The following is a 113720-nucleotide window of genomic DNA, read 5'->3' on the forward strand; positions in this document are numbered from 1 at the left end:
CTCGATCCAGAAGCAGCGCATGGCGGTGCTCCAGAAGATCCGCATGGCCAGGTCGAGATCACCGTCCCGGGCGACAGCGCCCGCCAGCGTCGCCAGCTCCGACGCGCCGGCGGCGCCTTCGCGGACCCCGTCGTCGAACCCGGTCGGCAGCCAGGTGACCAGGGCTCGTTGACGCGGGGTGAGGTCCATTGTGGACGCTGCTGCCAGCAGCCGGTCGACCACGTCACGTCGGCCGGATTCGACGGCGAGGTCGGCGGCTCGGAGCAGCCGATCGGCCCGGCGCAGGTCGGTCTCGCTGAGGCGCGCGGCTTCCTCCAGCGCCGCGATCGCCGCCGCGACGCCACCCCGGCGTCGGGCGTCACCCGCGGCTGCTTCCAGTTCGGCCGCAACGGTCTCGTCGGTCCCGGTGGTCGCCGCCGCCCGGTGCCATGCCCGCCGTCCGGGCCCGGTCAACGTCGCGGCCAACGCGTGGTGCGCGGCGCGACGAGCGGCGGGTGTCGCCGACCGGACGATGGCGGCTCGGGTCATCGCGTGCCGGAACGTCACGGTCGTCGCGTCCACCTCGACGAGCCCCGCGGCCGGACCGAGCGCGTCGGTGCCGGTGGCCTTGAGCGTTTCGGCCAGCGACGTGCTGTCGTTGAGCGCCGCGACGAGCAGGTTCGTGCGCGTCGCTTCCGGCAGCTCGGCCACGCGGGCGGCGAAGGCGTGGTCCAGCGGGCCGGTGCGGGCGGCGGGCAGTTCGGTGAGCGCGAGGGGGTTGCCGGCGGCGTCTTGGAGAATCCGTTTACGGGCTTCCGAAGCGAGATCCGGGGCGACGTGGTCGAGAAGCTCCTCGGCGTCCTGCGGCGGCAAGGGGCGCAGCGTGAGGGAAGGGAGGTCGTCGAGGCGGGTGGGTTCGTCACCGCGGGCCGTCGCGATCAGGACGACGCGCTCGGACTCGACGCGGCGAGCCAGGAAAGCGAGCACGTCCTGGGTCGCGCGGTCGAGCCAGTGGACGTCTTCCAGCAACAGGACCAGCGGCGTGGCGGCGGCTGCCTCGCTGAGGAGGTTGAGCACGGCGAGGCCGACAAGATAGGTCTGCGGCGCCGGACCGTCGACGAGGCCGAGCGCGGTGCGCAGAGCCGTGCGCTGGGTCGCCGGGAGGGCGGTGGTGGCGTCACGGAGGGGGTAGAGGAGCTGGTTGAGGCCGGCGTAGGGGAGATGCTGCTCGGGCTCCGCGCCCGTTGCGGTCAGGATCGTCGTGCGCGACGGGCCGAGCTGCCGGCGGACGGTGGCGACGAGAGCGGACTTGCCGACGCCCGGTTCGCCCCGCACCAGCAACGCGCCGCCGCGTTCACCGACGCCGTCGACCAGCTCCGCCAGGCGTTTCTGCTCCAGCTCCCGTCCGAACAGGACTGAACTCCTTTCCTCGGCCACGCTAGGGCAACGGCTCGTCGCGGGCGGTGATCCACAGGCGATACCACTCTTCGTGCGTGAGGGCCGGTTCGCGGTTCACGGCGTCGCCGCAGGCACGGATGCGTTCGGGCCGGGTGCTCCCGAGGACCGGGGCGATCCGCGCCGGGTGGCGCATCAGCCACCAGAGGACGATGGTTTCCGGCGTTGTGTCGTGGTGGGCGGCAAGTTCCTTCACCAGCTGGGCGGTGGCCTCTTCGACCGGGGTTGCCTGGCGTCCCGTGTAGACACCCTGAGCCAGCGAACCCCAGGATTGGAGCTGAATCCCGTGCTCCACGCAGTATTCGAGGGTGCCGTGGGGAAACCCGTTGGCGGCGGCCGCCGAGGTGTTCACCAGCACACCCGACTCGACCCAGTCCCGGCGCGCGAGGCTCATCTCCAGCTGGTTGGCCACCAACGGAAAGTCCACACGCGACTGCAACGCGGCGATCTGGGCGGCGCTCATGTTGGACACGCCGAAGTGCCGGACCAGCCCGTCCTCACGCAGGCGGTGCAACGCCTCCGCGACCTCACTGAGGTCGGCCAGCGGGTCGGGCCGGTGCAGCAGCAGCACGTCGACGTACTCTGTCCGCAGCCGTTCGAGGCTCTGCTCGAGGCGGGCCACGATGCTCGCGCCGCGCAGGTCGTAGAAGCCGCCGTCGAGCCGAATCCCGCACTTGGTCTGGAGCACGATCCGCTCCCGCAGGCCCGGCGTGCGCGCGAGCACCTCGCCGAACACGGCCTCCGCCTTGCCGTGGCGGTAGATGTCCGCGTGGTCGAAGGCGGTCACGCCGATGTCGAGCGAGGCGGTGATCGCCGCCTCGGCGGCATCGACGTCGGCGGGCGCGTACGGTGCCGGGTCCCAGCTGCCGCCGAGACCCATGCAGCCGTACCACGCCGGGGGCGCGGGGGCGGTGATCGTGTCCACCCGCGCGAGTGTAATCAGCGGAGGAAGCGGAACGCCGCCCGAAGTTCTTTCGAGAACAGCTCCGGCTGCTCCCACGCGGCGAAATGGCCGCCGTTGTCGACCTGGTTGTAGTAGCGCAGGTCGTGGTAGGCGCGCTCGGCCCAGCTGCGCGGCGCGCGGTAGAGCTCGCCGGGGAACACGGTCACGGCGGCGGGGATCGAGACGTCGACGGCGTTGAAGTTGTTCGCGTTGTTCTCCCAGTACAGCTGCGAGGACGACACGGCCGTGTTGGTGACCCAGTAGAGAGTGATGTCGTCGAGCATCTCGTCGCGCGTGAGCACCTTCTCGGGCACGCCGCCACCGTTACCAATCCGACCAAAAGTAGGCGGGCACCCAACGGAACATCGGGGCGTCTGCTGACCTTTCGCGCCGTGGCTGTGGTCGGATTGGTGACAATCAGCACTGTAGGTCCAGGCGGCGAACTTGTCGTACATCCACGCGGCCAGGCCTGCGGGGGAGTCGGCGAGCCCGAAGCCGACGGTTTCCGGGCGGGTGACCATCATCGCCGAGTAACCGGAGCCGCGGGTGTAGAGGGCGTTGAGGGAGTCGAATGCCTGGCGCTCCTCAGTGGACAGTCCGGCGGGTGCCGGGCCGCCGTCGGTGAGGATCTTCGCGATCTCCGGCGGCACGGTCGCGGGCATGTTCACGTGGATGCCTCGTAGGCCGGAGGGTCGCTGCGCCGCCATCACGTCCGACACGACCGAGCCCCAGTCGCCGCCCTGCGACACGTATTCGCGGTAGCCCAGGCGTTTCATGAGCACGTCCCACGCCTGCGCTATGCGCGCCGGGCCCCAGCCGGTGGCGGTGGGCTTGCCGGAGAAGCCGTAGCCGGGCATCGAGGGGATGACGACGTGGAACGCGTCGGCCGCGCTGCCTCCGTGGCGCGTCGGGTCGGTCAGCGGGCCGATCACCTTGAGCATTTCGAGGACCGACCCCGGCCAGCCGTGCGTGATGACTATCGGCAGCGCGTTCTCGTGCTTCGAGCGGATGTGCAGGAAGTGGATGTCGAGGCCGTCGATCTCCGTGATGAACTGCGGGAGAGAATTGAGCTTCGCCTCGACCTTGCGCCAGTCGTAGCGAGTGGTCCAGTACTTCACGAGGTCTTGGACGCGTTGGAGCTGCAGGCCCTGCGAATCGTCGGCGACGGTCTCTTTTGTCGGCCACCGCGTGGCGCGCAGCCGGTTGCGCAGGTCGGTGAGGTCGCGCTGGGGCACGTCGATGCGAAAGCGGCGGATGGCGCTGGGCCCGGCTGTGGGGCTCGCCGCTGTCGGGGCGTTCGCGGCGTCCGCGGTCCCGGCCAGCAGCGTCGACGCACTGGCCGCAACGGCAAGCGCCCCCGCCGACGTGGCGAGGAACCTCCGCCGGGAATGTTCGGACGTGTTCTCGGACATCACTGTTTCTCCTCGACGGGAAAGAATGCGGACCGGACGGCCGTTTCCGACGCTAGCCGTTCTTGATCATCGCGGCCAGCGCCCGCATCCTGCCTCGAAAAGATGGCGATTTCCGTTGCTTTTCTGGCGTTATTCGTGGGTGGGTATTACGGAGTTCTTGCGCCGCCGAGGTGGCGCATCCAGATGACCAACCTAACGCGACGACCGAGCCCGAGACCTTCGGATCCCGCCCGGAAAGCCTTGCCCAGCGCCAAGTTTCCCCGACGCCGGGCAAGGAAACCTCAGATCAACCCGAGCTGCGCCAGATCCGCCGCGTACTTCCGGATCAGCTCCACGGTCACGTGCGGGATGTCCTTGTCCGCGCCGATGCCGGCGTCCTGTACAGCCGAGCGGAAGCGGTCGGTCGGGATGCCAGCCCCGTCGACAGGGGTGGCCGGGGCCGAGAACGCGTGCAGCAGCGGCAGCAGGGAGTGCTGCTTCTGCTTCTCCGGCAACCCGCGAATGGCCGTCTCGAAGCGGGCGAACCACTCGGCGTGGTCGTCGATGCGCTTGATCGGATAGCCGGCCGACACGAGCCAGCCGACGTAGGTGTCGAGGGAGACGCCGTCCTCGTGGGGGTTGAGGACGTTGTAGGTGCGGTAGCCCTCGGTTGCCTGGGTGCCGAGGGTGGTGATGGCCTCGGCCGTGAAGTCGGCGGGCAGGCCGTCGTAGTGGGCGGGGGCGGACGAACTGTAGAACGATCCGGGCGCGATGGCCGTGACGATGAGGCTGAGCAGCAGTCGCGTGAACATGTCCGGCACGTTGAGCTGGCCGGAGTAGCGGCTGTGCGCCAGGATCATGTCGGAGCGGAACGTGGCGACGGGCAGGCCGAAGGCGTCGTTGGCCTCGCGCAGCAGGACCTCGCCGGCCCACTTGCTGGTGGCGTAGCCGTTGGCGTAACCGTCGTCGAGCACGCGCACGGGGCTTGTCACACGGATGTCGGACACCTCGTCGGCCGAGGACGCCTGGTCGGCGATCACGGCCACTGTGGACAGATAGGTGATCGGCTTCATCCGCGAGGTCAACGCCATCCGGATCAGCTCCGCGGTGCCCACCACGTTGGGGCCGAACAGCTGGTCGTAGGGCAGCACGTGGTTGACCAGCGCGGCCGGGTGCACGATGAGGTCGACGGTGTCGGCCAGCCGTCGCCAGGTTGCCTCGTCGAGGCCGAGGTCCGGCTCGCCGATGTCGCCCGCGAGCACCTCCAGGTGGTCGGCGGCCAGGTCGCGGAAGTGGCGCAGCAGCTTGGCGTCGCCGCTGTCGAACGCGTCCTCGAGCCGCCGGTGCGCGGCCTCGGCGGAGCTGCCGCGGACGAGGCAGATGAGCCGGCCGCCCGTTTCGGCCAGCCGTTCCAGCCACTCCAGGCAGAGGAACCGGCCGAGGTAACCGTTGGCGCCGGTCAGCAGCACCGTGCCGACGGTGCCCGTGGGGCGCGCCAGCGTCGAGGCGCCGTCCAGGGTGGCGGCGTCGAGGAACTTGTCGAGCGTGAGCGCGTTGGCGCGAGCCTCGGCGCTGCCCGCGCCGTGGACCTTGGCGAAGGTGGGCCGCTTGGCGCCCGACTCGCGCGCGTCCTCGATGTACGACGCGAGCTTGCGCAGGTCGGTCGCCGGGCTGATGACCACGCCGACCGGCACCTCGACGTCGAAGATCTCCCGCAGCAGGTTGGAGAACGTGAGCGCCGACAGCGAGTCGCCACCCAGCTCGACAAAGTGCGCCTCGGGGCTCACTTCGCTCGAAGACGCGCCGAGCAGCGCCTGCGCCGCCCGCACGACCGTGTCGAACACCGGCTGCGAACGCCCGACCTGCCGCAGTTCGCGCAGCTCGCTCGACTCGCGCTCGGCGATCTCACGGTAGAGCTGGTCGAGCCGCTCGCTGTAGTGCTCCTTCAGCTTCGGCCGCGACAGCTTGCGGATTCCTGTGAGCAGCCCGTTTTCGGGGCTGAACGGCTGGGTCTCCACGAGGAAGTCGCGCGGGATCTCGTACGAGTTGAGGTCCGACTCCTTCGCGATACTCTGCAGCGATTCGCTCAGCTGCGCCTTGAGCTTTTCACCGTCGCCGAACGCTTCGAGCGCCTCCGGCGTCGGCACGATCACCGCGAGCAAGTACGCGCGTTCACTGCTGCCGTACAGGTAGATCTGCCGGATCGCCGGCGCGGCCGCGAACTCGGCCTCCAGCCGCGAGACGGCCACGAACTCGCCCTGCGACAGCTTCAGCACGTTCTTGCGCCGGTCGAGGTAGAACAGCGTGTCCGGCGCCGTCTCGGCCATGATGTCGCCGGTCCGGTAGTAGCCGTCCTTGTCGAACACCTCGGCCGTGGCGTCGGGGCGCTTGTAGTAGCCGGGCACCAAACTGGTCGCTTTGACCAGCAGCTCTCCGCGAGGGTGCGGGGAATCCGTGGAGAAGTAGCCGAGCTCCGGGACGTCGTCGAGCTTGTAGTCGAGTACCGGCGGGCGGGTCGGCTTGTGGTCGAACAGCACGATGCCGGCCTCGGTGGATCCGTAACCGTCGTGCAGCTCGAGACCGAACACCGACTCGATGAAGGCCTGCATCTCGCCCGACAGGGGCGCGGAACCGGAGCCGGCCCAGACCATCCGCCCACCCAGGAAGCTCGTGCGCAGGTCGAGCTTGACCTCGGCTTCCAGCTCGGCCGAATAGCCGGCGCCGAGCGCGCGGCGGTCGAGCTCGCTCTGGTAGTGGTGGAAGATCATGTCGCAGATCCGCGGCACCATCACGATCTCGGTGGGGCGCGTCAGCGAGATGTCCTCGAACAAGGTGGACAGGTCGTTCTTCGCGGCGAAGTGGACGGTACCGCCCCGGCCAGGGTGGAGACGAGCATGGCTCGGCCCAACACGTGGCTCAGCGGCATGAAGTTGAGGTCCACCAAGGGGAACGGGGGCCGTTCGGGGAAGAACTCGTGCCACAGTTTCGCGATGAGCCGGTCGGTGTACATCGCGCCCTTGGGCGTGCCGGTGCTGCCGGAGGTGTAGATGAGCACCGACAGGCGGTCCGGGTCCGCCCCGGACACTGGCGCGGGCGCCGTGGTGGCGCCGCGTTCGAGCACCGCGCTCAGCGGCTCGACGACGATCGGGCTGTCGGCTGAAGCGAACCGCGCCTTGGCGGCCTCGAACTTCTCGCGCTCGGCGTCGACCTCGGGGTGGTAGTCGAACACCACCAGGCGCCGCACTGTCGTGCTGTCGAGCACGAGGTCCACGGCGGTCCCGAGGTTGTCCACATTGGACGCGAGCAGCTTCGGCACGGTCTCGGCGACGATCGGCTTGAGCGTGCCCGCCGTCGCGCCCGCCTGCAGCGGCACGGACACCACGCCGGCGCGGACGCAGGCGAGGTCGATGATCGCGTACTCGGTGCTCGTGAAGCCGAGCGTGGCCACGAAATCACCGGCCGCCACGGGGGCTTCGGCGTGGTGGGTCCACTCGCCCGCGATGGCGCACGCGCGCTGCCACGCTTCGCGGTAGGTCACCGTGTCGAACCGCGGCAGCAACCGGCGCGTGGTCCGGCCCGTCACCGGGTCGGTCACCACCTCCGTGGCCCGTTCGGCGAAGGCGGCGCGGTCGGCGTACCCCGTCATCACCGTTTCGATCAGCTCCACCAGCGACAACCCCGGTCGTCGGATCGCCTCGGCGATGCCGGCGTCGGGGGCGGCGTCCCGCAGCTGCGGCTCAGCTGCCAGCAGCTGCTCGACGCGGTGCTCGGTACTGGTGATCTCGGTCGGCGGGGTCGCCAATGCTCAGCCCTCCCTGGGTCGGCGTTCGTCCAGCGGGAGGCGCCGTCGGCTCCTTTTGGGCTAGTTGTTTGCGTCCCCTAAGTTTACTGATCGTGGTCGACCGAACACCCGCTCGTGTTTGTGATCATGAACGCGTTGTGCCGTCTTGATCACGCCTGGTAGGGAAACGGTCAGTGGGCAACAGGAGTCCCGCATACCCCGAGATTCGCTGACACGGACGAACTGCGCAAATCGGATCAAAAGGGATTTCCGTTGCGCAGGAAGAAGTACGCGTAGCGCTCGTCCAGGTCGTTCTTCGGGACCAGGTGGACGGCGAGCGGCTGCAGGCCGCAGCGGGTGGCGGTCTGCCAGAACGCGTCGATGCCGTACGTGGTCATTTCGGCCAGCCCGGTGCGGTAGGCGCGGCGACGGGGTCCGGTGCGCCACGAACCGGGGTCGTACTTGATCTGGATCATCGCCAGGCCGTCGGGAGTCAGCAGGTGCCGGGCGATGCGCAGCAGCCGTTCGCCGTACTCCGGGGTCGGGATGAGCTCGAAGACGTAGCAGGAGAAGAAGACGTCGACCAACCCGCCGACGGCGTCGAGTGCTTCTTCGGGATTCGCGACGTCGATCGCGACCGGCAGGAACGGCGTGTCACACGCGGCTTTCACTTGGCGTTCGCATTCGTGCAACGTTTCCGCCGCGATGTCGACGCCGATGAATTCTTCCGCGCGCGGAGCGAAGTGGATCGCATTCGCGCCACCACCGCAGCCCCATTCCAGAACGCGGTGCCACGGGCCGGTGACGCCCGCCATCCGGGCGCCCGCGTCGAACAGGTCGAGGTGCTCGCGGCCGAGGCGCGACCACAGGTCGCTGCCCTGGAATACGGACGCGTTGCGCCAATGTGCGTTGGCCTGCCAGCGATCCCCGCTCGGCCGGCGCCAGTACGTCTGCGAATCGGCGGAGATCCGGGACTCCGGCTGACGGGCGCCGACGGTCGCGAGCACACGCTGCGCGAGCTCTTCGGCACTCGCGGCCACCCTTTTGGCGTTGGCCACGGAAACGTGGTTCAGCAGGTTTCGGAAGTTGGCCGGTTTCTGTCTTTCGGACATGGCGGGAAACCCTTTTCGCCGTCGTTTCGGTTCACTCGCTCAGTCCGAAAATGCGGAGTGAGCGTTACCGAAGTGCGCGAAACAAAAGCGAATTCCCAGAATGCCCAAAAACGATTTATCGGGATGAAAAGGACTCAGTTCACGCAGGGGACGCCGTCGCCGGTGATCGGCGGCGGAGTCTGCGCGGGCGCGGGGCTCACATACGCCGCCGGGTGCACCTGCGGCGCGCCGCCGGTGCTCGACGAGCCGCTGGAGTCCTCGTAGTCCTTGCCCAGGAACACGCGGAAGTGGTCGTTGTCCAGCGAGGTGTCGGGGCTCACGGCGATCCCGCCGAGCGTCTTCGCGATCTGTGTCGCCTCGGTCTTCTGGCTGTGGCCGTAGAAGACGATCGACATCTTGCGCGTGGTCGCGTTGGCCACCGTGCCCTTGGTGTACCCGGCGGCCGCGAGCTTGTCGGCCACGCTCGCGGCCAGGCCGCTGGTGTCCGACGCGTTGCGCACGTCCACGGTGTACTGGCTCAGGCTCGAGTCGCCCGGCGCGGCGGACGCGTTCGACGAGGTCGCCGGCGTGCCCAGCTGCTGGCGCACGAACTGCTGCACCTGGTCGGGATCCACCTCCACCGCGTCGCCGTCGGACGGCGTCTTGAGCGAGATGTTCACGACCGGCACGGTGACGAACTTGAGCGCGCCCGCGCTCATCCCGTGCAGCTGCTGCGCGAACCCGACGATGTCCCAGCCGGAGTCGACGACCACGGCCTTCTTCACCGCCGTGATCAGGTTGTCCAGCTTGCCCGGGTCGGCGAGCGTGCCGGCCGACAGAATCGTCTTGGCCATGCTCGCCATGAACACCTGCTGGCGCTTGATGCGGTCGAGGTCGCCGTTGGGCAGCCCGTGGCGCTGGCGCACGAACTGCAGCGCCTTCGCTCCGCCGACGGTCTGCGGGCCTGCCGCGAAGTTCGCGCCCGAGTACGAGTCGTGCACGGCCTTGCTCAGGCACACCGGCACGCCGCCGACGGCCTCGCTCAGGTAGTAGAAGCCGGCGAGGTTCACGGCCGCGTAGTGCGTGATCGTGAGCCCGGTGAACTGCTGCACGGTGTCGATCGCCGTCTTGGCGCCGGCCTGCGCGGAGTCCGTCTCCAGCTGGTTGCCGGACACACCCTGCGCGACCAGCTTGTTCTTCTCCGCGACGAGCCCGTAGGTGTACGCGGAGTTGATCTTGTGTTTGCCGTAGTCGCCGGCGATCTTCACGTAGGAGTCACGCGGGATGGAGATCGCGGTCGCCTGGCCGCCACCCGCGGGGATGTGGATGACGATCATGGTGTCGGTCGTGTCGCCACCGTCGTCCGCGCCGCCCGCGTGCAGCTGTGAGAGCACGTCGGCGGGCAGCGGATTGCCCTGCGCGTCGGTGCGCGTGTCGAGGCCGACCATGAGGATGTTCTGCTCGCCCAGCGGCGGCTGGTCGGTGCCGGTGATCACATCGGCCCTGGTCAGGCCGTCGGTGAGTGACTGCAGGGTCGACCACGCGTAACCGGTGCCGCCCAGCACGAGCAGGGACACGACCACGAGCACGACTTGGGCCGCGCGCAGCGGACCGGAGGCCTTGGTGCGACGCATCAGGGCTCCTTTTCTGCAGTTTCTCCGGCATCCCGGGGCCCGACGCCGTCCGGTGCTCGAAATGCCAACGGTAGCGGCCCCGTTTCCGGCCTCGGCCGGGGGGCGTTTTCGATGTCGTAACGGGAGTGGACAAGACCGGACAAAGGTCTGTGCCGGTGATTATTCGGGGTTCGCTCGTGGGGCCGGGGCAGAGTGTTCACGCGGGCACGTGAAATCGCCGCCGCGAGGACACGGGGTCTCCTCGCGACGGCGATCCGTTCGGTGGGTGCCGCTCAGCGGAGCAGCTGTGCCTTGACGTCCGTCTTCAGCACTTTGCCCACCTTCGACCGCGGGAGGTCGGGCCAGATCCGGACGACCTTGGGAGTTTTGACGCTGCCCAGGAGCTCCTTCACGACGGCGCGGAGCTCGTCCTCGGACACCGACCGTCCTCTGTGGAGCTGGACGACCGCGGTGACCTGTTCGCCCCACTTCTCGTGCGGCAGGCCGACCACGGCGCAGTCCTGCACGGCCGGGTGTGTCATCAGGGCCTGCTCGACTTCGGCGGAGTACACGTTGAAGCCGCCCGTGATGATCATGTCCTTGGCGCGGTCGACGATGTGGAGGTACCCCTCGTCGTCGAGGTAGCCGATGTCGCCGGTGTGGTGCCAGCCGTAGCGGCTGACGTCCTCGGTCGCGGCGGGGTTCTTGTAGTAGCCCGGCATCACGAGCGGCCCGCGCACCACGATCTCGCCGCGTGCACCGGGCGGCAGCAGGGATCCGTTGTCGGACATGATGGCCACGCGCGTGAGCGGCGTGGGCCTGCCCGCGGAGGTGAAGCGTTCGCGGGCGAGGGATCCGTCGGCGTGGAAGTGCTCGGCCGGCGCCATCGTCGAGATCATCATCGGTGCTTCGCTCTGGCCGAAGAGCTGGCCCAGCACCGGGCCGATGCGCGTGATCGCCTCTTCGAGCCGCGCCGCCGACATCGGAGCGGCCCCGTACCACAGGCATTCCATCGAGCTGAAGTCCGTTGTGGACAGATCAGGGTGGTCCAGGAGGAGGTAGATCAGCGTCGGCGGCAGGAACGTGTGCGTGATGCGGTGCCGGTGCACCAGAGCCAGGAACTCGCCCAGGTCCGGCTTCGGCATCACGACGATCTCGCCGCCCAGCGCCAGCACCGGGAAGCACAGCACGCCGGCCGCGTGCGTCAGCGGCGCCAGCGCGAGGTACCGCGGCCGCGGCGAGAACGGGTAGCTCATGAGCGTGAGCGCCGACATCGTCTCGACGTTGTGCCCGGTCAGCACCACGCCCTTCGGCCGGCCGGTGGTGCCGCCCGTGCCGACGAGCATGGCCACGTCGTCGGGCGGCGCCGCATCGAACGGTGACGCTTCGAGCCCGTCGAGCCACTCCGTCAACGACACCGCGCCCGGCAACGACACCGCGCCCGGCATCGAACCGTCCAGGCACACCACCGTTTTCACCGCCGGGAGGTCCGGCAGGATGCGGGAGACGAGCGATGCGAACGAAGACTGCACCAGCAAGCACGTGCAGTCGAACAGGTCCAGCAGCTCCCTGTTCTCCGCCGCCTCGTTGCGCGGGTTGACCGGGCACCAGACCGCCCCTGCGCGGCTGATGCCGAAGACGCAGCCGAACGAAACCGGGTCGTTCCCCGAGAGGATCGCGACCTTGTCGCCCGGCCGCACGCCCGAGCGCGCCAGCGCCCGCGCGACCCGCCAGGACAGCTCCTGGACCTCGCCGTAGCTCAGTGAGGCCGTCTCTTGTGCCGGGTCGCCGTAGGTCAAGCACGGCGCCGAAGCGCCCAGCGAGGCGCCCTTGTCGAGGTAGTCGATCAACCGCACCGCTCGTCTCCCCGGCTCACGCGTGCACGGTCAGCACGGGGTTGGACACGAGCCCGAACGACCGCAGCACCCCGAGCAGCTCGCGGTGCCCGAAGGCCTGGCACGCCGACGCGAACCCGGCCCGCCGCGGCGGCTGCTGCAGCAGCGAGTACGCGGCGTACGCCTGCAACAGGCCCGTCTGCTTGTAGTTGCAGGTCCCGTGGATCACGCAGTGGGCGCGGCCCAGCGGGCCCGACGCGTGCACCGAGTCCAGCGACGTGTTCAGCCGCTGGTTCTCCCGTGGCGGCATCTCGTCTCGCACGGCCGCGGCCTGCTCGTGCAGCACCTTCAGCTTCTCGGCGTCGGGCAGGTCCTTCACCTGCTCCAGCACGGCGGCCACGATCATCGGCACGCCCTGCATCAGCGCGCGGTCGAACACGCCGCCGATGGCCTTCACGTTGGCCACGCGCGGGTCGCGCTTGAACCACACCGGGTGCGAAGTCCCGCCCCACGGCAGCGCGAGGCCGGTTTCGTGGTGACCGGGCACGACGACGTCGTGCAGGCCGCCGTCGGCCGGCCACTCCTGGTACTCGTTCTGCTCCAGGTAGTACGCCGAAGAAAGGGCCGCGTTGACGAGGATGGTGCGAGTCGACGCGACAGTCGGGTAACCCTTCCAGAACACCAGGATGTCCAGGGTGTCCAGCCCTGGCGTCTCCAAGCAGATGTTCGCGGCGATCTCGCCGGTCGTGTACATCTGCGCGATGCCCGGCGACAGCAGCAGCCCCTGGGCCGCCATGTCGGCGCCGTAGCGCTCCTCGGCCGAGATCAGCCAGTCTTGCTCGCCGGTCGTGTCCAGGTAGTGCGCCCCCGACGCGAGGCAGGCCTGCACGACCTCGTGGCCGTACTCGCTGAACGGGCCGACGGTGTTGCACACCACCGACGCGCCCGCGAACAGCTCGGTGAGCGGGCCGACCTCGTGGGCCACCTCCACCACCTCGTGGTCCACGGTGTCGAGGCCGGGGATGTGGTCGAGCGACTCCTGAAGCCGGGCCTTGTCACGCCCCGCGGCGACGAAGGGCACGTTGTACTCGCGCAGGTATTCGCAGATCAGGCGCCCGGTGTAGCCGGAAGCGCCGTAGACGACGACGGGCTTGCTCACGACGGTTGTCCTTTCGCAGAGGTCGCTGAAGTCAGTGGGGTCGGCTCGGGTTTCCAGTCACATGCCCATGCCGCCGTCGACCGGCAGCCCCGCGCCGGTGATGAACCGGGCGGCGTCGGAGGCGAGGAACACCACGGCGTCGGCCATGTCGGCGACCTCGCCGAGCCGCCCCGCCGGCGTCTGGGCGACCACGGCGCCGATGGCTTCCTCGACGCTGGGGAACAACCCCACCTCGACGACGTCGTTGGCCAGCTGGTTGCCCATCTGCGTGGGCACGAGGCCCGGGTAGACGCAGTTCACGCGCACGCCGTAACCGAGCTTCCCGGCCTCCATCGCGGCCACCCGCGTGAGCCGGTCGACGGCCGACTTCGTGGCGGAGTAGCCCGCGATCCCGGGAAACGCGATGGTCGCGGCCACCGAGGAGATGTTCACGATCGAACCACCGTTGCCGGCCGCGCCGCCGGGGCGCATCGCGCGGAACGCGTGCTTCACGCCGAGCGCGGTGCCGAGCACGTTGACCTCGAGCATCTTGCGCACGTGGGCGGGGTCGAGGTCGGCGACGAGGCCGGTGATCTCGACGCCGGCGTTGTTCACCAGCACGTCGAGCCCGCCGTACTCGCCGACGACCGCGCTCACGGCCTGCTCCCAGCCCGCGTCGTCGGTCACGTCGAGGCGGACGAAGCCGGCCGCCGCGCCGGTCTGCTTGATCGAGTCGGCCGTCGCGCGGCCCAGCTCCTCCTGCACGTCGGCGATGACCACGGTGGCCCCGGCCTTCGCGAGCGCCTCGGCCATCCCGGCCCCCAGGCCCTGTGCCCCACCCGTCACCAGCGCGGTTCGCCCGCTGAGGTCGTACGAAACCATCGACATCTCCTCCTTGAGACATGCGGCGTAGGTCACACCGTAGCTAACTTTGGACAGTCGTCAAGATTTTCTTGGACAGTCGTCAAGGAATTTCCGCATCGGGTCCTGGGCCGCGCTAGACTCCCGGCGTGACGCAGGCAAAGGAGCGCATCTCGCGCCGGGGCGTGGACAAGTTCGCCCAGCGGCGCGAGCAGCTGGCGGAATCCGCGCTGCAGGCGCTCGCCGAGCTGGGCTACGCCCGCACGAGCCTGCGCGAGATCGCCCAGAAGTCGGATTTCTCCCACGGCGTGCTGCACTACTACTTCGCCGACAAGGTCGAGCTGCTCACCTACGCGGTGCGCAAGTTCGAAGAGGTCTGCGTGACGCGCTACGACGACGTCGTGGCCGAGGCGCACACCGCCGAGGAGCTCGAACGCGGCTTCGGCGCGGCCATGGCGGCGACGCTGCGTACCGACGCCGTGATGCACCGCCTCTGGTACGACTTGCGCAACCAGAGCCTGTTCGAGGAGTCCTTCCGCGCCGACGTGCTCGAGATCGACGAGCGCAGGCAGGCCATGATCTGGCGCGTCGTCGAGCGCTACGCCGAGCTGGCCGGCGCCGTGCCGCAGGTGTCCGAGGCGGTCGCGTATGCCACGTTCGACGGCCTCTTCCAGCAGTTCCTGCTCCGCCACCTCGCCGGGCGGGAGACCGCGGCCGACGAGCTCGGCGAAGCCGTGCCGCGCGTGGTCAAGCAACTGTTCTGCACGGCCTGACGGCGCGGGTTTCCCGGCCGTGTGAGTGCGGCGGGCGAATCCGGCGCACCAGGCTAGGATTTCGACGTCGGTTGGGCAGGCAGGAGGGCCAGTGATCGAGAAAGCGCGCTGCGCTGGGGGTGCGTGGTGACGGCGTCTGCTTCAGCCGAGCTGCCGCCGGAGCCGCAGGAGGTGGTCGGCCCGCTCACGCGCGCGGCGATCTTCCTGGTGGTCCGCGTGAACCCAGGCGGCGAGTCCGTGGCGAAGGACCTGCTGGCCGATCTGGCCGGGTTGCAGCGTTCCGTCGGGTTCCGGTCGCTGGACGGCGGGCTCACGTGCGTGGCCGGTATCAGCTCGTCGGCGTGGGACCGGATCTACGGCTCGCCGAAGCCGGCCGAGCTGCACGACCTGCCCGTGTTCGCCGGGGACAAGCACACCAGCGTGACGACCAAGGCCGACCTGCTGTTCCACCTGCGGGCCGAGCGGATGGACCTGTGCTTCGAGCTCGAGTCGCTGATCATGGAGCGGCTCGACGGTGTGGTCACGGTCGTCGACGAGGTGCAGGGCTTCCGCTACTTCGACGCGCGTGACGTGCTCGGGTTCGTCGACGGCACCGAGAACCCGACCGGCCGCGGCGCCGTCGAGGCCGTGCTGGTCGACGACGACGAGGCGTTCAACGGCGGCAGCTACGTGATCGTGCAGAAGTACCTGCACGACATGACGGCGTGGAACAAGCTCACCACCGAGCAGCAGGAGCTGGTGATCGGCCGGCGCAAACTGTCCGATGTGGAGCTGTCGGACGACGAGAAGCCCGGCGACTCGCACATCGCGCTCAACGTGATCGAGGACGAAGACGGCAACGAGCTGGAGATCCTGCGCGACAACATGCCCTTCGGGCGCCCCGCGTACGGCGAGTTCGGCACGTACTTCATCGGCTACGCCAAGACGCCCTCGATCATCGAGACGATGCTGGAGAACATGTTCGTCGGCTCGCCGCCCGGCAACACCGACCGCATCCTCGACTTCTCGACGCCGCTCACGGGTGCGTTGTTCTACGTGCCCGTGGCGGAGTTCCTGGAAGACCCGACTGTCGCGATCGCCGCGACGGACGAACCCGAAGTCAAGCCGGAGCCCCCGGCACCCAAGCCCGGCACGTCGCTGGGCATCGGCAGCCTGCGAAGGAGTCCCCGGTCATGAACAACCTGCATCGCGAACTCGCCCCGATCTCCGACGTCGCCTGGTCGGACCTCGAGGACGAGGCCCGGCGCACGTTCGCCGAGTTCGCGTCGGCGCGCAAGGTGGTCGACGTGGTGGTGGCCGATGACGCGACCCTCTCGGCCGTGGGCACCGGGCATGTCGAGGGTGTCGAGAGCCCGCTGGCCGGCGTGACCACGCGGCTTCGCACGGCGCAGCGGATCGTGGACCTGAAGGTGCCCTTCACCGTCACGCGCGACGCCGTCGACTCCGTGGAGTGGGGCGCGAAGGACCCGGACTGGCAGCCGGTGAAGGACGCCGCACAGGCCATCGCATACGCCGAGGACCGCATCGTGTTCGACGGCTTCGCGGGCGCCGGCATCGCGGGCATCCGGCCCGCGTCTTCGCTGAGCCCGGTCGCGCTGCCCGGCGAGGCGAGCGCGTACCCGAAGGCGATCGGCGACGCGCTGGCGAAGCTGCGTTCGGCCGGCGTCGCGGGGCCGTACTCGGTGCTGCTGAGCAACGCCGCCTACACCGCCGCGATCGAGGCCGCCGACCACGGTTACCCGGTGCTGGAGCACCTGAAGCAGATCGTGGACGGGGACCTGATCCTGACGCCGGCGATCGAGGGCGCGTGCGTGCTCACGACCCGCGGCGGCGACTACGAGCTGCACTTCGGGCAGGACCTGTCGATCGGCTACACGAGCCACGACGCCGACAGCGTGCAGCTGTACTTCCGCGAGACGCTGACGTTCCTGGTCAACACGGCCGAGGCCGCGGTCGGTCTGACTGCTTGATTCCGAACGGGGAAGCCGCCTTGTGTGGGCGGCTTCCCCTTCGTTTCAGAGCTGTTCCGCTGCTTCGTAGAGGTTCTTCGCGTCCGCGCCGAGCGGGGCGCCCTCGAGGCTGAGGGTCTTCGACTCGCCGGTGGTCTCGTCGTAGTCGAGCTCGCCGCGGCTGGTGACCGAGAAGATCTCGCCGTTGCCGGTCCAGCGGTTGAAGCCGTCGAGCCACGGGCCGCCGCTGGAACCGCCGGCCATGTCGCACGTGGACATCCAGTGGTCGGACACGGTCGGGTCCTGGTGCGTGGACAGGTCGCACCACATCAGCGCTTCCCCGAAGTACGCCTTCGAGCCGGGGTAACCGACGATCGCGGCCTGCGTGGTTCCCTTGTGGTCGAAGGAAATCCGCTGCGTGCCCGCGACCTGGGCGACGTGGCGGCCCTGCTGCTGGTCGAGCACGACCATGGCGACGTCGGGTTCGCTGCCCGTCGTGTAGGAGTGGCGGAAGGCGAGCGCGCGTGTCGCGAACACTCCGTGCGGGCGGCGGCCCTGGTCGTAGCCGGGCACGAACACGGAGTTCTTGATCGGGATCACCTGGTCCTCCCGGTCCAGCCCGGCGTACGCGCAGTGCCCGGCCGTCACGAGGACGTCGCCACTCGTGCTCGACACGGCGGTGGCGGTGCACCAGCTGTCCAGCGGCGCCTCGCCGGGCGAGACCTCGGTGAAGAACAGCCGTCCGACCCCCTGCGGCTCCGGCCCGGCCCAGCGCTTCGCCACCTGCTCCACGCGGTCGATCGTGTCGGCCCCGGCGGCCTTCATCTTCTCGGGTGTCCAGTACGCGAGCGCGGCCGCGCGGTCGGCGGTGCTGAAGGCGGTCACGTCGTTCTCACCGGCGGCGGAGGCGGTGGTGGCCGCCGTGGCGGCTGTAGCGGCGGTGGCCAGCACGGCCGCGAGGGTCACCAGGGTGCGGCGGATCGTCAAGATCGTCATGACCAGGAGACGGCCGGGGACGCGGGCGGTTCCGCCCCAGTCTGGTGAATTGCCCGGTCGACTGTGTCGATCGTTACTAATCCGACCACAGTCACGGCCGAATGGCTTCGTAGCGACGGTTACGTGCCGCGTGGGGGGTCGGCCTACTTTTGGCCGGATTAGTAAGGGGGGTACCGCTGAGGGCGTCGAGGATCTTCTCGCACGTCGCGGCGAAGCGGGCGGCTTCGGTGGGCGAGACGACGTCGAAGAAGAGCTTGCGGACCTGCGCCGCGTGCGCGGGGGCGGCGTCGACGATGGCCTGGTGCCCGGCCGCGGTGAGGCAGAACTCGGGGGACCGCGCGTTGTCCGTGGGCTCGCGGCAGACGAGGCCACGGCGTTCCATGCGCTTGAGGTGGTGGGAGAGGCGGCTTTTCTCCCAGTCGGTCGACTCGATGAGCTCGTACGCGCGCATCCGCTCGTCCGGGGCTTCGGACAGGGTGACGAGGATCAGATAGTCGGCGCCGGAGAGGCCGAACTCGTTCTGCAAGTGGCGCGCGAGGGCGTGGTCGAGGCGCTGGCTCATCGCGAGGAAGGCGCGCCAGGCACGCTGCTCGCCGTCGCCGAGCCAGCGCGGTTCTGTCATGAGGGGCGATGGTACCGGGGCCGGTTTCGCACCAGCACCGGCAACGCGGCCAGCAGGGCGAGGCCGCGCACGGCGCCGGCGACGGGGTAGGGGACACGCAGCCCGAAGGCCGCCGCGAGGAAACCGCCGGTCAGCGTGCCGAGGGGGATCAGGCCCCAGCCGAGGAGTTTGTAGACGCTGGTGACGCGTCCGAGCAGCGGCGCCGGGACGAGGGCCTGGCGGAGGCTGACGGTGACGACGTTCCAGAGCGTGGTGACGAAACCGTTGAGGGCGAGGAAAACGCCGAGGACGGCGGCGTGGGGGCTGAGGCCGATAGCGGCGAAGATCGCGGCGTTCGCGGCGAGGCTGGTGACGAGTGCGCTGAGTGGCCCGATTTTCGCGACGATCCGGGCGTTGACCAGACCACCGGCGACGCTGCCGACGGCCGCGGCCGCGAGCAGCACGCCGTAGCCGCCGGGGCTGACGTGGAGGGTCTGGGTGGCGAGGAGGACGAGGGTCGCGGTGGCGAGCTGGCCGCAGAAGGTGTTGACGCCCAGGAGAATCGCGAGGGTGCGCAGCAGCCGGTGGTGCGCGAGCCAGCGGAGTCCTTCGGCGACCGGGGCTTTCCGGGTGGCTTGGTGCGTGCGGCGAGGCAGCTTCGCGACGAGCGCGGCGGACGCGGCGAAGGAAACCGCGTCGAGCCCGAACGGGAGGGCCGCGGCGAGCGCGAACAACGCGCTGCCCAGCGGCGGGCCGGCGAACTGGACGCCCACCGTCTTGACCACCTGAAGGGAACCGTTGGCGTGGGGCAGCAACGGTTTCGGGACGACCTCGGGCAGGAACGCCTGCGCCGCCGTGCCGAAGACAACGTCGCCGGCACCGAGGGCGACGGCGGTGAGGACCAGCAGCGCGATCGTCGCCTGGTGGCCGGCGACGAGCAGCGCGACGGCACCGGCGACGGCGGCTTGCGCGAGCTGCGCGCGCGTCATGAGCCGGACGCGGTCGTGCCGGTCGGCCCAGGCACCCGCGGGCAACGAGAGCAGCAACCACGGCACGTACTCGGCGGCGGCCACGAGCGACACGAGCCGCGGATCGCGCGTGACGGTGACGGCCAGCAGGGGCATGGCCGTGACGAAGGCACCATTGCCGACGTTGTCGATCCCGTTGGCCCACCACAGCTTCCGGTACCCCGCCGGCAGTTTTGTCACGACGGCGATCCTGGTGGCGGAGCGTCGGCCGCGACATCATTTAGCTTATTGCTACATACTCGGCGGGGTGGCAGACATCGTCGAGGTGGGCGTCGCCGAGCTGGCGGCGACGCGGTTCGCCGTGTCGCCGTTGTCGGAGACGGTGGCGGCGTTGCTGCAGGTCATGGGGCGCACCCGGGGGCCGCTGCACCAGCCGTGGTCGCGGTGGGTGGCCGACGAGCTCGCGCGTGAGCCGCTCGACGTGCCGCTGGCGTGGGCTTTGCTGACCGCCAAGGGGCTGGGCTGGCCGAACTTCCTCGTTCCCGCTCCGGCGCACGCGACCAGCACGATCGACGACGATCTCGCCATGCTCGGGCGCACTGCGGCGCGGCAGGTGCGCGCCAGTATTTCGCGGGTTTTCGGGGACGATCCGCCGCCGGTCGTCGCGGAGTTCGCGGCGCGGCCGGCGGCCGGGTTGCGGGTGCTGGCGGCCGAGCTGCGCGTGGCCTACGAACGGCTGGTGGCGCCGCATTGGCCGCGGATCCGGGCCGTGCTGGACGCCGATGTCGTCCACCGGGCGCGGCAGCTGGCGGTCGGTGGCGCGGAACGGCTGTTCGCCGATCTGCATCCGGAGCTGAGCTGGTCGGCCGGGTGGTTGCGCCTGTCGGGGACGGGCCGGGACGTGGTCGTCAACCGGGGTCCGGGTGGTCTGGTGCTGATGCCGGTCGTGCTCGGCTCGCCCGACGTGCTGATCAAGCGCAACACCGCCACGCAGACCACCGTGCGGTATCCGGCGCGCGGGGTTGGTGCACTGTGGACAGTCGGTGCCGCGCCGGCGGGGGACGCACTGGTCCGGCTGCTGGGCCGGCCGCGGGCCGAGCTGTTGGAAGCCTTGCGGTCGCCCGCGACGACCACGGATCTGGCGGTGTCACTCGGTGTTTCGCCGAGCGCTGTGTCGCAGCACCTGCGCGTGTTGCGGGAGAACGGCCTGGTCGCGGGGCAACGGTCCGGGCGTTCGGTGCTGTACCTGACGACTCCGCTCGGCGAGGCGCTGCTCGGCCGGCGCGCTGTTACGTGATCCTGCGCAGCTGTTACGCGGCGCGGACATTCGCCTGACGGTCCGGGGACACGCGGGTTGCACCGTGGTCCGGGTGATCGTCGTGGGGTCGTCCGGGAGTGGGAATGCCTGAAATGCGTGCCAAGTTCGTGCTATTGCTGCTGCCCGCGGTGCTCGTCGTGGGGTGTTCGACGGCGGCGGCGGAGTGGCCGACGGGCGTTGCCTCGGGTTCGTCCGACCCCGACACCGATCCGGCGCAGGGCGGGATTCCGTCGGGCAAGGACCTCACGCCGTTCGACACGAGCTACCCGGCCGTGTCGAAGCTGGATCCGAACCTGCTGAAGGCCGTGCAGCAGGCGGCGACGGACGCGCGGGGGCGGGGGATCGAGTTCAAGGTGACTTCGGGGTGGCGGAGCAAGGCGTATCAGCAGCGGCTGCTCGAAGAGGGGATCCAGAAGTACGGGAGCCTCGAAAACGCGCGCCAATACGTGAACACGCCGGAGAAGTCGACGCACGTCTCCGGCAAGGCCGTGGACATCGGCCCGACCGACGCCGACGACTGGCTCATCCGCCACGGCGACGACTACGGCCTCTGCCAGGCGTATTCCAATGAGCTGTGGCATTTCGAGCTGCTCACGACGCCGGGTGGTACGTGCCCGGCGCCGCTGCCGAACGCGGCGGGTTAGCTTTCCTTGGTGCGGCGGCGAAACGTGTCGATCAGGAAGCACGCGACCGGGTCGCCGCCGCGTTCCGGGGTGCCGAAGCCGGGTCCCGGTGGGGAGACCACGCGGCCGTTCGACGTGGTGAAGGCCGTGCCGGTGGCCGACGCCGTGGCCGGCACCGCCTCGAACGCCAGTGAGCCGCCGATCACGGCCAGCGCCGCGACACCCTTGCCGATGGTCCTCATCCGCTCCTCCTCCGGTTCGTGACACCGAGCTTGGCACGCGAATTCGTCACCGGTCAAACAGGTTACGCATGAGGTAATACTTCGGTCAGGTCTCCGGCGCGCAGTCATCCTCCCGTGACGTTCATTACCTGGTGGACGCCTGTGCTCACTCAAGGTTGCTTTCGTGGGGGCAATCCCACTTCGGGCGGTAATCCGTCCGTGGTGTGGGCATATTTCGAGTGAGCAGGCCAGACCGGTGAATGAATCACCGGCGGCCGCGCTCCGCGGCGGATCGTCCGCTCGCGTACAGGGAGGGAGCCACCCCATGACCAGCACTCTTCGCCGGGCCGCCGCCATCACCGCTCTGGCCGGCGCGGCCGCCGCCTCCGTCGCGTTCATCGGCGTGGGTACGGCGTCGGCCATGCCCACCGACTTCCGCTGCACCGCGGCTCAGGTCGACACCACCATCGTCGCCGGCGACCCGGGCGCCGGCCAGCGCTACGCGAACGTCGTTTTCACCGCGAAACCCGGCGAGTCCTGCAACTTCCAGGGCGCCCTGCCGGTCTCCTTCACCGGCGCCGACGGCGTCACCGTCACCCCCGAGGCCGGCTCCTCGGACGCGCCCCTGGTGACCATCGCCGACGGCCAGCAGGCCACCATGCTCCTGCACTGGAGCGGCATCGAGGCGCCTGAGCACCAGGTCCAGCCCACCGCCGTCACCATCACGGCCCCCGGCACCACGACCCCTCGCGGCGACACCAGCGACCCGCAGATCACGCTGCCGTGGGACCAGTCGCCCCTCGACGCTTCCGCCGAGGCCCACAACGTCACGGTGGGACCGGTCATCGCCGCCTGACGCCGGGGCTCGTCGCGCGGCCCGAGGGGTGCTGACGTGCCATGATCGGGCCACGCGGCGTCGATTCCTGGAGATGGCATGACTACCACCGGCCGGCGGGAGGCCGAGCTCAACAGTGGGATCCTCCCCGGCAACGTGCATGTGGACGACTGGGTGATGTTCCTGCTCGCCGTCGTCTCTGTCGGGGGCCTGGGCTACCTGCTGCTCGGGCCCCCGCCACCGGCGGACCTCGACGCGTGGTTCTTCAGCGTCGACTGCGTGGTCTGCGGCATCTTCCTGCTCCATTTCCTCTGGCGGTGGCGCAAGGTCGCCTGGCGCATGGCCTTCCTGACGCGCAACTGGTACGAGGTCTTCGCGATGATCCCGGTCGCGTACCCACCGTTCGTCGCGCAGCACCACCTGATCGCCGGGCTGCTGCTGCTCATCCGCATCGGCCGCGCCGCCGACCGGGCCGTCGGGGAGCAGTTCTTCTACCGCCTGGTGGAGAAACTTTCCGACCCGATCGTGCGCGCCATCAAGAAACCCGTGACGATCGCCGTGCTGGACGAGGTCGTCAAGGTCCTCGAGACGGGCAACTACCCGGAGAACCTCGCGAAGTCCCTCAGCGAGAACAAGGTGGAGCTCCGGGCCATCATCACGGAAAAACTCGCCGCCGACCCGCAACTCGGCCGCCTGCGCCGCCTGCCCTTCCACGACGAGATCGTCCGCACGGCAGTCGACGCTTCCTTCCGGGTCTTGCTGGAGGTCCTCCTGGACCCCCGCATCGACGACTTCTTCTCCTCCGTGGTGAGGGAAAACCGCGAACAAATCCGCCGCGCCGTCTCCCTCGGCCTGAGTGAGGTGGACGACTCCCCGGACGAAGGCCTGCTCCGCACCCGCCCCCAACGCACTGCGGCACGGGAGTACGACCTCAGCCATCCCCGCGCCGACGGTGCCGTCAACCGCTGAACGAGTGCTGCACGCCCCGGCCCGGGCGGTGAGGGGGCGGGAGTACGCTGGAGTCCTTCGTTGTCGTTGCTGCACAAGGGTTGTGTTGGCGCGCACACGGGGTGATCCGATCGTTTCCGAGGCAAGCTGGGGAGCGTCGGGAGCCGAGGCGCGGGTTGGAGACGTGAACGTGGTTGATAGCGGGCAGCAGGTGCAGCCGTGCCGACGGCAGGAGTGCTCGGAGGACTCGCTGTGGCGCGGGCTGTGCGCCGCGCACTGGAGCCGGTGGCAGCGTGGCCAGGACGCCCTCGAACTGGCCGAGGACGACGTGCCGCCGCCGCCCGCGCAGGTGTGGTGGCCGCCGGAGCGCCAGGCGTTGCCGTTGAGCAGCCGGGTGCTACCGGGGTCCTGACGCGGTCCTGGCCCGAGTGGTCACGGCTCGTCACGAACCGGCGCCCGGCGGTGAGTGCACCCCGACGATCAGGAACATAGGCCTATGCCCGATCAGCGCGCGGATCTTGCCGACGCGTTGCGTGCTGCCACTGTGCCGTTGCGGATTCCCGGGACGAAGGTCGTTGGTACGGGCTTTTTCGTCGCGCCAGGTCTGGTCCTGACCTGCGCCCACGTGGTGACAGTGGACCATGGCCCGGCCGAGGTTGTGGTGGCCGACGACCCCGAGGGCGGGGAATTCGAGGTCCTCGCCGGCACCTACGTGCACGGCGGCGCGGCGGGTGCCGACCTCGTCCTGCTGAAAGCACCGGCTGCCCGCGGCGGTTCCCCCGTGCTCTTGTCCTCGGCCACAGCGCCCGGCGACGAACTGTGGGCGTTCGGCTATCCCGAAGGCAACTACCGTGCGGGTGAGCCCATCGCCCTCTCGCTCGACGGGACGTCCGAGCACGTCGCTGGTCCTGCGTTGCTCAAAGCCACCCAGGGGCGGATCCAGCCAGGCCTGAGCGGTGGCCCGGTGCTGAACTGGCGCACCGGCGCGGTGTGCGGAGTAGTCCGCTACCGCGACCGCCGCAACGACGACACGGCGCGTTTCATACCGGTCGACACGATGTTCGCCACCTACCCTGAGCTCGCCAGCGGTAACGGAGCCGGGCCCAAAGCTTGGCTGGACCTCGCGACCGATGCGCAACTCGCCGCCGCGCAGGTTCGGTATCCAGGACCTCGGCTGCGGCGGTACCTGCGAGCCGCGAGTGCTGCGGACGAGAACCACCCATATGCCGGACTCTTGGAGGTCAGGCCGCCACTCTCGAAGGTCTACCTGCGTCAGCAGATGAGCGGTGGCGAGGATTCTCCCCTCGCCGAGGCCGACGACCTCGTGCGCCGACATGCAGGCTTGCAGATCCTGGGCGGACCGGGTGCGGGGAAGTCGAGCCTCGTCAGGCACCTGACGGCCGTCGTCGCGCGGCGGTGGTTGGAGGCCGGGACCGGCGACTACGTCCCGATCTTGGTGCCGGCCGAAGCGTTGTCGCGCTTCGGCGGCGGGCTCGCCGACCTTTTGGCGGAAGGCGTGGTTCGTGTCCTGCACACCGACCTCGACCGCGTGACGCTAGTTTCGTTGTTCTCCGAGCCTCCGTTCGCTGGCGGAGAGTGGCTGGTTTTCGTGGACGGTGTCGACGAGGTCCTTGACCCGTCGACCCGCAATACGTTGCTGGCCAAAATCGCACGCCACCGCATCGAAGGCCACTACCGGTTCGCTCTGACGACACGCCCGTTGCCCGGTGTCTCGCTCGAGAAGGTGACCGGTGACGGCAGCTACCCGACCTTCACCATTGAGCCCTTCGGCGCCCATGAGCTCGATGGCTTCGCCGTGAACTGGTTCGCGCAACTCGGACTCGCCGATCCTGAAGTGGCGGGTGTGCAGTTCCGGCGCCGGATCGATGACGCAGGCATTGGCCACCTCGCCACAATCCCGCTGATCGCGACCATGATGTGCATTCTGTTCGCAGCTCAGCCGGCCCGGCGATTGCCGGGCAACCGCGCAGAGCTCTATGGACGGTTCGTGGACCACCTGCTGGTGAAACGAAAGTTCGGCGAGGCTCGAGACCACTTGCTCGAGTGGACGAAACGCAGCGGCGCGCAAGCGGAAACGGCCGCGGATGAGCTCCTGGCGCGTACGCCTGAGCTGCTTGAAGTCGTGGCGTACGAGGAGTACGCCGCGTCGGCCGACGTGGGTTCCCACCGCTACCGACCGGACCCCGTGGCAGTGCTTGCCCAGCGTGTCCCTCAGCCTGTGAACATGACCGGTTACGAATGGGAGGTTGTGCTGCGCGAGGTTCTGCGCAACTGCGGTCTCTTCGTCGAACACCGGGGCCGGTTCACGTTCATCCACCAGACCATCCAGGAGTACCTCGCTGCGGCCTACCTTGTCCGCCGTCGCCCCGACCCCCGCCGGATCACAGCCCTCCGGCTGGTCGGGCCCCAGGAGTGGCCTTGGCGCGGCCTCGAGGTGAAGGTCTTCCTCGCAGGTCTCTGGGCCGCGCGCGGCCGCGACCTCGAACGGCTCCTAATGCGGCTGCTGAACCGGCGCAACCGCGACCAGAACTACCGCTACGTGGTCGAATTGCACCGGCAGCAGGTCGAGTTGCCCCCGAAGGTCGCCGCGAAACTTCGTGCCCTGCTTACGTCATGGATCTCCGACGACAATCTCGGCACCGACAGCTGGGGGCCGGCCGTCGATGCCCTGACCCGGCTCGACCCCGGCCTCGCCGCCAAGGTGCTTGGTGGAACGGCCGCTGCCGGGCATCGCTCTCAGCGCCGCCTCGACGCCGCGTTGCTCCTAGCCGACCTCGACCCGCCACCCGGTCTGCAGGCTCTGGAAGACCTGGCCCGAAACGAGGATTCGGACGGCTCGGAACGCCTGCGCGCAGCGAAAGTACTGCTGGAAAAGCACGAGCGCCGCGGGCTTGTTGCGCTGACAGGGATCGCCGGCTCGGTCTCGGCGGACGAGTACCGAGTCGAGGCGGCTCTCATCGCCACCGTTGCGGACGCGGCTCGCGCGCAGGAACTGCTCGAGTCGATCGCGTACGACACTCGAGCGGCTGACCAGGTCCGGCTCAGCGCTGCGAGGTCTCTTGGGCCCCGATCCAGATCGGTCGCACTCACGCGCCTCGCAGGTGAACAGGGGGTCGATGCCCGGATCCGACTGGGGGCCGCTGCCGCGCTTGACGCGCAAGGTGATGCGACGGGGCTGGCTCTGCTGCTGGGGATCGCGCGCGATCCTGCCGTCGCGGCTGGCGTTCGGCTGGAGGCAGGCGATGTGCTGGCACGCAACGGTCACCACGAGGCCGAGGCGGCCTACTCGGCGATCGCGACCGCGAGAAACCTTCCCGCCGACGTGCGAGCGCAAGCGGCGGAGTCGGCGTCGGTGATCGACCCGGCAGCCGTCGAGATGCAGCTGGACCTGATTGCCGATCCCGCAATGGGCGACGCCCGGATCATGGTCGCCCTTTCCGCTGGCCGCATCGCCGCCGAAGCCGCGGCTGCCGCCGTGGCCCGCTTGGTCCAGCCAGCCGAGGACGATTTCGAACTGCTGGTCCAGGCCGCGGCCGCTGCAGCGGAGCTGCACCTGGAAACAGGCGTCGCAGTCCTCGGTGAGCTCGCAGGCGAGCTCTACCTCCCCCGAGTGCGGCTCGAAGCGGCTAGGTTGCTGGTGCAGTTCGATGAAGCGTCCGGGACAGCCGCACTCTTCGACCTGGCCGAACAACGTTGGGCGGGGGCCACCGTGCGCGCAGCCGCCGCCGAGGCACTGTGGCTGCGTGATCGTCCGGTCGGACATGAGCTCCTCATCCGGCTGTTCAGCAGCCACACCAGCGGCATCGGCGAGCAAGTCGCCCGAGCGGTGCGGATCTCGCGAACTGATCGCTCACTGGGTATCGATCTGCTCCGCAGCATCGGTCTGAACGCTGCGGCGAGACCTGTAGAGCGAATTGCTGCCCAGAGGGAGCTGGGCAAGCTGAACCGCCGCGCTGCAGAACTCGTCAACGCTCGGCTCGAGCAGGATCCCGCCGTCGTGCGCTATCGAGAGCGGCGGTGAATCTCAGCCATCGGCGCCGGGCTGCCACTCCATGGTCACCTTGAGGTTGGCCTTCGCGGTTCCCTTCACGAGGATGGCGGTGAGCTTGCCGCTCTCCAGGCCGACCTCACAGCCGAACTCGATCGTCACCTTGGTCGGCTTGACCTTGGTGAGGCCGGCCGTCACCGCTTCGGTGACAGAGCGTGTCAGGGTGCCGAGATTCTCCGTGAAGTCGCCGAAGGACAGCAGCCGAGAGGCGACTTCTTCCTCCTGGTCGCCGACGAGCTCGACTTCGGCGTACATCGGACGCCCATCGACTTCGACCGGGACGTATTCGCGCCGTGCCGGTTCCGCGTAGTCGTCCATGGGAGCGCAGCCTAGAGGAGGATCAGCCCTGATCCGAAGGGATCTCCACCTCGGCCCACAAACTGGCCAGGTTCACCACGATCCCCTCCTGGCTGCTGCGCGCGATGATCACCACGGCGTCCTCGCCCGTGGGGTTCTCCTCGCGGTGCGGCACGTACGGCGGCACGAACACGTAGTCGCCCGGCGAGGTCTCCAGGCGGATCTCCGAAGGGCCGTCCGCGAAGACGAACACCGGGTGGCCCGACTGCACGTAGATGGCGGTCTCGGCCTCGCCGTGGTGGTGGTCGCCGGAGTTGGTGTGGGGCGTGACGTGCGTTTCGCCCATCCAGACCTTCTGCGAGCCCACCGTTTTGCCCGAGATCGCCTCGAGCCGGCGCATCCCGGTGGTCTGGTTGGTGTCCCCGGTCAACGAGCCGCCGCGGATGTGGCGCAACGGCTGGTGCCACTGGTCGGTCATCGGGCCTCCACGGTTGATTCCACCACCGTAAGGCGAGCCGGCCCCACCCGCAGCACGCCGTCGTCGAGCGGGACGCAGCGCACGCCGCCGCGGCCGCGCAGGCCGCGGAAGGCGCCGGGGGCGACGGAGACGTCCATCCAGGCACACGGGTTCGCCGGGCGGCGAGCCTGGAAACGGATGGGGCCGTCACCGCTGTCCAGGGTGAACAAGGCTCCCGGATGTGCGCGCGTGGCGGCGAGGTCGTCGACGCGGAAGCCGCGCAAGACGATGTTGCGGCGGGTCCGCAGAGGGTCCACCGGGCCGAACGCGTCGAGCGCCGCGACATCGAACACCGTCACGGCGGCGTCGCGGTGCGCGGCGTGGTTGAAGTAGCGGTCGCCGACCAAACCCAAGCCCGCGCGCACTTCCACGCACGAGCGCGACACCGGCCCGGGATCCGGCCGCGGGCCGTCGGACGGGCGGCCCTCGAACGCGTGCACCGGTGACACGAGCAGCGAAACGATCTCGACCGGCGTGCCGTCCACGGTCCCGACCCTACCCGCGCCAGGATCACACGCCCTCCGAGCGCATCCGGGAAAAGGACAACCAGGATCAAACGGTGGTAGCGTCTTCCGCCACCAAACACGGGGGAGACTGCCGTGAGCTGGTACGACCGCGTCTTCGTCGACACCGGACGCGCCGCCGCGATGTGGGCGGTGGTCGGGTTCCTCGTCACGTTCGTGGTCGTGCGCGGCATCACGCGCCGCATCCGCACGAAGCAGCGCAAACCCCAAGGTAAAACCGGCCTGATCCACGATATTCACATCGGCGGCGTCCACGTGCACCACCAGGTGTGGGGCATCCTGCTGGTGCTGGTCGTCGGCGCGCTCGAGTTCCGGTTCTCGCCCGACGCGCCGTGGGGTGAGATCCTGGCCGCGCTGTTCGGGGTGGGCGCAGCCCTCGTGCTCGACGAGTTCGCGCTCTGGTTCTACCTCGACGACGTGTACTGGGCCGAAAACGGCCGCAAGTCCATCGACGCCGTACTCATCGGCGGATCGTTGGGCATCCTGCTGCTCCTCGAAGCGTCGCCGATCGGCGAGTCGCGCGGGGAGTCGGCGATGTGGTCATACCTGCTGGGCATCGCCGTGCACCTGGTCACGGCACTGGTCTGCCTGCTCAAGGGCAAGCTCGCCACGGGCGTGCTGGGTGTCGTCGTGCCGCTGATCGCCCTGGTCGGCGCGCTGCGGCTGGCGAAACCCGACTCGGCGTGGGCCCGGCGCCGCTACGCCGGGCGCAAGCTCGACCGGTCGCGCCGGCGGTTCGGCGCCCGCTACACCGCGCGCCACAACCGCCTGCGGGACCTCTTCGGGGGAACCCCGACCCCGGACCTGAAGAAGAAACGCGTCAGCGGGAACGCGGGATCCGGTCGCCCGCAGTGAGCATCCGCTGCAGCCGCGCCCGAGCCATGCGGTGCAGCATCTCGCCGAGCTCCTCCGTCGCGATGCGGCCTTCGAGGTCCCGCCGCGTCGCGCGCACCACGTCCGCCACCGTCGTGGCGGATACCCGTCCCGAAAACTCGCCGGTCAACCAGACGCCGACCTCTTCCACCGCGTCGTGGCACTGAACGGTCATCGCTTTGCCTCGCTTCTGCTCGTGGGCTGGCCCCGACGTGGATTCGACGACCGGCCCCGCGAGCCATGACGGCAAACCGCGAGAAGTTCTTCAGAACAAGAAAAACCGGTGGGGAGCAAGGAAATCGCTCCCCACCGGCCTTGGTGAACCCGGAGGAAAATTACCGACTCAGAAGGACCACAACTGGTTCGCGGCTCCCGTGCACGACCAGATCTGCAGCTGCGTGCCGTCGGCCGAGCTGGGCCCGGTCGCGTCGAGGCACTTGCCGGAGCCGGTGTTCACCAGCTCGTTGGACGAGTTGTGCGTCCACTGCTGCGCGGCCGTGCCGTTGCAGTCGTAGAGCCCCACCTTGGTGCCGTTGGTCGTGCCGGCCGCGGCGACGTCCATGCACTTGCCCAGCGCCTGCAGCGTCCCGGCGGTGGAGGTCCACTGCTGCGCGGCGGTGCCGTTGCACGTGTAGAGGTCGATTTTCGTGTTGTTGGCGGAGTTGGCGCCGGCGACGTCGACGCACTTGCCGCCGTAACCCGTGATCTGTTTGCCGCCGGTCGGCGGCGGGGTGGTGCCGCCACCGCCGGTGATGGCGTTGAAGATCCGCGAGTACGCGTACCCGGTGGCCCGGTCGTAGTCCTGGAGCTCCCAGAACGACAGCTCCTGCACGCCGTTCTGCGCCGCGAACGTCTCCAGCTGCTGCGCGTCCGACTGGCTGAACTGCGCGCCGTCGTCGTTGCGGCCGGCGATCGGCGTGAGGCCCATCTTGCCGTAGGCCGCCGACGTCGAGATGCCGTAGAGGCTCGCGAGCTGGCCCGCGGCGGTGCGCGCCGACGCGAGCGCGTCGCCGAGCACCGGCTGGCCGTCGTAGAAGTCCATCACCATCAGGTTCACGACGCTGACGTTGAGGCCCTTGTTCTTGGCGTCGCGCAGGATGTCCATCTGCGTGGAGCCGAGGCCGCTCGGGTCGACGGCGAGGGTGTAGTCCACCTGCACACTCGGGTTCTGCTGCTGCAGCGCCGCGAGCGCGGAGTTGCGGCGCGCGTTGGCCGCGGTGTCCTTGATGGTGTCTTCTTCGATGTCGAAGTCCAGGCGCGGCGTGCCGTACGTGTTGACCACGTTGGCGTAAGCCGCCGTGAGGCTCGAGGTGTTGGTGCAGGTCTGCGCGATCTCACCGCCGGCGGCGCCGCCGAACGACGGGATCACGTTGCCGCCCGCGGCCTGCAGTGAGCTGATCTGCGACTTGAACGAGCCGACACCCGTGCCGTTGGCTTCCCACAGCTGGTTGCAGCCGGAGGAGGGCGTGAGGAACGCCAGGGTGTAGAACTTCGTGCCGGTCGCGTTCATGTCGGCGGCCATCTGACCGATGTCGCCGTCGCTGACCTGCAGGTACGGGGCCGAGTAGTGGGCGGGGAAAGCGGCGCCCGCGGCTGGGGCGGCCTCGCTCACCGCGGGGCTGGCGGTGGCCATGGCGACGCCGGCCAGCACGGGCAAAGCCGCGGCAGCGAGCGTTCTGAGTTTCGAAATGCGCATTCCGTGAACTCCAGGGGGACGGGGAGGGAGAATTGCGCGCACGATTACCCGCGTCCGGCCGAATTTTCGGGAAACGGCAGGACCGAGTACGGGCGGGCAATTCCGGAGAAACGGTGGGGGACCGAATTGCCAGCCACTTCGTGCGTGTTGTGAAGAAAGTTATACCGGTCGTCCCAGTCCTTGGCAACGGGTTGCGGAGCGATCACAGCAGGTCATGGCCACATCCTGACCGACAGGTTCAGACCAGACCGGGCCAGTGGTGCGCCCGGTGTCCACAAGGGTGAACACCGGGCGTCCTGTTTGTCGCATTGGTCTCTTTGGTTGTTCCGGTGAATGAAGCTTTGCGCTTTCCGGGTGAAATGCATTCCGGCCGGCGAAATCCGGGTTAATTCACGCCCACGGCGCCGCGCGCGATCACTTCCGAGTACCACTGCGCGCTGCGCTTCGGCGTCCGCCGTTGTGTCGCGTAGTCCACGTGAACCAGGCCGAAGCGCTTGGCGTACCCCTCGGCCCACTCGAAGTTGTCCAGCAGCGACCAGTAGAAGTAGCCGCGCAGGTCCACGCCCTGGGCCAGCGCGTCGTGCGCCGCGCGCAGGTGCGCTTCGAGGAATGCGACGCGATCGGAGTCGGCGATCTCGCCGTCGTGCAGCACGTCGGGATAGGAGGCGCCGTTCTCCGTCACGTAGAGCGGCACCGGCCGGTAGTCGCGGTGCACCTGCAGTAGCGACGTGGTGAGCCCGGCCGGCTGCACCTCCCAGCCCGAGTCCGTGAGCGGCGCGGTCGGGTCGGGGACGAAGTGCACGTCGGCCGCGCCGAGCCACTCCAAGCCGGCGGGTGAGCTGCCGCGCCGAGGAGAGCCCGCGACGCGGTAGCCGCGGTAGTAGTTCACGCCGAGCCAGTCGATCGGCGCGGCGATCACGGCCTCGTCGCCGTCGCGCACCACGTCGGCGAACCCGAACGGCGCGAGGTCCGCCACCACGTCGGCCGGGTAACCGCCGCGCAGCACGGGGTCGAGGAACAGCCGGTTCTGCTGCCCGTCGACGCGCCGTGCGGCTTCGGCGTCCTCGGGCGAGTCCGAGTCCGCCGTGACCGGGTACAGGTTGAGCGTGATCCCGGCGGGCACGCGCGGGGCGTCGCGGCGCAGCACGTCCATCGCGAGCCCGTGGCCGAGCAGCAGGTGGTGGGTCGCGGCGGCCGCGGCGGTGGCCGAGACGCGGCCCGGCGCGTGGATTCCCTTCGCGTACCCGAGCATTGCCGCGCACCACGGTTCGTTGAGCGTCGACCAGCTCGCCACGCGGTCGCCGAGCACGCTGACGATCGTCTCCGCGTACTCGGCGAAGCGGTAGGCCGTGTCGCGCGAGGTCCAGCCGCCGAGGTCTTCCAGCCGCTGCGGCAGGTCCCAATGGTACAGCGTCGCCCACGGCTGGATTCCCGCCGCCAGCAGCGAGTCGACCAGCCGGTCGTAGAAGGCGATACCCCGCACGTTCGGCACGCCGCCGGGCCGGATCCGCGGCCACGCCAGGGAGAACCGGTACGCGCCGAGGCCCAGCGAGCGCATCAGCTCCACGTCATCGCCGGCGCGCCGGTAGTGGTCGGCCGCAGGCTCGCCCGTGTCGCCGCCGCGGATCGCGCCCGGCCGGGTGGCGAAGGTGTCCCAGACGGACGGTTCGCGGCCGTCCACAGTGGTCGAACCCTCGACCTGGAACGCTGCCGTGGCAGCGCCCCAAACGAACCCGGGCGGGAACGCGAGGCCCGTCTGCGCGGACGCGGACAGGGTTTCGGCGGACAGGGGTTGTGGGGGCATGGTCACCCTTTCACGGCACCTTGCATGATCCCGGCCACGATCTGGCGGCCGAGCAGGAGGAAGACGATGAGGATCGGGATCGTCGCGAGCGTGGTGCCGGCGAGCACGAGCGAGTAGTCCACGTAGTAGCCGCTCTGCAGCTTCTCCAGCGCCACCTGCACGGTCGGGTTGCCGACGTCGAGCACGACCAGTGGCCACAGGAAGTCGTTCCAGGACATCATGAACGTGAACATCGCGAGGATCGCCGCCGCCGGGCGTACGGCCGGGAGGCACACGTTCCAGAAGATCCGGATCATGCTGCAGCCATCCACACGCGCCGCCTCGATGAGCTCGTACGGCACGGCGTCCACTGTGTACTGGCGCATCCAGAAGACGCCGAACGCGGTCACCAGGTTCGGCACGATCACCGCCTGCAGCCCGCCGGCCCAGCCGAGCTTCGACATCGCGATGAACAGCGGGATGATGCCCAGCTGCGTGGGCACCGCGAGCGTCACCACGATGAACACGAACAGTCCGTTGCGGCCGCGGAAGCGCAGCTTGGCGAAGGCGAACCCGGCGAGCGAGGAGAACAGCACAGTGGTGAGCGTGACCGTGCCGGACACGATCACGCTGTTGGCCAGCGCCTTCCAGAACGGCACGGTGTCGAACACCCGCGCCGCGTTGGCGAAGAAGTTCCCGCCCGGCAGAAGCGGCGGCACGCGTTCGGTCAGCATCCCGTTGTCGCGGCTGGCGACGAGGAACGACCAGTAGAACGGGAACAGCGAGCCGAGCACGAACACGGCCAGCACCCAGTAGGTGGCCTTGCGCGGTTTGCCCAGCCGGCTCACCCGCGTGGTCAGCGTCGTCATGCGCCCCTCCGCTTCGGGGTTCGGGCGATCCGCCCGGTGAGCAGGTAGTTCAGGCCCGCGATGAGCACGATGATCAGGAACAGCACCCAGGCGATCGCCGACGCGTAGCCGAGGTCGAAGTTCTCGAACGCCGTCTGGTACAGGTACAGCGTCACCGTCTGGAACTGGTGGGTGGAGCCGCCGTTGTTCGAGCCGGGCATGGCGTCGAACAGCTTGGGCTCGGTGAAGATCTGCAGCCCGCCGATCGTCGAGGTGATGGTGACGAAGATCAGCGTCGGCTTCAGCAGCGGCAGCGTGACGTGCCGGAACCGCCGCACGGTGCCCGCGCCGTCGATCAGCGCCGCCTCGTGCAGCTCCTTCGGGATGGCCTGCATCGCGGCCAGCACGATCAGCGCGTTGTAGCCGGTCCAGCGCCAGTTGACCATGATGGCGATGGCCACGTGGCTCGCGAACCGGTTGGCCTGCCAGTCCACGGGGGACAGTCCGATGGTCTGCAGGAGACCGTTCACGAGGCCGTATTTGGGGCCGAACAGGTTCGCGAAGATGATCCCGAGCGCCACCAGGCTCGCCGCGTACGGCAGCAGGATCCCGACGCGCCAGCCGGTCGCGCCGCGCAGCCGCGTGGAGAGCAACGCGGCCAGTAGCACGGCGATGATCAGCTGCGGCACGCTGGAGAGCAGGAAGATGCTCACGGTGTTCTCCAGCGAGTGCCAGAACTGCGCGTCGGCGAAGAGCTCCTTGAAGTTGTCGAGGCCGATGAAGTCGGGGTTGTCGTCGCCGGCGTCCCAGTGGAACAGCGACACGTACGCGGTGTAGAGCAGCGGGAACAGCCCCACGATGCCGAAGACGATGAAGAACGGCGCCACGTAAAGGTAAGGCGACGCCTTCACGTCCCACCTGGACAGCCGGTCGCGCAGCCCCGGCCGGGGTGCGGGACGCCGCACCCCGGCCTGCGTGCCTTCGCGCGTGACGGTGCTCGTCACCGTGCGAGCTTCTTCGCGCCGTCCACGAGCTGCTGCCAGCCGTCGGCCGGCGACTTGCCCTGCTCCACGGCCTGCAACGCGGGAGCCGTCACGTTCTCCTGGATCTGACCGTCGTTCGGGCCCTTGTACTGCGGCTTCGCGACCTTCTTGGCCTGTGCCACGAACAGCTCGCCGATCTTCGCGCCGCCGAAGTACGCGTCGGTCTGGTTCAGCAGCTCGGGGCTCTCCAATGCCTTGACCTGGCTCGGGAACGTGCCCTTCGCCGCGAACGCCTTGAGCTGCTGCTCCGGCGCCGTCAACCAGGCGGCCAGCGCGGCGGCCTCACGCGGGTGCTTGCTCTGCGTCGGCACGGTCAGGTACGAGCCGCCCCAGTTGCCGCCCCCGCCGGGGAACGCGTCGGTGACTGCCCATTTGCCCGCGTTCTCCGGCCCGGCCTGCTCCTTGACCACGCCGAGCATCCACGCGGGACAGACCTTCGTGGCGAACGCGCTTTGCCGGAAACCGGAGTTCCACTCGTTGCTGAACGCGGTGAGCTTCGCCGACTCGCCCTTCCCGACGGCGTCGGTCACCTTCGCCCACGCGTCCTTGATGCCCTGGTTGGACTCGACGGTGAGCTTGTCGTCCTTGTCGAGGTAACCGACGGGCAGCTGGTTGACCATCGCGTTGAAGTTCTGGGCGGCCGAGTCGAACCACGCCTTGCCGGTCTTCTGTGCGTACTGCGCACCCGCGGCGAAGTAGCTGTCCCAGGTGGCGAACATGGCCTTCACGGACGCCTCGTCCGTCGGCAGGCCGGCCTGCTGGAGCAGGTCCTTGCGGTAGCACATCGCGTCGGGCCCGATGTCCGTGCCGTAGCCGATGAGCTTGCCGTTCTTGTCCTTGCCGGCGTCGTACTTCCACGACAGCCAGCGGTCCGGGCTCGCGTCGGCCGGGCCGATCTGCGTGAGGTCGTAGAACTTCGACGATTTGCTGAGGATGTCGGAGAGATGGCCCTCCTCCACGGCCTGCACGTCGGCGAGGCCGGCGCCCGCCGCGAGCTTGGTCATCATGTCCTGCGCGTACGGGCCACCCTGGCCCGTCTTGCGGTGGGTGATCTTGATGTTCGGGTGCAGCCGCTCGTACTCCGGGATCAGCGCTTCGTAGCCGAACTCCGTGAACGTGGCCAGCGTGAGCTCCACGTGCTCGTTCGGCCCGGCCGCCGCCGGGATGTCGCTGCTGCTGCTGCTGCCACCGCCGCCACCGCACGCCGCCACGGCTAGCGCCGTCATCGTGATGCCCAGCGTGAGAGCCAGGCCCTTCCGGAACGTTGTCACCGTCGTCAACCCCTTGAAGGTTCAGTTTCTGGGAGCGCTCCCAGACGGTTGACGAGTCTGGGTCCGTTGGAGTTCCATGTCAAGGGTGGTTATCGGAGCGTGCCCTTCCGGGAGCGCTCCCTGAATCGTGCGGCTAAGCTGTCCGACGATCACGAGTGGAGGGGTGGTGCAGTGGCGCCTCGGTCCGAGGACGAGCGCCCGACGCTGGAAGACGTCGCGGCGTTCGCCGGTGTGTCGCGCTCCACCGCTTCGCGGGCGTTGAACGACGACACCTACGTCAGCGCGCGGTCACGCGAAAAGGTGCTCGCGGCGGCGCGCGATCTCGGCTACTCGCCGAACCAGGCCGCGCGGTCGCTGGTCACGCGGCGGACGGGCGCGATCGCCCTGGTGCTGTCCGAACCCGAGGCGCGATTGCTCGACGACCCGTACCGCACGGCCGTGATGCGCGCCGGCTACCGCGAGCTGGCCGACGTCGGCTGCCAGATGGTGCTGATCTTCAGCGACACTCGCGAAGACCTCACGCGGACGGTGCGCTTCCTCGAAGGCGGGCACGTCGACGGGGTGCTCGTCTTCGCGCCGCACCGCGCCGATCCGCTGCCCCGGGCGTTGCGGCTGTTGCGCGTGCCCGTCGTCTTCGGTGGTCAGGCGGCCGACCTGCGCCGCGGCGTGCACGTGGTCGACTTCGACAACGAGGGCGGCGCGCGGCTCGCCGTGCAGCACCTCGTGTCGGCCGGCCGCCGCCGCATCGCGACCATCGCCGGGCCCCAAGACCAGGGCGCGCCGATCGACCGCCTCGCGGGCTGGCGCAAAACCCTCGTCGACGCCGGCCTCGACCCGGCGGACCTCGCGGAGGAAGCCGATTTCACCCTCGCCGGCGGCGCCCGCGCCATGGCTTCGTTGCTCGATCGCGTGCCCGACCTCGACGCCGTGTTCGTGGCCAGCGACATGATGGCCGTCGGTGCCCTGCGCACGCTTTCGTCGGCTGGAAGGTCCATTCCGGACGAAGTCGCCGTAGTCAGCTTCGACGACAACGCCACGCTGGCGCCCGAGATGACCCCGCCGCTGACCTCCGTGCACCAGGACCCGCGCGAGCAGGTGCACGCGATGGTGGAGACGCTGATGAACCTGCTCGACGGGAAGGAACCCCAGCCGCGGCAGCAGATCCTGCCGGTGTCGCTCACCGTCCGCGAGTCGAGTTGAAATCCGTCAGGGGAAGAGTTTCACCGGAGGTCCACCGAGTTCCACCGCGGCGCCGCGGGTGAACGACTCCGTGGGGCTGCCGAGGTAGGTGCCGTCCGTGTCGAAGAGCACGACGAGCTGGACGCCGTTCGTGCCTTTCAGCGTGTACGCGGTGCCGGGCACACCGTCGAGGTTGTGAGCCGGCGACGCGGGCGCGAGGAGGGCGGCCGTGCGTCGCAGGGCACGCGAAAGGTCGGCGGGCAGGCCGTTGGCGCGAGCGGCACCGCGCAGGATCACGAGCTCGGCGTAGGTACCCGCGGACTGTTCCACTGCTGCGTCCGCTTCCGGTCGAGGTCGGCCTGCGCGCCCAGCAGGTCCTGGCTGAGCTTCTCGGCCTGGCGCGAGAGCTCGCGGTACTTCGCGAGGGGAGTCGGTTCGGGGGACGCTGTCGCCGGAGTCTCCGCGACTCCGGCAACGACGACCACCGCCAGGACCAGTGGCCACCCCCAGCGGCGACCGGCCCGGCTCTTTCTGGTGCTCATGCGGGGTATTACGCGTTGGGCGCCGCGAGGTTCCACCGCTTTCCGGTGACCTGGGTCACGTGCGGGCGGTGGCAGCAAGAGGACGATCGGGACCCCTCCCGGCGACCTCGGCCTAACTTCTGCGCCATGGGTGCGAACGAGAGCCGCGGGCGAGCCGCGGCCGGGCGGTTGCGGGCGATGGCGACGCCGCAGCTGTACCGGCGCAACCCGTTCCGGATCACGGGGCTCAACGCGACGGCGTCGCGGCGGACCGTGCGCGAGCAGCGGCTGCGGGTGCTCGGCGTGCTCGACGTCGGCGGCGCGCGGCCGCCCGGGGTGCCGGCAGACCCGACGCCCGAGGAGATCCGCGCCGCGTTCGACGCGCTCGGCAACACCGAGCACCGGTTCGTCGACGAGCTGTTCTGGACCTGGGGTACTCCCGAGGACTGCGGGTGCCCGCCGCAGCTGCACGACAAGCACGACCTCGCCGTCGCGGCGCACGCGGCCGCGCTCGAGGCCGAAACCGAGCACACCGAGGACCACCCGGCGCCGCTGTGGGACGAGGCCGCGCGTAGCTGGGTCGTCACGCTCAGCAGCGAGGCCTTCTGGGGGCACCTCGCCCACCGCGTGGAGAGCCTCGGCGACCGGCGGCTCGACGAGTCTACTGTGGACGGTATTCGCGGCGCTCTGCCGGACGCGCTCGTCGCCCCGCTCGTGGCGCTCACGGCCGAGTCGAGCGAACCCCACCGGCTCGTGCGGTACCTGCCGCTCTTCGGCGGCGACAAGCACACCGTGGCCGACGCCCGCAGCGAAGCCGCCGAACCCACCTACCTGCGCGTGGAGAGCCTGCTGAAGGAGCTGCGGACGCTGCTGGACCAGGGCAAGGCGCGCACGGCGGCCGAGCGCGCGCTCGCGGAGCTCCCTGTGCCGCTCGACCGGCTCGAAGATCTGGTGCCGCGCACGGACTTCCGGCGCACGGCGAGCGTCACCGAAATGGCGGCGGTCTCGCTGAACAACATCGGCGTCGCGCTCGCCGATTCCGCCGGCGCGCACCACGCGCTGACGAAGGACGTCTTCACCCTCGCGACCCGATACAGCAGAGACCCCGACACGCTCGCCACCGTCAAGCGCAACCAGCAGGGCGCGCTCGGCGCCGGCCGGGTCAACGCCCCCGTCGACGTCGGGCACCTGTGGAACACCGTGACCGGCTACATCAAGCGCGGCCGCTACAGCGACGCGAGCCTCGTGCTGAACACGATCATCGAGATCGCACCGCGCTCCGAGGACCGCGAACAGGCTCGCCGGATGATCGTCCAAATGCGACAGCTGCAGGACGGCGGACCGCCACGGCGCTACGTCTCCGCGTCACGGGTGTTCCTGGCACTGCTGCACGTGGCCTTCGGCGTCACCCTGCTCGCGACGCTGCTGACCTCGCCGTTGCTGCCGGTGTTCCTCATCGGCGTGCCCGGCCTGGTCGGGGCGCTCGGGCTGGCCACGGACGCGTCGGTCGGCCGCGGGCGGCTGCCGGGCCTGCTCGTGACCGATGCCGTGGCGGGGCTCGGGCTGTGGCTGGTGGATTCGACCGGCACGCCGATCCCCGCGTGGATCACGGTGGTGACCGCGGTGCTGTTGCTCGTGGTGGGGACCGTACGCGTGCGCACGGAGAGGACAAGGGCGTGACGAACACCGAAGACCGGCGCCAGCGCCGGCACCACAGGGAGTTCCGCATCGAGGAACCCTTGTGGGGAGCGGAAGAGCGGGCGCGGCTGCGGGAGCTCGCCGACCAGGTCTCGGCCTTGCTCGCGGCCACGAAGGGTTCTGCCGCGAAACCGGCGGGGCCCCGGTTGTCCGAATCGGACCTGGCTGTGGCGGCGACGGCGTTGTGGCGGGCGCGCAAGAAGCTCACCGGCGTGCAGGACCGCGTGGCGAAGCAGGCCGGCCGGTACCTGTCGGCGAGCCAGGAGGCGCTCGACGCGGCGGGCGTGCTGATCCAGGACCACGACGGGGACCCGTTCGACTCGGGGCTCGCGCTGGAACCGCTGGTGTTCCAGGACGAACCAGGCCTCACGTCGGAGCGGGTGGTGGAGACGGTGCGGCCTTCGGTCTACCTGGCGGGGCGGCGGATCCAGATGGGGCAGGTCATCGTGGGGTGCCCGGTCGCCCCCGGCACTACGGCGGAGGAAGCTGATGCGGGACACCCGTGACACCATTGATTTCGGCATCGACCTCGGCACGACGAACAGCGCGCTCGCCGTGCTGGACGGCGGCCAGGTCTCGGTGGTCAAGAACAACGTGCAGGGCGACTACACGCCCTCGGCCGTCTGGATGCCCAAGCCCGGCCTGATCCAGGTCGGTGCCGCGGCGAAAAGCCGCCGGGAACGCGACTCGGACAACGTCCAGATCGAGTTCAAGCAGGCCATGGGCTTCGCCGACGCCCGGCGCACCTTCGCCCGAGCCGGGGTGTCGATGACGCCGGTCGAGCTGTCGGCCGAGGTGCTCAAGTCGCTGCGCGGCGACGCCGCCCGCCGGTTCGGCGAACCGCCCGCGGCGGCGGTGATCACCGTGCCCGCCGCGTTCGCGCTCAACCAGACGGAGGCGACGAGCGAGGCGGCGAAGCTCGCCGGCTTCACGGCGCCATGCCCGCTGGTGCAGGAGCCGACGGCGGCCGCGTTCGCCTACGGCTTCCAGAACGAGAGCCGCGGCGCCTACTGGATGGTGTTCGACTTCGGCGGCGGCACGTTCGACTCGGCGGTGGTCAGCACGGTCGACGGCGAGCTGTCGGTGCTCCACCACGCGGGCGACCTCGGCCTCGGCGGCAAGAACATCGATGCGGCCATCGTGAGCAGCCTGCTCGCGCCCGCCGCCGCGAAGGCGTTCGGGTTGAAGGAGTTCACCGTCGAGAACCCGCGCTGGATCCGCAACTTCGCGTTCCTTCGCGCAGCCGCGGAGTCGGCCAAGATCGCGCTTTCGTCGACCGATCAGGCGCAGATCATGGCGGAGCTGGACCTGGGCGACGGCGTGCTCGAGCTGTTCGAGTACACCCTGCGGCGCGAGGACGTCGACCGGCTCGCGTCGCCGTTCTACCTGCGCGCTGTGCACCTGTGCCGCGAAGCGCTGGCGAAGGCGAACCTGCGGCCGTCGGACATCGACCGGCTGCTGCTCGTCGGCGGCCCGACGCTGGCGCCCGGGCTGCGCGAGCTGCTCGCGGATCCGGCCGACGGTCTCGGCATCGAGCTCGACCACAGCCAGGACCCGAGCACAGTCGTCGCGCGCGGCGCGGCGATCTACGCCGGCACGGTGGCGTTGCCGCGCGCCGAGGTCGTGCCGAAGCGTGGTGAGTTCTCCGCGACGCTGTCCTACCCGAAGACCACGAGCCTGCTGTCCGTTCCGGTCTCGGGCCGGTTCGAGACGCCGGGTGGCGCCGATTGGAGCCGCTTCCGCGTGGTCCTGAGCGATTCGCAGCGGCAGCCGCAGTACCGCAGCGCGGAGATCACGCTGTCTCCCGAAGGCACGTTCACCCTCGACGTGCTGCTCAAGGACCTGGTCTCCAACCGGTTCGAGGTCGAGCTGATCGACCCGGCAGGCGCGCGGGTGCCGGTGAACCCGCCGGGGTTCACGATCACCCACTGGGCGAACGAGATGCAGGGCCAGACCGTGGTCAACAGCGTCGGCCTGACCGAGGCCGACGGCACGTTCACCCCGATGCTGATGAAGAACCGGCCGCTGCCGGCGGACACCACGCAGGTTTTCTTCTCGACCGCGAGCGTGCACCGCGCGGAGGCCGGCTCGGTCATCCGCATCCCGATCGCCGAGGGAGAGTTCCGGCGCGGCGAGCGCAACAAGCAGGTCGGGCTGATCGAGATCAAGGCCCAGGACGTGCGCCGCGACCTGCCGCGCGGCAGCGAGATCCAGGTGACGTTCGCGATGGACGAGTCGCGGCTGGTCTCGGTCACCGCTTTCGTGCCGTTGCTCGACGCCGAGTTCGAGGCCGCCGTCGAGCTCAACAAGACCGCGGTCCCCGAGGCGCCGGCGCTGCGCCGTCAGCTCAACGAGCTGGAGGCACGCCACGAACAGCTGCGGTCCGAGGCCGAGACGGCGCGCTCGGATCGCGCTCGCGGCCTGCTGATGCGGCTCGACGAGCGGGGCACGGTCGCGGCCGTGCGCCAGGAGGTGACCTCGAGCGCGACCGACGAGGGCGCGGCGGTCGCGGCCGAACAGCGGATGCGCGAGGTCCAGGCGGAGCTCGACGACATCGAGGAGGAACTGCGCATCCCCGACGTGATGGCCCGGCTGCGCGACCAGATCGAGCACTGCCGGGAGCTGGTCGAGCGCGTCGGCTCCGCCGAGGATCGCACCGAGCTGGCGGACATCGAACGCCGCTACGAGACCGTGCGCGACAATCGCGACGCCGCGGCCGCCGAACGCCTGTCCGACCGCGCCACGGACCTCCAGGTGGTGCTGCTTCGGCGTGACGGCTCGCTCGACGAGGAGATCTTCAACGCCCTGCGCGCGTCGCAGGACCGGATGACCGAGCCGGCGCGTGCCCGTGAGCTCATCCGCGAAGGCGAGCACGCCGTCAACACGAGCAACTGGGCGGCACTGACGGACGTCAACCGCCGGCTGCGAGCGCTGCTGCCGCCTGACATCCAGGGCAACGCCGACGGCGGCATCCTGCGTCAGGAGCGTCCGTGATGACCGTGTTCAGCGGGCTTTCCGAGGAGCTGACGCTCGCGGAGGCGGCCGACCTGGCCCGCCTCGGCGAATACGCGGCCGCCGCCGAGTTGTTGCAGCGCGCCGCCACCGACGATGTGCCGCGCTTGGATCTGCTGGCCCGCGTCCACGCCCAGGCCGGTGATCTGGAGCAGGCCGACGCCGCGTGGGCCCGGGTGCTGGAGCTGGCGCCGGAGTCCGGGCCGGCGCTGGCGGGACGGCGGCTGATCACGAAGATCCGTTCGGGGCGGCTGCGCAAGCGCCCGATCGGCCGTCGGCTCGCGGCCGCCGGCGCGGTGGTCGTGGTCGTGGCCGGAGTGGCGGTGATCGTGGCGACGCTGCCGTGGTCTTCCCCGGAGCCGGCGCCGACGGCCGCACCGCCCGCGACGACCAGCCCCGCCGTGCAGGCCGAGCTGGACCGGTTGCACGCGTCGCAGTCGAAAGCGGCCGAGGCGGAGCAGAGCCGTCAGCAGAAGCTCACCGCGCTGGCGTCGCACCTCGGCGGCGACGGCGTGCAGGTCACGAGCGGCTCGGCTGTCACCATCACCTTCGACGAAGGCATCTTCGGCCCCAACGCGATCAGCCCCAGCGTCGACGGCCGGCGCGCGCTGCAGCGGTGGGGCGCCGTCCTCAAGGGACAGGACGTGCGGGTCACCGTGATCGGCCACGGCGTCGCCGTGCCCGGTGGCCCGGCCAGCGGTGGCTCGTCGACCGCGCTGGCCCGGGCGGCTTCGGCGGCGCGCGTGCTGGCGACGGCGAGCGGCCTGCCGCTCACGACGTTCGCGATCACCAGCGCCGACCAGGCCACGCCCGTGCACGAGGGCACGGACGCGGCCGCGAACCGCACGGTGACGCTGGAGGTGACCCCGGCTTAGTCAGGCGCCGATCGCGTCGAGCTCGGCGACGACGTCGGCCGGCAGATCGAGCGCGGCGGCCGCGACGTTCTCCCGCAGGTGCGCCATCGACGACGTGCCCGGGATCACGGCGATCGCGGGCGACCGCTGCAGCAGCCACGCCAACGCGACCTGCATCGGCTTCGCGTCGAGCCGCGCGGCGCACGCGTCGAGCGCCGAGGACTGCAGCGGGCTGAACCCGCCCAACGGGAAGTACGGGACGAACGCGATGCCGAGCGCGGCGCACTTGTCCACGAGGTCGTCGTTCTCGCGGTGCGCGAGGTTGTAGGCGTTCTGCACGCACACCACCGGCGCGATCTCGCGCGCGACGTCGAGCTGCGCACCCGTCACGTGGCTCACGCCGAGGTGGCGGATCAGGCCCTGGTCCCGCAGCTCGGCCAGCACTGAAAACGGTTCCACGATCGACACGTCCACGGGGTAGCCGCCCGTTTCGTCGCCCAGGCGCAGGTTCACCACGTCGAGCGCTTCGACGGCCAGGTTGCGCAGGTTGTCGTGGACGGCGGAGATCAGCTCGTCGCGCTTGAGCGCGGGCGGCCAGCCGCGGTCGGCGCTGCGGCGCGCGCCCACCTTGGTCACCAGCACCAGCTCGTCCGGGTAGGGCGCGAGATTGGTCCGGATCAGCTCGTTGACCGTGTGCGGGCCGTAGTAGTCCGACGTGTCGATGTGCGTGATGCCCAGCGCCAGCGCCTCGCGCAGCACCGCCGACGCCTCGGCGAGATCCTGCGGCGGCCCCCAGACCCCGGGACCGGCCAGGCGCATCGCGCCGAAGCCCATCCGGGTCACGGTCAGCTCGCCGCCGAGCTGCAGGGTGCCGGCCGCCGTGGCGTCCGTCGTCATGTGGTGCTCCTCCCGAGACGGTGATCCGGCCGCCAGCCTAGTCCGGAGTGGACTGCGATCAGGTGCACGCGTGCTTCGACTTCAGCACCCGCTTCACCGACGCGGCCACGCGATCCGCGGGCAGCTCGCCGCTCGACACCGCCTTCACGAGCCGGTCGAGCACCGCGCCGACGTCGCCGTTGCCTGAGGAGAACAACGCCTCGTCGGCGCCCGCCTGAAGCGCCTTCAGCACGGCGTCGGGCAGCGGGTACTGGTCGGTGATCGCCTTCATGCCGCCGAGGTCGTCGGTGATGATCGGGCCGGTGAAGTGGTAGTCGCCGCGCAGCAGCTTGTACGCAGCGGGGGAGATCGACGCGGGCACGCCGTCGGTGAGACCCGGCACGTCGAGGTGGCCCACCATCACTTCCACGGCGCCGTAGTCGGCGATGTTCTCGTACGGCTTGAGGTCCACCTTGCGCAGCTGGTCGAGCGGCGGCGTGGTGACCGTGCCCTTGTGCGAGTCGCCGGATCCGTGGCCGTGGCCGGGGAAGTGCTTGAGCACCGGCGTCACGCCGCTCTGGCGCAGGCCCTCGGCGAACGCGATCGCGTACTGGCGCACCTTGGCGGGATCCGAGCTGTACGAACGGTCTCCGATCACCGCGTCGTCCGGTTCGTCGCTCACGTCGGCGTCGGGCGCGTAGTCGACGGTGATCCCGCGCGCGTGCAGCTGCTTGCCCCGCTGCACGCCCAGCGCGCGGACTTCGGCGGGCGTCTTCGTGGCGGCGAGCTCGCGCGCGCTCGGCATCGAGCCGTCGAGGTCGTCGATGCGCTGCACGCGGCCGCCCTCTTCGTCGACGGAGACGGACACGGGGATCTTCGCGACCTTCTGCACGGCGTCGAGCGCGTGGTTCTGCAACAGCGTGGTTTTATTGCCTCCCACGAAGAACCCGCCGATCTGCTGCTGCTGGACAAGTTTTGTCACCGCCGCCGGATCGGCGGCGTCGACACCCGGGACCACCAGCTGCGCCACCCGCGCGCGCACGTCGAGTGAAGAGATCAGCGAGTCGCATGAAGACGGTGAAGCCGGCCGTGAAGACGGCGGCTGTGACGGCTCCGAAGACACCGTCGGCGCGGCGCTCGTGCTCGGCTGAGCACTCGGTTCGGCCAGTGCGGTACCGGAAACCGTGTGTGCGGAAGCACATCCGGCGAGGGTGCCGGCGACCAGCACGGCGCCGCCGATCGCCGCAGGTAGCCGCTTCCGTGCGGGCATCTTCATGAATTCCTTACATGTTTGTTCCCGGTGTCGACGCGACGCTAGCGGAACCCCTGGTGGGAGCCCAACTTCACGTCGTGAAGAATGACTTCATCGCGGCTAGAGAATTCGTGAAGCCGCTGTCTCCAGACTGGCAGACACGGGATGAGTGTTTCTTCAGGGAGGTAGCAGCGATGGATCAGGTCAGGGTGGCGGCGTGGGCTTCGGATCCCATCGCGCTCGCGGGGCTCATCGACCACTTGCAGGCGCGGCCCGAGGTGCAGGTGCTGCCCGGCCCGCGGCGCGGGGAAGCGGCGGTGCTCGTGTTCGCAGCCGGCCGCGTGACGCCGGAGCTGAAGGCCGCCCTGCGCGCGGCCGCCTCGGAGACGCCGGCCGCGATCGTCCTCGTCGCCGGGTACGTCGACGCCGACGAGCTGCCGGAGCTGGCCGCGTGCCACGTCGTGGCCGTGCTGCCGCGCGAGGCCATCGCGGGCGACCGGCTCGTGCGCAGCATCACTGCCGCCGCGTCGGGCAGGGAGACCTCGCTGCGCGATCTGCTGGGCCAGGCCGAGAGCCTGCAGCACACCGCGGGCGGTGCCGCGCTGTCGCCGCGCGAGGTCGACGTGCTGCGGCTGATGGCCGAGGGCTGGGACACCGCGGAGATCGCCGGGAAGCTGTGCTACTCGGAACGGACCGTGAAGAACGTCATCTACGGGATGACCAATAGGCTGAAGCTGCGCAACCGACCGCATGCCGTCGCCTACGCCCTGCGCGCAGGTGTTATCTGAGGGAAGCTCACCCCGTGCGAAAGCTGACCCGGCGCCCGGCCGTCGCCGTCCTGACGACCGCGCTCCTCCTGCTGGTGACCGCTTGCAGCGGCGGCTCCGCCGCCGAAGGCGGGAAGATCAAGCTGACCGTGGCCACCTTCGGTGAGTTCGGTTACGCCCCGCTCTTCGCCCAGTACGAGAAGGATCATCCGAACATCGAGATCCAAAGCCGGGTCACCGACTTCGACACGCACTTCAAGACCCTCGCCACGCAGCTCGCGGCGGGCCACGGCGCGGCCGACATCGTCGCCATCGAGGAACAGCAGATCCCCAAGTACCTCGGGGTGAAGGACAAGTTCGTGAACCTCGCGGACTACGGCGCCGATCAGCTGCAGAACCAGTGGGCGGCGTGGAAGTGGGCCCAGGGCACCAAGGACGGCGACGTACTCGGCCTCGGCACCGACATGGGCAGCCTCGCCATGTGCTACCGCCGCGACCTCTTCCAGCAGGCCGGCCTGCCGACCGACCGCAAGGCCGTCGCCGCGCTCATGCCGACGTGGGACGCGTACGCCCAGCTGTCGCAGCGCTTCACCGACGAGCTGCCGAAGGTGAAGTTCGCCGACTCGGCTGGAACCGTTTACACGGCGATGCTGAACCAGTCGCCGGAGAACTACTTCTCCTCGCGCGACGATTCCTACATCGCGGACAAGAACCCCGCCGTGCGCAACGCCTTCATGCTCGCCGGCACCCTCGCGCAGAAGGGCCAGACGGCCGGCGCGACCACCTACACACAGGCCTGGAACGTCGCGATCAAGCAGGGAAGTTTCGCCACCATCGCGTGCCCGGCCTGGATGCTCACGCAGATCAAGGAAGCCGGCGGCGAGGGCAACACCGGCAAGTGGGACGTCACGACCGTCCCCGGCGCCAGCGGCAACCAGGGCGGTTCGTTCCTCTCGATCCCGAAGCAGAGTGAGCACCCCAAGGAGGCCTACGACCTCGCGAAGTGGCTCACGGCGCCCGAGCAGGAGAAGAAGATCTTCCTCTCCGACGGCATCCTGCCGAGCGAGCCGGGCGTCTACAAGGACCCGCAGGTCGTGGCCCACACCGACCCGTACTTCTCCGGCGCGCCGATCGGCCAGATCTACGCCGCGTCCGCCGACACCCTTCGTCCCAACTATCGCGGCCTGCATGACGCCGACGTCCGGCCGGAGTTCGGCCGGGCGCTCGGGCGGATCGAGGACGGGTCCGAAAAGGTCGACGCGGCCTGGGCGGACGCCGTGAAGCTCGGCCGCGAGGCCATCAAGTAGAGCCCCGCATGCGCGGCCCCCTGTCGGCGCGTTGGGACCGCAAGGTCACGCCGTTCCTCTTCATCGCCCCGTTCTTCGCGGTGTTCGTGGTGTTCGGGGCGTTCCCGCTCGTATACACGGCCTGGGTCTCGCTGCACGACTGGGATCTGCTCGCCGGTGACCAGGGCGGGTTCGGGCTCGCGAACTACGCCGAGCTGTTCACCGACGGCCGGTTCTACAACGCGCTGTTCAACACCACGAGCATCTTCCTGCTCGCCGCGATCCCCGAGTTCTTCCTGGCGCTCGGGATCGCGGCGCTGCTGAACCGGCCGCTGCGCGCGGCCACGTGGTGGCGCACCGGCGTGCTGCTGCCCAACGTGGTGTCGGTCGTGGCCGTAGGGCTGGTGTTCGCACAGCTCTACAGCCGCGACTACGGCGTGGTCAACGAGGTGCTCGGCTGGTTCGGGATCGACCCGATCTCGTTCCAGGCGCGCAAGTGGTCCTCGCACCTGGCCATCGCGACGATGGTGATGTGGCGCTGGACCGGCTACAACTCGCTGATCTACCTGGCGGCGATGCAGGCCGTGCCGCAGGACCTGTACGAGGCGGCGGCGCTCGACGGTGCTTCGCGCTGGCGGTCGTTCTGGTCGGTGACGGTGCCCGGCATCCGGCCGACCATCGCGTTCACGGCCGTGGCCGGCACCGTGAACGGGCTGCAGCTGTTCGCCGAGCCGCAGCTGTTCGACGCGACGGGCTCCAGTGGCACGGGCGGTAACGACCGGCAGTTCCAGACGCTCACGATGTACCTGTACGAAAAGGGTTTCGGCAAGTTCGACGCGGGCTACGCGGCTGCGCTGTCGTGGGTGATGTTCGTGTTCTGCGTGCTGTTCGCGTTCTTCAACTACCGGCTGGTGCGCCGGTTCGTGAGCGCGCCGTGATGCCGAAGCGGCGCGCGGGCGCGTGGGTGTACGTGGTGCTGGTCGGTGTGGTCGGTGCTTCGCTGTTCCCGCTGTACTGGTCGTTCGTGATCTCCACCCGCGACAACTCCGCGATCGGGGAGACCTCACCGCTGCTGCTGCCGGGCGGTCACCTGTTCGAGAACATCCGGCGCGTGTTCGACACCGTCGACTTCTGGCTGGCGATCGGCAACTCGCTGATCGTGGCCGTGACGGTGATGGTGTCCAATGTGGTCCTCGCGAGCCTGGCCGGCTTCGCGTTCGCGCGGCTGAGGTTTCCTGGCCGCAACAGTCTTTTCCTGTTCGTGGTCGGCTCGGCGATGGTGCCGGCGCAGCTCGGAGTGATCCCGCTGTACCTCGTGGTCGGCGACTTCGGCTGGTACGGGAAGCTGGAGGCGGTGATCGTGCCGGCACTGGTGAGCGCGTTCAGCGTGTTCTGGATGCGCCAGGCGTGCGAGGGCGCGGTGGCCAGCGAGCTCGTCGATGCGGCCACTGTGGACGGTGCGTCGGTGGTGCGCACGTTCTGGCACGTGGCCCTGCCCGCGATCCGGCCGCAGGCCGCGGTCCTGGCGATGCTCACGTTCATGGCCACGTGGAACGACTACTTCTGGCCGCTGGTGGTGCTCGACCCCAACGAGACGCCGACCGTGCAGGTGGTGCTCTCGCAGCTGGCCAGCGGCTACTACACCGACTACGCGCTGATGCTCACGGGCGCGACTCTCGGCGTGCTGCCGGTGATCGCGCTGTTCCTGGTTCTGGGGCGCTACATCGTGCGGGGAATCCTGAAAGGTGCTGTCCATGGCTGAGCTCGAGTTCCCGTCCGGCTTCTGGTGGGGCGCGGCGACCGCGTCGTACCAGATCGAAGGCGGGGTGACCGAGGGCGGCCGCGGACCGTCCATCTGGGACACCTACAGCGCGACGCCGGGCAAGGTCCTGGGCGGCGACACCGGCGCGGTCGCGTGCGACCACTACCACCGGTACGGCACGGACGCCGCGTTGTTGTCCGAGCTGGGCCTGCCCGTTTACCGGTTCTCGGTGGCGTGGCCGCGCGTGATGCCCGACGGCCGCACCCGCAACGCCGAGGGCCTCGCGTTCTACGACCGGCTCGTCGACGAGCTGCTGAGCCGCGACATCCTGCCGGTGCTCACGCTGTACCACTGGGACCTCCCGCAGGCGATCGAGGACGCGGGTGGCTGGCCTTCACGGGACACGCCCTACCGGTTCGCCGACTACGCCGCCGTGGTCCACGACGCCCTCGGCGACCGCGTGCCCCAGTGGACGACCATCAACGAGCCGTTCTGCGCCGCGTTCCTCGGCTACGGCAGTGGCGTCCACGCGCCGGGCATCCAGGACTACGACACCGCGTTGGTCGCCGCGCACCACCTGCTGCTGGGCCACGGCCTGGCGATGCGGACGTTGACGGAACAGGCCCGTCCCGGGCAGGACTTCTCGCTCGCGTTGAACTTCGCGCCCGCGCTGGCCGACGGCGATACGGACGCCCACCGCGAAGCCGTGCGCAAGTTCGACGGCATCCACAACCGCTTCTTCCTCGACCCCGTCCTCGGCCGCGGCTACCCGGCCGACGTAATGGCTGACGTCGAACACCACGGCGGCCGGTTCGCGGCGTCCATTCAGGACGGTGACACCGACCTCATCGCCGCCGCCATCGACTGGCTCGGCGTGAACTACTACGCCCCCGCCCGCGTCGCACCGCTGGACGACCCGCTCGCCACGAGCAACTGCCCGCTGCCCGGCCTGCGCGGCATGGACGTCCTGCCCGCCCGCGGCCCGCTGACGTCGTTCGGCTGGGAGCAGACGCCGTCGTCGCTCACCGATCTGCTGGTGTGGCTGAACTCCCACACGGGCGGCCTGCCCCTGGTCGTCGCCGAAAACGGCGCCTCCTTCGAGGACACCGTCGTCGACGGCCGCGTCCACGACCCCGCCCGCCTCGCCTACCTCGACACCCACATCCGCGCCGTCCACGACGCCATGGCCCAGGGCGCCGACGTCCGCGGCTACCTGGCGTGGTCCCTGCTGGACAACTTCGAATGGGGCATGGGCTACACCCAGCGCTTCGGCGTCGTCCACGTCGACTTCGACACGCAGGTCCGCACGATCAAGGACTCGGGCCGCTTCCTGGGCGAGGTGGCGAAGCTCAACCGATTGCCTTGATCAGCCGATCCGCCGCGCCACAGCGTTCGCGACACCGGACCGCGAAGGCGACTCCAACTTGCCCAGCAACCGCGCCACATGCGCCTGCACCGTTCGTCGCGGCAAAGCCAGCTCGGTTGCGATGTCCGGGTTCGACCGGCCCTCCGCCACGAGCGTCGCGATCCGGACCTCCAGCGGCGACAGCGAATCCCACCCACGTCCCGGCCGGGCGGCGGCCGCGAGGCGTCCGCCGCGGCGGACGCCGAGTTCGCGCAGGCGCTTCTCCGCGCGCTGCAAGTCCCAGCGGGCCGACAGTGACGTGTACAGCTCCGCGGCCTCGTCCAGCGTCGCGTGGGCCGCGGGCAGGTCCTCGGTCCGGGCGAGCAGCACGGCCGCGTCCTCCAGCGCCGCGGCCAGTTCCGGGCGGCGGCCGACCGAGCGGAAGTGCTCCACGGTCCGCAGCACCGGCGCCGGATCGCCGTCGATCAGGCCGCGGCACCAGTCCATCGCCGCGTGGGCCCGGGCCGGCTCTCGTTCCTTGGCGGCCTCTTCCTCGCACACCGCCAGCCCACGCGACGCGAGCGCCTGGTCGCCCGCCTCCAGCGCCAGCCCGACGAACATCGGCAGCCACTGGTGCCGCAACATCATCTGGGCGTACGTCGGGTTGAGGATCGGCTCGAGGACGGCCAGCGCTTCCTTGATCTCCCCGCGCTGCCACGCGACCACCGAGTTGGCCACCAGCAGGAAGTCGAAACTCTCCCGCTCGGCACCGGTCGCCGGTGCGTACTCCTCCGCCGCGTCCAGGTGCGCCGCGGCTTGCCCGCGCTCGCCGCGCCGGGCGGCGATCAGCGACGCCACGCCGTGCAGCAGCAACGCCGCCGCGCCGGGCTCCCGCAGGCCGTAGAAGGTGATCGCCGGTCCGTCTTCCGTCACGGTGTCGAGCTCGACCAGCGCCTCGTCCCAGCGCCCTTCCCAGTACCGGTGCACCGCCACCGACACCTGCAAGCCGATCGGCATCGAATGCCGCTGTGCGATCTCGCCCGCCGCCTGCAGCGTGCGGTCCGCCTCGCCGAGCCGGTCGAGGTTCTGCAGCGTGAACACGCGGTTGTCCAGCAGGTCCAGGTGCAGGTCGGCCAGCTCGTGCTCGTCGCCGACGGCCTCGACGGCCTCGTCGATGTGCGCCAGCGCGCTTTCGTGTTGGCGGCGCACGGAATCCACCAGCCACAACGTCTGCAACGCGTGCGCCGACAGGTACGGGTCGCCGTCGGCCTCCGCACGGGCCTGGTGCGCGCTGGCCTCCGCGACGTCGAGGTCGTCGAGCCCACCGCGCCGGAAGTTCGCCAGCAGGTGCCGGCGCCGCACGTGCCAGATCTCGGGCAGCGCCGGATCGTCCTCGGCTTCTTCGAGCGTCTGCACGGCGAGCGCGACGGCCCCGCGCCGGAACCGCAGCGTGGCCAGCAGGTGCCGCATCTCGGCGACGTTCTCCGGATCCTGCGACAGCTCAAGCGCTTGCACAGCAAGGGTTTCCGGGTTTCGCTCCAGCCGGAAGAGCACCTTCGCCAACGCGGTGATCAGCGCCTCGCGCCGCGGGTCGGAGGCCGAGCACGCGGTGAGCGCCCGCTCCAGCAGCTCCACGGCGATCAGCGGCGCCCGGTTGGTCACGGCCGTCTGGTTCTCCGTGAGCCAGTCCAGCACCCACGGGTCCACAGTGGACGGCGCCGCCACGAGCTGCTCCGCCACCCGCTTCACGGGCGCGCCGATCCGCGCCAGCGCCTCCGCGGCCTGCCGGTGCAGGGCCGCCCGCGTACCCGACAAGAGCCGGTTGTACAACGCCTGGCGCAGCAACGGGTGCCGGAACGCGAGCTGCGTGCCCGTGTCGATGAGGACGTTGGCCGCCACCGCTTCTTCCAGCGGTCCCAGCAGGTCCGACGGCCGGATGCCGAGCACCGCAGCGATGTCGCCCACCGCGAACTCCATGCCCAGCAACGCACCCCAGCGCAGCACGTCCTGCGTCTCGGCCGGCAGGAAATCGAGCCGCCGATCGACGGCCGCCACGAGCGAGCGTGGCGTCTCGAACTCGGTGGGGTCGTCGACGTCGGCGTAGCCGCTGTCCACCTCCACCGCACCGGCGCGCACGAGGACGTCGACCATTTCCTTGACGTACAACGGGTTTCCCGCGGCACGAGCGGCAAGCTCGCGCAGGCCGGGGCCGGGATCCGCGCCGAGCAGCCCTTCGATCAGCCGCACGACGTCGTCGGACACCAGCGGTTCGAGGTCCAGCACCACGCCGTCGCGCGACTCGACGCCGCGACGCAGCTGGGCGAGCTCCGCGCGATCGGGCGCAGGCCGGGTCGCGGCCACGAGCAGCAACGGCAGCTGCCGCGTCGCCGCGCACAGCCGGTGCCACACGAGCACGCTCGACTCATCAGCCCACTGCAGGTCGTCGACCACGAGCACCAGTGGGGCGTCGGCGCACAGCTCGTCCACCAGGGACAACAGCCGGTCGACCGCTCCGAGCACCGGGTCGCTCGAACCCCACGCGCGTTGCGTCGACCCCTCGCCCATCAGCTCCTTGGCCACGCGCGCACGGCGCGGATCCGGTGAGGCGGCGTCGATCGCGAGGCACTCCAGCATCACCTGCAGCGGGAACCGGGTGCTCAGCTCGTCCGCCGCGACCCACGCGAGCTGCAGCCCGCCGCCGGTGGCGTGGCTGAACACGCGGGTGAGCAGCTCCGACTTCCCGATGCCCGGCTCGCCCTCGATCCACACGGCCCGGCCCCGCCCGTCGCGGACCTCGGCCAGCAGTTCGCTCAGCTGCGCCGACTCGGCTTCGCGGCCGAACAACGGGCTGTCGTCCCCGTCGTCGAGCGCCCGGCTGACACGCGGTGGCAGCACGGAAATCGGCTCGGGCCCGGCCGCGGGCTCCGGTGCCTTCGCCTTGGGCAGGTCCAGCGCGGGATCCTGCTCCAGCACGCGCTGGTGCAGCTCCCGCAGCCGCGGTCCGGGCTCCACGCCCAGCTCCGCGCGCAGGGTGGCGCGGGCGTCGCGGAAGACGTCGAGCGCGTCGGAGTGCCGGCCGCTGCGGTAGAGCGCGAGCATCAGCGGCTCGCGCACCGCCTCCCGCAGCGGGTGCTCGCCGACGAGCACTGTCAGCTCCGCGATCAGATCTTGGTGGCCGCCGAGCTCCAGCACGGCAGCGGCGCGGCGCTCCAGCGTGTCGAGCCGCAGCTCGGCCAGGTGCTCGCGGTGGCGCTCGGCGAACTCGCCGGGCACGCCGGACAGCGCTTCGCCGTGCCAGAGGGCGAGCGCGGCGTCGTACTCCGCGGCGGCCTTGTCGTGATCACCGGCGGCGGCGTGCTGTTGCGCCTGCTCGCGGTGACGTTCGAACACGGCCGCGTCGAGGCCCCCGGGCTCCAGCGCGAGTGAATAGCCTCCGGCGTCGGACACGAGAACGCCCGAGGCCGCCCACTTCGTACGCTCGGGGTCGAGCGCGCGCCGCAGCCCCGAGATGTAGGTGTGCACGCTGCCCTCGACGCTGGCGGGCGGCGAGTCGCCCCACACCCCCGCGATGAGCTCCGCGCGCGGCACGGAGCGGCCGGCGTTGACCGCGAGCATCGCGAAGATGGCACGCTGGCGCGCTGGCCCGAGCTTGATCTCGGCCGGACCCCGCCAGGCCCGCAACGGGCCGAGCACGTCCACCCGCAACCCGCTGTGCGCATCCCCTGGCATGCCGTTCCATTCGACGTACCGGTCTGACTCGACGAGCTTACCGGGAGCCGGTGATCACCCGGCATCGTACGAGTGGCCAGTTCCATCCGGGCCCCATGGCCAGTCCCGCTCAGCGGGGCGCCGTGGTGGCAAAGCGGGATCATTCCCCCGCCGCGCGGCTGCGCACGGGGTTCGCGCGGCGGATCCCGTGCGGGTGCATCCGGGTTTCGGCCCGGCGCACGTCCCAAGCTGCGCCGAGCGCGGTGTAGCTGGTGAGCGCCGCACGGAACGCCGAGCGGGCCTCGTCGAGGCGGCCGTGTTCCGCCAGCAGGATCGCGGCGTCCTCGGTGGCGCGCGCGTGTTTCAGCACGCGGCCGGCGGCCTCGTAGTGCGCGGCCGCGCCGAGGATCGCGTCGGGATCACCCGCGACCAGGCCGCGGCAGTGCGCCGCGGCGGCGGTGTGCGCGGGTGGGACGTCGGAGCCGTCGGTGTCGCCGACCAGCCGCAACGCCTGGTACGCGTAGTGCGTCTCGCCCAGCTGCATCGCCAGGCGCACCAGGTCCGGCAGCCACTGCTGGCGCGCCGAAGGCGGATAACCCTGGTCCAGCAACGGGGTCAGCGCGGCGAGCGCCGCCTCCGGATTGCCCTCCAATTCGGACAGCTGCGCCTCGGCGGCCAGCAGGTAGTCGCCGCCGTTGGGCTCGAGGCCCTGCGGCCAGTGCTGGTGCGAGGCGGCGTCGAGGTGCGCGCTCGCTTCTTCGGGCTCGTCGCGGTGGCTCGCGATCAACGCGCCGACGCCGTGCACGAGCAGCGCGGAACCGGGGCTGCGCAACACGTACGACGCCGTCTCGGCACCGCCCTTGATCACCGTGTCGAGCTCGGCCAGCGCCTCTGGCCAGCGGCCGCGCCAGTAGTAGTGCACGGCGCCCGCGAGGTGCATCTCGCCGGGCACGGCGCGGGTCGCGGCCAGCCGGCGCGCGGTGCTCAGCGGTTCGGCGGCGTCGTCGAGGCCGTCGAGCACACCGAGTTCCGACAAGTCCGGTTCGGACGTTTCGTCCACGGCCAGGCGTTCGAGCGTCGCGCGCAACGTCTCGTGCCGGCCGCGCCACATCTCGGGCACGTTCGGGTCGGAGAGCGTACGACGGACCTCTTCGGACGCTTCGGCGAACTCGCCGCGGCGGTAGTAGATGTAGGCGAGGATCCAGCGCATCTCCGCGGCCTGCCTGCTGTCCTCGGTCCGCGCGACGACCGAGCGCGCCTCGGCTTCCGGCTCGCGGCCGAGCCAGAACAGCAGCCGCGCGAGCGTGGCCGTGAGCGGTTCGCGCGCGTCTGCGGGCAGCGAGGCCTGGGTGACCACGTGCTTGAGCAGGTCGACGGCCATGCGCGGCGCCTCGGTGGCGACGGTGCCGATGTGCTCGGTGAGCCAGCGCGTGACCCACGGGTCGACCTGCACCGGCGCGGCGGCCAGCTGCTCGGCCACGCGCTCGGGCGACGCGCCCGCGCCCTGGAAGGCCTCGGCGAGCTGGCGGTGCAACGCGACGCGCATCGCGGCCGGCGTCTTTTCGTACAGCACGCGGCGCAGCAGCGGGTGGCGGAAGGCGAGCAGCTCGTCGGACTCGGTGAGCACGCCGGCCGCGAGCGCCTCCTCGACGGCGCCGACGAGCGCGGTCGCCTGCCGCTCCGTGGCGATCGCGATGTCCGACAGCGAGAACTCCTTGCCCAGCAAGGCCGCCCAGCGCAGGACATCGCGCGTGCCGCTGGAGAGGAAGCTCAGGTACAGCGTGATGCGCGAACCCAGCGGCGCGGGGATCGTCCGGCAGCTGTTGCCGTCGACGATCGCCTGCGCGCCGTCGAGCAGGATCATCGCGTTGGAGAGCAGTGTCTCCACGATTTCCTTGGCGTAGCGCGGGTTTCCCGACGCGAACGAGATCAGCGTGCGCAGCACCTGGCCCGGCGGGGCGCCGGCGAGATCACCCGCGAGGTCGCGGATCGCGCTTTCGGGCAGCGGCCCGAGCGTGAGCAGCTCCGTGCCGTCGGCTGCCAGCTCCGCGCGCAGGCCGTCCAGCTCGGCGGGACGGGGGACCGGGCGGCACGCGCCGATGAGCAGCAGCGGCAGCCGCCGCGTCTCGCGGCTCAGGTAGCGCCACAGGCGCAACGTCGTGTCGTCGGCCCACTGCAGGTCGTCGACCACGAGCGCGAGCGGTTCGTCCGCGCACAGCTCGCGCACGAGCCCCAGGATGCCCTCCACCGGGTCGGCGCCGGGGTTCTCGGCGAGCGCGACGGCGAGCTCCGAGCGTCGCAGATCCGACGCGCGCGGGTGCACACCCAGTGCGTCGAGCAGCGGCCGCAGGGCGAAGCGCTGGTCGAGCGCGTCGGCGGAGGCGAACAGCGGTTTGACGCCCGCGTCCTGGGCCATGGACAGCGTTTCGGCGAGCAGCGCCGTCTTGCCGATGCCGGGTTCGCCCTCGACCCACATCGAACGGCCGAGGCCGCCGGCGAGACCGGCGACGGCTTCGCGCAGCAGCAAAGTCTCGCTCGCGCGGTCGAAGAAGACCTCCGCGCGCGGCGGCAGCACCGGCAACGGGAAGCGCGGCACGCGGGCGGGCGCCGGCGCCGGCCGGGGCGCCGGAGCCGGGGTCTCCACCACGGAACCGCCGCCCAGCAGGCGTTCGTACAGCTCGCGCAGCGCCGGGCCCGGCTCGGTGCCGAAGCCCTCGATCAGCTTGTCCTGCAAGTCCGTGTACACGGCCAGCGCTTCGGCGCGACGGTCGCCGAGCGCGAGCGCTCGCATGAGCAGCCCGTGCAGCGGTTCGCGGAACGGGTGTTCACGCGCCGACTCGAGCAGCTCGTCGACGAGCTCCAGGTGCCCGCCGTTGTCGAGCACGACCTCCGCGCGACGCTCGATCGTCGCGAGGCGCAGCTCCTCCAGCCGGGTGCGCTGCGACGCCGCGAACGGGCCGGGCAGGTTCTGCAGCGGCTCGCCGCGCCACAGCGCGAGCGCTTCGTCGAGCTTCGCCAGCGCCGGGCCGCGTTCGCCGGCCGACAGGTGGCGCTGAGCCTTGTCGCGCAGGGCCTCGAAGTGGTGCACGTCGACGGTTCCGGGCGCCACACACAGCGAGTAACCCGACCCGATGGACGCGAGCAACTGTGGCCCGGTGCCCTTCACACGGCCGGGCTCGAGCGCGCGGCGCAGGCCGGAGATGTAGGTGTAGATGCTGCCCTGCGCGCTGGCCGGGGGCGCGTCGCCCCACACGGCGTCGATCAGCTCTTCGCGGGAAACGGTGCGGTTGGGCGACATCGCCAGCACCGCGAGAACCGTGCGGCGGTGGGCGGAGCCGAGATCGAGTTCAGTGCCGTTCGGTTCGGCGCTGTTCGGTTCGGTGCTGTCGAGTTCTGTGCCGCCGCGCCAGGCGCGGACCGGGCCGAGCAGCCGGATCTTCGGCGCGGTGATACCGCCTGCCGCGCCGTCCGCTGCCGACATCGGTCTCCCTTCACGCGTTGACGGATCGTCACACGCCGGATGCCACTCGTGATCTTACGCCCGAACGGGTGGTGGAGCGGGCCGGGGCCGGGTCTCACCGGCCGCCCTGACCGTCAGTCTCGGGGCGGGGTGTAACGACCACTGGGCGTGACGGCGAACACGGGGGAAACTCCGCTGCCGAGACCCCGGTGGAACGGCAGGCAAGGATATCCGAAAATCGGGCATACCACCTGGTCCCCGGTTTCGCCACCCCCCGTCGGTGGGTCACGCTCGCATGAGCTGCCCGCGCGGCACGGGCGCGGGTACTGGGGACGTGTGGTGAGGAGAGCGTCGTGAAATCGATTCCTCCGACGGTGGTGCCGGACGGTATGCGAGGTGCGGCGGGTGAGTTCGCCCGCGCCATAGACTCGGCCAACGGCCATTTGAGGCGGGTCAACAGCGAGATGGCGGCGCTGCAGGCGTCGTGGCGGGGCGACGCTTCGGTGCGCTTCGGCCAGGCGATGAACGACTGGGAACAGCAGTACGACCTCATCCTGGGCCGGCTCGCCGACCTGCTCGCGGTCACCGGCGGCGCGGCGGACGCGCGCCCGGCCGCCGACGAGCGGGCGACGCCGTGGACGGGTGGCCTGAGCGGGATATGAGTCCAGGGCGTTTCGACTTCACCGACGCCGACGAGATCCTCGACCGGATGGGCAGGACGACCGGCGGGATCCGGGCCGTGCTGGCGGAGCTGGAGTCCACTGTGGAACGGGATATGGCGAGCTGGACGCCGGAGGCGCAGGCGCGCTACTGGGCGGCCAAGCAGGCCTGGACCGAGGCAGTCGGCCGCATGCCCGACTGCGTCGAGCGGGCGCGGGAGGCGTTCCGGGAGATCGCCGGCAACTCCGGCGCGGCGGGGCCGGGCGCGTGCGGGGTGTGCGCGGAGGTGTGAAGGCCGGCGTGAAGGTCGGCGTGAAGCCCGGGCCGACGGGCGGCTCAACCCTGCCGTCAAGACCCTCGTGAAGCTGCTCATAGAGGGCGTTGAACTGCGGTTATAGGGAGATTCTTCACGATCGCGGCGGGCGTGAAGAATCTTGGTAAGAAAACGTGAAGTCGTCCGCGCGAGACTTATCACCGTCAACCTGGAGTGGTGGTAGGAGATCTCGTGAAGCTCGTCAAAGTCGCTGTTCTCGCCTCGGACCCGATCACCAAGGCCGGCGCCGCGAGTCTGCTGGGTACCCGCGCCGAGCTGCAGGTCCTCCCCGAGGACTCGGCCGCGCAGGCCGACGTGGTCCTCGTGATGGAGGAGCACGTGACCGATCGCGTGCTGTCGCGGGTCAAGGAGCTGGGCCGCGAGTCCGAGCAGCTGGCCGGACCGGACCTCGTCATCGTCGCCGACCACTTCCGGGAGAGCGACCTGATGACCGCCATCGAGTGCGGCGTCGTCGCGATCCTGCCGCGCCGCGAGACCGGTGGCGCTGAACTGGTGTCCGCCGTGCTCGCCGCCGGCGACGGCACCGCCAGCCTGCCGCCGCGCCTGCAGGGCGCGCTGCTCGGCCAGGTCCAGCGCATGCGCCGCGACGTGCTCGAGCCCAACGGCCTCACCCTGTCCGGCCTCGCCGCCCGCGAGTGCGACGTGCTGCGGCTCGTCGCCGAGGGCTACGGCACGGAGGAGATCGCGACGAAGCTCTGCTACTCGGAGCGGACCGTGAAGAACGTCCTCTACGGCCTGATGACCCGCTGCGGCCTCAACAACCGCGCCCACGCGGTGGCCTACGCCCTGCGGGCCGGCGCCATCTGAGCCACTCTCGCCGGGCGGCGACCAGCGCGGTGTCGCCGCCCTTGTTTCGGGCCTTCTCCCTTTATCAGGGGGGAGGCCCTTTTGCGTGGTGGTGGTTCAGACGTCCAGGACGCGGAGGCAGAGGCGGCGCAGGGTGGCGCGCAGGTCGTCGTCGGAGAGGTGGTCCAGTCCTCGCAGCGCGGGGCCGAGCTCGGTGGTCGTCCAGTAGGCGGCGGTCTGGTCGGGCGTCGGGTGGTCGCCGAAGAGCAGGCGAAGGCCGCGCCGGGCCTGGTCGTCGAGCGCCTGACCGATGCTCTCGTGCCGCCGCGCGCCCGGGTCGGTGCGGTTGAGCGGCGAGACGGACCGGTGGGCCACGACCTGCTCCACGAAACCCTCGACGAGCAGCTCGCGCCGCTGCTGTCCGGTTTGGACCTTCGCGGCCGCTTCGAGGAGTTCGTCGAAGGCCGTGATGCTGCTTTGCAGGAGAGCCGCGAGGATGTCGGCCTTCGAGCGGAAGTAGTAGTAGACGTTGGCTTTCGTGACGCCCATCGTGTCGGCGATCAGCTGCAGCGACGTGGCGTCGAACCCGTGCTCGGCGAACAGCTCCCGCGCCGTGGCGAGCACGGCCCGCCTGGTCTTCTCGGCTTGCTCGGCCCGGGAGGGTGACACCCGGCGATGCTAACCCACGGCATTCGGTGCGGGGATGGGCTACAGTGATTTCATTAGCCGTACGGCTAATGAACTTCGAGGAGAGACTCATGCGCGTACTGGTGACCGGCGGGACCGGCTACGTCGCCGGCTGGTGCCTCGCCGAGCTGCTGCGGCGTGGCTACGACGTGCGGACGACGGTGCGTTCTGCCGCCAAGGAAGCCGCGGTGCGCCGCGCGGTCGGCAGCGAGATCGACCCCGGTGACCGGCTGGAGGTCGTGGTCGCCGACCTGACGTCCGACGCCGGCTGGGCCGAGGCGGTGGCCGGCTGCACGTACGTGCTGCACGTCGCTTCGCCGCTGGGCGGCGACGGTTCGCACGACCCCGACGCGTTCATCGGCCCCGCGCGCGACGGTGCGCTGCGAGTGCTGAAGGCCGCGACCGAGGCCGGGGTGTCGCGAGTCGTGATGACGTCCTCGCTGGCCGCCGCCGCGCCGCCGATCGGCACGCGCACCGCCGAGGTGTTCGACGAGACCCGGTGGACCGACCCCGACGACCGCCGCCTCAACCCGTACCGCCGCTCCAAGGCCGTGGCCGAGCGCGCGGCGTGGGACTTCATCGAGTCCGCCGGCGGTGGCACTTCGCTGGCGACGGTGCTGCCGGGCGCGATCCTCGGCCCGGTGCTGGAAGGCCAGGCGCTCGGCTCCGTGCAGCTGATCGGCGCCCTGCTCGACGGTCGCCTCCCCGGCGTCCCGCGGCTCGGCTACAGCGTCACCGACGTCCGTGACCTCGCCGATCTCCACCTTCGAGCCATGCTCGCTCCCGAGGCCGCAGGCGAGCGGTTCGTCGCCGTCGGCGAGTTCCTGTGGCTGCGCGAGGCGGCGCGCGAGATCCGCGCGAAGCTCGGCCCCGACGGCGCCAAGGTGCCCACGCGCGGTCTGCCCGACTTCGTGCTGCGCGGCTTCGCACTCGTCAACGCCGGCGTGCGCGAGGTGGCGCCGGACCTCGGCCGGAAGAACGTGTACACCTCGGCCAAGGCGCAGAAGCTGCTCGGCTGGCAGCCCCGGCCCGCGGCCGCGACCGTCGTCGACTGCGCGCGGAGCCTTGTCGCTGTCCACTGAGGACGGTTAGGGTGCGAATCATGGTGCAGACTGCGGTGGAGATCGCGCGCGCGGTGCGCGCCGGTGAGCTGGATCCCGTCCAGGTGACCAAGGAAGCCCTCGCCCGCATCGCGGCGGCCGACGGCGTGGTCGGCGCGTTCCGGCGCGTGCGTGCGGCGGAGGCCCTCGCGGAGGCGGCGGAGGTCGCCGCCCGCCCGGACCTGCGTGAGTTGCCGTTGGCGGGGGTTCCGGTGGCGGTGAAGGACGTCACGGAGGTCGCCGGCGAATACGCCGGCTGGGGCTCGGTCGCCGGCCCGCAGACGCCGTTTTCTTCCGATGGGGTGATCGCCGCCCGCCTGCGCGCGGCAGGCGCCGTGATCGTCGGCCTCACCCGCGTGCCCGAGCTCTGCCTGTACCCGATGAGCGACGACCCCACCGGCGTCTCCCGCAACCCGTGGGAACCCGCGTACACGGCCGGCGGCTCCTCGGGCGGCAGCGCGGCCGCCGTCGCCGCCGGCCTCGTCCCCATCGCCCACGGCACCGACGGCCTCGGCTCCGTGCGCCTGCCCGCCGCCATGTGCGGCCTCGTCGGCCTCAAGCCCGGCCGCGGCGTCGTCCGGGAGCCCACCGAGGGCTGGTACGGCATGTCCACTCACGGCCCGCTGGCCACCACCACCGCCGACGCGGCCCTGCTGATGTCCGTGCTGGGCGAGCAACCTTCGCTGGCGGAAGTTCCGGTGCCCGGCCCGCAACGCATCGCCTTCTCCACCCAGGTCCCCGTCACACGCGCCCCGCTCCCGCGCCCGCTCGGCCAGGCCGTCACCCAAGCCTCGACGTTGCTGACCGGTTTTGGTCATTCGCTGACGGAAGCCACCCCGGCCTACGGCTTCGACACCATGCTCGCCCTCGTCGCCCGCTGGTTCGCCGGCCCCGCCTCCCAAGCCGACGCGGAGTTCACCTTCCGCCACCTCCAGCCCCGCACCCGCACCCACGTCCGCCTGGGCCACCTCACCCGAGCCCTCGTGCGCGACCGCTCCCGCACGACGTGGATCTCCCGCGCCGAGGCGTTCTTCGCGTCCCACGACGTCCTCATCACGCCGACGCTCGCCACGCTGCCCCCGAAAGCCCAGCGATGGCACCGCCGCTCCTGGCTCGCGAACGCCCTGCCGGCCGTCCGCGTCGCCGACTTCACGGGCTTCTGGAACCTCGCGGGCTTCCCCGCCCTCTCCGTCCCCGTCGGCCACCACCCGACCCTCGACCTCGCCACCTCGGTCCAGCTCATCGCCCCACCCGGCGGCGAATCGCTGCTGCTGGGCCTCGCGGCTCAACTCGAGGCGGCCAACCCTTGGCCCCGCAGCCGCTGACCCCGCCCCTCCGGTTACGTGACCCCGCAGGTGACGTGGCTCGGTGGTGACGTGGTCTCGCCGGTGACGTGGCTCGGTGGTGACATGCCCCCGCCCTCCCTGGGGGGCGTCCCACGTCCAGTCTATCGGCCACCCCCGACAAAACCCGCTGGTAGCAAGGAAATCCGGCATTTCCTGTGGATAGGCGGCTGCCTGTGGATAACTGCGGGGAGGGGGTTGACAGAGGCTCGCGCGGCCTCTGCGAGAAACGACGAAGGCCGCTTCCCCGGTCGAGGGGGAGCGGCCTTCGTCGTGAAGTGCGGGTCAGGAGTTGGACTTGCCCGCCGCCTGGGAGACCGGCTGAGGCGTGGAGCCGTTGGCGTTCTCGATGGGCTTCGCGGCGGTGGCGGCGTTGCCCTTTGCCGGTGCGGGCTTGGGTTTCACCGTCGGGGCCGGGGTGGTCGGGGAGTCGACCGAGACGACCTCGGGCTTCGGCTTCGGGACCGGAACGGGCTTCAGCGCGGGTGCCGGCGCGACAGTGGGCTTGGCAGAAGCAGCGGCGGCAGGCGCGGCAGCGGGCTTGGCAGAAGCAGCCGGAGCAGGTGCACGCTTGGCAGCAGCAGCAGGCGCAGAAGCAGCCGGGGCAGGCGCAGCTGCGGGCTTGGCAGAAGCAGCAGACTTGGCCGACACAGAAGAAGCTGCCGGATCATCCCCACCCACCAGCTTCGACGCCGACGGGATCACCGACTCCACCGGAAGCGCCGCCAGCAGGGTCTCGCTGCTCTTCAACACCTCGTCCGCCATCGCCAGGTTCTTGCGCGCCTGCTCGCGGATCTCGGCGAGGCGTTCGACCTTGCGGGTCGCCGCGGTGGTGCGCTGGGCGGCCTGAGTGGTGGCTTCGTCGAGGCGCCGCTTGGCTTCCGTGGTGGCGTCGTCGACGCGGCGCTTGGCCTCGGCCGTCGCCTCGGCGATGCGGCGCTCGGCCTGGTTCTTGCTCGCCGTGCGCTGGTCTGCGATCAGCTTCTCGTGCGCGGTGCGCTCGGCGGTGATCTTCGAGTCGAAGTCGCGCTCGATCTTGCGGCGCTTGCGCTCGGCTTCGTTGTCAAGGAGTTCCCGGCGTTGCGCCGCCTCGACGGTGAGCCGCTGCACCTCGGCGCGCGTCTCCTTCAAAGCCGCTTCGTGCTCGGAGTGCAGCGCCTCGGCCTGCGTGTCGAGCTCCGAGACCAAACGCGTGTAGCGCTCGCGCAGCTTCGTCGACGCCTCGGTGGACGAAGCCCAGTGCTTCTCGGCCGCCACCTGCGCGCGCTTGGTGATCTCGTCGGCGCGCGCCTGCGCGAGCTGCACCGTGCGCTGCATGCGCTCGTCCAGGTCCTCGAGCCGCTCGGGCGGCTTCATCAGCTCCTCGACGCGGCCCTGCAGCTTGGTCACCTCGCCGCGTGCGGCCTCGAGCTCGCGCGCCAGCGTGGCGACCTGCGTCGCCGCCGCGTCGCGATCACTGAGCAGCCGGCGCAGCTGCGCCTCGATGTGATCGAGGTACTGGCGCACCTCGTTGCGGTCGAAGCCGTGCCAGGCTTGGGTGTACTCGCGCCGCAGGGGCAGGAGGCCGTTGTCTCGCTCGGGAACCATAGGCCCGACCGTACCCGCGCACATTGTGTCGTCGGCGTCAGGACTGGTGATTCACCGCCACGTGTCGGGCCCTACCTGGTGATCGTCCACTGAATGGCCTCACCCTCGAGACGCACTGTGACTACCAGTGGAACCCGCGCGACAGCCGGGCCAGCGCCATCGCCGCCCGCGACAGGTGTTTCTCGCCACGGCCGATCTTGAGCCGGCCCGAGCCGCCGGCCGCCGTCGAGTCGGGGAAGATGCGGAAACCCTGGTACGCGATCGCGTCGGTGAGGCCCGGCGCCAGCGTGTAGGTGAGCCCGATGGCCTGCCCCGCCGGCGTGCCGATGTGCTTGGGTCGCTGGATCAGCGCCTTCATGACCATGTCGGCCGCCTGCTCCGGCGACTTCGTGGGGAACGCGTCGTAGATCTTCGTCGGCCGGATCATCGGCGTGCGCACCAGCGGCATGTGGATCGTGGTGAACGTGATGCCGTCACCGTGCGTCTCGGTCGCGGCGATTCGCGAGAAGTAGTCGAGCGCGGCCTTCGACGCGGCGTACGCGGAGAACCGCGGCGCGATGCCCTGCACGCCGATCGACGAAACATTCACGATGTGCCCGAACTTCCGCTCCGACATGTGCGGCAGCACCGCGAGGATCAGCCGCACCGCGCCGAAGTAGTTGATCGCCATCGCGCGCTCATAGTCGTGGATCCGGTCGTACGACAGCTTGATCGACCGGCGGATCGAGCGCCCGGCGTTGTTCACGAGCATGTCGATCCGGCCGTGCTCGGCCAGCATCGCGTCCACGGCCTTGTGCACCGACTCCTCGTCGGTCAGGTCCGCCGGGTACACCGACGCCGTGCCGCCGGCCGCGATGATCTCGTCGCGCACCTCTTCCAGCTCGTGCTGCCGCCGCGCCACCAGCAGCGGCACGCCGCCCGCCGCAGCGACCTTCAGCGCCGTCGCTCGCCCGATGCCCGAAGACGCGCCGGTGATGATCACGCGCCGCCCGTCCAGCTCACCGCGCGGGCCGTGCTTGCGGGCGCGGAACGGGTCGAGGTGCTCGCGCCAGTAGCGCCACAGCGTGGCTGCGTAGTCCTCGAGCCGCGGCACCTCCACGCCCGTGCCCGCCAGCGCCTTGCGCGTCTCGGTCGACGCGAACACCGACGGGAACGCCATCGTCTCCAGCAGCACCGGCGGGATGCCGAGGCGCTCCATCACCGCGTCGCGCGCGATCGTGAAGCCGGGGATGTGCTCGCCGAGCTTCACCAGCCCGACGAGCCCCTTCGACACGCCCTCGCCCAGCTGCGCCGTGATCGTCGGCGCGCCCGCGGACCGCGCGAACGCGTTGTACACCGACACCACCGGCTGCGGCTCGGGGTTCACGAGGTGGAAGGCGCGCCCGTCGAGGCCCGGCGTGGTCACCAGCTCCAGCAGCGCCTTGGCCACGTAGTCGACCGGCACCACGTTGGTGTCGCCGAGGTCCGGCCCGACGATCGGCACGTCGGGCAGCCCGGCGAGCTTGCTGATGGCCGGGAAGAGGTAGTACGGGCCGTCGATCTTGTCCATCTCGCCGGTCTTCGAGTCACCGACCACCACGGCGGGCCGGTACACGCGCCACGGCACCTCGTGCTGCTCGCGCACCAGCTTCTCGGCCTCGAACTTCGTGCGGTGGTACGGCGTGATCAGCCGCTGCCCGACGTCGAACATGTCCTCGGTGAACAGGCCCTCGTGATCACCGGCCACGGCCACCGAAGACACGTGGTGCAGCCCGCCGGCGCGCAGGTCCGCGGCGAGGTCGACGACGTGCTGCGTACCGTCCACATTGGCCTTGATGCTGGTCTCGTCGTCGGCGGTGATGTCGTAGAGCGCGGCCAGGTGCACCACGTGGTCGACACCGCGCAGGTCGGCGCGGTCCTCCTCGGACACGCCCAGCATCGGTTCGGCGAGGTCGCCGGTCACGAGCGTCACGCGATCCGCGTGCGGCCACCCGTCGACCAGCTTCGCCAGCTTCTCCCTCGACGACGCGCGCACCACGAGGGCGACGCGTTCCGCGTCCGGCCGCATGAGCAGCAGCCGGGTGAACTGGCGGCCGATCAACCCGGTCGCACCCGTCACCAAGAACGTCGCCATCTCCATCACCCTCCGCCGTACAACGCTGGACCCTTGCCGCATTCTGCTGCATGGAAGCCGCGCTGACCACAGCGCGCCCGACTGATGTTACTCGCTAGTAACTTGTCGCGAAACTCGGGTCCCGCAGGTCGGAGGCACCTTTTTCCGGCGACGGTGTCCCGATGAGCGGCACGAAGTGACCGTTCGCGACACCCGCCGCGCGGTGCGAACGGTCCCCTCGCACCACGTGAACTGCACGCCGTTGCTTGCCGCACAGGAGAAAAAGGCAGAAAAACCGGTGCCCCGGCGAAATCCCGCCGGGGCACCCTCGTCGAATAGCACGGTCGAAAAACGCGGTGAAAAACTCGGTGAAAAACTCGGTGAAAAGGATCAGGCCGGATCCGCGATGACGACCCGGTTCTCCTCGTACCCGTCGGTCCCGCCGACCCACCGGCCGCCACAGGTCACGAGCACCACCCGGTGCGGCCCCGCCTGCCCGAAGAGATCGTCGGCGCGGGTCGGCAGATCGTCCTTGTGCACGGTGACCAGCTGCGAGATCCGGTATTTCGAGGTCTTCCCCGAACTGTCCACAATGGTCACTTCGCCGCCGATGCGCTCGTTCCACAGCTCGGCGAACGGTCCCGTCGCGCCCTTCCAGTTGACGTGCCCCGCGAAGACGCTGGCGCCGCTCACCGCGTCGAGCGCGGCGCCCCACCAGGCCGCCTGCCCGATGTCCGAGGGCACCGGCAGCGTGTTGCCCGGCCCGAGGCCCTGGCGCACCATCGCCGCCGTCCCGCCGCCGGGCAGCCGGAGCGTGCCCGGCTTCTGCGGCGCGAGCGGGGGCTGCTTGTGCTCCACCGGCGCGGCGGGCGGCGGCTCGGCCGGCGCGGTGGACGACGGTGGTGAAGGTGGCGCCGAAGAAGGCGCCTCCGAAGGCGCAGCCGGCCGCAAACCCGCGAGGGCGGCGGCGGCCGGCTGAGCACTGCCGGCCACCACCGCCATCGGGGGTGCGCTGATCACGACGGTGGCGAGCTCCACCACGAGAACGCTCGCCGCGCCGAGGACGAAACCGGTGATCAACCGGCTCTTGCGTGCCATACCCGTTCCGCTCTCACTACCTCCGGGACGCGCGCCGCGCGGCGAACCCGACCAGACCCGAACCGACGAGCGCGAGCACCGCGAGGCCGATGAGCCCCGGCGCGGAGAAGCTCGTCTCGACGGCACCCTTCGCCATCGCCACCGGCTGGTCGCCCGCGGGGATCGCGTGGGGGACCTCGTTCGGCGTGTTGGCGACGGTGAGCGCCAGTGTGTCGCCAGGCTTCAGCGAGCCGCACACCGAGGGCGGGTTCTTCGGGTCGAACGCGTTCTCGTAGCCCGGCGGTGCGTTGACCTCGACGGCGCAGATGTCCTGGGGCGCCAGCAGGTTGTCCACGGTCACCGCACCGGTGTCGCCGGCGGTCGTGACGACCACGGGCTTGCCGTCGGGGCCGTCGAGCGGCTTGCCGTCCTGCCCGGTGGCGGCGGTCGTCTTGTCCTTGCCGGTGATCCGCAGCGTCGCGCCGCCGATGCCCTTGCCGGTCTTCGCGTCGGTCTTGGTCACCTGGACCTTGCCCGGCTTCGCGACGGCGACGACGCCTTCCGCGGTCAGCGTCTTCTCGCCGCCGGTGGACACCACGTTCTGGATGCCGGTGTTCACCGGTTTCTGCACGTACGGCCGGTCGGCCGGGGCCGAGAGCGACGTCGCGAGCTTCGGCTGGTCACCGGTCGGCGTGAGCTTCACCGAGATCGTGCCGTCGGCGCCCGTCTTGAGCGTGGTCTCCGTCTGCGCGCCCTGAACGGTGGCGCTGCCGCCGGCCGTGTCGGTGGCCTGGGCGTCGCCCTGCGAGTCGGAGTCGATGCCGGTGGTCAGCGTCGCGTCGGTGGCGTCGAGCTTGACCGCGACGTCCGGGACACCGGTGCCCTTGGCGTTCTTCACGGTGACCGTCCAGGTCGCCGCGGTGCCGAGGTGCTGGTCTTCCTTCGGTGGCGTGACCGAGGCGGTCCACGGGCCGCGGTTGGCCTCGGCGTCGGTGGTCAGCTTGGCGACGTCGTCGTACGCCGTGGGGGCCTTGTCCTTCAGCCCCTGCAGGTGCATGTCGATGTCGTAGCCGATCTTGTCCGCGGGCAGCGCCTCGTTGAGGTCGTCGTGCCCGGGCCGCGGCGCGGAGGTCCACGAGTGCAACAGGTGCGCGAGCGCCGCGGCGACGTTCGCGTCCTTGGTGTCGCCGTAGCGCAGCAGCAGGTACGAGATGTTGGCCGCCTTGTCGGCGGGGATCTCGTCGCCCCACTTGGTGAGGAGCTTGTCGCCGGGCTTGTAAGTCTCGTTCGAGTCCGGTGCCTTCAGCTGGAAGCTGACGCAGAACACCTGCTTGCCGGCGACGAGGTAGGACCCGAGCCAGTTGCCGCTGTGGTCCTTGTTGTCGAACCGCTGGGCCGGGACCTCGACCCCGATGCCCTGCTGGGTCGCGGCGTCGGCGGCGGTCGGGCCGATTGCGGTGAGGGAGAGTGCGCCGAGCACGGCCGTGGCGACCAGACCGGCGGCCGCGCGCAGGCGAGCGCGCGGGCGTGAAGACCACCCCATGGTGTGTTGACTCCTTCAACAGGCTCTGTCGTGACGCCTCTGCGTCGACGCAGGTCACACGATCGAACAACTCCCCGACACGCCTTCGGTCACATTCCGAACACGCGAAGTGAAGGTTCGCGGCTGATCACCCGGATTGTCTAGGGGCCATCGGGTGACCTGCGGTGAACGGGTCGTGATCTCAGTCGCATACGGTGTAGCCCGGCGCGGGTCCGGTCCCCTGATCGGACAAAAGGGTAAAGTCTCCTTTACTCGACGGTCTCGACGGGAACCAGCAGGCCCGAGCGGTCGTTGAACCCCATGCAAGGTGCCAGCAGATCCAGGAGGATCAGGTGCGTTCCAGTAGCAACCCGGCGTTCCGCAACCTGTCCCGCGGTTCGACCGCTTCAGGGCAGTACGGGCCGAACGTGGGCTTCGACCAGCGGCCCTACGGCACTCCGCAGGGCCAGGGCGGTGTTCCCGGCTACGGTCCCGGGCAGATGGCCGCCGGTTCCGCCGACCGTCCGATGACGGTCGACGACGTCGTCGTCAAGACCGGTCTTTCGCTGGGCACCGCGCTGGTGTTCGGCGTCCTCACGGCGATCTGGGCCCAGAACCAGCTCGTCACCGACTCGCTCGGCCGCGTCACCGGGATGAGCGGGGCGCTGCTCGGCGCTCTGTTCGGCGGCCTGATCGTGGGTCTGGTCCTCTCGCTCGTGATCATCTTCGGGCAGAAGGCGAGCGGTCCGCTCACGCTGGCCTACTCGGCCGCCGAGGGTATTTTCCTCGGTGCGCTCAGCGGGCTGTTCGAGCTGCTCTACCCGGGGATCGCGCTGCAGGCGCTGATCGGCACGGCGGGTGTGTTCATCGCGATGCTGGTGGTCTACAAGACCGGCGCCGTGAAGGTCACGCCGAAGCTGACCAAGTGGATCGTCGGCGCCGTGGGCGGCGTCGTGGTCCTGATGCTGGTCAACCTGCTCACCGCGCTGGTCTTCGGCTTCAACCCGCTGCGCGACGGCGGCCCGATCGCGATCATCTTCAGCCTGGTGGTCATCGGCATCGCCGCGTTCAGCTTCCTGCTCGACTTCGACCAGGCCGACCGCATGATCCGGTCGGGGATGCCGGCCAAGTGGGCGTGGTTCGCGGCCTTCGGCCTCATGACCACGCTCGTGTGGCTGTACCTCGAGATCCTGCGGCTGTTGTCCTACCTGCGCGACTAGTGCTCGCGTAGGACTCCCGAGAAGGCGCTCCGTTTACTACGGGGCGCCTTTTCTGTGTACGCGTTCTGTGGGCGGGGAAATTGCTCTTCGCGCGACGGAGCGCGTACGCAGAGTGCTTGTGCGGGGCCAATTCCTGGGCGCGTCGGTGCAGGTGGATGACTTTCCGGGGCCGCGTGGAGAACGCGAAAAGTCGTCTACGTCGTGCTTCGGGCGAAATCGATGGCTTTTTGTCGGTGGCGTCCTCTAGCCTCGACGACGTCACGCAAGGGGGACCCAACCTGGGGCTTGCGTGACCTTTTGCTCTCGATCGATGGGGATGGTCCACCGCATGTCCGAACAACCGAGCCCGGCCGCGCCGGGCGCCGCCGGGCTCGACGACAAACTCGACCGCGGCGTGCTGAAGATCGCCTCCGTCGTGGTGCTCGGCGCCATCATGGCGATCCTCGACACCACGGTCGTCAACGTGGCGCTGCAGAAGCTCACGATCCAGTTCTCCACGTCGTTCGACACGATCCAGTGGGTCGCCACGGGCTACATGCTCGCGCTGGCCACGGTCATCCCGGTCACGGGCTGGGCCTCGGACCGCTTCGGCACGAAACGCTTGTACCTGCTGGCGATCGGTACGTTCCTCGTCGGTTCGATGCTCGCGGGGCTCGCGTGGAACGTCGAGTCGCTGATCATCTTCCGAGTCGTGCAGGGGCTCGGCGGCGGCATGCTGATGCCCGCGGGCATGACGATCCTGACGCGCACGGCGGGTCCGCAGCGCATCGGCCGCGTGATGTCCGTGCTCGGCGTGCCGATGCTGCTGGGCCCGATCTGCGGCCCGATCCTCGGCGGCTGGCTCGTCGACGCCGTGAGCTGGCGCTGGATCTTCTACATCAACGTGCCGATCGGCGTCATCGCGTTCGTGCTCGCGCTGCGCCTGCTGCCGAAGGACAAGGCGACGAAGTCGGGCCGCTTCGACTTCGCAGGGCTGCTGATGGTGTCGCCGGGCCTGGCGGCCCTGATCTTCGGCGTCTCGCGCATCCCGTCCACCGGCACGGTCACCGCGATCGAGGTGTGGCTGCCGGCGGTCGCGGGCATCGTGCTCCTGGTGAGCTTCGTGCTGCGCGCGCTGCGGGTGGCGGACCCGTTGATGGACCTGAGCCTGTTCCGCAACCGGACGTTCTCGGTCTCGATGATCACGCTTTCGGTGTTCTGCATGGGCTTCTTCGGCGCGATGCTATTGCTGCCCACGTACTTCACCCTGGTGCGCGGCGAATCCGCGCTGCACGCCGGCCTGCTGCTCGCGCCGCAGGGCTTCGGCGCGATGATCGCGATGCCGATCGCGGGCCGTTTGTTCGACAAGCTCGCGGCCCGCCGCATCGTGCTGCCGGGCCTGGCGCTGATCGTGGTGGGCATGGTGCCGTTCACGCAGGTCACGTCGACCACGCCGTACGCGCTGCTGCTGTCGGCCGCGTTCGTCATGGGCCTCGGCATGGGCTGCACGATGATGCCGATCACGTCAGCCGCCCTGCAGACGCTGCGCTCCGAGGACATGGCGAAGGCCTCGACCACCACGAGCATCTTGCAGCAGACGTCGGGCGCCATCGGCTCCGCGATCATGTCCATCGTGCTGGCCGCCCTGCTCGGCTCCCGCTTCGGCGTCCCGACGAGCCAGGGCCAGCTGGCGGCTACGGTGGCCACCCTGAACCCCGCCACGCACACCGCCGCGTCCGCCCTCGCCGCCGGCGCCTTCGCGACGCCCTTCCTGATCGCCACGGTGATCCTCGCGCTCTGCCTGGTGCCCGCCGCCTTCCTGCCAAACAAGCGCTTCATCCCGACAGCCCCTTCGTCGGGCTCGGACGACGCGGCGGCCCCGGTCCCGGCGGCGCCGTTGCACTGACGGGGTTTGCTTCACGGGAGAGGGCCGCCCGCAACCAAAGTCGCGAGCGGCCCTTCTTCCGTACCTACCTCAAGAAAGCGGTCTACTTCAGGAGAGGCGCTCCAGCACCATCGCCATCCCCTGCCCGCCACCAACGCACATCGTCTCCAGCCCGAACTGCTTGTCGTGGTGCTGCAGCGAGTTGATCAACGTCGACGTGATGCGCGCCCCCGTCATGCCGAACGGGTGGCCGACCGCGATGGCGCCGCCGTTGACGTTGAGGCGGTCGAGGTCGATGCCGAGGTCGCGGTAGGACGGGATGACCTGCGCGGCGAACGCCTCGTTGATCTCGACGAGGTCGATGTCCGAAATGGACAGACCCGCGCGAGACAGCGCCTGCTTCGAGGCCTCGACCGGGCCGTAGCCCATGATCTCCGGCGACAGGCCCGTGACGCCCGTCGACACGATGCGGGCCAGCGGCGTGAGGCCGAGCTCGCGCGCCTTGGTGTCGGACATGACGATCACGGCGGCGGCGCCGTCGTTGAGCGGGCAGCAGTTGCCGGCGGTGATGCGGCCGTCGGGGCGGAACACGGGCTTCAGGCCGGACACGCCTTCGATGGTCACGCCGGCGCGCGGGCCGTCGTCCTTGGACACGACGGTGCCGTCGGGCAGCGTGACCGGCGTGATGTCCTTGGCCCAGAAGCCGTCGGCGATCGCCTTCTCCGCGAGGTTCTGCGAGCGCACGCCGAACTCGTCCATGTCCTCGCGCGTGATGCCCTTGAGCCGCGCCAGGTTCTCGGCGGTCTGGCCCATCGCGATGTAGACGTCGGGCACAGTGCCCTCACCGCGCGGGTCGGCCCAGGTGTCCGTGCCCGACGAAGCGGTCGCCACGGTGCGGGCCTCGGCGTCGGCGAAGAGCGGGTTGTGCGTGTCGGGCCAGGAGTCCGAGCTGCCCTTCGCGAAGCGCGACACGGCCTCGACGCCCGCGGAGATGAAGACGTCGCCCTCGCCGGCCTTGATCGCGTGCATCGCCATGCGGGTGGTCTGGAGGCTGGAGGAGCAGTACCGGGTGATCGTGCAGCCGGGCAGGTGGTCGTAGCCGAGCTCGACAGCCACCGCGCGGCCCATGTTGAAGCCGGACTCGCCGCCGGGCAGACCACAGCCGAGCATCAGGTCGTCGATGTCGGCGGGGTCCAGCTGCGGCACCTTGTCGAGCGCCGCCCGGATCATCTGCACGGCGAGGTCGTCGGGGCGCATGCTGACCAGCGAGCCCTTGGCGGCACGGCCGATCGGGGAGCGGGCGGTGGAGACGATGACGGCTTCGGGCATGGCGTGACACTTCCTCGGGTCGGTGACAACGGCGGGCGCTAAGCGGTTGCTCACCATAGTGCCGCCTGTCCCGTCTCCCGCAAAGCCCAACGCGACGCGGACCACTATCGGGCGCCGGCAGGATCTCCGCAATGGCCGACGTCAACCTGCGCTGCGCCTACCTGCGGATGCCGTTCGACGGCGGGCCGGACGAGTTGCAGGTCCGCAAGGCCGCGCAGCGGATCCTGACCCTGCACCTCCGCCCCGCCGAGACGGCGACAGCTGGTTCTGGCCGAACGTCGACCTGGACCTCGCCGGCGCGAAGCTCGTCGACCTGTCGCTGAAGTACTGCCGGGTCCGCTCGGCGGTGTTCGCAGACGTGGCCTTTGTCGGGACCACGACGTTCCGCTACACCAGCTTCGCGACCAAGGTGGATTTCACCCGGGCGACGTTCGCCGAGCCGCCCGGTGTCGAGGGATCGAGCTCCCGCCCGGAACGCCCATCCCGGGCGGGACTGCCACCTTGGAGTCGAGCCGCTCCGCCTGAGTGGACAGTGCCGCAGGTCCAGCGTTTAGGCTGGGCTCGCCGCCGAGATCCGGCGCGGAAGGGCAGGAGCGCAGTCGTGGAGTACGCCGAGCACATCGTCGACCTCGTGGGGAACACCCCGCTGGTCAAGCTGAACTCCCTCACCAAGGGGCTCAAGCCGCTGGTGCTCGCGAAGGTCGAGTACGTGAACCCGGGCGGCAGCGTGAAGGACCGCATCGCGCTGCGGATGATCGAGGCCGCCGAGGCGTCGGGCGCCCTCAAGCCCGGCGGCACGATCGTGGAGCCGACGTCGGGCAACACCGGTGTAGGCCTGGCGATGGTCGCGCAGCGCAAGGGTTACAAGTGCGTGTTCGTCTGCCCCGACAAGGTGAGCGAGGACAAGCGCAACGTCCTGCGCGCGTACGGCGCCCGCGTCGTCGTGTGCCCGACAGCCGTCGCGCCCGAGCACCCCGACTCCTACTACAACGTCTCCGACCGCCTCGTCCGCGAGATCGACGGCGCCTGGAAGCCCAATCAGTACGCGAACCCGGCCAACCCCGAGAGCCACTACCTCTCCACCGGCCCCGAGATCTGGCGCCAGACCGAGGGCAAGGTGACGCACTTCGTCGCCGGCGTCGGCACCGGCGGCACGATCTCCGGCACCGGCCGCTTCCTCAAGGAGGCCAGCGACGGCCGCGTGCAGGTCGTCGGCGCCGACCCCGAGGGCTCCGTCTACTCCGGCGGCAGCGGGCGCCCGTACCTGGTCGAGGGCGTGGGCGAGGACTTCTGGCCCGAGACCTACGACCGCGGCATCGCCGACCGGATCATCCCGATCTCCGACGCGCACTCGTTCGACATCACCCGCCGCCTGGCGGTGGAAGAGGGCCTGCTGGTCGGCGGCTCGTGCGGCATGGCCGTCGCCGCCGCGCTGAAGCTCGCCGAGGGCCTGACCGAGGACGACGTCGTGGTGGTCCTCCTGCCCGACGGCGGCCGCGGCTACCTCACCAAGGTTTTCAACGACGACTGGATGTCGTCCTACGGCTTCCTCCCGCCCGACTCCTCGGGCGCGACGGTGGGCGACGTGCTCACCAAGAAGAGTGGCTCCCTGCCCAGCCTCGTGCACACGCACCCGAACGAGACCGTGGCGGAGGCCGTCGCGATCCTGTCGGAGTTCGGCGTGAGCCAGATGCCCGTGGTCAGCGCGGAGCCGCCGGTCATGGCCGCCGAAGTGGTGGGCGCTGTCAACGAGCGTGACCTGCTCGACGCGCTGTTCACCGGTAAGGCCCAGCTCGCGGACAAGCTCGAGACGCACATGTCGCCGCCGCTGCCGACGATCGGTGCCGGCGAACAGGTCAGCTCCGCGATGAAGGCGCTCGAGGGCGCGGACGGCGCGTTGGTCTTGATCGACGGCAAGCCCGCAGGGGTCGTCACCAGGCACGATCTGCTCGGGTTCCTGGCGGGGCGCTAGCTGACGACACTGCGCTGTTGGTCACCGATCCGATCACAGCCACGGCAGGAGTGTTGCCAGACCCGGCAGCGTCCGGTTAACTTCCCGCCTACTTCCGGTCGGATCGGTAAAACGGCAAAGCGGGCCGGGGCGTTCCGAGCGCCCTGCCCCGCTATCCGATAGCGTGGGCGCGATAGAACTTTTTCGCGTCCTCGTCAAGGGGGTTCAAGACCCACATGAGTGCTCCGCAGCCACCGAACCAGCCCGGGGACGGCGGCGAGCAGCCGCCGCAGGGCCCACCGAGTGGTCCCACACCTCAGCAGGACAGTCCTTTCGGCGCGTCGGAGCCGACCCAGGTGGTCCAGCCGGGCCAGCCGTACCCGTCGGCCCCGCCTTCGGGCGATGGCGGACTGTTCGGCGAAGCCCCCGAGCCCACGCAGGTCGTGCGGCCCGGTGACGCGAACGCCGGCGAAAGCCACTTCGGCGCCGAGTCGACGCAGCTCGTCCCGCCCGGCTCGCAGCCGCCGGCCATCCCGTACTCCCCGCCGCCGAGCGCGGCCGACAACCCCGCTGCCATGGGCGGCGGGTTCGGCCAGCAGGGCTTCGGGGGGCAGCCCGGTGCTCCGGGTGCTCCTGGTGGCTTCGGTCAGCCGGGCCAGCCGCAGGGCTTCGGCGCCCCGGGCGGGTACGACCAGGGCCAGGGTGCCTTCGGTGCCCCGCCGCAGGGCGGTTTCGGTCAGCCGGGTCAGCCCGGGCAGCCGGGTCAGCCGGGCGGTTTCGGAGCGCCGCCGGCCTTCGGTGCCCCGCCTGTCGCGTCCGGTGGCGGCAACAGCATGTACGGCTTCATCGCCGGTGGCGTCGTGGCGCTGCTGGGTGTGCTGTCGCTGGTCTGGTCGTTCCTCTACATGGGCGACGCGAGCGACTACTCGTCCAGCCTCGACCAGGCCCGCCAGTCGGCCGGTGACGCGAAGGTCGACGAGCTGCTGGGTCAGTCCGGCCTCGCTTCGCCGGGCGCCATCTGGTTCTACGTGATCATGGTCCTGGTCGGCGCGGTCGTCTCCATCGCGGGCGGCGCCGGGCTCATCCTGGCCGGCCGCCTCGGCGGGATCAAGAAGATCGTGCCGATCGTGGTCGCCGTGGGCGGCGTGCTGCTGGGCGTCTTCGGCGTCCTGCTCATCGCCGGCTCCATGCCGAACCAGGAGCTCCTCGACCAGGCCGGCGGCAACGCCGCCGACAGCATCGGCATGCCGACGCTCATCTTCGGCATCCTGATCTTCATCGTCGGGCTCCTCGGCCTGATCCCGCCCACCGCCCAGTTCGTCGGCCTCGGCGGCGGCACCCCGGGCGGCGCGGGTGGCTTCGGTGGCCCCGCGGGTGGCGCTGGTGGCTTCGGCCAGCCGGGTCCCTTCGGCCAGCCGCAGCAGGGCTTCGGCCAGCCCGGCCCCTTCGGCCAGCCGGGTCAGCCCGGTCAGCCGGGTCAGCCTGGCTTCGGCCAGCCCGGCGAGCAGCCCCCGTTCGGCCAGCCCGGCTTCGGCCAGCAGCCCAACCCGAGCAGCGGCGGCTTCCCACAGCCCGGCGGCTACGGCCAGCCCCCGCAGCCCGGCTACGGCCAGCCCGGCGAACAGCCCGGCAGCGGCGGTTTCCCGCAGCCGGGCCAGCCTCAGCCCGGCCAGCCCCAGCCCGGTTACGGCCAGCAGCCCCCTCCGGGCTACGGCCCGCCCCCCGGCTACGGCCAGCCCCAGCCGGGTCAGCAGCCGCCCCCGGGTTACGGCCCCCCGCCCGGGCAGCAGCCCCCGGGCTACGGCCAGCCGCCGCAGCAACAGCAGTGGTGACCAGCTGAGCTTGACGTGAAGGGCCCCTTCGGTGCATGGCATCGAGGGGGCTTTTTGCTGTCCGGCGGCTCTTCGGCTCTGTAACTGGCTCGACCCGCGCTCGCTTTCGCGCTGCCGCCGGGCAATCGCCGAGGCCGGTCCGCTCGCAGGTCGCACGCCGTTCCGCGCCGCCCGCGCCGCGCGGTGGCGGACCGCCGCGCTTGGTTGGCGCGATCGACTCCGCAGGGCGGAGACCAGGCTGGACCGCGTGGGGCTTGGCTTCCGGTGCAGCGCGGAGCAGCGGTGAGCCGCGGAGTTTCGCCGGCCGCGATTCACTTCGCGGCGTGGAGGACGCGGCCAGGTCTCTCTCGTCGGGTTCGGATCGGCGATGAACCCCATCAGAAGGAGCGAGCCGCGAAGCGTTGCTGCCTGCAGTCGTCTCCGCGGCCTTCACCCCTTGGCGGATTCCCGGCGCGGTTCGCGTTTGCGACCTCGGCCGCGGGCGCTGGCACCCCACTCGCCTTGATGAACTGCCGGGCGTTGCCGCCAGCCGTCGACCTTTCCTGACCGGAAGTATGGGCGGCCCGCCGAATACCGCTCGGTATCGCGAACTGCACCGGCCGAAGCAGGCCCGCCCCCAGACTCCGCGGCCCATTTCCCCACTGTCGGCATTTCTCCCGTTGCGCTCCGGCAGCGTGGAGCCGCAACACAGCGTCCGGTCACCCGTACAGCCGATCTTTGCGAAAAATTGAGAAATGCGGTTTTTCAGTAACGCTTCACCCTTCTGATCTTGACCCATTACCCGACCTGGGCGAAACGGGCACTGGTTCTTCATCGCTTCACCATTTCCCGTCCATGATCGCGATTTCCGGGCTAGGGTGAGCCGTTCGTTTTCGCCTTCGGCCCGAGGGGGAGCAGAGTTGAGCGGCCCGTACGGATCTCCAGCGCAGCAGCGGTCAGGTCCCGCGCACGGGGAACCGCCTGCGCGGCGCGGCCGTCCGTCCGGGGCGACGGCGTTGGTCGCGGCGCTGCTGGGGCTCGTGGCGGCCGGGGCGGCGGGCTACTTGCCGGCGACGTTGTTCATCGACATCCCTTCGGGGTTCAGCCTCGGCGACCTTCCCGTGTGGACACTCGTGGACCTCGGCGGCTACCTGGGTGCCGGTCTCTTCCTGCTCGTCGGCGGGCTCGCCACGATCTTCCGCGCCACCGCCGGCGCCGTGCTGCTGATCCTCGGCGCGGTGATCGCCATCGGCGCGATCCTGCTGGAGCCGACGCTCGGCAACGGCGGCTACGCGGCCTACTTCGAGGTCGTGTTCGCGCTGAACGGCTTCGCGGCCGTCGACCGGGCGGTGCTGGTGGTGCTGGCGCCGCTGGTGCTGGTGCTGGCGGCGCTGCGCCCGACGTTCTCGTATCTCAGGTACCGGGCGTACGTGCCCGGACAGTGGTGATTTTCGCCCCGAAAACATCTCCAGCCTGGCACGATACGAGGACATCTCCCCGCAGCCGGTGGGGGCCGGATTCCCGAGGACTTCCGTGAGCTATCCCCAGAACCCCGGCCAGGGGCAGAATCCGCAGCAGCCGTACGGTCAGCAGCCCTCCGGCCCACAGCCCGTCCCCGGCCAGCAGCCCTACGGTCAGCCGTACCCGGGCCAGCAGCCGGCGCCCTACTCAGGTCCGCAGCCGATGCCGGGGCAGCCGTACCCGGGCCAGCAGCCCGTGCCCGGCCAGTACCCCCAGCAGTACGGCCAGCCGAGCCAGCCGTTCCCCGCGTACCCGGGCGGTCCGGGCGTGCTGCAGCAGAAGCCGAGCGGCGGAACCGCGATCACCGCGGCCGTGCTGGCGATCCTGGGTGGCGTCGTCGCGCTGATCGGGGTGATCGGCTCGATCATCGGGCTGTCGGCGCTGCACGGTGCCGAGGTGCTCTTCATCGTCTCGCTGGTCGTCGATCTCGCGCTCGCCGGTCTGCTGCTCTACGGCGCCATCGCGCTGATCATGCACAAGCCGGCGGGCCGGATGTGCGTGATCATCGGCTGCGGCGTCTCGATCGCGTTCTCCGTGATCTCGTTGATCCTGACCGCGACCGGCGCCACCGCTCTCGGTTCGTCGGCCGAGTTCCTGGGCTACGGCGTCGCGAGCGGCATCGTCGCGCTCATCCCGCCGGTGGCCACGCTGGTCCTGGCGATCGTGAAGCCCACTCAGCTCTGGGTCGGGCTCGGCACGCCGGCACAGCCGCAGTACCCGGGCACCTACCCTCCGCAACAAGGCTGGTGACGGACCGGTCCCGCCAGGCGCAATCGCCGCCGGGTGGGACCGCACCGGCGGGACCTGCGATGACAGGTGGCGGCAGGCGTGAATTCCATCCCACCTGGCGGGATTGTCGGTACCGGGCCGTACCCTGGAACCATGGTCGACGACTACTCCGTGCTGGGCTTCGAAACACGCGCCATCCACGCCGGGCAACAGCCCGATCCGCGGACGGGCGCCGTCATCGTGCCTATTTACCAGACGTCGACCTACGCGCAGGACGGCGTCGGCGGCACCCGTGAGGGTGACTACGAGTACTCGCGCACGGCGAACCCCACGCGCACCGCGCTGGAGCAGGCCCTGGCCTCGCTGGAGGGCGCTCGGCACGCGCTGGCGTTCGCGTCCGGCATGGCGGCGTCCGACGCGGTGCTCCGCACGACCCTGCGCCCGGGCGACCACCTGGTGCTGGGCAACGACGCGTACGGCGGCACGTTCCGCCTGATCGACAAGGTGCTGAGCCTCTGGGGCATCGAGCACACCGTCGCCAACCTCGCGAACGTCGACGAGGTCCGCGCCGCCCTGCGGCCGGAGACCAAGCTGATCTGGTGCGAGACGCCCACCAACCCGCTGCTCGGCATCGCCGACATCGCGGCCCTGGCCGGCGTGGCCCACGACGCGGGCGCGCGCCTGGTCGTCGACAACACCTTCGCGACGCCCTACCTGCAGACGCCGCTGGCCCTCGGCGCCGACATCGTGGTCCACTCCACGACCAAGTACCTCGGCGGCCACTCCGACGTCGTCGGCGGCGCCGTGCTGACCAACGAGGACGAGGTCCGCGAGCAGCTGTTCTACCTCCGCAACGCCGCCGGCGCCGTCCCCGGCCCCTTCGACGCGTGGCTCACCCTGCGCGGCCTGAAGACGCTGGCCCTGCGCATGGAGCGGCACAGCGACAACGCCGAGCTGATCGTGCAGACGCTCGCCAAGCACCCGAAGGTCTCGAAGGTCTACTACCCGGGCCTGCCCGAGCACCCCGGCCACGAGGTCGCGGCCAAGCAGATGCGCCGCTTCGGCGGCATGGTGTCCTTCCGCCACGCCGACGGCGAGCAGGCCGCGCTGGACGTCGCGTCGCGCACCGAGCTCTTCATCCTGGCCGAGTCCCTGGGCGGCATCGAGTCCCTCATCGAGCACCCGGGCCGCATGACCCACGCCTCCACGGCGGGCTCCACGCTCCAGGTCCCGGCCGACCTGCTCCGCCTCTCCGTCGGCATCGAGGACGGCACCGACCTGGTCGCCGACCTCACGGCGGCGCTGGGCTGAGCCTGTTTTTCAGGGAACCCCCGTGCCGGTCGGCGCGGGGTTTTCTGCTGTGAGCAGGCAGTTCGAGGCCGGCGGCCTGCGTGCGGTCACCGGCATGGCGAACCTGCCCGTTGTGCGAGGCCGGCTCGCCGTGCGACTGGCGGGGCCGGTCCGAGCGCTTTGCGCGGCGGTTCGTCAAAAAATGTGCTGACGATCAGGCTTCCTCGGTGCCCGATCGAACCGGGCATACGCGAAAACCCCGCGCCGATCGTCGGCCACGGGGTTCGGGATGGGGCAGGTCTGGACCGGTCAGGGCCGATAGCTGCTCGGCTGCGGACCCGCCGTGTGCAGGGAGTGGTGGACCGCCTCCTGCTGCTCGGCGGGCGCGGCCGGGAGCTCGGAGCCGTCGATGCAGCCGCCGACGAGCTCGACGTGGTTGTCATGGCGGATGTACTGGGGGTGGGCGCCGCAGCCGGCCGCGTCGACGGTGAAGTAGGCGGCGCCGGTGAGGGCGACGGCGGAGGCGACGCCCAGCACGAGGGGCAGGACTCCGGCCGAACGGGTCGCGCTCGTCCCGCGAGCGGTCGTCGCGTTTTTAGCGCGGGCCATGGTCGCACTCCCTGATCACGTGAGGTTGCCGTTATCAGAGTACCGGTCTCGCGGCGGTGGCACCTCGGCCATCCGTCGGTGGCATCATCGCGACCTATGGAACTGGTCAGCATCGAGCGGATCGAGGAGGCGCGCAAGCTCCTCGAGGGCATCACCAGGGTGACCCCCATGGAACACGCCCGTGACCTGCGGCGCTTACACGGCGGCCCGGTCTACCTCAAGTGTGAAAACCTGCAGCGCACCGGCTCGTTCAAGATCCGCGGCGCCTACACCCGCATCCACGGCCTCACCCAGGAGGAACGCGCCCGCGGCGTCGTCGCGGCCAGCGCCGGCAACCACGCGCAGGGCGTGGCGCTTGCCTCGTCGCTGCTGGGGATCTCGTCGACGGTCTTCATGCCGCTGCGCGCGCCCCTGCCGAAGCTCGCGGCCACCCGCGGCTACGGCGCCGACGTGCACCTCCACGGCGCCGTCCTCGAAGAGACGCTCGCGGAGGCCATCGCGTTCTCCGAGCGCACCGGGGCGGTGTTCATCCACCCGTTCGACCACGTCGACGTGATCGCCGGGCAGGGCACCGTCGGCCTGGAGATCCTGGAGCAGGTGCCCGGCGTGAAAACCGTGCTCGTGGCCACGGGCGGTGGCGGCCTGGTCGGCGGCGTCGCGGCGGCGGTGAAGGGCCTGCGACCCGACATCCGCGTGGTCGGCGTGCAGGCCGAGGACGCCGCCGCGTACCCGCCTTCGCTGGCCGCCGGCTCGCCCGTGCGCCTGCGCGAGCTGCACACGATGGCCGACGGGATCGCCGTCGGTGAACCGGGTCCGGTGAGCTACGCGCACGTGTCTTCGCTGGTCGACGACGTCGTCACGGTCACCGAGGAGTCGCTGTCCCGCGCGGTGCTGCTGTGCCTCGAGCGGCGCAAGCTCGTGGTCGAGCCCGCCGGCGCCGCGACGGTTGCCGCGCTGATGCAGCACCCGGGCGCCTTCGAGCCGCCTGTGGTGGCGATCCTGTCGGGCGGCAACGTCGACCCCGTGCTGCTCCAGCAGATCATCCAGCACGGCATGACGGCCGGCGGCCGCTACCTCAAGCTCCACCTGCGCGTGCCCGACCGGCCCGGCTCGCTCGTCTCCGTGCTGACGTGTGTGAAGGAGCTCGGCGCCAACGTCCTCGACGTCGAGCACTCCCGCATCTCCGGCAGCCTCGCCCTCGGTGAGGTCGACGTGGCGCTCGCCCTCGAAACCCGTGGCCCCGAACACTGCAAGGCGGTTGAGGCCGCCCTCGCCGACGCCGGGTTCACCATCGTCCCGTGACCGTCCTCAGTGGACTGGTTGTTCCCCGGTGACCGCCGCCAACGCCAGCTCCCGCGCCGGCTCACCGACCTCGGGCACCTCGAACCGCCGCCCGCGGATGTGGCTCAGCAGCTCGGGGTCCGGCGCCACGGCGTGCTCCCGCAGGTAATACGCGACGGCACCGGGCCATACCCAGCTGCCATCGGTCCGGAACGTCAACGGCACAGCGTCTACGCGCCCCGGATCGAACGCGTCGACGTCGAAACTCCGCGACGCCAACACGGCGGGCGCGGATTCGAGGTAGGCCAGCACCCGCTCGCGCTCCGCCGCGGGCAGCGCCTCCCGCTCCACCACGGGCCGCCCGGCCTCGTCGAGGCCGTCGTAGACCCGCGGCGTCCGCATCTCGGCTGCCGTCGTCGCCGGCGGATCCGCGACGCCGGGCTCAACCGGCGTGACGGGGCCGGCCGCTTCCTCCGGCGGTGCAGCGGGGCCGGCCGCTTCCTCCGCGGGTGCCGCGGGGGCAGCGCCACCTTCCGGTGCCGACGCGGCAATGTCCTCTAGCGGCGCGACGGTTGCTGTCTCGGGCGCGGTCGAGGCCTGCTGCTGAGTTGCGGGCGTTGCGCCCGCGTCCGGCGCCGGTTCAGTGCCGCCCTCTGTCGGTATGGCGGCTGCCCCGCCGGCTGTGTCTCGCTGCGGAGCCGTGGGGGTGCCACTGCTCGCCGGTGCCGCGGCGGTGTTCTCCTGAGGCGAGGCGGGGGCTGCGTTTCCGTCCGTCGGCGCCGAAGCGGCGGCATCCTGTCTCGGCGCGGCAGGTGCTTCGGTGTGAGATGCCGGCACAACGGGCGGTGGCGCTGCGCTCTGCGGTGCTGCGGTGCCTTCTTGCGCAGCTGTCGTACGCTCGGCCGCCGGCACTGGAGTGGTGTCGTTTGCGACACCGCTCGCCGGCGCTGCGGTGGCGTTGACCTGCGGCGCGGCGGGCGCGTCGGCGTGAGGTGCCGGCGCAACGGGCGGAGGTGCCGCAGCCGGGCCGCCTTGCGGAGCCACCGCGCGGTCGGGCGGCGGAGGTGGTGTGTCAGGCGTCCACGGTGCCGGGAGTGGCGGCAGCCCCGCGCGCGTCCGCAGCCAAGGCGGGATGAAGGCCTCCGAGCGCGGGAAGAACCGCAGCTCGTCCTGGAAGCCGAGTTGCGGGGGCGGCCGGCGCCAGATCGGCTCGACGTCCGGGCGGAAGTCGAGGCGGGGTGGCTGCTGAGGGGTGAACAGGAGCGTCGCGCTGAGCCAGGTGCCGCGGCCGCGGCGGTACATGCCGCCGCGGAGGACGGCGAGGAGGCGGACGGCCTCGGGGTGCGGGCGGGCCGGGTAGTCACGCCCGTCCGGGGCCGTGGTGAACACGTCGGCCTCGACGTGCCGCCCCACGGCCCGGTACTCGACCCGCAGCTGCCGCCACCCGGGCGGCACGGCCGAGGCGCAGGCCTGCCCGATCCGCAGGACGAGGTCCTGCTGCTGGGCCGGGCTCAGCGGTACCGGCGGTTGGCTCAATGCGTCTCCCGCGGTGGTGTCAGTTGCCGGCGGCGGCGAGCCGCTCGCGGAACCAGTCGGGCATGAACTCCTCGGTGCGGGGGAACCGCTCCTGCTCGATCGCGAACTGCTGCGCGGCCGGGTACGGGTCGAAGTCCGGCTCGTTGCGCCAGTTGTACTGGATCGTGAACCGGCTCGGCGGCTCGATGCCGAAGCGCGCGGAGAACCACGTCCCCTCGCCCTCGGTGTACATCCCGCCGCGCAGGCGCTGGAACATCTTCCACACGTCGACCGGCGGGTCCCACGGGCGGAACGTGCCACTGGGGTCCTTCACCCCGACAGCGACGTCGACATTGCGGCCGACCATGCGGTAGTCGATCATCACCTGCTGCCAGCCCGGCGGCAGGGCTTCGACCACAGCCGTGGTGATCTCACCCAGCAGCTCGTTCTGCTGGATCGGGTCCAGCTCCGGCCACTTGAACGGCATCGGTCGTGTCCTCCTGATCGTTCGGACTTTTCGGGCAGGCCCATCATGGCACGGGCCCCGCGGTCACTCCTGGGCCCGCAGGCGGTCCTGCTCGCCGCCCTCGTCGAGCAGCTTCCGCAGCCACGCCGGCACGTGCTCGTCGTCGCGCGGGTAGGCCTCCAGATCACGCGTGAACGCACTGGGGTGCAACGGCGGCCACCAGTTCGGGTCGCCGTCGAGGTCGTAGGTGAACTCCGGCGACGAATCCGGGCGCAGCACGACCTTCGCGGAGAACCACGTGCCACGGCCGGGTTCGTACATCTCGTCGCGCAGCGCGCGGAACGCGGCCTTCACCGGGGCGGGCAGCTCCATCGAGCCGGGGGAGCCGTCGCGCATCCGCACCTGCAGCGCGAAGTCGTTGGCCACCACGGTCGCCGACACCGTGAGCACGATCTCCGCCCACCCGGGCGGCGCCGCGTTCCCCAGTGCCGTCGCGATTTCAGCGGGAACGGGATCGGTCACTGTACTGCCTGTTCTTTCCGAAGTTGATGTCCGCGGGGTTGTTCGGGAACTCGCGCTCCTTGGTCACGCGCGAGATCTCGACGGGTTTCCCGTTCTCCACGACGACGTGCCCGTTGGCGTCGGTCTTGTAAACCACTTCCTGCCAGCGCATGGTGACGCTCTCCGGCACTCCGTTGCTCTCGCCGTGCATGGCGACCTGGTAGTTCTGGATGTCCTGGCCTTCGGTGTTCGCGAACTTGCCGAGCTCGGTCTCCTGGTTGCGCCACGAGGCTTCGTGGATCCAGCCGTCGCGGTAGTTGCCGCTGTTGGATGCCGCCATCTGTGGGTGCATGTTGACGTACTCACCCGGGCCGCCCATCTCGTTGGCCGCGAGGTGGCCGCCCGCCCAGCGCACCTTCTCGTACTTGTCGCCGTACTCGGGGTGGTCGGCGAACGCCTCCTTGCCCTCACCACCGGAGCGGTTCTGCGAGTTGGTGTCGCGGAAGGTGTCGTTGCGGCCGTCGAAGATCGGGTCGCCCGTCATCGCGTCGGGCTTGCCGTTCTCGCCGATGTGGAAGGTCCACGACTTCGCCGAGTCGTGGAAGTTCGGCACGCGGTACTGCGCGCCCGGGATCAGCGGGTAGCGCAGGTCGGGGTTGTGGTTGGGCGACGACGTGCCGGACGTCGCCTCGACGTGCGTGACGTGGCCGTCGGCGTCGGTGTAGAACCGTGTGCTGGCACCGTTTTCGTAGGACACGTGGTACTCGGCGTTGCCCGCCAGCGGACGCTCGCCGTGCAGCGTCTGCGGCACGCCGTCCGGGTCCGGGTCGGTGTTGCTCGTCCGCGCGGGTACGTCGTCGATGTCGCGCGGCGAGTCGATGTCCGGGTGGCCGTCGCGGTGGCGCGGGCCGGCGAACTCGGAGTCGTCGGGCCGGTCCCAGTCCACGAACCGCCGGTCGAACTCCGGCGAGTCCGGGTTGTACGTGCGGGTCGCCGGAGGAAGGTCGAACTCCTCCTCGGGGATGTCCGCGGCGTCGTCGTCTCCCCGGGCGTGGGCGCTGTCGGCGTCGACGTCGTGCGGGTCGTGGTGGTGCGACTCGGGCGCGAATCCGTCCTGGCCGGCGTGGTGCGACGTGCCGTCCGGGTGGTGCACGGACCACTCGCCGTCCGGCGGGATCCGCGGCCGCATCCGGCCGTCCGGGCCGATCTCGTAGTCGGACGAGAAGACCCGGCCGTTCGAGTCGGTCCAGGCCGGTTTGGTCGGCGCCATGACGTCGGTGTCGAGCTCGCGCGAGAGCCGGTTGGCGAAGTCGTTGGAGCCGGCGTCGCAGCCGATCAGGCGGATGGGACGGCCGTCGTAGTCCGCGTTGTGGCGCAGGACGTCGGCGAACTCCTCCGGCGTGTAGTGCCGGTCGCCGATGCGCGCGTGCCCGTCGGCCGTCACGTGCACGTCGACGGTGTAGCGCCCGTCCGGATCCGGCTGCACGCGGTGGGGGAGGTCGCCCAGGTCCGTGTCACCGCGGTGGTACGAGCTGCCCGCCGGCGTGCTTTCGGAGTGGTGCTGGTTGACCTCGTCCGGCGTCAGGGGTTCGTCGTCGTGGTGGTGCGGCCCGCCGTCGTGGTCGGGCGTGTCGTGGTGATCGGACGGCTCGTGGTGATCGGGATTGTCGTGATGGCCGGCGTTGTCGTGGTGGTCGGGTGAGCCGTCGGTGTCGTGGTGAGGTGCCGTGTCGTCCGGCTCGTTGTGATGGGGAGCGCGGTCGTCCGGCTCGCCGTGGCGCGGGGTCCGGTCGCCGGGCTTGCCATCGGGAGTCTGATGTGGACTGTCGGCCTCCGGGCGGGTCGCCGTCGGCGAGCCACCACGCGCGACGGGCTCCGGCGCGTCACTCGGCCGCCGCGGCCCGCCCGCAGCCGGGTCGCCCGGGCGGCGCGGGCCGTCGGGGCCCTGGGGCGAGCGAGTGTTCGGGTCGCTCGGGCGGCGCGGTGAACCCGAGTCGGGTCGTCGTGACGAGGGCTCAGGACCGTCACCGGGCCGCCGTGACGAGGGCCCGCGATCGGGGCCGGTGCGAGGACCTGAGGGCTCCGGAGTGCGCGCGCCCGGGCTGCCCGGCGTGCCCGTCCAGCCGCCGCCGCTGCCGGGCCGACCTGCCGGCGTGCCACCGGGACCGCCGCCCGACGGCGAACCCGCCGGAGCGCCACCACCCTGCGGCGGCATCCCACCGGCGACGGGCTGGTTCGGCGTGGCGGACCCCGACGGGCTGCCGCCATCTCCGGTGCGCGGAGCGGGTGCGCTGGGCGCGGGCTCGTCGACCTTCGGCGGCGCGTAGCCCGACGCCGAGGTCGAGCTGTCTCCCGAGCTTTGATGCGCGGACGGCGAGCTGCTCCCGGACGAGCCGCCGGAGTGGGCCGGCGCACCTCCGCCGGACCCGCCGGTGCTGTGGGGCGCGGAGCCGCCGGACGGCGAGCTGCCGGCGTGCGACGAGCTCGGCGCGTCGCCGGTGTGGGCGCTCGGGGCGTCGCCCGTGTGCGAGGGCGCGGAACTGCCGCCACCTGACGGCGAAGAGCTGCCCGCGTGGCTCGGCGAGCTCGAGGAAGAACCGGCGTGGCTCGGCGACCCACCACCGGACGGACCGCTGGTGCTGTGCGGCGCGGAGCTGCTGTGGGAAGGGGAATCGCCGCTGACCGTCGACGCCGAATTGTCACCGCCGGCCCCGCCTGTGTCGCCGTCGTGGGTGCCGTTGCCCGTGCTGCGGCGCGACGAGTCACCGGAAGAACCGTCCCTTGTGGAGGGACCACCGCCGTCCGGGCTCGATGACGCGGAGTCACCGTCACCGGAGTGCGAGCCGTCGGCGTCCGAGTCGCCGGAGTGCGAGCTACCGGAATCCGAGTCGCCGGATCGCGAGCTGCCGGAGTCCGGATCACCGGAGTGGGAGCTGTCGGCGTCCGAGTCACCCGAATGCGAACCGTCCGAGCCATCCGGACTGCCCGAACCCTCGCCACCGGGCGAGTCCCCGTCACCGTCGGAACCGCTGTGGTGCGAACCACCGCCTGAGCCGCCACCGCCCGTGTGGTGCGCGAACCCGCCGGCCTTGATGTTCTTCGTGCTGATCACGTCGAGGCCCGTGACCTTGCCCGCCAGCTTGCCCAGGATCTTGATGATCTTCGTGAAGACGTCGGCCAGCTTGCCCAGCAGCGGCGACACCCGGCGCATCGTGTCGCACAGCTTGGTCAGCAGGCCGCTGATCTTCTCGCCCCACTTGGAGATCGCCGTGACGGCCTGCGCGACGACCAGCGGCGTGCCGAAGCCGAGGGAGAAGACCTCCTCCATCACCCACGAGATCAGCTTGCCCACCAGGTCGGCGATCAGCTGCCGCACGGTCTCCCGCACGAACGACACGACCTGGCCCATGATCATCGTGACGGTGCCGATCGCGCTCGCCACCGTGGCGGCCCCGCCGAGGGCCTCCGCGCACTCAGCCGCGCCCTTGCGGTACGCGTCGGCCGCGTCACCCGTCCACTCCGCGGTGCCGGTCTTGACCGCGTTGGTGTAGTCGGCCTGCCTGTCCTGCAACGCTTTTGCGACGTTGCCCCAGGTGTCCGCATAGGACTGGATCACGGGCGGGTTGCCCGCCACCGAGTCGAGCATGTCCTTCAGCGGCTGCACGTGCTCCATGAGGAACGACGCCACCGACGACATCAGGTAGCCGAACGGGTCGATCGCCGCGCCCGCGATCTCGCCCGCGAGGCTCAGCACCCCGAGGCCGCCGGAAACCCAGTCGCCGTCCTTGATGCCGTTGAACGCGTCCATCGCCGACTCGGCCACGCCGATGCCCGTGGCGTAGCCGTAGTCGCCGTTGCCCGCGGTGAGCGGCCCGGGGCCGTCGCCGTCCTGCTTCGCCTGGACGACGAGCGGGTTGCCGTCGGCCATCAGTCGGGGACCTTCGTGGAAGCGATGGCGTCGGTCGTGCCGGTTTCGTAGGTCTGGTACGCCTGCGCGGCGTTGCGGACCTTCTGCGCCTGCGCGTCCATCGCCGTCACGGTGTTCTGCAACGCGTTGATGCCGAACTCCTCCACCGGGTCGAGCATGGCCCGGAACGGCTGGCAGAGGATGCCGTACGCGTCGGTGGGCATGCTGACCTGGTTCGCGGCGTCGACGGCCTGCCGCAGCCCGTCGCTGATCCCGTCGAGCTGGCCAGCGTGCGCCTCGAGGTCGCTGCCGACCTCGTATCCCTTAGGTGCCATGGTGTTCATCCCCCAGGATGGCTGTGTAAAAACCGGAATCAGACTGCGTGGATCAAGAGAGGATCGAGCCGCCGAAGTCGTCGTCATCGTCGGACGACTCGGCCCGGCGACGACGCGGTGGTGGCGGAGGCGGTGCCTGCTGCCGCGGCGGTGCGGCCGGCGGCGGGGGAGGCGGGTCGGAATCCTCTGGTCCGAACCGGTGCACGGGTGCCGGCGGCGGAGGTGGCTCTTCCGGGGGCGGCGCGGGGAACGTGCTCTTCGCGTCTTCCACGAGCTTGTCACCGGTGGCGTCGGTGCCCAGCGTCTCGCTCGCAACCTGTTGCAGCAGCTCGGGAATCCGCGCCTGCGCCTTCTGCACGAGCTGCATCACCTGTGCCGACACCTCGGCCATCCGCTTGCCGCCCGCGGACTCGGAGATCACCAGGTTCTTCAGCAGCCCCTTGGCATCCACGGTCACCTCGACCGAACCGTCCTTCGCCCGCTCGGTCACGGTCTGGCCCTGCATGCGGTCGGCCATCGCCTGGTAGCGCGCAGCCGTCTCCTGCAGCTGCCGCGTCCAGCCGTCCACCATTCGCTGACTGGCGTCGACGCCGTCCGACATCGGGCCCCCGTTCCTCTCGAGCCGACTTCCCCACAGTGATATCCCCACAGTGACGGATCCGGCCCGCCCCAGGTTCCGGTGCCGTCCGAATTGATCCGATCGGCCCAGTTTGCCATCCGGGTCAACCGGTCTCTCCGGCACCTGAATCGACTGTACGTGCCCGCACCGACACAAAACGTGGCAAGCGGCCCGCCCGCGACTTTTTGTCGCGAACGGGCCGCTCGCACCACTCAATCCTTGACAACCAAGCCGATCGAGGGTTTCCTATGGCGCCGCAAGGGCGTCAGAGATTGCCCCGGCGCTCCTGCTCCCGCTCGATCGCCTCGAACAGCGCCTTGAAGTTCCCCTTCCCGAAGCCCAGCGAACCGTGCCGCTCGATGAGCTCGTAGAACACCGTGGGCCGGTCGCCGATCGGTTTCGTGAAGATCTGCAGCAGGTAGCCGTCCTCGTCGCGGTCGACCAGAACCTTGTGCTCCTGCAACGTTTCGATCGACACGCGCACCTCGCCGATCCGCGCGCGCAGCTCCGGGTCCTCGTAGTAGGAGTCAGGCGTGTCGAGGAATTCGACGCCCGCGGCCCGCATCGCGGTGATCGTCGCGATGATGTCGTTGGTGGCCAACGCGATGTGCTGGCAGCCGGCGCCCTCGTAGAACTCGAGGTACTCGTCGATCTGCGACTTCTTCTTCGCCACAGCGGGTTCGTTGAGCGGGAACTTCACGCGGTGGTTGCCGTTGGACACGACCTTGCTCATCAGTGCCGAGTAGTCGGTGGCGATGTCGTCGCCGACGAACTCCGCCATGTTCACGAAGCCCATCACGCGGTGGTACCAGTCGACCCAGTAGTCCATCTTGCCGAGCTCGACGTTGCCCACGCAGTGGTCGACCGCCTGGAACAGTCGCTTTGGCGCACCTGCCGGCCGCGTCACCGTGCTCTCGCGCGCCTCGAACCCGGGCAGGTACACGCCGTCGTAGCGCGAGCGATCGATCAGCGAGTGGCGGGTTTCGCCGTACGTCGCGATCGCGGCCATCCGCACGGTGCCGTGTTCGTCGGAGACGTCGTGCGGCTCCTCGAGGATCGTCGCGCCCTGCGCGCGGGCGTGCGCCACGCACTTGTCCACATCGGTCGTCTCCAGCGCGAGGTCGCTCACCCCGTCGCCGTGGCGGCGGTGGTGGTCGAGCAGCGGTGCATCCGGCCGCACGCCGCCGGTGATCACGAACCGCGCCGAGCCCGACTTCAGCACGAACGCCTTGCGGTCGAAGCGGCCCGTCTCCGGCCCGGAGTACGCGACGAGCTGCATGCCGAACGCGACCTGGTAGAACCACGCGGTCTGCGTCGCGTTGCCGGCGACGAAGACCACCGCGTCGAGTGCCTTGACCGGGAACGGGTCTTTGCTGGCGTCGTGCTCGACGAGCCCCACGAGCTGACGGAGCTGGTCGAAGCTGACGTCGTCGAGTGCGCCCTGCGGATCCATGGTGTGGGTCATGCCCTGAAGCATGGTTGCGCCACGGCAAGATGAGCAACGGTCACCGAATTCGCTGGACAATGTGCCCAGCGGCAAGCCGTAAGCTGCGGTCAACGTGGACAACCTGCGCAGGGAGGAAACCGTGCTCGACTCGCTCGACGCCCGGCTGTTGCTGCTGCTCACCGACTCGCCCCGGCTGGGCGTGCTGGAGTGCGCGCGCCGCCTCGGCGTCGCGCGCGGCACCGTGCAGGCGCGCCTGGACCGGCTCACCGAACGCGGCATCCTCGGCGGCTTCCCACCCGAGCTCGATCTCGCCGCGATGGGCTACGGGCTCACCGCGTTCGCTGTGCTCGAGATCGCGCAGGGCCGGCGCGGCGGCGTCGCCGAGGCGCTCGCCGCCATCGAAGAGGTGTGCGAGGTGCACGCCACCACCGGGCAGGGCGACCTGTTCGTCCGCCTGGTCGCGCGCGACAACGACGACCTGCAACGCGTGATCGACGAGGTCGTCGGCGTGGACGGGGTGCTGCGCACGTCGACCTCGATCGCGCTGTCCACGCCGGTGCCGCCGCGCGTGCGCCCGCTGCTGGAACGCACCGCGCGCGGTTAGAACGCGTCGAGCGCGTGGGCCAGGTACCGCTTCGCCGAACGCTGCACGACCTCGTGCCCGTCGCTGCGCACGATCCGGTCCCACCACGCGCCGTAGATCGCATCGAACGCGTACGGCTCCAGCAGCTCGGCCGCGCGCCGCACCACGCTCGGCCGTTCCGGGATCAGGTTCGGGTAGCTGTACATGAAAGCGACGTGGGTGCGGTCGGGGATGACCTGCACGATGTCGCCCGACAGCAGCGCCCCGCGGCCGTCTTCACCGGCCGGCCAATGGAGCACGGTGCCGCCGGTGAAGTGCACGCCGAGGTTGATCAGCCGCAGGTCGTCGGCCACGTCGAGGGTGGTGCCCGACCACAACCGGATCGACGGGTCGGGGCGCCCGATCCACTCCTGGTCGGCTTCGTGAAGGTAGATCGGCACGTCGAAGGAGTGGGCCCACTCGACCATGGTCGTGTAGTAGTGCGGATGGCTGATCGCGATGCCCGTGATGCCGCCGAGGTCGGTGACCTGCCGCACCAGCGCGTCGTCGAGATAAGCGGCGCAGTCCCAGAGGAAGTTGCCGGACTCGGCCCGCACGAGCAGCGCCCGCTGGCCGATCGCGAAACCGGGTTCGGAACCGATGCCGATCACGCCCGGCCCCTGCTCTTCGATGCGCGGGCGGTACTCGCCACTCGACCGCAGCGTCGCGAGGTCGGTCCACGCCTGGCCGGTGAGCGGCACGTACTGGCGTTCGTCCTCGCAGATCGGGCAGTCGTCACGGGGCTCGGGGTACTGCATGCCGCACGTGCGGCACAGCGGTTCTGTGCTCATCGTGGCCTCCCAGTGGTGTTCAGGGGCCACGCTAGTCGCGTACCCGGCTCAAGCGAGCCGGGTACGCGAAGACCGCGGTGGGTCAGGCCTCGCTGTAAGGCACTGCCTTGACCAGCGTGACCTGCTGCGTACGGCCGTTGGGCAGCTCGTACTCGCGCGACTCGCCTTCCTTGGCGCCGAGCAGGGCCTTGCCCAGCGGCGACTCCGGGGAGTACACGTCGAGCGCGCCCTCGGCGCCCTCTTCGCGGGTGGCGAGGAGGAACTTCTCCTCGTCGTCGTCGCCCGCGTACTTCACGGTGAGGACCTTGCCGGGACCGGCGGTGCCGTCGTCCGCGGGGGCCTCGCCGACCTTCGCCGAACGCAGGAGTTCCTGCAGGTGGCGGATGCGCGCCTCGGCCTGGCCCTGCTCTTCGCGCGCCGCGTGATAGCCGCCGTTTTCCTTGAGGTCTCCCTCTTCACGGCTGTCGTTGATGCGCGCAGCGATGACCGGACGATTCTCGATCATTTCGTCGAGCTCGTGCTTGAGCCTGTCGTAGGCATCCTGGGTCAGCCAGGTCACCTTGTCGCTCACGGTCACCATCTCCTCGTCGGGCCTGCCAGGCTTGGGTGTTCAAGCCGGCCTCCGCACGGGCTCACTGCGCCCGCACGGCTGGGATAAAGGAAAAACACGGCCCGCCTCGGGCCGTGCTGGTGTGTCAGCTTATCACGGCAGGATGCAGCGACGCCGGTCCATTCCACGTCGCGCGGACACTCGCCGCGCATTTCACCCCGTTGGCCGCTATGGGGTTGACATGTAACGTGGTATGGAGTACGAGCAGCCGTACACGTCGGCCGTCACCGGTTCCCCGATGCTCTTCACGACCGTGCTCACTCGACTGTGGCCGGCCCCGGCGGGAACCAGCACCTCTCTCCGGCCGCTCTCGGAGCCGGACCTGTCCTGCACTTGCACAACGCACACCCCGGCCTTGTCGGGGTCGTCACGCGTGACGTTGATGGTGATCTCCATCGCGTTGCCCGGGCGGGGTTCGAACGCCACCCGCTCGGCGTCGATCGACGTCTGGCCGAGGTTGACGTAGGCGATCCACGCCACGCCGAAGCTCGCGACCACGGCGACCGCGCCGAAAACCCAGCGCTTCCAGCGCTTCGACCCGGTCTTGGCGGGCGAGCCGTACCGGTCCGCGGGCGGCGCCGGGCGGGCGCCTCCCTCGGCGGTTGCGGTCTCTCCGGTCTGCAAGTCCGGGCCTCCGGTCGTTCTTGTCGTACCCGTGGGGACAATGGGTGGAGCCCGACTGGGGGCACCACCTGTCGTCGAGTATCCGCGAGCCGCTCCGGTGGCTGGGAGCCGGGGCAGGGTACGACGGAATAACGGGACACGAAAGGGTCGTTCGGAACATGGTGCGAGCTGACGAGCTGATGACGAGCGACCGCGCCTCAAACTTGCGTCTCATGGCGGTGCACGCGCACCCGGACGACGAGTCCAGCAAGGGTGCCGCCACGATGGCGAAGTACGTCGCCGAGGGCCATGAGGTCATGGTCGTGACGTGCACGGGCGGTGAGGCGGGCAGCATCCTCAACCCCGCCATGGACCGGCCCGAGGTGCTGGCCAACATGGCCGAGATCCGCCGCGACGAGATGGCGCGCGCGGCGAAGATCCTGGGGGTGCAGCACCGCTGGCTCGGCTTCGTCGACTCGGGGCTGCCCGAGGGCGACCCGCTGCCGCCGCTGCCCGAGGGCTCGTTCGCCGTGGTGCCGCTGGAGGAGTCCACCGAGGCGCTGGTGAGCGTGGTGCGGGAGTTTCGCCCCCACGTGCTGATCACCTACGACGAGAACGGCGGGTACCCGCACCCGGACCACATCCGCACCCACGAGGTGTCGATGGCGGCGTTCGACGCGGCGGGCGACCCGAACCGCTTCCCGGACGCCGGAGACCCGTGGCAGCCGCTCAAGCTCTACTACGTGCACGGCTTCTCCAAGGCCCGGATGCTGCTGTTCGACGAGGCGCTCAAGAAGGCCGGCCTGCCCTCGCCGTACGAGGAGTGGCTCAAGAACTGGGACCCGGATCGAGCCGACATCATGGAGCGGGTGACCACCCGGATCGAGTGCGGTGAATACTTCGAGGTGCGCGACGAGGCGCTGAAGGCGCACGCCACGCAGATCGACCCGACCAGCCGCTGGTTCGCGGTCCCGCTCGAGATGCAGCGCGAGACGTGGCCGACCGAGGAGTACGAACTGAACCGCTCCCTGGTGGACAGCACGCTGCCGGAGGATGATCTGTTCGCCGGCATCAAGGAGAAGGTGAGTCCATGAGTTTCGGTGTGCCGGCCGTCGCGGTCGCCCCGCTGACGGCCTCGGCCCTGTTCCTGGCCCAGCAGCCCGACAGCGGTGACAACGGCGGTCAGGGTGAGGACTTCGGCAAGTCCTCGCCCGTCGGCTTCCTGGTGCTGATCCTGTTCCTGATCGCGGTCGCGTTCCTCATCCGGTCGATGAGCAAGCACCTGAAGAAGGTGCCGGCGAGCTTCGACAAGGAGGAACCTGCCTCGGAGGTTTCGGGCGAAACACTGGCGTCGGACGACGCGGGCGAACAGATCGAGGTGAAGGCCGCCGAGTCGGCCGACCCGGCGCGGGCCAAGTCCGACTGACCTCGCCCGCCGGGCGGGTTCGCCGACGCTCCTGACTGGCCCCGACCAGCGCCATGCCACCCTGGTGGCATGGCGAATCGACTGGCGCACGCGACCAGCCCGTACCTCCTGCAGCACGCGGGCAACCCCGTCGACTGGCGCGAGTGGGGGCCCGAAGCGCTGGCGGAGGCGCGGCAACGCAACGTGCCGATCCTGCTGTCGGTCGGCTACGCGGCGTGCCACTGGTGTCACGTGATGGCCCACGAGTCCTTCGAGGACGAGGGCACCGCGACGCTGATGAACGCGCACTTCGTGAACATCAAGGTCGACCGCGAGGAGCGGCCGGACATCGACGCGGTCTACATGGCCGCCACCCAGGCCATGACCGGCCAGGGCGGCTGGCCGATGACCTGTTTCCTCACGCCCGAGAGCGAGCCGTTCCACTGCGGCACCTACTACCCGCCGACGCCGCGGCCGGGCATCCCGTCGTTCGGGCAGCTGCTCGTGGCCGTCTCGGAGGCGTGGGCCGAGCGTCCCGAAGACCTGCGCGAGGGCGCGCAGCGGCTGATCGGCCACCTCACCGAGCAGAGCGGGCCGTTGCAGGCTTCGGCGGTGGACGCCGGCGTGCTGGCCGGCGCCGTCGAGAAGCTCGCGGCCGAGGTGGACCCTGTCCACGGCGGGTTCGGCGGCGCGCCGAAGTTCCCGCCGTCGATGGTGCTGGAGTTCCTGTTGCGCCACCACGAGCGCACGGGCTCGGCCGAAGCGTTGTCGCTCGCTTCGTCGACCGCGGAGGCCATGGCCCGCGGCGGCATCCACGACCAGCTCGCCGGCGGCTTCGCGCGATACTCCGTGGACGCCGAGTGGATCCTGCCGCACTTCGAGAAGATGTTGTACGACAACGCATTGCTGCTCCGCGTTTACGCCCATTTGGCGCGGCGGGGGTCTTCGTTCGCTCTGGGCGTCGCCGAGGGGATCGTCCGGTTCCTGGAGGCGGATCTGCTGACCGCGGAGGGCGGCTTCGCGGCTTCGCTCGACGCGGACACCGACGGCGTCGAGGGACTCACGTACGTCTGGACGCCCGCCGAGCTGCGCGAAGTGCTCGGGGACGAGGACGGCGTCTGGGCGGCTTCGGTGTTTTCGGTGACGGAGTCCGGGACGTTCGAAAAAGGCTCGTCGACGTTGCAGTTGCCGGGTGAGCCGGAGTCTGCCGACCGGGTCGAGCGCGTTCGCCAGGCGTTGCTGGCCGCGCGGGCTTCGCGGCCGCAGCCGGCGCGCGACGACAAGGTGGTGGCCGCGTGGAACGGCCTCGCCATCACCGCGCTCGCCGAGGCGGGTGTCGCGCTGGAGCGTCCACAGTGGATCGAGCTGGCGCGCGGGGCGGCGTCGCTGCTGCTTTCCACGCACCTCGTGGACGGCCGCCTGCGGCGCAGCTCGCGCGACGGCGTGGTCGGCGTGCCGGCGGGCGTCCTCGACGACTACGCGTGCCTGGCCGACGGGCTGCTCGCGCTGCACCAGGCCACGGGCGAGCCGCGATGGCTGGAGGAAGCTTCGCGGCTGCTGGACCTGGCGTTGACGCACTTCGCTTCGGACGCCGTGGGCGCATACCACGACACTGCGGACGACGCGGAAACGTTGGTACAGCGCCCTTCCGACCCCACGGACAACGCGAGCCCTTCGGGGGCTTCGGCATTGGCGGGCGCGTTGCTGACGGCTTCCGCGCTGGCCGGGTTCGAGCAGGCCGCGCGGTATCGCGACGCGGCCGATGCGGCCCTGCAGCGCGCCGGCCTGCTGGTGGGTCGGGCGCCGCGCTTCGCCGGGCACTGGCTTTCGGTGGCTGAAGCGGCGCAGTCGGGGCCGGTGCAGGTAGCCGTCGTCGGGGAGGACCGGGCGGAGTTGGTCGCGGCGGCCGCGCGGCAGATCCACGGCGGCGGCGTGGTGCTGGGTGGCGCTCCGGATGCGCCCGGTGTGCCGCTGCTGGCGGACCGTCCGCTGGTGGACGGCGCTGCGGCGGCGTACGTCTGCCGTGGCTACGTCTGCGATCGCCCGGTGACCTCGGCGGAGGACCTGCTCGCGCAGCTCTGAAGTTCTGCCCCTGGTGAACAGCGCCCTGCCTGACGTGTGTTCGGCGTAGCTTGAGTAGCGAGGTAATCATGTAATCGCGGAGGCGAACATGTACGCACACTTCGAGGTGGTGGGACACATGGGACGAGGTTGGAAGGGCCGCGGCGGCTGGCAGCAGGCCGAAGTGCCATCGGCCGAAGACGCGGCCGCCTGGTTCGGCGGGCGCCTCCCGGACGGCTGGTTCACGGGCGACCCGGAGATCACGGTCGACCGCGAGGAGATCATCATCGTGGGCGAGCTGCCCGCGCTGACCGGCGAGTTCGCCGACGACGCGGCCCGCGCGGCCGCCGAGGACGGCCGCATCAGCCGGTTCCGCGAGGACACGCGCGACGAGCGCATCGAGATCGCGCGGCAGGCCGAGCACCGCTACCAGCGCAAGGTCGCGTGGGGCGCCAAGCTGGGCGGCACACAGGTGCTGTTCACGACGCTGTCCGCGCCCGTGATGACGCGCCTGCGCCAGCCCGAACGGCTGGTCCTCGACACGCTCGTCGCGGCCGGCGTCGCCCGTTCGCGCTCCGAGGCGCTGGCCTGGGCCGTCAGGCTCGTGGGCGAACACGCCGACACGTGGCTCGCCGAGCTGCGCGACGCCATGACCAAGGTCGACGACCTGCGCTCGAAGGGCCCGGACCTGAGCTGACGGCCGGGTACCGGCGGGGACTCTCGTGCTTCGGCGCGAGAGTCCCTTTCGCGTGTCGGGGGGCCGACGAACGCGCCCGGCCCGCGTGAGTGCTTCCTCAGCGCGGTCGGTGTGGAGTTGGGCCTGCGGCGCGAAAGTCCCCGCCGTGCGTGAGCTGACCACCATTCGTTGCCGTCGCTCGTTTGTGTTGGTGGCGAAGCCGCGGAACACAGCTTCTCGGCGCGGCGCGAAGGTCCCCCGCGCGCACGGTCGGCTACTGATCGTCGCCGAGGCCGGTCGCCCGAATGTCCCCGTCAGGCGCGGAAACGTCACTGTCGTCGCAAAGTCCGCCGATCCGTCGCCGAGACTCCCGTGGCGGTGGCTGACGAACTCATCGCCGCGGGCTTTCCCCACCGGGACAACCACCAAACGATCGAGTCGTCTTCGTCACCTCGACCTGCGACGACGCGGCGGCGGGGGCAGGCTTACCAGTGAGTAGCCGCCAGCTGCATCGGAGGAGCCGTGGACATCCCTGCCGTTCCCGCGAAGGTGGATCCGGACGCGCTCACCGCCGTCCTCGACGGCCGCTGGGCCGAGCTACGCGGCGGCGTGCGCGCGCAGATGTCGGGCGAGGAGTTCCGCGACCCCGTGGACCTCGACGTCGAGGCGCACCGCGCGCAGGTGCTCGACCAGCTGCGCGAACTCGCCGCGACGGACCGGCCCGCGCTCGGGTTCGACCGCGCGTACGGCGGGCAGAGCGACATCGGCGGTTCGGTGGTGTCGTTCGAGATGCTCGGTCTCGGCGACCTGTCGCTGATGGTGAAGGCCGGCGTGCAGTGGGGGCTGTTCGGCGGCGCCCTGCAACTGCTCGGTACGCAGCGCCACCACGAGAAGTACCTGCGGCGCATCATGGACCTCGACCTGCTCGGCTGCTTCGCGATGACCGAGCACGGCCACGGCTCCGACGTGCAGCACCTGCACACCACGGCGACGTACGACCCGGCGTCGCAGGAGTTCGTGGTCCACAGCCCGGATCCCGGCGCCACCAAGGAATACATCGGCAACGCGGCGCGCGACGGCCACGCCGCAGTGGTCTTCGCGCAGCTCGTGACGGGCGGCGATTCCCGTGGCGTGCACGCGTTTTTCGTTCCCATCCGCGACGACTCCGGCGCGCCGATGCCGGGCGTGACGATCGAGGACTGCGGTCGCAAGGCGGGCCTCAACGGCGTCGACAACGGCCGCCTGGCCTTCGACCACGTCCGCGTCCCGCGCGAAGCGTTGCTGAACCGCTTCGGCGACGTCGCCGAGGACGGCACCTACTCCAGCCCCATCGAAAGCGACGGCCGCCGCTTCTTCACGATGCTCGGCACGCTCATCCGCGGTCGCGTGAGCGTCGGCGGCAGTGCCGGCAGCGCCACGAAACGCGCGCTGACGCTGGCCATCCGCTACGGCGAGCAGCGCCGGCAGTTCAAGAGCCCCGACGGCGAGGAGGTCGTGATCCTCGACTACCTCGGCCACCAGCGCAAGCTCCTGCCGGCGCTCGCGAAGACGTACGCGCTGCACTTCGCGCAGGAAGAGCTCGTCGCGAAGCTGAACGACATCGCGCCCGACGCGCCCGAAGAGGAACAACGCGAACTGCAATCCCGCGCGGCCGGCCTGAAAGCCGCCAACACCTGGCACGCCACCGCCACGATCCAGGCCGCCCGCGAAGCCTGCGGCGGAGCGGGCTACCTGTCGGAAAACCTGCTGGCCGGCCTCAAAGCCGACACCGACGTTTTCACCACCTTCGAGGGCGACAACACGGTGCTGCTCCAGCTCGTGGCCAAAGGCCTTCTCACGCAATACAAAGAACACTTCGCGGACCTCAGTCCACTTGCGACCGCGCGCTTCGTCGCCGAGCAGCTTGTGGGCGCGGTCCTGGAACGCACCTCCGCCCGCAAGTTCGTCGAACGCCTGACGGAATCCGACGACGCCGAGGTGCTCTTCGACCGCGAATGGCAGCTGCGCCTCTTCGAGGACCGCGAGGAGCATGTGTTGGACGGCGTCGCCAACCGCCTGCGCAAAGCCGCCGACGACCCGTTCGGAGTGTTCAACGCCGCGCAGGACCACGTGCTGCGCGCCGGCCGGGTGCACGTGGATCACCTTGTGCTGTCGGCATTTGCTCGCGCGGTCGACGCTTGCGTGGATCCGGAGGCCGCGGCTTTGCTCTCGCGGGTGTGCGATCTGTACGCCCTGTCGGCGATCGAGGAGGACCGGGCTTGGTTCCTCGAACACGGCCGCCTCACGACTTCGCGGTCGAAGGCCGTGACCGCCGCGGTGAACGAGTTGTGCGCTTCGCTGCGTCCCCACGCGGGCACCCTCGTGGACGCCTTCGCGATCCCGGCACAGTTCCTGGCGGCGCCGATGCTGCGCTCGTGACACCGCTTCGGCGCGCGGACGCCACCTGATCGGCCGCTCGCCCGGCTCGGCCGCCTGCCGCTATCCTTGCGCCTGGCGACATCTTCTCGCCGGGGGGTCCGCAATCCGCACCCACCGGAGGTCCTGGCCTTGACAGCCACACGGGGGACCACTCACACGACCCTGCTCACGGCCGCCAAAGCCGGTTGGGCCACAACGCTCCGCTACGCCCTCCTGCTGCTCATCACGCGCGGCACGATCGGAGCGGCGGTGCTCCTGCTGTTGCGGTAGCTACGCGCTACCGTCCTTGCGTGATCGGATTGCAGGTACGTGCCGAGAACGGGGCTGTGATCGCCAGGGGCACCTGCGGCTATGAATGGGACAGTCGAATCGAGCGATCACAGTTTCCGATGCTGGGGCATGTCTGTCCCTTCACCGACACGATCTTCAACGGCTGGCAGATTCGTTCCTTGCTCGAGGAACTGGACCACGTGCCTGCCGAGTGTGACGGTGACTGGGTGCCCGAGGTACGACGGCTGGGTGAGCAGGCGTTGGCAGGTCCCCACCAGTACCAGTGGTTCATAGGCGACTGACCGGGCCCGCCGCCGAAACCCTCGGTTAAGCGTACAAAGCCAACCAAATCGCGACGTAATGCGACACCGCCGCCAACACCGTGCACGCATGGAAGTACTCGTGATACCCGAACGTCTCCGGCCAGTGGTTCGGCCACTTCACCGCGTAGAACACCGCGCCCATCGTGTAGAACAGGCCGCCCACGCAGATCAGCACCAGGGCGGCGACGCCGGCGTGCTGGGCGAGCTCCGGCATGACGAAGACCGCCACCCAGCCCAGGGCGATGTAGATCGGCACCCCCAGCCAGCGGGGCGCGTTCGGCCACAGCATCTTCATCGCGACGCCCAGGATGGCGCCGCCCCAGACGATGGCCAGGATGATGTAGCCCGTGGGCTTCGACATGGCCAGCAGGGTGAACGGGGTGTAGGTGCCGGCGATGAACAGGAAGATCATGGAGTGGTCGGCGCGCTTCATCCACTTGTACGCGCGCGGGCTCCACAGGCGGCGGTGGTACAGCGCGCTCACGCCGAAGACGCCGAGCACGGTCAGGCCGTAGACGGACGTCGCGAGGGCGGCCAGGGGTGAGACGGTCGACGCGGCGAGGCTCACCAGGGCGGCGGCGCCCACGAGGGCACCGAAGAAGGACCAGAAGTGGATGTGGCCGCGCAGGCGCGGGCGGGTGTCCACTGGCGCAGGGCCGGACGGTGTGGGTTCGGTCGTCACGCTCACCGACCCCACGCTACGGGAGCGTAGGTTTTTCGCCACCCCCCGTGGCGCGTCACACGTGTGACGCGAGGGTGCGTACGCTCAGCCGACGTGAGCCTCCGGTCCTTCCTGTCCGACGTCGTCTACAGCGTCTACGGCCGCCGCCTGATCCAGCAGGCGCGGGGCCGCCATCCGCGGCACATTGCGATCATGCTCGACGGAAATCGCAGGTGGGCGCGGGAAGCGGGGTTCGCCGACGTGGCCGACGGGCACCGCGCGGGTGCCAAGAAGATCGCCGATTTCCTCAGCTGGTGCCGCGAGGCCGACGTCGAGGTCGTCACCATGTGGCTGCTCTCGACCGACAACCTCAACCGCGACCCTGACGAGCTCGAGCCGCTGCTGAAGATCATCACCGACGTCACCGACGAGCTCGCGGGTCCGGCCGTGCCGTGGCGGCTGCGGATCATGGGGGCGCTGGACCTGTTGCCGCTGGACGTCGCGAAGAAGCTCACCGCCGCCGCGGCCCGCACGGAGGACCGGACGGGCATGGAGGTGAACATCGCCGTCGGTTACGGCGGGCGGCAGGAGATCGCCGACGCCGTGCGCAAGCTGCTGCTGCAGCACGCCGACGAGGGCACGTCGATCCGCGAGCTGGCGAAAATCCTCGACGTGGACCACATCTCGGAACACCTCTACACGTCCGGCCAGCCGGATCCCGACCTTATTATCCGAACGTCAGGAGAGCAGCGGCTTTCCGGATTCCTGCTTTGGCAGTCGGCGCATTCGGAATTCTGGTTCACGGAGGCGTACTGGCCCGCATTCCGGCGGGTCGACTTCCTTCGCGCGCTTCGCGATTACGCGTGGCGCCACCGCCGCTTCGGAACCTGAGGCGCCCGAGCCCGGCCGGACAAGAACAGAGCACAGCAGAAGGGCCCGGAGTCGGAACTCCGGGCCCTTCCGTAGCCGAGGTCGGCTATCAGCCGTGGTGCTCCAGCGAGTGGAGGACCAGCGCCGGGGTGGTGGCGATGCCCGTGTAAGCACCGGCGACCAGCGAGGCCGCGCCGAAGCCCAGGGCCCCGCCGCCCTCGATGAAGGTCGCGTAGGCGTCGCCGAACGTCGGGTCCGGGGTGTAGCCGTGGTCTGCCGGCGAGGCGAACGCCGTGCCGCCGATCATCAGCAGGCCTGCGGCGGCACCGGCGACGATTCCAGCCTTCTTCAGCACTTCGCACACTCCTAGGTAGAGATATCTGGGATCCGGGGCACCGAAGTTTCCGGTGGTGTGTCCCGCAGTGAGAAAATTACCCTCGTCGAGTCCGAAATGAGTGCCGGGTACGCCCATTGTGTGAGGCCGAAATCGCGTGGTTCACCCGGTCCGGTCCTGTCTTCAGGACGCGAAATGCATTCTCGTCCACCCCGTGGTACAAGCCTTTGCGCCGATCTTTCGAACGCGTTCGGTGATCTTTTTTCCATGATCACGCCACCGCGTGATCACTCGATTGCTGGCCTTGTGACGCAGCGTGACAGTGACGGGGTGTTGATGTCGGACGACCTACGGTGAGGTGACGAATGAGCGAATCACCTGTGTGGCTGCCTGCACGAACCGCGATCCGTCGGTACCTTCCGGAAGTGAGGGCACGCGTTCCGTGCGGGTCCTCACGGGAGGCCCTGGTCGTGGCGTTGATCGAGGGGGCGGCACAGCCGCCCACACGATGCACGAGGGGGCCGGCACCCGGCCCTCGTGGCCGCGCGCGCTGACGTAGCCAACGTCAGGGAGTGCGGACCCAGCCAGGGAGGTGCCCGGCCCAGCGAGTGCGGGCGTGGGGTGCAACACGCCCTCGAGGGAGATGCCGTCGTGACTGCGCAGCGTTCACCCCGCAAGGCCTCTGGCCGTTCTTCGACCGGTGCCTCTGGCCCGGAGAAAGCCTCGATCTCGCCCGAATCCGGGCAGTCCACTTACGTGCTCGACACGTCTGTGCTGCTCTCCGACCCGTGGGCGGTGACGCGGTTCGCCGAACACGCGGTCGTGCTGCCCCTGGTCGTCATCAGTGAACTGGAGGCGAAGCGCCACCACCCCGAGCTCGGCTGGTTCGCCCGCGAGTCGCTCAGGTTGCTCGACGACCTGCGGCTCAAGCACGGCCGGCTCGACGCGCCGATCCCGATCGGCGAAGAGGGCGGCACCCTGCAGGTGGAGCTCAACCACACCGATCCGTCGGTGCTGCCCGTGGGCTTCCGGACCGACTCGAACGACCACCGCATCCTCGCGTGCGCGCTCAACCTCGCGGTGGAACGGCCGTCGGTCACGCTGGTGACGAAGGACATCCCGCTGCGGGTCAAGGCGGGGGCCGTGGGTCTGGCCGCCGACGAGTACCGCGCGGGCGAGGTCACGCCGTCGGGCTGGACGGGCATGGCCGACGTGGACGCCCCTCAGGAGCTGATCGACAGCCTCTTCTCGGGCGGCACCGTCGACCCGGTCGACTACGGCCTGCCCGAGGTGGGTGAGTTCCCGTGCCACACCGGCCTGCGGCTGCTCGCGGGCAGCTCCAGCGCCCTCGGCCGCGTCACGGCGGACAAGCGCGTGCGGCTGGTGCGCGGCGACCGCGAGGCGTTCGGCCTGCACGGCCGCTCCGCCGAGCAGCGCGTGGCACTCGACCTGCTGCTCGATTCGGACGTCGGCATCGTCTCCCTCGGCGGCCGCGCGGGCACCGGCAAGTCGGCGCTCGCGCTGTGCGCCGGCCTCGAGTCGGTGATGGAACGCCGCCAGCACCGCAAGGTCGTGGTGTTCCGCCCGGTCTACGCCGTCGGCGGCCAGGACCTCGGCTACCTGCCCGGGTCCGAGAGCGAGAAGATGCAGCCCTGGGCGCAGGCCGTGTTCGACACCCTCGGCGCGCTGGTCAGCCAGGACGTGCTCGACGAGGTCTTCGACCGCGGCATGCTCGAGGTGCTCCCGCTGACCCACATCCGCGGCCGCTCGCTGCACGACTCCTTCGTGATCGTCGACGAGGCGCAGTCACTGGAACGCAACGTGCTCCTCACGGTGCTCTCCCGCCTCGGTACCGCGTCACGCGTGGTCCTCACCCACGACGTCGCCCAGCGCGACAACCTCCGCGTCGGCCGCCACGACGGCGTCTCGGCGGTGATCGAGAAGCTGAAGGGGCATCCGTTGTTCGCACACGTCACGCTGACGCGCTCGGAGCGGTCGCCGATCGCGGCGCTGGTCACGGAGATGCTGGAGGATCACGGCTGATCTGCTCCGTGGGTGTTGCGTCCGGTTGTCACCGGGCGCAACACCCACGGGTCACCAGCCTGAAGGAAGCGGCCGACCCTCCGCGAACCCCGCAGCAGACTGCACTCCGAGCAACGCGCGCTCGTGGAATTCCTCCATCGTGCGCGCGCCGGCGTAGGTGCAGGAGGAGCGGACGCCCGAGCAGATGGAATCCAGCAGGTCCTCCACGCCGGGGCGGTTGGGGTCCAGGGCCATGCGCGACGTGGAGATGCCCTCTTCGAACAACGCCTTGCGGGCGCGCTCGAAGACGTTGTCCGTGCGGGTGCGGGCGCCGACGGCGCGCTTGGACGCCATGCCGAACGACTCCTTGTACGGGCGGCCCTGCTCGTCGTAGCGCAGGTCGCCCGGGGATTCGTGGGTGCCGGCGAACCAGGAACCCACCATGGCGGCCGAGGCGCCCGCGGCGAGGGCCAGGGCGACGTCGCGCGGGTGGCGCACGCCGCCGTCGGCCCAGACGTGCTTGCCCAGCTCGCGCGCGGCGGCGGCGCACTCGGCGACGGCGGAGAACTGCGGCCGGCCGACGCCGGTCATCATGCGCGTGGTGCACATCGCGCCCGGGCCGACGCCGACCTTCACGACGTCCGCGCCCGCGTGGATGAGGTCGCGGGTGCCCTCGGCGGTGACGACGTTGCCCGCCACCACCGGGACGCTCGGCGAAATCGCGCGCACGGCCTTCAGCGCGGCGATCATCTTCTCCTGGTGCCCGTGGGCTGTGTCGACGACCAGCGTGTCGATGCCCGCGGCGAGCACGGCCTCGGCCTTCGCGGCCACGTCGCCGTTCACGCCGATGGCGGCGGCCACGCGCAGCTTGCCGCCGGCGTCGGTGGCGGGGGTGTAGACGCCCGCACGCAGTGCGCTGACGCTGGTCAGCACGCCGGCGAGGCGGCCTTCGGCGTCGAGGCCGAGCGCGAGTCGCCCGCCGTGGGTGTGGAGCAGGTCGAAGACCTCGCGCGGCGGCGTGTCCAGCGGCACGGCGACGGTCGCGGGCTCCGCGATCTCGGCCAGACGCGCGAAGCGGTCAACGCCTGCGCACGCGGCTTCGTCGACAACGCCGACGGGGCGGCCTTCGCCGTCCACGATCACGACGGCGCCGTGGGCGCGTTTGTGGACCAGGTTGAGGGCGTCGGCCACGGCGTCACCGCCCGTGAGCACGAGCGGGGTGTCCCACACGGTGTGGCGGCTCTTCACCCACGTGACGATCTCGGCGACCGCCTCCGTGTCCACGTCCTGCGGCAGCACCACCAAGCCGCCGCGGCGGGCCACCGTCTCGGCCATCCGCCGCCCGGCGACGGCCGTCATGTTGGCCACCACCACGGGGATCGTCGCACCGGTGCCGTCCACAGTGGACAGGTCGACGTCGAAGCGGGACTCCACGTCCGAGCGGTTCGGCAGCAGGAACACGTCGTCGTAGGTCAGGTCGTGAGGGGGCACGTGCCCGTCGAGAAAGCGCACGAGTCCCCAGACTACGTGCCTGACGCCGCCGACGCGAACCCGGCGTGACCCGTGGAACAATGCCGTTATGAACGGCCGTGACCGCGACGAATCGGGCCGAGCGCGCAATGCCCGCCCGCGCGACGGCCTCGGCCGGCCCCTGCCATACGGCGCCGACGGCGTCGCCCGCCAGCCGGAAGGCGTGGTCCGCACCCCGGGCGAGACGCTCGCCGAAGCCCAGCAGCTCCTCGACGAGGGCCGTCCGTTCCACGCCCACGAGGTCTTCGAGGACGCGTGGAAGGCCACGGACGGCCCCGAAGGCGAGCTCTGGCGCGGCCTGGCGCAGCTGGCCGTCGGCATGACCCACGCCCTGCGCGGCAACGGCACGGGCGCCGTCGCGTTGCTGGAGCGCGCTGCGGCGAACCTCGAGCCGTTCGCGGCCGCTCCGCCGCACGGGATCGACGTTCCCGGCTTGCAGGAGTGGGCTCGCGAGCTGGCCGGCGAGGCGAAGACGTGCGTGCGGGCCGAACCGGCGGCGCCGCGGCTGATCGGCTGATTCCTGTCGGTGCCGGCTGGCAAACCGTGCTGACCGCCGTGGGTGCCGCGATCATCGCGGCCGTCGCGGCGGAGCAGTGATCCTGCCGCGCGAGAGAAGTGCGCTCACCCAGGCAGGAGGAGCGGTGTTCCGGGCTCGATGACGCGCAGCGCGTGCTGGGGCACGGTGACCTCCACCTGCCCGTCGAGCCCCTCGAGGTCACGGTGCAACACGAGTGCGGTCAGGGGCGGTGTGGTGGCGAGCAGGACCCGGGCGAGCGGGAGCGTGCGTACGACCTCGACGACCTGGGTTCGCACCCGCAGCGCGGGGGACGAGGTCTGGTCCGGACCACCGACGAGGACTTCCTCCGGTCGGTAGAACACCGTTCCCGGCGTCGCGGCGTCGCAGCGGACCGCGGGGTCGATCGGCAGGTCGCCGACGCGCAGGCCGTCGGGGCCGCGGACTGCGGGGCCGAGTTCCGCCCAGCCGAGCAGGCGGGCGGTGACCGTGTCGGTGGGGTGGCGGGTGAGCTCGTCGGTGGGGCCGGTCTGGCGGAGGGTGCCGGCGTCGAGGATGGCCAGGTCGTCGGCGAGGCGGAGTGCTTCGTCGCGGTCGTGGGTGACGTGGATGGCGGGCACGGCCAGGTCCCGCAGTGTCGCCCGGAGCACTTCGCGCAGCTCTTCTCGGACGGGTTGGTCGAGTGCCGAGAGGGGTTCGTCCAGGAGCAGGGCGGCCGGTCGGGCGGCGAGGGCGCGGGCCAGTGCGACTCGTTGCCGTTCGCCGCCGCTGAGCGAGCGTGGCGCTCGGTGGGAGAGGTGCGTGATGCCGAACCGGTCGAGCAGCTCGTCGACTTCCGGGCTGTGCCGGTGGCCGCGTAAGGCGGGCGCGAAGCCGACGTTGGCGCGAACCGACAGGTGCGGGAACAGGGCCGCGTCTTGGAACACCACGCCGATCCGGCGCTGGTCGGCGGGCCGGCCGGTGATGTCCTGGCCGTCAAGGAGCACGCGGCCGCGTCCGGGGGTGCGGAATCCGGCGATGGTGTCGAGCAGCATGCTCTTGCCCGCACCGGAGGGGCCGAGCACGACCAGGACGCGGCCCGGGGACACGGTGAGGTCCACGGGGCCGAGCCGGAATGATCCCGCCTCGGTGCGCAGGTCGGACACGATGAGCACGTGTCACCGCCGCGCGCGGGAGTTCCCCGCGACGAGCCAGCCCGAGGCGAGGGTGCGCAGCACGAGGAACGTGGCCAGGGCAACGAGCAGGAGCAGCACCGCGGCCGAAGCGGATTCGGCGAGGCCCGAGGAGAGGAACAGGTTGTAGATCGTCACGGGGGCGGTGGCCGGGTAGTAGGCGAGGATGACGACGGCGCCGAACTCGCTGATCGAGCGGGCGTACACGAGCACCGCGCCGGTCAGGACTCCGCGCCAGGCCAGCGGGAGGCTGACTCGCCGGAACGTCTGCCCGGCCGAGGCGCCCAGGCTCCGCGCGGCGCGTTCCACGTTCGGGTCCAGGGCTTCGAACGCGACGCGTGCGCTGTTGACGGCGAATGGCGCGCTGACGAACAGCATCGCCACGATGATCCCGGCCTGCGTGCCGTAGAAGGACAAGCCCGTGGCCTGCAGCGGCGCGCCGAGCCAGCCCGTGCGACCGAACACGAACAGCAGGGAGATCCCGGCGACGGTGTGCGGGACGGCCAGCGGCAGGTCCACGATCGCCTGGACGAGCGCGTGCCCGGGGAATCGCCGCTTCGCGAGCAGGTAGGCCAGCGGGACCCCGAGCACCGTGGCGATCACCGCGGTGATCGCGGCGTCCTGGACACTCAGCAACAGGGCGTCGCGGATCTCGTCGTTGGCCGCGGCGTCTCGGAGGCCGCCGGGCGAGGTGGCGGTGACCAGGCCGAGCACGGGCAGCAGGATGAACCCGAGCAGCAGCCCGCCGGCGACCCACAGCAGTGCCGGGAACAGCCCGTGCACCCGCCGGGGTGCCGCGCGGTAAGCCGTGTCGCTCATTCAGCCCCCGGGCAGCTTCGCCGGAACTGTCTGTGGCTGCATCGACGCGGGCAGCTGCGCGCCGTTCGCGACTCCCGCGACCGCTGGGTTGACCACGGTGAACCCGTTGTCGCTCATGATCTTCTGCCCCGCGGGGGACAGCACGAACTCGACGAACCTCAGCCCCGCCGCGGAGTTCGGCGCGTTGGTCGGCACGGTCAGCGCGTAAACGATCGGCTTGCCCGTCCGCGGCCCGGACGACGTCGGCACGCTGACCGTCGCGTACGTCGCGGCCAGCGCCGGGTCGGACAGGGCGATCTGTGCGGGCAGGTCCAGGAATTTCAGGTGGTGCTGCAAGGCGTCGGAGCGGTAGATCCCGAGGTAGTCGATCTGCCCGGAGGACACCGCCGGCAGCAGCTGCGTCTCGGTGCCGACCATGGTCTCCGGCGGAGAGTTCGCCAGCACCCCGGCCGACAGGTTCGGCTGGTGGTAGGAGGTCTGCGCCAGCGCGAGCATCTGCAACGTCTGGTAGCCCGACGGGTCCGTGTCCGGATTGGACCGGCCGACTTTTACCCCCGGCTGCGCGAGCACCTGGTACCAGTTGTCCGCCGTGAGACCGGCCGCCCCTTTGCTCTGGTCGGTGTAGGCGAAGGTGATGCGGTTCGCGGCGAACCCGACGTACCAGTTCGCGAACTGCGTGCCACCGTTCGTGCCGTACATCTTCGACGGGATCAGCGAGTAGTCCGCCACGCCCAGCACGTCGACGGGGTTGTGCAGCTCGGTGATGCCCCGCACCACCTCGACGCTCCCGGCGAAGCGCGACTGCACCGTCACGCCCGGGTTCTGCGCCTTGAACGCCGCGATCATCGCCGCGAACGGCTTGGCCAACGTGCCCGCCCCGTTCACGATCAACGTGCCGGTGACCGGAACAGCGGACCCGCTCGCCGGAGGCGACGATCCACACGCGGCGACCACTGCCGCCACCGCACCGATTGCCAGCACTCTGAGCCCGAAGCCCCGTCGCATCGTGCTACCTCCTGCCGCGTCGCAGAGTAGGCAAGGCTACCGACTGTGAGGTATGGACGACAGCGCCGAACAGCTCACCCGCCACAATCAGGACACCCGCGACGGCCACACTCGGCGGCCATCCCACAAGGAGCGTGGTGGACTGCCTCTTGCGGTCGCGCGACGACAGGAAGGGCAGCAGTGAGCTGGTCAACGGAGGTGCTCGCGTTCCTGGCGGGCCTGGTCATCTCGACGGTGACCACTCCCGCCGGCGTGTCCGGCGCGGTATTCCTCCTTCCCGTGCAGGTCAGCATTCTCGGCGTCCCCAACCCGGCCGTCACCCCGACGAACCTGCTGTTCAACGTCGTCGCCGGCCCCGGAGCCCTCGTCCGGCACCGCCGGAGCGTGCACCTCCGCGGCAGGCTGACGCGTTTGCTGCTGGCCGGCACCGTGCCCGGGGTTGTGATCGGAGCCGTCATCCGCGTGTTCGTGGTGCCTGGTCCGCAGGTGTTCCGCCTCCTGGCCGCGGCCTTCCTCCTGCCCCTCGGCCTGTGGATCTGCGTCAGCACGCTGCACCCTCGCCCGCACCGCTCCGACACGCCACCGTCGCCGCGCGCGACCGTCGCTCTGGCGCTCGTGGTCGGCATCGTGGGCGGGATCTACGGCATCGGTGGCGGCTCGCTGCTCAGCCCGATCCTGGTCAGCCGCGGAGTCCCCGTCACCACCGCCGCCCCGGCCGCACTCGCATCGACCTTCGTCACCTCGCTCGTCGGCGCCGCCTCGTTCGCCGTGCTCGCGACGACCTCGACCGGCGACATCGCACCCGACTGGCTCGTCGGCTTGGCCTGCGGGCTCGGCGGGTTGCTCGGCGGCTACCTCGGCACCCGCCTGCAGCCCCGGTTACCCGAAACCGGGCTCCGCCTCCTGCTCGGCATCCTCGCCATGAGCATCGGCGTGCTCTACGTCATCGAAGCCACGCTCGCCTGATCCGACGGGTGAGGGTGCGCCGCTGATCAGGCGTTCGGTGTTTCGACCACAACGGTGGTCGCTTTGATCACCGCGACGGCCGGCGACCCGGGTTCGAGGCCGAGTTCCTTGACCGCCTCCGTGCTCATCAGGGAGACCACGCGGTCGCGGCCGCACTGGATCTCGACCTGGGCCATGACCTTGTCGGCGACGATCGACGTGACCAGCCCGACCAAGCGGTTACGCGCCGAGCTCCCCACCGAGGTCGGGTCAGGCGCGGGCTCGCCCTGGAGGCGAGCGAACTCGGCTAGTTCCGCACCGTCGATCACGCACCGGTTGACCTTGTCCTTGGTCGCGGTGAGCGTTCCGGCGTCGATGTGGCGCCGGATGGTGTCATCGCTGACGCCGAGCAGCCTCGCTGCCTCGGAGATCCGGTACTGCGACACCTCGGCAGCATAAACGGGCGACTCCACGACACGGAATTTCCGAAGCGCCAGAGAGCCACGGCGCGGCCTGAAACGGGGTGGGTTTGCGAGCCCGGCGGCACACTTCCCGAGGTCACCAGGGCACGGGGCCGTCCTCGTTGAGGAACGTCCCGGTCGGCGCCGCGGCGCCCTGCGCGACCAGGTCGAGGACCACGCGCGTGCGGGCCGATCCGGTGGCGCCACGGCTGATCGGCTGACTCCTGCCGGTGCCGGCTGGCACACTGCTGCCGTGCTGACCGCTGTGGGTGTCGCGATCATCGCGGCCGTCGCGTCGCTGGCGGGCGTGACGCTGGGGGCTTTCGTGGAGCCGGTGAAGCTGCGCGCGGCCCGGCGCGCGCGGTTGCTGCAGGACCGCGCCGACCGTTGTGCGGGGTTGATCGAGGCCGCGACGCGGGCGCGCCAGCACGTGGTCGACCTCAACGTGATCCACCGGAGGCAGAAGCTGGGCGAGGCCGATGAAAGCGACGTCGCGCGCGAAGCCGAGTACGAGGACGCGTACTACACGGCGCGGGCGCGGATGCGGGCTTTCTACGGCCTGCTCGTGATGAGCGGTCCTGACGACCTCGTTGCCCAGGCCCGCGAGCTGCGGCACAAGGACATGCTGCTGCACCACACCCGCTTCGAGCTCGACGCCGGCGGTGCGTTCAACCGGCCGGTGCTGCCTCCGCCGGTCGCCGCCGCGGCCAGCGACCTCGACCACGCGATCGAGGCCTTCGCGGCGGTCGCTCGGCGGCACACGTCCTGAGGTCACCAGGGCACGGGGCCATCCTCGTTGAGGAACATCCCGGTCGGCGCCGCGGCGCCCTGCGCGACCAGGTCGAGGACCACGCGCGCGCCCTGTTCGGCGGTGCGGGGGCCGGTGTGGCCGTTGAGGTCGGAGGCGATGAAGCCGGGGGTGACGGCGTTGACGTGGAAGTGCGCGTACGCGGGGTCGGCGCGGAAGGTGGTCGCGTAGCGGATGGTGAGCATGACGAGCGCGGTTTTCGACGACGAGTAGGCGATGGTGTCCGTCGCGGCCGCGAACTGCGAGCCCTCGGCGGTGGTGAGGGCGAGCGACGCGGAGGTGCTGGCGACGTTGACCACGTGCGGAGCTTCCGCGGCTCGCAGGAGGCCCAGCATCCGGTGCGTGACGGCGGCGACGCTGAAGAGGTTCGTTTCGTAGGCGCGGCGAAGGTGGTCCGCGGTCAGCTCGGCGGGTTCGACGGAGAAGCGGGCGCCGGCGTTGTTGACGAGGACGTCGAGCTTGCCGTGGCGGGTTTCGAGGTGGCGGGCGACGTCGTCGATGTCCGCTGCGGACGTCACGTCGAGCTGGACCGGCGTCACGGCCAGGCCTTCGGCGTGGAGTTCGGCGGCGGTCTTCTCGCCGAGGGCGAGGTCGCGGCTGCCGAGCAGGACGGTGGCGCCCCGGCGGGCCAGACCGCGGGCGATTTCGCGGCCCAGACCCTTGTTGGCGCCGCTCACGAGGGCTGTGATCATGGCCGCCAGCGTCGTCGCAGGGCTCGACCGTCACCAGGCCGCGACAGGGCCACCCACGGTTAACCTGGGCAGATGAACGCCATCGGCGAGTTCCTGCGCGCCCGGCGGGCGCTGGTCAGCCCCGCCGACGTCGGCCTGCCCGACGACGGCCCGAGGCGCGTGCCGGGGCTGCGGCGCGAGGAGCTGGCCGCGGTGGCCGGCGTGAGCGTGGACTACTACGTGCGCCTCGAGCAGGGCCGCGACCGGCACCCGTCGCCCCAGGTGCTCGACGCGCTGGCCCGCGCGCTCCACCTGGGCGACGACGGCGCCGCGCACCTGCACCGGCTCGCTTCGCCACCCCGGATCACCGGCGGGGAGCTGCCGGCGGGCGTGCGTGAGCTGGTCGAGCTCGGTGGCGCGCCGGCGCTCGCGTGGGGACGGCGGATGGACGTGCTCGCCGCCAGCCCGCTCGCCGTCGCGCTGGCGCCGATGTACCGGCTGGGCACGAATCTCGCTCGCGCGTTTTTCCTCGACCCCTCGGTGCGTTCGCTGCATCCGGATTGGGCCACGATGGCCCTCAACGTGA

101 protein-coding genes and 1 pseudogene (2 of these 102 running past the window's edge) are annotated in these 113720 nt (G+C 70.3%); 48 read left to right on the top strand and 54 right to left on the bottom strand.

Going from position 1 to position 113720, the window contains the following annotated elements; translation table 11 throughout:
- The 10 genes from ABZU76_RS02230 to ABZU76_RS02275 all read right to left on the bottom strand — a co-directional run.
- Positions 1–1416, bottom strand: partial view of an AAA family ATPase gene (locus ABZU76_RS02230; protein WP_354864182.1) — the 5' portion only. It extends 1233 nt beyond the left edge of the window; 1416 of the gene's 2649 nt are visible here — the first part of the coding sequence; it begins with the start codon at positions 1414–1416; the stop codon falls past the left edge of the window.
- Position 1417: 1 nt separating this feature from the next.
- On the bottom strand, positions 1418–2359 hold the full coding sequence (locus ABZU76_RS02235; RefSeq protein WP_354864184.1) for an aldo/keto reductase: 942 nt from the start codon (positions 2357–2359) through the stop codon (positions 1418–1420).
- Between the two features lie 14 nt (positions 2360–2373).
- Complete coding sequence (locus ABZU76_RS02240) at positions 2374–3789, bottom strand: epoxide hydrolase (RefSeq protein WP_354864186.1); 1416 nt, start codon at positions 3787–3789, stop codon at positions 2374–2376.
- Positions 3790–4070: 281 nt separating this feature from the next.
- Positions 4071–6599, bottom strand: a complete 2529-nt coding sequence (gene car / locus ABZU76_RS02245) for a carboxylic acid reductase (RefSeq protein WP_354864188.1) — start codon at positions 6597–6599, stop codon at positions 4071–4073.
- Positions 6578–7570 (bottom strand): AMP-binding protein, encoded by a 993-nt coding sequence (locus tag ABZU76_RS02250; RefSeq protein ID WP_354864190.1) that lies wholly within the window; start codon positions 7568–7570, stop codon positions 6578–6580. Before ABZU76_RS02250 ends, car begins: the two co-directional genes overlap by 22 nt.
- A gap of 236 nt (positions 7571–7806) precedes the next feature.
- Positions 7807–8661 carry a class I SAM-dependent methyltransferase gene (locus tag ABZU76_RS02255; RefSeq protein ID WP_354864192.1) on the bottom strand — a complete coding sequence of 285 codons (855 nt, stop codon included), beginning with the start codon at positions 8659–8661 and terminating at the stop codon, positions 7807–7809.
- A 134-nt stretch (positions 8662–8795) separates the two neighbouring features.
- On the bottom strand, positions 8796–10274 hold the full coding sequence (locus ABZU76_RS02260; protein ID WP_354864193.1) for an LCP family protein: 1479 nt from the start codon (positions 10272–10274) through the stop codon (positions 8796–8798).
- 272 nt (positions 10275–10546) lie between these two features.
- Positions 10547–12109: an AMP-binding protein gene (locus ABZU76_RS02265; protein ID WP_354864195.1), complete on the bottom strand. Its 1563-nt coding sequence runs from the start codon at positions 12107–12109 to the stop codon at positions 10547–10549.
- Positions 12110–12125: 16 nt separating this feature from the next.
- A complete protein-coding gene (locus ABZU76_RS02270) occupies positions 12126–13247 on the bottom strand; it encodes a DUF5938 domain-containing protein (protein ID WP_354864197.1) in 1122 nt (373 codons plus the stop codon).
- Between the two features lie 57 nt (positions 13248–13304).
- Positions 13305–14108 carry an SDR family NAD(P)-dependent oxidoreductase gene (locus ABZU76_RS02275; protein ID WP_354864199.1) on the bottom strand — a complete coding sequence of 268 codons (804 nt, stop codon included), beginning with the start codon at positions 14106–14108 and terminating at the stop codon, positions 13305–13307.
- Between the two features lie 128 nt (positions 14109–14236).
- Here ABZU76_RS02275 and ABZU76_RS02280 point away from each other — a divergent pair, with 128 nt between their 5' ends.
- From ABZU76_RS02280 to ABZU76_RS02290, 3 genes are all read left to right on the top strand, one after another.
- Complete coding sequence (locus ABZU76_RS02280) at positions 14237–14860, top strand: TetR/AcrR family transcriptional regulator (protein ID WP_354864201.1); 624 nt, start codon at positions 14237–14239, stop codon at positions 14858–14860.
- A 126-nt stretch (positions 14861–14986) separates the two neighbouring features.
- Positions 14987–16036: a Dyp-type peroxidase gene (locus ABZU76_RS02285; protein ID WP_354864203.1), complete on the top strand. Its 1050-nt coding sequence runs from the start codon at positions 14987–14989 to the stop codon at positions 16034–16036.
- Positions 16033–16830 carry a family 1 encapsulin nanocompartment shell protein gene (locus tag ABZU76_RS02290; RefSeq protein ID WP_354864205.1) on the top strand — a complete coding sequence of 266 codons (798 nt, stop codon included), beginning with the start codon at positions 16033–16035 and terminating at the stop codon, positions 16828–16830. Before ABZU76_RS02285 ends, ABZU76_RS02290 begins: the two co-directional genes overlap by 4 nt.
- Before the next feature lie 45 nt (positions 16831–16875).
- Here the strand turns inward: ABZU76_RS02290 and ABZU76_RS02295 are convergent, their stop codons facing one another.
- From ABZU76_RS02295 to ABZU76_RS02305, 3 genes are all read right to left on the bottom strand, one after another.
- Entirely contained in the window at positions 16876–17805 is a 930-nt protein-coding gene (locus ABZU76_RS02295) for a trypsin-like peptidase domain-containing protein (protein ID WP_354864207.1), read from the bottom strand.
- A gap of 91 nt (positions 17806–17896) precedes the next feature.
- Positions 17897–18427, bottom strand: a complete 531-nt coding sequence (locus ABZU76_RS02300; RefSeq protein WP_354864209.1) for a MarR family winged helix-turn-helix transcriptional regulator — start codon at positions 18425–18427, stop codon at positions 17897–17899.
- Positions 18424–19614, bottom strand: coding sequence for an MFS transporter (locus ABZU76_RS02305; RefSeq protein ID WP_354864211.1), 1191 nt, complete (start codon positions 19612–19614; stop codon positions 18424–18426). The genes ABZU76_RS02300 and ABZU76_RS02305 overlap by 4 nt, the downstream gene beginning before the upstream one ends.
- 67 nt (positions 19615–19681) lie before the next feature.
- On the opposite strand from ABZU76_RS02305, the gene ABZU76_RS02310 reads away from it, so the two are divergent.
- The gene (locus tag ABZU76_RS02310) at positions 19682–20671 is read left to right on the top strand and encodes a metalloregulator ArsR/SmtB family transcription factor (RefSeq protein WP_354864213.1); all 990 of its coding nucleotides are present in this window, start codon (positions 19682–19684) and stop codon (positions 20669–20671) included.
- Between the two features lie 104 nt (positions 20672–20775).
- On the top strand, positions 20776–21336 hold the full coding sequence (locus tag ABZU76_RS02315) for a M15 family metallopeptidase (RefSeq protein WP_354864215.1): 561 nt from the start codon (positions 20776–20778) through the stop codon (positions 21334–21336).
- On the opposite strand, the gene ABZU76_RS02320 is transcribed toward ABZU76_RS02315, so the two are convergent.
- Positions 21333–21557 (bottom strand): hypothetical protein, encoded by a 225-nt coding sequence (locus ABZU76_RS02320; protein WP_354864217.1) that lies wholly within the window; start codon positions 21555–21557, stop codon positions 21333–21335. The genes ABZU76_RS02315 and ABZU76_RS02320 overlap by 4 nt on opposite strands.
- A gap of 304 nt (positions 21558–21861) precedes the next feature.
- Here ABZU76_RS02320 and ABZU76_RS02325 point away from each other — a divergent pair, with 304 nt between their 5' ends.
- The 4 genes from ABZU76_RS02325 to ABZU76_RS02340 all read left to right on the top strand — a co-directional run bounded on the left by ABZU76_RS02325 (position 21862) and on the right by ABZU76_RS02340 (position 27361).
- The gene (locus ABZU76_RS02325) at positions 21862–22392 is read left to right on the top strand and encodes a DUF4232 domain-containing protein (protein ID WP_354864219.1); all 531 of its coding nucleotides are present in this window, start codon (positions 21862–21864) and stop codon (positions 22390–22392) included.
- A 78-nt stretch (positions 22393–22470) separates the two neighbouring features.
- Positions 22471–23340: an ion transporter gene (locus ABZU76_RS02330; protein WP_354864221.1), complete on the top strand. Its 870-nt coding sequence runs from the start codon at positions 22471–22473 to the stop codon at positions 23338–23340.
- Between the two features lie 163 nt (positions 23341–23503).
- Positions 23504–23731: a hypothetical protein gene (locus ABZU76_RS02335; RefSeq protein ID WP_354864223.1), complete on the top strand. Its 228-nt coding sequence runs from the start codon at positions 23504–23506 to the stop codon at positions 23729–23731.
- 84 nt (positions 23732–23815) lie between these two features.
- Entirely contained in the window at positions 23816–27361 is a 3546-nt protein-coding gene (locus tag ABZU76_RS02340) for a trypsin-like peptidase domain-containing protein (protein WP_354864225.1), read from the top strand.
- A 3-nt stretch (positions 27362–27364) separates the two neighbouring features.
- Here ABZU76_RS02340 and ABZU76_RS02345 read toward each other — a convergent pair whose 3' ends face one another.
- From ABZU76_RS02345 to ABZU76_RS02355, 3 genes are read right to left on the bottom strand one after another with little or no spacing between them, the layout of a single operon-like run.
- A complete protein-coding gene (locus ABZU76_RS02345) occupies positions 27365–27706 on the bottom strand; it encodes a CU044_2847 family protein (RefSeq protein ID WP_354864227.1) in 342 nt (113 codons plus the stop codon).
- A gap of 22 nt (positions 27707–27728) precedes the next feature.
- Positions 27729–28163 carry a cupin domain-containing protein gene (locus tag ABZU76_RS02350; RefSeq protein ID WP_354864229.1) on the bottom strand — a complete coding sequence of 145 codons (435 nt, stop codon included), beginning with the start codon at positions 28161–28163 and terminating at the stop codon, positions 27729–27731.
- Positions 28160–28687: a molybdenum cofactor biosysynthesis protein gene (locus ABZU76_RS02355; protein ID WP_354864231.1), complete on the bottom strand. Its 528-nt coding sequence runs from the start codon at positions 28685–28687 to the stop codon at positions 28160–28162. Before ABZU76_RS02355 ends, ABZU76_RS02350 begins: the two co-directional genes overlap by 4 nt.
- Positions 28688–28801: 114 nt before the next feature.
- Between ABZU76_RS02355 and ABZU76_RS02360 the strand changes: the two genes are divergently transcribed.
- Complete coding sequence (locus tag ABZU76_RS02360; RefSeq protein ID WP_354864233.1) at positions 28802–29581, top strand: hypothetical protein; 780 nt, start codon at positions 28802–28804, stop codon at positions 29579–29581.
- On the opposite strand, the gene ABZU76_RS02365 is transcribed toward ABZU76_RS02360, so the two are convergent.
- The 6 genes from ABZU76_RS02365 to ABZU76_RS02390 form a co-directional block, all read right to left on the bottom strand.
- A complete protein-coding gene (locus tag ABZU76_RS02365) occupies positions 29547–29774 on the bottom strand; it encodes a hypothetical protein (protein WP_354864235.1) in 228 nt (75 codons plus the stop codon). The genes ABZU76_RS02360 and ABZU76_RS02365 overlap by 35 nt on opposite strands.
- A 168-nt stretch (positions 29775–29942) precedes the next feature.
- Positions 29943–31295 carry a ricin-type beta-trefoil lectin domain protein gene (locus ABZU76_RS02370; protein ID WP_354864237.1) on the bottom strand — a complete coding sequence of 451 codons (1353 nt, stop codon included), beginning with the start codon at positions 31293–31295 and terminating at the stop codon, positions 29943–29945.
- Positions 31296–31680: 385 nt separating this feature from the next.
- A complete protein-coding gene (locus ABZU76_RS02375) occupies positions 31681–33099 on the bottom strand; it encodes a GH1 family beta-glucosidase (RefSeq protein ID WP_354864239.1) in 1419 nt (472 codons plus the stop codon).
- Between the two features lie 2 nt (positions 33100–33101).
- A complete protein-coding gene (locus ABZU76_RS02380; protein WP_354864241.1) occupies positions 33102–33947 on the bottom strand; it encodes a carbohydrate ABC transporter permease in 846 nt (281 codons plus the stop codon).
- Complete coding sequence (locus ABZU76_RS02385) at positions 33944–34930, bottom strand: sugar ABC transporter permease (protein WP_354864243.1); 987 nt, start codon at positions 34928–34930, stop codon at positions 33944–33946. The genes ABZU76_RS02380 and ABZU76_RS02385 overlap by 4 nt, the downstream gene beginning before the upstream one ends.
- Positions 34927–36240, bottom strand: a complete 1314-nt coding sequence (locus ABZU76_RS02390; protein WP_354864245.1) for an ABC transporter substrate-binding protein — start codon at positions 36238–36240, stop codon at positions 34927–34929. The genes ABZU76_RS02385 and ABZU76_RS02390 overlap by 4 nt, the downstream gene beginning before the upstream one ends.
- 171 nt (positions 36241–36411) lie before the next feature.
- Between ABZU76_RS02390 and ABZU76_RS02395 the strand changes: the two genes are divergently transcribed.
- A complete protein-coding gene (locus tag ABZU76_RS02395) occupies positions 36412–37440 on the top strand; it encodes a LacI family DNA-binding transcriptional regulator (protein WP_354864247.1) in 1029 nt (342 codons plus the stop codon).
- A 6-nt stretch (positions 37441–37446) separates the two neighbouring features.
- Here ABZU76_RS02395 and ABZU76_RS02400 read toward each other — a convergent pair whose 3' ends face one another.
- The gene (locus ABZU76_RS02400; protein ID WP_354864249.1) at positions 37447–37749 is read right to left on the bottom strand and encodes a hypothetical protein; all 303 of its coding nucleotides are present in this window, start codon (positions 37747–37749) and stop codon (positions 37447–37449) included.
- 338 nt (positions 37750–38087) lie between these two features.
- On the opposite strand from ABZU76_RS02400, the gene ABZU76_RS02405 reads away from it, so the two are divergent.
- Genes ABZU76_RS02405 through ABZU76_RS02420 form a run of 4 tightly spaced genes read left to right on the top strand, consistent with a single transcriptional unit; the run spans position 38088 to position 43525 of the window.
- Complete coding sequence (locus tag ABZU76_RS02405) at positions 38088–39620, top strand: hypothetical protein (protein WP_354864251.1); 1533 nt, start codon at positions 38088–38090, stop codon at positions 39618–39620.
- Entirely contained in the window at positions 39617–40144 is a 528-nt protein-coding gene (locus ABZU76_RS02410; protein WP_354864253.1) for a hypothetical protein, read from the top strand. The genes ABZU76_RS02405 and ABZU76_RS02410 overlap by 4 nt, the downstream gene beginning before the upstream one ends.
- Positions 40128–42632, top strand: a complete 2505-nt coding sequence (locus tag ABZU76_RS02415) for an Hsp70 family protein (RefSeq protein WP_354864255.1) — start codon at positions 40128–40130, stop codon at positions 42630–42632. The genes ABZU76_RS02410 and ABZU76_RS02415 overlap by 17 nt, the downstream gene beginning before the upstream one ends.
- Positions 42632–43525 (top strand): hypothetical protein, encoded by an 894-nt coding sequence (locus ABZU76_RS02420; protein WP_354864257.1) that lies wholly within the window; start codon positions 42632–42634, stop codon positions 43523–43525. Before ABZU76_RS02415 ends, ABZU76_RS02420 begins: the two co-directional genes overlap by 1 nt.
- Here ABZU76_RS02420 and ABZU76_RS02425 read toward each other — a convergent pair whose 3' ends face one another.
- Complete coding sequence (locus ABZU76_RS02425) at positions 43526–44401, bottom strand: oxidoreductase (RefSeq protein ID WP_354864259.1); 876 nt, start codon at positions 44399–44401, stop codon at positions 43526–43528.
- Positions 44402–44459: 58 nt separating this feature from the next.
- A complete protein-coding gene (locus ABZU76_RS02430; protein WP_354864261.1) occupies positions 44460–45650 on the bottom strand; it encodes a glycoside hydrolase family 3 N-terminal domain-containing protein in 1191 nt (396 codons plus the stop codon).
- A gap of 176 nt (positions 45651–45826) precedes the next feature.
- On the opposite strand from ABZU76_RS02430, the gene ABZU76_RS02435 reads away from it, so the two are divergent.
- Genes ABZU76_RS02435 through ABZU76_RS02455 form a run of 5 tightly spaced genes read left to right on the top strand, consistent with a single transcriptional unit; the run spans position 45827 to position 50813 of the window.
- Positions 45827–46420, top strand: a complete 594-nt coding sequence (locus ABZU76_RS02435) for a LuxR C-terminal-related transcriptional regulator (RefSeq protein ID WP_220244155.1) — start codon at positions 45827–45829, stop codon at positions 46418–46420.
- A 14-nt stretch (positions 46421–46434) separates the two neighbouring features.
- Positions 46435–47706, top strand: coding sequence for an extracellular solute-binding protein (locus ABZU76_RS02440; protein ID WP_354864263.1), 1272 nt, complete (start codon positions 46435–46437; stop codon positions 47704–47706).
- A gap of 8 nt (positions 47707–47714) precedes the next feature.
- On the top strand, positions 47715–48623 hold the full coding sequence (locus ABZU76_RS02445; RefSeq protein ID WP_220244153.1) for a sugar ABC transporter permease: 909 nt from the start codon (positions 47715–47717) through the stop codon (positions 48621–48623).
- Entirely contained in the window at positions 48620–49447 is an 828-nt protein-coding gene (locus ABZU76_RS02450) for a carbohydrate ABC transporter permease (protein WP_354864265.1), read from the top strand. Before ABZU76_RS02445 ends, ABZU76_RS02450 begins: the two co-directional genes overlap by 4 nt.
- Complete coding sequence (locus ABZU76_RS02455; protein WP_354864267.1) at positions 49440–50813, top strand: GH1 family beta-glucosidase; 1374 nt, start codon at positions 49440–49442, stop codon at positions 50811–50813. Before ABZU76_RS02450 ends, ABZU76_RS02455 begins: the two co-directional genes overlap by 8 nt.
- Here the strand turns inward: ABZU76_RS02455 and ABZU76_RS02460 are convergent, their stop codons facing one another.
- Together ABZU76_RS02460 and ABZU76_RS02465 are read right to left on the bottom strand one after the other, a co-directional pair.
- Positions 50814–54521, bottom strand: coding sequence for a BTAD domain-containing putative transcriptional regulator (locus tag ABZU76_RS02460; RefSeq protein ID WP_354864269.1), 3708 nt, complete (start codon positions 54519–54521; stop codon positions 50814–50816).
- A gap of 139 nt (positions 54522–54660) precedes the next feature.
- Positions 54661–57981, bottom strand: a complete 3321-nt coding sequence (locus ABZU76_RS02465) for a BTAD domain-containing putative transcriptional regulator (protein WP_354864271.1) — start codon at positions 57979–57981, stop codon at positions 54661–54663.
- 332 nt (positions 57982–58313) lie between these two features.
- Here ABZU76_RS02465 and ABZU76_RS02470 point away from each other — a divergent pair, with 332 nt between their 5' ends.
- The 3 genes from ABZU76_RS02470 to ABZU76_RS02480 all read left to right on the top strand — a co-directional run bounded on the left by ABZU76_RS02470 (position 58314) and on the right by ABZU76_RS02480 (position 59761).
- The gene (locus ABZU76_RS02470) at positions 58314–58622 is read left to right on the top strand and encodes a WXG100 family type VII secretion target (protein ID WP_354864273.1); all 309 of its coding nucleotides are present in this window, start codon (positions 58314–58316) and stop codon (positions 58620–58622) included.
- The gene (locus ABZU76_RS02475; protein WP_354864275.1) at positions 58619–58912 is read left to right on the top strand and encodes a hypothetical protein; all 294 of its coding nucleotides are present in this window, start codon (positions 58619–58621) and stop codon (positions 58910–58912) included. Before ABZU76_RS02470 ends, ABZU76_RS02475 begins: the two co-directional genes overlap by 4 nt.
- 213 nt (positions 58913–59125) lie before the next feature.
- The gene (locus tag ABZU76_RS02480; RefSeq protein WP_354864277.1) at positions 59126–59761 is read left to right on the top strand and encodes a response regulator transcription factor; all 636 of its coding nucleotides are present in this window, start codon (positions 59126–59128) and stop codon (positions 59759–59761) included.
- A 96-nt stretch (positions 59762–59857) separates the two neighbouring features.
- Here ABZU76_RS02480 and ABZU76_RS02485 read toward each other — a convergent pair whose 3' ends face one another.
- Positions 59858–60409 carry a helix-turn-helix domain-containing protein gene (locus ABZU76_RS02485; RefSeq protein ID WP_354864279.1) on the bottom strand — a complete coding sequence of 184 codons (552 nt, stop codon included), beginning with the start codon at positions 60407–60409 and terminating at the stop codon, positions 59858–59860.
- An 89-nt stretch (positions 60410–60498) separates the two neighbouring features.
- Between ABZU76_RS02485 and ABZU76_RS02490 the strand changes: the two genes are divergently transcribed.
- Together ABZU76_RS02490 and ABZU76_RS02495 are read left to right on the top strand one after the other, a co-directional pair.
- The gene (locus ABZU76_RS02490; RefSeq protein WP_354864281.1) at positions 60499–61509 is read left to right on the top strand and encodes an aldehyde reductase; all 1011 of its coding nucleotides are present in this window, start codon (positions 60499–60501) and stop codon (positions 61507–61509) included.
- Positions 61510–61529: 20 nt separating this feature from the next.
- A complete protein-coding gene (locus ABZU76_RS02495; protein WP_354864283.1) occupies positions 61530–62852 on the top strand; it encodes an amidase family protein in 1323 nt (440 codons plus the stop codon).
- Between the two features lie 303 nt (positions 62853–63155).
- Here ABZU76_RS02495 and ABZU76_RS02500 read toward each other — a convergent pair whose 3' ends face one another.
- The 4 genes from ABZU76_RS02500 to ABZU76_RS02515 all read right to left on the bottom strand — a co-directional run bounded on the left by ABZU76_RS02500 (position 63156) and on the right by ABZU76_RS02515 (position 69169).
- Complete coding sequence (locus ABZU76_RS02500) at positions 63156–64457, bottom strand: cell division protein DivIVA (RefSeq protein ID WP_354864285.1); 1302 nt, start codon at positions 64455–64457, stop codon at positions 63156–63158.
- Positions 64458–64578: 121 nt separating this feature from the next.
- On the bottom strand, positions 64579–66570 hold the full coding sequence (locus ABZU76_RS02505) for an SDR family oxidoreductase (RefSeq protein WP_220244144.1): 1992 nt from the start codon (positions 66568–66570) through the stop codon (positions 64579–64581).
- Positions 66571–66939: 369 nt separating this feature from the next.
- Complete coding sequence (locus tag ABZU76_RS02510) at positions 66940–67647, bottom strand: class F sortase (RefSeq protein WP_354864287.1); 708 nt, start codon at positions 67645–67647, stop codon at positions 66940–66942.
- 16 nt (positions 67648–67663) lie between these two features.
- Positions 67664–69169, bottom strand: coding sequence for a hypothetical protein (locus ABZU76_RS02515; RefSeq protein ID WP_354864289.1), 1506 nt, complete (start codon positions 69167–69169; stop codon positions 67664–67666).
- Positions 69170–69501: 332 nt separating this feature from the next.
- Here ABZU76_RS02515 and ABZU76_RS02520 point away from each other — a divergent pair, with 332 nt between their 5' ends.
- Positions 69502–70368: a Bax inhibitor-1/YccA family protein gene (locus ABZU76_RS02520; protein WP_354864291.1), complete on the top strand. Its 867-nt coding sequence runs from the start codon at positions 69502–69504 to the stop codon at positions 70366–70368.
- A gap of 328 nt (positions 70369–70696) precedes the next feature.
- A complete protein-coding gene (locus ABZU76_RS02525) occupies positions 70697–72253 on the top strand; it encodes a DHA2 family efflux MFS transporter permease subunit (protein ID WP_354864293.1) in 1557 nt (518 codons plus the stop codon).
- 87 nt (positions 72254–72340) lie between these two features.
- On the opposite strand, the gene ABZU76_RS02530 is transcribed toward ABZU76_RS02525, so the two are convergent.
- A complete protein-coding gene (locus ABZU76_RS02530; RefSeq protein WP_354864295.1) occupies positions 72341–73561 on the bottom strand; it encodes an acetyl-CoA C-acetyltransferase in 1221 nt (406 codons plus the stop codon).
- Positions 73562–73692: 131 nt separating this feature from the next.
- Here ABZU76_RS02530 and ABZU76_RS02535 point away from each other — a divergent pair, with 131 nt between their 5' ends.
- The 6 genes from ABZU76_RS02535 (at position 73693) to ABZU76_RS02560 (ending at position 80884) form a co-directional block, all read left to right on the top strand.
- The gene (locus ABZU76_RS02535) at positions 73693–73884 is read left to right on the top strand and encodes a hypothetical protein (RefSeq protein ID WP_354864297.1); all 192 of its coding nucleotides are present in this window, start codon (positions 73693–73695) and stop codon (positions 73882–73884) included.
- A 278-nt stretch (positions 73885–74162) separates the two neighbouring features.
- Complete coding sequence (locus tag ABZU76_RS02540; protein ID WP_220244137.1) at positions 74163–75533, top strand: cystathionine beta-synthase; 1371 nt, start codon at positions 74163–74165, stop codon at positions 75531–75533.
- 215 nt (positions 75534–75748) lie between these two features.
- Positions 75749–77344 (top strand): hypothetical protein, encoded by a 1596-nt coding sequence (locus tag ABZU76_RS02545; RefSeq protein ID WP_354864299.1) that lies wholly within the window; start codon positions 75749–75751, stop codon positions 77342–77344.
- 899 nt (positions 77345–78243) lie between these two features.
- Positions 78244–78771, top strand: coding sequence for a hypothetical protein (locus ABZU76_RS02550; RefSeq protein WP_354864301.1), 528 nt, complete (start codon positions 78244–78246; stop codon positions 78769–78771).
- An 85-nt stretch (positions 78772–78856) separates the two neighbouring features.
- Positions 78857–79594 (top strand): hypothetical protein, encoded by a 738-nt coding sequence (locus ABZU76_RS02555; protein ID WP_354864303.1) that lies wholly within the window; start codon positions 78857–78859, stop codon positions 79592–79594.
- 132 nt (positions 79595–79726) lie between these two features.
- Complete coding sequence (locus ABZU76_RS02560) at positions 79727–80884, top strand: cystathionine gamma-synthase (protein WP_220244134.1); 1158 nt, start codon at positions 79727–79729, stop codon at positions 80882–80884.
- 288 nt (positions 80885–81172) lie between these two features.
- On the opposite strand, the gene ABZU76_RS02565 is transcribed toward ABZU76_RS02560, so the two are convergent.
- Positions 81173–81472 (bottom strand): hypothetical protein, encoded by a 300-nt coding sequence (locus ABZU76_RS02565; RefSeq protein WP_354864305.1) that lies wholly within the window; start codon positions 81470–81472, stop codon positions 81173–81175.
- A 96-nt stretch (positions 81473–81568) separates the two neighbouring features.
- Between ABZU76_RS02565 and ilvA the strand changes: the two genes are divergently transcribed.
- On the top strand, positions 81569–82774 hold the full coding sequence (ilvA, locus tag ABZU76_RS02570) for a threonine ammonia-lyase (protein ID WP_354864307.1): 1206 nt from the start codon (positions 81569–81571) through the stop codon (positions 82772–82774).
- 6 nt (positions 82775–82780) lie between these two features.
- On the opposite strand, the pseudogene ABZU76_RS02575 reads toward ilvA, so the two are convergent.
- The 7 genes and pseudogenes from ABZU76_RS02575 to hppD all read right to left on the bottom strand — a co-directional run.
- Positions 82781–83158, bottom strand: a pseudogene (locus ABZU76_RS02575) (ferredoxin); the annotation flags it as partial.
- Positions 83159–84308: 1150 nt separating this feature from the next.
- Complete coding sequence (locus ABZU76_RS02580) at positions 84309–84755, bottom strand: hypothetical protein (RefSeq protein ID WP_220244130.1); 447 nt, start codon at positions 84753–84755, stop codon at positions 84309–84311.
- A gap of 63 nt (positions 84756–84818) precedes the next feature.
- Entirely contained in the window at positions 84819–85256 is a 438-nt protein-coding gene (locus ABZU76_RS02585) for a hypothetical protein (RefSeq protein WP_354864309.1), read from the bottom strand.
- Positions 85234–89163, bottom strand: a complete 3930-nt coding sequence (locus ABZU76_RS02590; RefSeq protein ID WP_354864311.1) for a hypothetical protein — start codon at positions 89161–89163, stop codon at positions 85234–85236. The genes ABZU76_RS02585 and ABZU76_RS02590 overlap by 23 nt, the downstream gene beginning before the upstream one ends.
- Entirely contained in the window at positions 89163–89477 is a 315-nt protein-coding gene (locus tag ABZU76_RS02595) for a type VII secretion target (protein WP_220244127.1), read from the bottom strand. Before ABZU76_RS02595 ends, ABZU76_RS02590 begins: the two co-directional genes overlap by 1 nt.
- A 52-nt stretch (positions 89478–89529) precedes the next feature.
- Positions 89530–90078, bottom strand: coding sequence for a YbaB/EbfC family nucleoid-associated protein (locus ABZU76_RS02600; protein ID WP_354864314.1), 549 nt, complete (start codon positions 90076–90078; stop codon positions 89530–89532).
- A gap of 283 nt (positions 90079–90361) precedes the next feature.
- Positions 90362–91561, bottom strand: a complete 1200-nt coding sequence (gene hppD / locus ABZU76_RS02605; protein ID WP_354864316.1) for a 4-hydroxyphenylpyruvate dioxygenase — start codon at positions 91559–91561, stop codon at positions 90362–90364.
- Between the two features lie 121 nt (positions 91562–91682).
- Here hppD and ABZU76_RS02610 point away from each other — a divergent pair, with 121 nt between their 5' ends.
- Complete coding sequence (locus tag ABZU76_RS02610; protein ID WP_326838059.1) at positions 91683–92147, top strand: Lrp/AsnC family transcriptional regulator; 465 nt, start codon at positions 91683–91685, stop codon at positions 92145–92147.
- Here ABZU76_RS02610 and ABZU76_RS02615 read toward each other — a convergent pair.
- From ABZU76_RS02615 to ABZU76_RS02625, 3 genes are all read right to left on the bottom strand, one after another.
- The gene (locus ABZU76_RS02615) at positions 92144–92956 is read right to left on the bottom strand and encodes an MBL fold metallo-hydrolase (RefSeq protein ID WP_354864318.1); all 813 of its coding nucleotides are present in this window, start codon (positions 92954–92956) and stop codon (positions 92144–92146) included. The genes ABZU76_RS02610 and ABZU76_RS02615 overlap by 4 nt on opposite strands.
- Positions 92957–93038: 82 nt before the next feature.
- Positions 93039–93536 (bottom strand): transcription elongation factor GreA, encoded by a 498-nt coding sequence (gene greA / locus ABZU76_RS02620; protein ID WP_354864320.1) that lies wholly within the window; start codon positions 93534–93536, stop codon positions 93039–93041.
- Positions 93537–93734: 198 nt separating this feature from the next.
- Positions 93735–94190: a DUF4307 domain-containing protein gene (locus ABZU76_RS02625; protein WP_354864322.1), complete on the bottom strand. Its 456-nt coding sequence runs from the start codon at positions 94188–94190 to the stop codon at positions 93735–93737.
- Between the two features lie 212 nt (positions 94191–94402).
- Between ABZU76_RS02625 and mca the strand changes: the two genes are divergently transcribed.
- From mca to ABZU76_RS02660, 7 genes are all read left to right on the top strand, one after another.
- Positions 94403–95263, top strand: a complete 861-nt coding sequence (mca, locus tag ABZU76_RS02630; protein WP_354864324.1) for a mycothiol conjugate amidase Mca — start codon at positions 94403–94405, stop codon at positions 95261–95263.
- A complete protein-coding gene (locus ABZU76_RS02635) occupies positions 95260–95595 on the top strand; it encodes a hypothetical protein (RefSeq protein ID WP_354864326.1) in 336 nt (111 codons plus the stop codon). The genes mca and ABZU76_RS02635 overlap by 4 nt, the downstream gene beginning before the upstream one ends.
- Positions 95596–95664: 69 nt before the next feature.
- Positions 95665–97656 (top strand): thioredoxin domain-containing protein, encoded by a 1992-nt coding sequence (locus tag ABZU76_RS02640; protein ID WP_354864328.1) that lies wholly within the window; start codon positions 95665–95667, stop codon positions 97654–97656.
- A gap of 118 nt (positions 97657–97774) precedes the next feature.
- A complete protein-coding gene (locus ABZU76_RS02645; protein WP_354864330.1) occupies positions 97775–98332 on the top strand; it encodes a hypothetical protein in 558 nt (185 codons plus the stop codon).
- 501 nt (positions 98333–98833) lie between these two features.
- Positions 98834–100729 (top strand): acyl-CoA dehydrogenase, encoded by a 1896-nt coding sequence (locus tag ABZU76_RS02650; RefSeq protein ID WP_354864332.1) that lies wholly within the window; start codon positions 98834–98836, stop codon positions 100727–100729.
- A gap of 129 nt (positions 100730–100858) precedes the next feature.
- The gene (locus ABZU76_RS02655; protein ID WP_354864334.1) at positions 100859–100999 is read left to right on the top strand and encodes a hypothetical protein; all 141 of its coding nucleotides are present in this window, start codon (positions 100859–100861) and stop codon (positions 100997–100999) included.
- 20 nt (positions 101000–101019) lie between these two features.
- Positions 101020–101301, top strand: coding sequence for a hypothetical protein (locus ABZU76_RS02660; protein WP_354864336.1), 282 nt, complete (start codon positions 101020–101022; stop codon positions 101299–101301).
- Positions 101302–101326: 25 nt separating this feature from the next.
- On the opposite strand, the gene ABZU76_RS02665 is transcribed toward ABZU76_RS02660, so the two are convergent.
- Entirely contained in the window at positions 101327–101968 is a 642-nt protein-coding gene (locus tag ABZU76_RS02665; RefSeq protein ID WP_354864751.1) for a hemolysin III family protein, read from the bottom strand.
- Between the two features lie 129 nt (positions 101969–102097).
- Here ABZU76_RS02665 and ABZU76_RS02670 point away from each other — a divergent pair, with 129 nt between their 5' ends.
- Positions 102098–102874 carry an isoprenyl transferase gene (locus ABZU76_RS02670; protein ID WP_220244116.1) on the top strand — a complete coding sequence of 259 codons (777 nt, stop codon included), beginning with the start codon at positions 102098–102100 and terminating at the stop codon, positions 102872–102874.
- Between the two features lie 88 nt (positions 102875–102962).
- Here ABZU76_RS02670 and ABZU76_RS02675 read toward each other — a convergent pair whose 3' ends face one another.
- A complete protein-coding gene (locus ABZU76_RS02675) occupies positions 102963–103208 on the bottom strand; it encodes a hypothetical protein (RefSeq protein ID WP_220244115.1) in 246 nt (81 codons plus the stop codon).
- A gap of 735 nt (positions 103209–103943) precedes the next feature.
- Here ABZU76_RS02675 and ABZU76_RS02680 point away from each other — a divergent pair.
- Positions 103944–105230, top strand: coding sequence for a PhoH family protein (locus tag ABZU76_RS02680; protein ID WP_354864753.1), 1287 nt, complete (start codon positions 103944–103946; stop codon positions 105228–105230).
- A 51-nt stretch (positions 105231–105281) separates the two neighbouring features.
- On the opposite strand, the gene ABZU76_RS02685 is transcribed toward ABZU76_RS02680, so the two are convergent.
- A complete protein-coding gene (locus ABZU76_RS02685) occupies positions 105282–106721 on the bottom strand; it encodes a GuaB1 family IMP dehydrogenase-related protein (protein ID WP_354864338.1) in 1440 nt (479 codons plus the stop codon).
- A gap of 67 nt (positions 106722–106788) precedes the next feature.
- Here ABZU76_RS02685 and ABZU76_RS02690 point away from each other — a divergent pair, with 67 nt between their 5' ends.
- The gene (locus tag ABZU76_RS02690; RefSeq protein ID WP_354864340.1) at positions 106789–107256 is read left to right on the top strand and encodes a DUF309 domain-containing protein; all 468 of its coding nucleotides are present in this window, start codon (positions 106789–106791) and stop codon (positions 107254–107256) included.
- A 104-nt stretch (positions 107257–107360) separates the two neighbouring features.
- Here ABZU76_RS02690 and ABZU76_RS02695 read toward each other — a convergent pair whose 3' ends face one another.
- Genes ABZU76_RS02695 through ABZU76_RS02705 form a run of 3 tightly spaced genes read right to left on the bottom strand, consistent with a single transcriptional unit; the run spans position 107361 to position 110249 of the window.
- Positions 107361–108407 carry an ABC transporter ATP-binding protein gene (locus tag ABZU76_RS02695; protein WP_354864342.1) on the bottom strand — a complete coding sequence of 349 codons (1047 nt, stop codon included), beginning with the start codon at positions 108405–108407 and terminating at the stop codon, positions 107361–107363.
- A gap of 3 nt (positions 108408–108410) precedes the next feature.
- Positions 108411–109244 carry an ABC transporter permease gene (locus ABZU76_RS02700; protein WP_354864345.1) on the bottom strand — a complete coding sequence of 278 codons (834 nt, stop codon included), beginning with the start codon at positions 109242–109244 and terminating at the stop codon, positions 108411–108413.
- Positions 109245–110249: an extracellular solute-binding protein gene (locus tag ABZU76_RS02705; RefSeq protein WP_354864347.1), complete on the bottom strand. Its 1005-nt coding sequence runs from the start codon at positions 110247–110249 to the stop codon at positions 109245–109247.
- A 180-nt stretch (positions 110250–110429) separates the two neighbouring features.
- Between ABZU76_RS02705 and ABZU76_RS02710 the strand changes: the two genes are divergently transcribed.
- Complete coding sequence (locus ABZU76_RS02710) at positions 110430–111215, top strand: sulfite exporter TauE/SafE family protein (RefSeq protein ID WP_354864349.1); 786 nt, start codon at positions 110430–110432, stop codon at positions 111213–111215.
- 26 nt (positions 111216–111241) lie between these two features.
- On the opposite strand, the gene ABZU76_RS02715 is transcribed toward ABZU76_RS02710, so the two are convergent.
- Both ABZU76_RS02715 and ABZU76_RS02720 read right to left on the bottom strand, forming a co-directional pair.
- Positions 111242–111640, bottom strand: coding sequence for a TOBE domain-containing protein (locus ABZU76_RS02715; protein ID WP_354864351.1), 399 nt, complete (start codon positions 111638–111640; stop codon positions 111242–111244).
- Positions 111641–111752: 112 nt separating this feature from the next.
- Entirely contained in the window at positions 111753–111899 is a 147-nt protein-coding gene (locus ABZU76_RS02720; protein WP_354864353.1) for a hypothetical protein, read from the bottom strand.
- Positions 111900–111908: 9 nt separating this feature from the next.
- Between ABZU76_RS02720 and ABZU76_RS02725 the strand changes: the two genes are divergently transcribed.
- Positions 111909–112424 carry a hypothetical protein gene (locus ABZU76_RS02725; RefSeq protein WP_354864355.1) on the top strand — a complete coding sequence of 172 codons (516 nt, stop codon included), beginning with the start codon at positions 111909–111911 and terminating at the stop codon, positions 112422–112424.
- Positions 112425–112426: 2 nt separating this feature from the next.
- On the opposite strand, the gene ABZU76_RS02730 is transcribed toward ABZU76_RS02725, so the two are convergent.
- Complete coding sequence (locus ABZU76_RS02730; protein ID WP_354864357.1) at positions 112427–113155, bottom strand: SDR family NAD(P)-dependent oxidoreductase; 729 nt, start codon at positions 113153–113155, stop codon at positions 112427–112429.
- Positions 113156–113227: 72 nt separating this feature from the next.
- Between ABZU76_RS02730 and ABZU76_RS02735 the strand changes: the two genes are divergently transcribed.
- Positions 113228–113720: the 5' portion of a helix-turn-helix transcriptional regulator gene (locus tag ABZU76_RS02735; RefSeq protein WP_354864359.1), read on the top strand. 275 nt of this gene lie beyond the right edge of the window; the window shows 493 of its 768 coding nt (coding positions 1–493); it begins with the start codon at positions 113228–113230; its stop codon lies beyond the right edge, outside the window.

It is taken from the genome of Amycolatopsis sp. NPDC005232 (genome assembly GCF_040607795.1).
In the GTDB taxonomy this organism is placed as follows: domain Bacteria; phylum Actinomycetota; class Actinomycetes; order Mycobacteriales; family Pseudonocardiaceae; genus Amycolatopsis.

What these genes read in the sequence shown, in the direction of transcription:
- ABZU76_RS02240 (WP_354864186.1), bottom strand. Translation starts at nt 3,789, where the DNA reads ATGTCCGAGAACACGTCCGAACATTCCCGGCGGAGGTTCCTCGCCACG.
- ABZU76_RS02255 (WP_354864192.1), bottom strand. Translation starts at nt 8,661, where the DNA reads ATGTCCGAAAGACAGAAACCGGCCAACTTCCGAAACCTGCTGAACCAC.
- ABZU76_RS02260 (WP_354864193.1), bottom strand. Translation starts at nt 10,274, where the DNA reads ATGCGTCGCACCAAGGCCTCCGGTCCGCTGCGCGCGGCCCAAGTCGTG.
- ABZU76_RS02275 (WP_354864199.1), bottom strand. Translation starts at nt 14,108, where the DNA reads ATGGTTTCGTACGACCTCAGCGGGCGAACCGCGCTGGTGACGGGTGGG.
- ABZU76_RS02290 (WP_354864205.1), top strand. Translation starts at nt 16,033, where the DNA reads ATGAACAACCTGCATCGCGAACTCGCCCCGATCTCCGACGTCGCCTGG.
- ABZU76_RS02295 (WP_354864207.1), bottom strand. Translation starts at nt 17,805, where the DNA reads ATGACGATCTTGACGATCCGCCGCACCCTGGTGACCCTCGCGGCCGTG.
- ABZU76_RS02300 (WP_354864209.1), bottom strand. Translation starts at nt 18,427, where the DNA reads ATGACAGAACCGCGCTGGCTCGGCGACGGCGAGCAGCGTGCCTGGCGC.
- ABZU76_RS02315 (WP_354864215.1), top strand. Translation starts at nt 20,776, where the DNA reads ATGCCTGAAATGCGTGCCAAGTTCGTGCTATTGCTGCTGCCCGCGGTG.
- ABZU76_RS02320 (WP_354864217.1), bottom strand. Translation starts at nt 21,557, where the DNA reads ATGAGGACCATCGGCAAGGGTGTCGCGGCGCTGGCCGTGATCGGCGGC.
- ABZU76_RS02325 (WP_354864219.1), top strand. Translation starts at nt 21,862, where the DNA reads ATGACCAGCACTCTTCGCCGGGCCGCCGCCATCACCGCTCTGGCCGGC.
- ABZU76_RS02330 (WP_354864221.1), top strand. Translation starts at nt 22,471, where the DNA reads ATGACTACCACCGGCCGGCGGGAGGCCGAGCTCAACAGTGGGATCCTC.
- ABZU76_RS02340 (WP_354864225.1), top strand. Translation starts at nt 23,816, where the DNA reads ATGCCCGATCAGCGCGCGGATCTTGCCGACGCGTTGCGTGCTGCCACT.
- ABZU76_RS02345 (WP_354864227.1), bottom strand. Translation starts at nt 27,706, where the DNA reads ATGGACGACTACGCGGAACCGGCACGGCGCGAATACGTCCCGGTCGAA.
- ABZU76_RS02350 (WP_354864229.1), bottom strand. Translation starts at nt 28,163, where the DNA reads ATGACCGACCAGTGGCACCAGCCGTTGCGCCACATCCGCGGCGGCTCG.
- ABZU76_RS02365 (WP_354864235.1), bottom strand. Translation starts at nt 29,774, where the DNA reads ATGACCGTTCAGTGCCACGACGCGGTGGAAGAGGTCGGCGTCTGGTTG.
- ABZU76_RS02370 (WP_354864237.1), bottom strand. Translation starts at nt 31,295, where the DNA reads ATGCGCATTTCGAAACTCAGAACGCTCGCTGCCGCGGCTTTGCCCGTG.
- ABZU76_RS02375 (WP_354864239.1), bottom strand. Translation starts at nt 33,099, where the DNA reads ATGCCCCCACAACCCCTGTCCGCCGAAACCCTGTCCGCGTCCGCGCAG.
- ABZU76_RS02380 (WP_354864241.1), bottom strand. Translation starts at nt 33,947, where the DNA reads ATGACGACGCTGACCACGCGGGTGAGCCGGCTGGGCAAACCGCGCAAG.
- ABZU76_RS02405 (WP_354864251.1), top strand. Translation starts at nt 38,088, where the DNA reads ATGGGTGCGAACGAGAGCCGCGGGCGAGCCGCGGCCGGGCGGTTGCGG.
- ABZU76_RS02415 (WP_354864255.1), top strand. Translation starts at nt 40,128, where the DNA reads ATGCGGGACACCCGTGACACCATTGATTTCGGCATCGACCTCGGCACG.
- ABZU76_RS02420 (WP_354864257.1), top strand. Translation starts at nt 42,632, where the DNA reads ATGACCGTGTTCAGCGGGCTTTCCGAGGAGCTGACGCTCGCGGAGGCG.
- ABZU76_RS02425 (WP_354864259.1), bottom strand. Translation starts at nt 44,401, where the DNA reads ATGACGACGGACGCCACGGCGGCCGGCACCCTGCAGCTCGGCGGCGAG.
- ABZU76_RS02430 (WP_354864261.1), bottom strand. Translation starts at nt 45,650, where the DNA reads ATGCCCGCACGGAAGCGGCTACCTGCGGCGATCGGCGGCGCCGTGCTG.
- ABZU76_RS02435 (WP_220244155.1), top strand. Translation starts at nt 45,827, where the DNA reads ATGGATCAGGTCAGGGTGGCGGCGTGGGCTTCGGATCCCATCGCGCTC.
- ABZU76_RS02445 (WP_220244153.1), top strand. Translation starts at nt 47,715, where the DNA reads ATGCGCGGCCCCCTGTCGGCGCGTTGGGACCGCAAGGTCACGCCGTTC.
- ABZU76_RS02455 (WP_354864267.1), top strand. Translation starts at nt 49,440, where the DNA reads ATGGCTGAGCTCGAGTTCCCGTCCGGCTTCTGGTGGGGCGCGGCGACC.
- ABZU76_RS02460 (WP_354864269.1), bottom strand. Translation starts at nt 54,521, where the DNA reads ATGCCAGGGGATGCGCACAGCGGGTTGCGGGTGGACGTGCTCGGCCCG.
- ABZU76_RS02465 (WP_354864271.1), bottom strand. Translation starts at nt 57,981, where the DNA reads ATGTCGGCAGCGGACGGCGCGGCAGGCGGTATCACCGCGCCGAAGATC.
- ABZU76_RS02475 (WP_354864275.1), top strand. Translation starts at nt 58,619, where the DNA reads ATGAGTCCAGGGCGTTTCGACTTCACCGACGCCGACGAGATCCTCGAC.
- ABZU76_RS02490 (WP_354864281.1), top strand. Translation starts at nt 60,499, where the DNA reads ATGCGCGTACTGGTGACCGGCGGGACCGGCTACGTCGCCGGCTGGTGC.
- ABZU76_RS02495 (WP_354864283.1), top strand. Translation starts at nt 61,530, where the DNA reads ATGGTGCAGACTGCGGTGGAGATCGCGCGCGCGGTGCGCGCCGGTGAG.
- ABZU76_RS02500 (WP_354864285.1), bottom strand. Translation starts at nt 64,457, where the DNA reads ATGGTTCCCGAGCGAGACAACGGCCTCCTGCCCCTGCGGCGCGAGTAC.
- ABZU76_RS02505 (WP_220244144.1), bottom strand. Translation starts at nt 66,570, where the DNA reads ATGGCGACGTTCTTGGTGACGGGTGCGACCGGGTTGATCGGCCGCCAG.
- ABZU76_RS02510 (WP_354864287.1), bottom strand. Translation starts at nt 67,647, where the DNA reads ATGGCACGCAAGAGCCGGTTGATCACCGGTTTCGTCCTCGGCGCGGCG.
- ABZU76_RS02515 (WP_354864289.1), bottom strand. Translation starts at nt 69,169, where the DNA reads ATGGGGTGGTCTTCACGCCCGCGCGCTCGCCTGCGCGCGGCCGCCGGT.
- ABZU76_RS02525 (WP_354864293.1), top strand. Translation starts at nt 70,697, where the DNA reads ATGTCCGAACAACCGAGCCCGGCCGCGCCGGGCGCCGCCGGGCTCGAC.
- ABZU76_RS02530 (WP_354864295.1), bottom strand. Translation starts at nt 73,561, where the DNA reads ATGCCCGAAGCCGTCATCGTCTCCACCGCCCGCTCCCCGATCGGCCGT.
- ABZU76_RS02535 (WP_354864297.1), top strand. Translation starts at nt 73,693, where the DNA reads ATGGCCGACGTCAACCTGCGCTGCGCCTACCTGCGGATGCCGTTCGAC.
- ABZU76_RS02545 (WP_354864299.1), top strand. Translation starts at nt 75,749, where the DNA reads ATGAGTGCTCCGCAGCCACCGAACCAGCCCGGGGACGGCGGCGAGCAG.
- ABZU76_RS02560 (WP_220244134.1), top strand. Translation starts at nt 79,727, where the DNA reads ATGGTCGACGACTACTCCGTGCTGGGCTTCGAAACACGCGCCATCCAC.
- ABZU76_RS02565 (WP_354864305.1), bottom strand. Translation starts at nt 81,472, where the DNA reads ATGGCCCGCGCTAAAAACGCGACGACCGCTCGCGGGACGAGCGCGACC.
- ilvA (WP_354864307.1), top strand. Translation starts at nt 81,569, where the DNA reads ATGGAACTGGTCAGCATCGAGCGGATCGAGGAGGCGCGCAAGCTCCTC.
- ABZU76_RS02580 (WP_220244130.1), bottom strand. Translation starts at nt 84,755, where the DNA reads ATGCCGTTCAAGTGGCCGGAGCTGGACCCGATCCAGCAGAACGAGCTG.
- ABZU76_RS02590 (WP_354864311.1), bottom strand. Translation starts at nt 89,163, where the DNA reads ATGGCCGACGGCAACCCGCTCGTCGTCCAGGCGAAGCAGGACGGCGAC.
- ABZU76_RS02595 (WP_220244127.1), bottom strand. Translation starts at nt 89,477, where the DNA reads ATGGCACCTAAGGGATACGAGGTCGGCAGCGACCTCGAGGCGCACGCT.
- ABZU76_RS02600 (WP_354864314.1), bottom strand. Translation starts at nt 90,078, where the DNA reads ATGTCGGACGGCGTCGACGCCAGTCAGCGAATGGTGGACGGCTGGACG.
- hppD (WP_354864316.1), bottom strand. Translation starts at nt 91,561, where the DNA reads ATGACCCACACCATGGATCCGCAGGGCGCACTCGACGACGTCAGCTTC.
- ABZU76_RS02615 (WP_354864318.1), bottom strand. Translation starts at nt 92,956, where the DNA reads ATGAGCACAGAACCGCTGTGCCGCACGTGCGGCATGCAGTACCCCGAG.
- greA (WP_354864320.1), bottom strand. Translation starts at nt 93,536, where the DNA reads ATGGTGACCGTGAGCGACAAGGTGACCTGGCTGACCCAGGATGCCTAC.
- mca (WP_354864324.1), top strand. Translation starts at nt 94,403, where the DNA reads ATGGCGGTGCACGCGCACCCGGACGACGAGTCCAGCAAGGGTGCCGCC.
- ABZU76_RS02635 (WP_354864326.1), top strand. Translation starts at nt 95,260, where the DNA reads ATGAGTTTCGGTGTGCCGGCCGTCGCGGTCGCCCCGCTGACGGCCTCG.
- ABZU76_RS02640 (WP_354864328.1), top strand. Translation starts at nt 95,665, where the DNA reads ATGGCGAATCGACTGGCGCACGCGACCAGCCCGTACCTCCTGCAGCAC.
- ABZU76_RS02645 (WP_354864330.1), top strand. Translation starts at nt 97,775, where the DNA reads ATGGGACGAGGTTGGAAGGGCCGCGGCGGCTGGCAGCAGGCCGAAGTG.
- ABZU76_RS02690 (WP_354864340.1), top strand. Translation starts at nt 106,789, where the DNA reads ATGAACGGCCGTGACCGCGACGAATCGGGCCGAGCGCGCAATGCCCGC.
- ABZU76_RS02700 (WP_354864345.1), bottom strand. Translation starts at nt 109,244, where the DNA reads ATGAGCGACACGGCTTACCGCGCGGCACCCCGGCGGGTGCACGGGCTG.
- ABZU76_RS02705 (WP_354864347.1), bottom strand. Translation starts at nt 110,249, where the DNA reads ATGCGACGGGGCTTCGGGCTCAGAGTGCTGGCAATCGGTGCGGTGGCG.
- ABZU76_RS02730 (WP_354864357.1), bottom strand. Translation starts at nt 113,155, where the DNA reads ATGATCACAGCCCTCGTGAGCGGCGCCAACAAGGGTCTGGGCCGCGAA.